The 115,343-nt window shown below is 42.5% G+C and carries 106 protein-coding genes, 2 tRNA genes, 2 rRNA genes and 2 pseudogenes (2 of these 112 cut by a window edge); 40 read left to right on the top strand and 72 right to left on the bottom strand.

All coding sequences use genetic code 11. The annotated features are described in order from the left end of the window. A protein-coding gene (locus N7U62_RS19110; RefSeq protein WP_264139689.1) for a M16 family metallopeptidase crosses the window boundary here: on the bottom strand, window positions 1-411 show its 5' portion. Its footprint begins 2,409 nt before the window's first position; 411 of the gene's 2,820 nt are visible here — the first part of the coding sequence; it begins with the start codon at window positions 409-411; its stop codon lies beyond the left edge, outside the window. A gap of 61 nt (window positions 412-472) precedes the next feature. After that, window positions 473-1,075 (bottom strand): DUF6134 family protein, encoded by a 603-nt coding sequence (locus N7U62_RS19105; protein WP_264139688.1) that lies wholly within the window; start codon window positions 1,073-1,075, stop codon window positions 473-475. Window positions 1,076-1,203: 128 nt separating this feature from the next. Here N7U62_RS19105 and N7U62_RS19100 point away from each other — a divergent pair, with 128 nt between their 5' ends. From N7U62_RS19100 to rlmN, 3 genes are all read left to right on the top strand, one after another. Then, window positions 1,204-1,617 carry a (4Fe-4S)-binding protein gene (locus N7U62_RS19100; protein WP_264139687.1) on the top strand — a complete coding sequence of 138 codons (414 nt, stop codon included), beginning with the start codon at window positions 1,204-1,206 and terminating at the stop codon, window positions 1,615-1,617. A 38-nt stretch (window positions 1,618-1,655) separates the two neighbouring features. Beyond that, entirely contained in the window at window positions 1,656-2,114 is a 459-nt protein-coding gene (locus N7U62_RS19095) for a TspO/MBR family protein (protein WP_264139686.1), read from the top strand. A 71-nt stretch (window positions 2,115-2,185) separates the two neighbouring features. Beyond that, on the top strand, window positions 2,186-3,232 hold the full coding sequence (gene rlmN, locus N7U62_RS19090; RefSeq protein WP_264139685.1) for a dual-specificity RNA methyltransferase RlmN: 1,047 nt from the start codon (window positions 2,186-2,188) through the stop codon (window positions 3,230-3,232). On the opposite strand, the gene N7U62_RS19085 is transcribed toward rlmN, so the two are convergent. Next, complete coding sequence (locus N7U62_RS19085) at window positions 3,229-3,831, bottom strand: IMPACT family protein (RefSeq protein WP_264139684.1); 603 nt, start codon at window positions 3,829-3,831, stop codon at window positions 3,229-3,231. The genes rlmN and N7U62_RS19085 overlap by 4 nt on opposite strands. After that, entirely contained in the window at window positions 3,831-4,967 is a 1,137-nt protein-coding gene (locus N7U62_RS19080; RefSeq protein ID WP_264139683.1) for a tetratricopeptide repeat protein, read from the bottom strand. Before N7U62_RS19080 ends, N7U62_RS19085 begins: the two co-directional genes overlap by 1 nt. A 106-nt stretch (window positions 4,968-5,073) precedes the next feature. Between N7U62_RS19080 and N7U62_RS19075 the strand changes: the two genes are divergently transcribed. Then, window positions 5,074-5,931, top strand: a complete 858-nt coding sequence (locus N7U62_RS19075) for a GNAT family N-acetyltransferase (RefSeq protein WP_264139682.1) — start codon at window positions 5,074-5,076, stop codon at window positions 5,929-5,931. Between the two features lie 90 nt (window positions 5,932-6,021). Continuing rightward, window positions 6,022-6,345, top strand: a complete 324-nt coding sequence (locus N7U62_RS19070) for a hypothetical protein (RefSeq protein ID WP_264139681.1) — start codon at window positions 6,022-6,024, stop codon at window positions 6,343-6,345. Here N7U62_RS19070 and porT read toward each other — a convergent pair whose 3' ends face one another. Beyond that, entirely contained in the window at window positions 6,346-7,125 is a 780-nt protein-coding gene (gene porT, locus N7U62_RS19065; protein ID WP_264139680.1) for a type IX secretion/gliding motility protein PorT/SprT, read from the bottom strand. Further along, a complete protein-coding gene (gene ubiE / locus N7U62_RS19060; protein ID WP_264139679.1) occupies window positions 7,074-7,796 on the bottom strand; it encodes a bifunctional demethylmenaquinone methyltransferase/2-methoxy-6-polyprenyl-1,4-benzoquinol methylase UbiE in 723 nt (240 codons plus the stop codon). Before ubiE ends, porT begins: the two co-directional genes overlap by 52 nt. A 326-nt stretch (window positions 7,797-8,122) precedes the next feature. Here ubiE and N7U62_RS19055 point away from each other — a divergent pair, with 326 nt between their 5' ends. From N7U62_RS19055 to N7U62_RS19045, 3 genes are all read left to right on the top strand, one after another. Further along, a complete protein-coding gene (locus N7U62_RS19055; protein ID WP_264139678.1) occupies window positions 8,123-9,544 on the top strand; it encodes a tagaturonate reductase in 1,422 nt (473 codons plus the stop codon). Continuing rightward, window positions 9,541-11,178 carry a UxaA family hydrolase gene (locus tag N7U62_RS19050; RefSeq protein ID WP_318840715.1) on the top strand — a complete coding sequence of 546 codons (1,638 nt, stop codon included), beginning with the start codon at window positions 9,541-9,543 and terminating at the stop codon, window positions 11,176-11,178. The genes N7U62_RS19055 and N7U62_RS19050 overlap by 4 nt, the downstream gene beginning before the upstream one ends. Before the next feature lie 225 nt (window positions 11,179-11,403). After that, complete coding sequence (locus N7U62_RS19045; RefSeq protein ID WP_264139677.1) at window positions 11,404-12,411, top strand: hypothetical protein; 1,008 nt, start codon at window positions 11,404-11,406, stop codon at window positions 12,409-12,411. A gap of 85 nt (window positions 12,412-12,496) precedes the next feature. Here N7U62_RS19045 and N7U62_RS19040 read toward each other — a convergent pair whose 3' ends face one another. Continuing rightward, window positions 12,497-13,219, bottom strand: coding sequence for an ABC transporter permease (locus N7U62_RS19040; RefSeq protein WP_264139676.1), 723 nt, complete (start codon window positions 13,217-13,219; stop codon window positions 12,497-12,499). Between the two features lie 341 nt (window positions 13,220-13,560). Between N7U62_RS19040 and N7U62_RS19035 the strand changes: the two genes are divergently transcribed. Further along, window positions 13,561-14,277 (top strand): hypothetical protein, encoded by a 717-nt coding sequence (locus N7U62_RS19035; RefSeq protein WP_264139675.1) that lies wholly within the window; start codon window positions 13,561-13,563, stop codon window positions 14,275-14,277. Here N7U62_RS19035 and N7U62_RS19030 read toward each other — a convergent pair whose 3' ends face one another. The 7 genes and pseudogenes from N7U62_RS19030 to N7U62_RS19000 all read right to left on the bottom strand — a co-directional run bounded on the left by N7U62_RS19030 (window position 14,278) and on the right by N7U62_RS19000 (window position 22,458). Then, window positions 14,278-15,651: a S41 family peptidase gene (locus N7U62_RS19030; protein ID WP_264139674.1), complete on the bottom strand. Its 1,374-nt coding sequence runs from the start codon at window positions 15,649-15,651 to the stop codon at window positions 14,278-14,280. Between the two features lie 54 nt (window positions 15,652-15,705). Further along, window positions 15,706-16,830, bottom strand: coding sequence for a helix-turn-helix domain-containing protein (locus tag N7U62_RS19025; RefSeq protein WP_264139673.1), 1,125 nt, complete (start codon window positions 16,828-16,830; stop codon window positions 15,706-15,708). A gap of 212 nt (window positions 16,831-17,042) precedes the next feature. After that, window positions 17,043-17,786, bottom strand: a complete 744-nt coding sequence (locus N7U62_RS19020; RefSeq protein WP_264139672.1) for a CPBP family intramembrane glutamic endopeptidase — start codon at window positions 17,784-17,786, stop codon at window positions 17,043-17,045. An 11-nt stretch (window positions 17,787-17,797) separates the two neighbouring features. After that, window positions 17,798-18,211 carry a hypothetical protein gene (locus tag N7U62_RS19015; RefSeq protein ID WP_264139671.1) on the bottom strand — a complete coding sequence of 138 codons (414 nt, stop codon included), beginning with the start codon at window positions 18,209-18,211 and terminating at the stop codon, window positions 17,798-17,800. 228 nt (window positions 18,212-18,439) lie between these two features. Continuing rightward, window positions 18,440-19,906 (bottom strand): alpha/beta hydrolase family protein, encoded by a 1,467-nt coding sequence (locus N7U62_RS19010; protein WP_264139670.1) that lies wholly within the window; start codon window positions 19,904-19,906, stop codon window positions 18,440-18,442. A gap of 247 nt (window positions 19,907-20,153) precedes the next feature. After that, window positions 20,154-20,696 carry a peroxiredoxin family protein gene (locus tag N7U62_RS19005; RefSeq protein WP_264139669.1) on the bottom strand — a complete coding sequence of 181 codons (543 nt, stop codon included), beginning with the start codon at window positions 20,694-20,696 and terminating at the stop codon, window positions 20,154-20,156. A gap of 52 nt (window positions 20,697-20,748) precedes the next feature. Then, window positions 20,749-22,458 (bottom strand): annotated as a pseudogene (locus N7U62_RS19000) (GH39 family glycosyl hydrolase). Window positions 22,459-23,404: 946 nt separating this feature from the next. On the opposite strand from N7U62_RS19000, the gene N7U62_RS18995 reads away from it, so the two are divergent. Both N7U62_RS18995 and N7U62_RS18990 read left to right on the top strand, forming a co-directional pair. Continuing rightward, entirely contained in the window at window positions 23,405-25,078 is a 1,674-nt protein-coding gene (locus N7U62_RS18995) for an RICIN domain-containing protein (RefSeq protein WP_264139668.1), read from the top strand. Window positions 25,079-25,208: 130 nt separating this feature from the next. Next, the gene (locus N7U62_RS18990) at window positions 25,209-26,843 is read left to right on the top strand and encodes a family 43 glycosylhydrolase (protein ID WP_264139667.1); all 1,635 of its coding nucleotides are present in this window, start codon (window positions 25,209-25,211) and stop codon (window positions 26,841-26,843) included. Window positions 26,844-26,926: 83 nt separating this feature from the next. Here N7U62_RS18990 and N7U62_RS18985 read toward each other — a convergent pair whose 3' ends face one another. The 11 genes from N7U62_RS18985 to N7U62_RS18935 all read right to left on the bottom strand — a co-directional run bounded on the left by N7U62_RS18985 (window position 26,927) and on the right by N7U62_RS18935 (window position 40,781). After that, on the bottom strand, window positions 26,927-27,622 hold the full coding sequence (locus N7U62_RS18985) for a hypothetical protein (protein ID WP_264139666.1): 696 nt from the start codon (window positions 27,620-27,622) through the stop codon (window positions 26,927-26,929). Between the two features lie 48 nt (window positions 27,623-27,670). Then, window positions 27,671-28,174, bottom strand: a complete 504-nt coding sequence (locus N7U62_RS18980; protein WP_264139665.1) for a hypothetical protein — start codon at window positions 28,172-28,174, stop codon at window positions 27,671-27,673. A 23-nt stretch (window positions 28,175-28,197) separates the two neighbouring features. After that, window positions 28,198-29,160 (bottom strand): Gfo/Idh/MocA family protein, encoded by a 963-nt coding sequence (locus N7U62_RS18975; RefSeq protein ID WP_264139664.1) that lies wholly within the window; start codon window positions 29,158-29,160, stop codon window positions 28,198-28,200. Between the two features lie 107 nt (window positions 29,161-29,267). Continuing rightward, window positions 29,268-30,152, bottom strand: coding sequence for an ROK family protein (locus tag N7U62_RS18970; protein ID WP_264139663.1), 885 nt, complete (start codon window positions 30,150-30,152; stop codon window positions 29,268-29,270). Between the two features lie 11 nt (window positions 30,153-30,163). After that, entirely contained in the window at window positions 30,164-32,038 is a 1,875-nt protein-coding gene (locus N7U62_RS18965; RefSeq protein WP_264139662.1) for a beta-N-acetylhexosaminidase, read from the bottom strand. 35 nt (window positions 32,039-32,073) lie between these two features. Further along, window positions 32,074-33,183: an acyltransferase family protein gene (locus N7U62_RS18960; RefSeq protein WP_264139661.1), complete on the bottom strand. Its 1,110-nt coding sequence runs from the start codon at window positions 33,181-33,183 to the stop codon at window positions 32,074-32,076. Window positions 33,184-33,352: 169 nt separating this feature from the next. Then, entirely contained in the window at window positions 33,353-34,567 is a 1,215-nt protein-coding gene (locus tag N7U62_RS18955) for a glycosyl hydrolase family 18 protein (protein ID WP_264139660.1), read from the bottom strand. Between the two features lie 58 nt (window positions 34,568-34,625). Continuing rightward, window positions 34,626-35,984, bottom strand: coding sequence for a glycosyl hydrolase family 18 protein (locus N7U62_RS18950; RefSeq protein WP_264139659.1), 1,359 nt, complete (start codon window positions 35,982-35,984; stop codon window positions 34,626-34,628). A gap of 28 nt (window positions 35,985-36,012) precedes the next feature. Then, window positions 36,013-37,617, bottom strand: coding sequence for a SusD/RagB family nutrient-binding outer membrane lipoprotein (locus tag N7U62_RS18945; RefSeq protein WP_264139658.1), 1,605 nt, complete (start codon window positions 37,615-37,617; stop codon window positions 36,013-36,015). A 19-nt stretch (window positions 37,618-37,636) separates the two neighbouring features. After that, on the bottom strand, window positions 37,637-39,151 hold the full coding sequence (locus N7U62_RS18940; RefSeq protein ID WP_264139657.1) for a SusC/RagA family TonB-linked outer membrane protein: 1,515 nt from the start codon (window positions 39,149-39,151) through the stop codon (window positions 37,637-37,639). Further along, window positions 39,105-40,781: a SusC/RagA family TonB-linked outer membrane protein gene (locus N7U62_RS18935; RefSeq protein ID WP_264139656.1), complete on the bottom strand. Its 1,677-nt coding sequence runs from the start codon at window positions 40,779-40,781 to the stop codon at window positions 39,105-39,107. The genes N7U62_RS18940 and N7U62_RS18935 overlap by 47 nt, the downstream gene beginning before the upstream one ends. 499 nt (window positions 40,782-41,280) lie before the next feature. Here N7U62_RS18935 and N7U62_RS18930 point away from each other — a divergent pair, with 499 nt between their 5' ends. Then, entirely contained in the window at window positions 41,281-42,339 is a 1,059-nt protein-coding gene (locus N7U62_RS18930) for a LacI family DNA-binding transcriptional regulator (protein ID WP_264139655.1), read from the top strand. A 3-nt stretch (window positions 42,340-42,342) separates the two neighbouring features. On the opposite strand, the gene N7U62_RS18925 is transcribed toward N7U62_RS18930, so the two are convergent. From N7U62_RS18925 to nadA, 4 genes are all read right to left on the bottom strand, one after another. After that, window positions 42,343-42,732, bottom strand: a complete 390-nt coding sequence (locus N7U62_RS18925) for a hypothetical protein (protein ID WP_264139654.1) — start codon at window positions 42,730-42,732, stop codon at window positions 42,343-42,345. A gap of 73 nt (window positions 42,733-42,805) precedes the next feature. Next, window positions 42,806-43,177 carry an STAS/SEC14 domain-containing protein gene (locus N7U62_RS18920; protein ID WP_264139653.1) on the bottom strand — a complete coding sequence of 124 codons (372 nt, stop codon included), beginning with the start codon at window positions 43,175-43,177 and terminating at the stop codon, window positions 42,806-42,808. A gap of 273 nt (window positions 43,178-43,450) precedes the next feature. Then, a complete protein-coding gene (gene nadB / locus N7U62_RS18915) occupies window positions 43,451-45,007 on the bottom strand; it encodes an L-aspartate oxidase (protein WP_264139652.1) in 1,557 nt (518 codons plus the stop codon). A gap of 6 nt (window positions 45,008-45,013) precedes the next feature. Beyond that, the gene (gene nadA, locus N7U62_RS18910; RefSeq protein ID WP_264139651.1) at window positions 45,014-45,973 is read right to left on the bottom strand and encodes a quinolinate synthase NadA; all 960 of its coding nucleotides are present in this window, start codon (window positions 45,971-45,973) and stop codon (window positions 45,014-45,016) included. A 193-nt stretch (window positions 45,974-46,166) separates the two neighbouring features. On the opposite strand from nadA, the gene N7U62_RS18905 reads away from it, so the two are divergent. Continuing rightward, entirely contained in the window at window positions 46,167-47,261 is a 1,095-nt protein-coding gene (locus N7U62_RS18905; protein ID WP_264139650.1) for an AI-2E family transporter, read from the top strand. Here the strand turns inward: N7U62_RS18905 and glpX are convergent. From glpX to N7U62_RS18830, 15 genes are all read right to left on the bottom strand, one after another. Continuing rightward, window positions 47,249-48,187 (bottom strand): class II fructose-bisphosphatase, encoded by a 939-nt coding sequence (gene glpX / locus N7U62_RS18900; RefSeq protein WP_264139649.1) that lies wholly within the window; start codon window positions 48,185-48,187, stop codon window positions 47,249-47,251. The genes N7U62_RS18905 and glpX overlap by 13 nt on opposite strands. Before the next feature lie 72 nt (window positions 48,188-48,259). Further along, the gene (locus N7U62_RS18895; RefSeq protein WP_264139648.1) at window positions 48,260-49,792 is read right to left on the bottom strand and encodes an SGNH/GDSL hydrolase family protein; all 1,533 of its coding nucleotides are present in this window, start codon (window positions 49,790-49,792) and stop codon (window positions 48,260-48,262) included. Window positions 49,793-49,805: 13 nt separating this feature from the next. After that, window positions 49,806-52,625 carry a TonB-dependent receptor gene (locus N7U62_RS18890; RefSeq protein ID WP_264139647.1) on the bottom strand — a complete coding sequence of 940 codons (2,820 nt, stop codon included), beginning with the start codon at window positions 52,623-52,625 and terminating at the stop codon, window positions 49,806-49,808. Between the two features lie 144 nt (window positions 52,626-52,769). After that, window positions 52,770-53,096 (bottom strand): gliding motility protein GldC, encoded by a 327-nt coding sequence (gldC, locus tag N7U62_RS18885; RefSeq protein WP_264139646.1) that lies wholly within the window; start codon window positions 53,094-53,096, stop codon window positions 52,770-52,772. A gap of 5 nt (window positions 53,097-53,101) precedes the next feature. Continuing rightward, window positions 53,102-54,028, bottom strand: coding sequence for a bifunctional riboflavin kinase/FAD synthetase (locus tag N7U62_RS18880; protein ID WP_264139645.1), 927 nt, complete (start codon window positions 54,026-54,028; stop codon window positions 53,102-53,104). 33 nt (window positions 54,029-54,061) lie between these two features. Further along, a complete protein-coding gene (gene truB, locus N7U62_RS18875; protein ID WP_264139644.1) occupies window positions 54,062-54,751 on the bottom strand; it encodes a tRNA pseudouridine(55) synthase TruB in 690 nt (229 codons plus the stop codon). After that, on the bottom strand, window positions 54,748-55,545 hold the full coding sequence (locus N7U62_RS18870) for an undecaprenyl-diphosphate phosphatase (protein ID WP_264139643.1): 798 nt from the start codon (window positions 55,543-55,545) through the stop codon (window positions 54,748-54,750). Before N7U62_RS18870 ends, truB begins: the two co-directional genes overlap by 4 nt. Continuing rightward, entirely contained in the window at window positions 55,542-55,754 is a 213-nt protein-coding gene (locus N7U62_RS18865; RefSeq protein WP_264139642.1) for a DUF3098 domain-containing protein, read from the bottom strand. The genes N7U62_RS18870 and N7U62_RS18865 overlap by 4 nt, the downstream gene beginning before the upstream one ends. 1 nt (window position 55,755) lies before the next feature. Then, window positions 55,756-56,649, bottom strand: a complete 894-nt coding sequence (locus N7U62_RS18860) for a cell division protein FtsX (RefSeq protein WP_264139641.1) — start codon at window positions 56,647-56,649, stop codon at window positions 55,756-55,758. 79 nt (window positions 56,650-56,728) lie between these two features. Next, window positions 56,729-57,637, bottom strand: coding sequence for an anti-sigma factor (locus tag N7U62_RS18855; protein ID WP_264139640.1), 909 nt, complete (start codon window positions 57,635-57,637; stop codon window positions 56,729-56,731). Between the two features lie 3 nt (window positions 57,638-57,640). Further along, window positions 57,641-58,180, bottom strand: coding sequence for an RNA polymerase sigma factor (locus tag N7U62_RS18850; protein WP_264139639.1), 540 nt, complete (start codon window positions 58,178-58,180; stop codon window positions 57,641-57,643). Between the two features lie 112 nt (window positions 58,181-58,292). After that, window positions 58,293-58,925, bottom strand: a complete 633-nt coding sequence (gene pdeM / locus N7U62_RS18845; protein WP_264139638.1) for a ligase-associated DNA damage response endonuclease PdeM — start codon at window positions 58,923-58,925, stop codon at window positions 58,293-58,295. Between the two features lies 1 nt (window position 58,926). Next, the gene (locus N7U62_RS18840; protein ID WP_264139637.1) at window positions 58,927-59,619 is read right to left on the bottom strand and encodes a mutarotase; all 693 of its coding nucleotides are present in this window, start codon (window positions 59,617-59,619) and stop codon (window positions 58,927-58,929) included. Beyond that, window positions 59,616-60,050, bottom strand: coding sequence for a DUF2147 domain-containing protein (locus N7U62_RS18835; protein WP_264139636.1), 435 nt, complete (start codon window positions 60,048-60,050; stop codon window positions 59,616-59,618). The genes N7U62_RS18840 and N7U62_RS18835 overlap by 4 nt, the downstream gene beginning before the upstream one ends. A gap of 1 nt (window position 60,051) precedes the next feature. Further along, complete coding sequence (locus N7U62_RS18830; RefSeq protein WP_264139635.1) at window positions 60,052-62,487, bottom strand: ligase-associated DNA damage response DEXH box helicase; 2,436 nt, start codon at window positions 62,485-62,487, stop codon at window positions 60,052-60,054. Window positions 62,488-62,647: 160 nt separating this feature from the next. Between N7U62_RS18830 and gap the strand changes: the two genes are divergently transcribed. Continuing rightward, window positions 62,648-63,634, top strand: a complete 987-nt coding sequence (gene gap, locus N7U62_RS18825) for a type I glyceraldehyde-3-phosphate dehydrogenase (protein WP_264139634.1) — start codon at window positions 62,648-62,650, stop codon at window positions 63,632-63,634. Between the two features lie 234 nt (window positions 63,635-63,868). Here gap and N7U62_RS18820 read toward each other — a convergent pair whose 3' ends face one another. The 7 genes from N7U62_RS18820 to N7U62_RS18790 form a co-directional block, all read right to left on the bottom strand. Continuing rightward, the gene (locus N7U62_RS18820; protein WP_264139633.1) at window positions 63,869-67,183 is read right to left on the bottom strand and encodes a glycoside hydrolase family 9 protein; all 3,315 of its coding nucleotides are present in this window, start codon (window positions 67,181-67,183) and stop codon (window positions 63,869-63,871) included. Window positions 67,184-67,294: 111 nt separating this feature from the next. Further along, complete coding sequence (locus N7U62_RS18815) at window positions 67,295-68,455, bottom strand: BamA/TamA family outer membrane protein (RefSeq protein ID WP_264139632.1); 1,161 nt, start codon at window positions 68,453-68,455, stop codon at window positions 67,295-67,297. A 44-nt stretch (window positions 68,456-68,499) separates the two neighbouring features. Next, window positions 68,500-69,252 (bottom strand): YebC/PmpR family DNA-binding transcriptional regulator, encoded by a 753-nt coding sequence (locus tag N7U62_RS18810; protein ID WP_264139631.1) that lies wholly within the window; start codon window positions 69,250-69,252, stop codon window positions 68,500-68,502. Window positions 69,253-69,352: 100 nt separating this feature from the next. Next, entirely contained in the window at window positions 69,353-70,186 is an 834-nt protein-coding gene (locus N7U62_RS18805) for a DMT family transporter (protein WP_264140448.1), read from the bottom strand. Window positions 70,187-70,189: 3 nt separating this feature from the next. Beyond that, the gene (locus N7U62_RS18800) at window positions 70,190-70,843 is read right to left on the bottom strand and encodes an ABC transporter ATP-binding protein (RefSeq protein WP_264139630.1); all 654 of its coding nucleotides are present in this window, start codon (window positions 70,841-70,843) and stop codon (window positions 70,190-70,192) included. A gap of 875 nt (window positions 70,844-71,718) precedes the next feature. Further along, complete coding sequence (locus N7U62_RS18795; RefSeq protein ID WP_264139629.1) at window positions 71,719-72,375, bottom strand: response regulator; 657 nt, start codon at window positions 72,373-72,375, stop codon at window positions 71,719-71,721. Between the two features lie 12 nt (window positions 72,376-72,387). After that, a complete protein-coding gene (locus N7U62_RS18790; RefSeq protein ID WP_264139628.1) occupies window positions 72,388-74,160 on the bottom strand; it encodes a hybrid sensor histidine kinase/response regulator in 1,773 nt (590 codons plus the stop codon). 194 nt (window positions 74,161-74,354) lie between these two features. Here N7U62_RS18790 and sucC point away from each other — a divergent pair, with 194 nt between their 5' ends. From sucC to N7U62_RS18770, 4 genes and pseudogenes are all read left to right on the top strand, one after another. Next, window positions 74,355-75,563 (top strand): ADP-forming succinate--CoA ligase subunit beta, encoded by a 1,209-nt coding sequence (sucC, locus tag N7U62_RS18785; protein WP_264139627.1) that lies wholly within the window; start codon window positions 74,355-74,357, stop codon window positions 75,561-75,563. 165 nt (window positions 75,564-75,728) lie between these two features. Continuing rightward, a pseudogene (locus N7U62_RS18780) lies at window positions 75,729-75,926 on the top strand (GIY-YIG nuclease family protein); the annotation flags it as partial. 48 nt (window positions 75,927-75,974) lie between these two features. Continuing rightward, a tRNA-Arg gene (locus N7U62_RS18775) sits at window positions 75,975-76,051 on the top strand. 83 nt (window positions 76,052-76,134) lie between these two features. After that, window positions 76,135-76,962: a ThuA domain-containing protein gene (locus N7U62_RS18770; protein WP_264139626.1), complete on the top strand. Its 828-nt coding sequence runs from the start codon at window positions 76,135-76,137 to the stop codon at window positions 76,960-76,962. On the opposite strand, the gene N7U62_RS18765 is transcribed toward N7U62_RS18770, so the two are convergent. Further along, window positions 76,947-77,570, bottom strand: a complete 624-nt coding sequence (locus tag N7U62_RS18765) for a TetR/AcrR family transcriptional regulator (RefSeq protein WP_264139625.1) — start codon at window positions 77,568-77,570, stop codon at window positions 76,947-76,949. The genes N7U62_RS18770 and N7U62_RS18765 overlap by 16 nt on opposite strands. Before the next feature lie 73 nt (window positions 77,571-77,643). On the opposite strand from N7U62_RS18765, the gene N7U62_RS18760 reads away from it, so the two are divergent. The 3 genes from N7U62_RS18760 to N7U62_RS18750 all read left to right on the top strand — a co-directional run bounded on the left by N7U62_RS18760 (window position 77,644) and on the right by N7U62_RS18750 (window position 80,254). Continuing rightward, window positions 77,644-78,108, top strand: coding sequence for a DUF2867 domain-containing protein (locus N7U62_RS18760; RefSeq protein WP_264139624.1), 465 nt, complete (start codon window positions 77,644-77,646; stop codon window positions 78,106-78,108). A 57-nt stretch (window positions 78,109-78,165) separates the two neighbouring features. Continuing rightward, window positions 78,166-79,590 (top strand): PQQ-dependent sugar dehydrogenase, encoded by a 1,425-nt coding sequence (locus N7U62_RS18755; protein WP_264139623.1) that lies wholly within the window; start codon window positions 78,166-78,168, stop codon window positions 79,588-79,590. A 112-nt stretch (window positions 79,591-79,702) separates the two neighbouring features. Next, window positions 79,703-80,254 carry a hypothetical protein gene (locus N7U62_RS18750; RefSeq protein WP_264139622.1) on the top strand — a complete coding sequence of 184 codons (552 nt, stop codon included), beginning with the start codon at window positions 79,703-79,705 and terminating at the stop codon, window positions 80,252-80,254. A gap of 12 nt (window positions 80,255-80,266) precedes the next feature. Here N7U62_RS18750 and N7U62_RS18745 read toward each other — a convergent pair whose 3' ends face one another. Then, window positions 80,267-82,057: an ABC transporter ATP-binding protein gene (locus N7U62_RS18745; protein WP_264139621.1), complete on the bottom strand. Its 1,791-nt coding sequence runs from the start codon at window positions 82,055-82,057 to the stop codon at window positions 80,267-80,269. A 192-nt stretch (window positions 82,058-82,249) separates the two neighbouring features. Here N7U62_RS18745 and N7U62_RS18740 point away from each other — a divergent pair, with 192 nt between their 5' ends. The 7 genes from N7U62_RS18740 to coaE all read left to right on the top strand — a co-directional run bounded on the left by N7U62_RS18740 (window position 82,250) and on the right by coaE (window position 87,409). After that, window positions 82,250-83,353, top strand: coding sequence for a Glu/Leu/Phe/Val dehydrogenase dimerization domain-containing protein (locus N7U62_RS18740; protein ID WP_264139620.1), 1,104 nt, complete (start codon window positions 82,250-82,252; stop codon window positions 83,351-83,353). Window positions 83,354-83,415: 62 nt separating this feature from the next. After that, window positions 83,416-84,525 carry a transcription antitermination factor NusB gene (gene nusB / locus N7U62_RS18735; RefSeq protein WP_264139619.1) on the top strand — a complete coding sequence of 370 codons (1,110 nt, stop codon included), beginning with the start codon at window positions 83,416-83,418 and terminating at the stop codon, window positions 84,523-84,525. A 1-nt stretch (window position 84,526) separates the two neighbouring features. Continuing rightward, window positions 84,527-84,835, top strand: coding sequence for a YtxH domain-containing protein (locus N7U62_RS18730; RefSeq protein WP_264139618.1), 309 nt, complete (start codon window positions 84,527-84,529; stop codon window positions 84,833-84,835). Between the two features lie 163 nt (window positions 84,836-84,998). Continuing rightward, window positions 84,999-85,532 carry a DUF1573 domain-containing protein gene (locus N7U62_RS18725; protein ID WP_264139617.1) on the top strand — a complete coding sequence of 178 codons (534 nt, stop codon included), beginning with the start codon at window positions 84,999-85,001 and terminating at the stop codon, window positions 85,530-85,532. A gap of 30 nt (window positions 85,533-85,562) precedes the next feature. Then, window positions 85,563-85,871 (top strand): preprotein translocase subunit YajC, encoded by a 309-nt coding sequence (gene yajC, locus N7U62_RS18720; RefSeq protein WP_264139616.1) that lies wholly within the window; start codon window positions 85,563-85,565, stop codon window positions 85,869-85,871. A 3-nt stretch (window positions 85,872-85,874) separates the two neighbouring features. Then, window positions 85,875-86,828 (top strand): YbbR-like domain-containing protein, encoded by a 954-nt coding sequence (locus tag N7U62_RS18715; protein WP_264139615.1) that lies wholly within the window; start codon window positions 85,875-85,877, stop codon window positions 86,826-86,828. Then, window positions 86,825-87,409 (top strand): dephospho-CoA kinase, encoded by a 585-nt coding sequence (coaE, locus tag N7U62_RS18710; RefSeq protein WP_264139614.1) that lies wholly within the window; start codon window positions 86,825-86,827, stop codon window positions 87,407-87,409. Before N7U62_RS18715 ends, coaE begins: the two co-directional genes overlap by 4 nt. Before the next feature lie 26 nt (window positions 87,410-87,435). Here coaE and N7U62_RS18705 read toward each other — a convergent pair whose 3' ends face one another. The 5 genes from N7U62_RS18705 to N7U62_RS18685 all read right to left on the bottom strand — a co-directional run bounded on the left by N7U62_RS18705 (window position 87,436) and on the right by N7U62_RS18685 (window position 92,863). Continuing rightward, a complete protein-coding gene (locus tag N7U62_RS18705) occupies window positions 87,436-88,950 on the bottom strand; it encodes a tetratricopeptide repeat-containing sensor histidine kinase (RefSeq protein ID WP_264140447.1) in 1,515 nt (504 codons plus the stop codon). A gap of 398 nt (window positions 88,951-89,348) precedes the next feature. Continuing rightward, window positions 89,349-89,729: a DUF8788 domain-containing protein gene (locus N7U62_RS18700; protein ID WP_264139613.1), complete on the bottom strand. Its 381-nt coding sequence runs from the start codon at window positions 89,727-89,729 to the stop codon at window positions 89,349-89,351. A 149-nt stretch (window positions 89,730-89,878) separates the two neighbouring features. After that, window positions 89,879-90,610, bottom strand: coding sequence for a hypothetical protein (locus tag N7U62_RS18695; RefSeq protein WP_264139612.1), 732 nt, complete (start codon window positions 90,608-90,610; stop codon window positions 89,879-89,881). A 39-nt stretch (window positions 90,611-90,649) separates the two neighbouring features. Further along, the gene (locus tag N7U62_RS18690; RefSeq protein ID WP_264139611.1) at window positions 90,650-91,435 is read right to left on the bottom strand and encodes a (Fe-S)-binding protein; all 786 of its coding nucleotides are present in this window, start codon (window positions 91,433-91,435) and stop codon (window positions 90,650-90,652) included. A gap of 123 nt (window positions 91,436-91,558) precedes the next feature. Beyond that, on the bottom strand, window positions 91,559-92,863 hold the full coding sequence (locus tag N7U62_RS18685; protein ID WP_264139610.1) for a 4Fe-4S dicluster domain-containing protein: 1,305 nt from the start codon (window positions 92,861-92,863) through the stop codon (window positions 91,559-91,561). An 84-nt stretch (window positions 92,864-92,947) separates the two neighbouring features. Between N7U62_RS18685 and N7U62_RS18680 the strand changes: the two genes are divergently transcribed. After that, window positions 92,948-93,020, top strand: a tRNA-Phe gene (locus N7U62_RS18680). Between the two features lie 133 nt (window positions 93,021-93,153). On the opposite strand, the gene N7U62_RS18675 is transcribed toward N7U62_RS18680, so the two are convergent. The 5 genes from N7U62_RS18675 to N7U62_RS18655 form a co-directional block, all read right to left on the bottom strand. Then, complete coding sequence (locus N7U62_RS18675) at window positions 93,154-94,107, bottom strand: ISAon1 family transposase (protein WP_444875411.1); 954 nt, start codon at window positions 94,105-94,107, stop codon at window positions 93,154-93,156. 131 nt (window positions 94,108-94,238) lie between these two features. Then, on the bottom strand, window positions 94,239-94,475 hold the full coding sequence (locus N7U62_RS18670; protein WP_264139609.1) for an ISAon1 family transposase N-terminal region protein: 237 nt from the start codon (window positions 94,473-94,475) through the stop codon (window positions 94,239-94,241). A 123-nt stretch (window positions 94,476-94,598) separates the two neighbouring features. Beyond that, a complete protein-coding gene (locus N7U62_RS18665) occupies window positions 94,599-94,976 on the bottom strand; it encodes a YccF domain-containing protein (RefSeq protein WP_264139608.1) in 378 nt (125 codons plus the stop codon). Window positions 94,977-95,006: 30 nt separating this feature from the next. Continuing rightward, window positions 95,007-95,552 (bottom strand): GNAT family N-acetyltransferase, encoded by a 546-nt coding sequence (locus N7U62_RS18660; protein ID WP_264139607.1) that lies wholly within the window; start codon window positions 95,550-95,552, stop codon window positions 95,007-95,009. 1 nt (window position 95,553) lies between these two features. Continuing rightward, window positions 95,554-95,778 carry a hypothetical protein gene (locus N7U62_RS18655; RefSeq protein ID WP_264139606.1) on the bottom strand — a complete coding sequence of 75 codons (225 nt, stop codon included), beginning with the start codon at window positions 95,776-95,778 and terminating at the stop codon, window positions 95,554-95,556. 122 nt (window positions 95,779-95,900) lie between these two features. Between N7U62_RS18655 and N7U62_RS18650 the strand changes: the two genes are divergently transcribed. Together N7U62_RS18650 and N7U62_RS18645 are read left to right on the top strand one after the other, a co-directional pair. After that, window positions 95,901-96,494 (top strand): HAD family hydrolase, encoded by a 594-nt coding sequence (locus N7U62_RS18650; protein WP_264139605.1) that lies wholly within the window; start codon window positions 95,901-95,903, stop codon window positions 96,492-96,494. 34 nt (window positions 96,495-96,528) lie between these two features. Then, complete coding sequence (locus N7U62_RS18645) at window positions 96,529-97,578, top strand: DUF4421 family protein (RefSeq protein WP_264139604.1); 1,050 nt, start codon at window positions 96,529-96,531, stop codon at window positions 97,576-97,578. A 2-nt stretch (window positions 97,579-97,580) separates the two neighbouring features. Here the strand turns inward: N7U62_RS18645 and N7U62_RS18640 are convergent, their stop codons facing one another. Next, the gene (locus tag N7U62_RS18640; RefSeq protein ID WP_264139603.1) at window positions 97,581-98,045 is read right to left on the bottom strand and encodes a hypothetical protein; all 465 of its coding nucleotides are present in this window, start codon (window positions 98,043-98,045) and stop codon (window positions 97,581-97,583) included. Continuing rightward, entirely contained in the window at window positions 98,045-98,371 is a 327-nt protein-coding gene (locus tag N7U62_RS18635; RefSeq protein WP_264139602.1) for a Dabb family protein, read from the bottom strand. The genes N7U62_RS18640 and N7U62_RS18635 overlap by 1 nt, the downstream gene beginning before the upstream one ends. A 128-nt stretch (window positions 98,372-98,499) precedes the next feature. Here N7U62_RS18635 and N7U62_RS18630 point away from each other — a divergent pair, with 128 nt between their 5' ends. Beyond that, on the top strand, window positions 98,500-99,390 hold the full coding sequence (locus N7U62_RS18630) for a sterol desaturase family protein (protein WP_264139601.1): 891 nt from the start codon (window positions 98,500-98,502) through the stop codon (window positions 99,388-99,390). Here N7U62_RS18630 and N7U62_RS18625 read toward each other — a convergent pair. Then, on the bottom strand, window positions 99,324-100,586 hold the full coding sequence (locus N7U62_RS18625) for a type IX secretion system plug protein (protein ID WP_264139600.1): 1,263 nt from the start codon (window positions 100,584-100,586) through the stop codon (window positions 99,324-99,326). The genes N7U62_RS18630 and N7U62_RS18625 overlap by 67 nt on opposite strands. A gap of 133 nt (window positions 100,587-100,719) precedes the next feature. Between N7U62_RS18625 and N7U62_RS18620 the strand changes: the two genes are divergently transcribed. From N7U62_RS18620 to N7U62_RS18600, 5 genes are all read left to right on the top strand, one after another. Further along, window positions 100,720-101,268: an RNA polymerase sigma factor gene (locus N7U62_RS18620; RefSeq protein WP_264139599.1), complete on the top strand. Its 549-nt coding sequence runs from the start codon at window positions 100,720-100,722 to the stop codon at window positions 101,266-101,268. Continuing rightward, on the top strand, window positions 101,255-102,625 hold the full coding sequence (locus N7U62_RS18615; protein WP_264139598.1) for an outer membrane beta-barrel protein: 1,371 nt from the start codon (window positions 101,255-101,257) through the stop codon (window positions 102,623-102,625). The genes N7U62_RS18620 and N7U62_RS18615 overlap by 14 nt, the downstream gene beginning before the upstream one ends. A 4-nt stretch (window positions 102,626-102,629) precedes the next feature. Continuing rightward, window positions 102,630-103,892: an LVIVD repeat-containing protein gene (locus N7U62_RS18610; protein ID WP_264139597.1), complete on the top strand. Its 1,263-nt coding sequence runs from the start codon at window positions 102,630-102,632 to the stop codon at window positions 103,890-103,892. Window positions 103,893-103,994: 102 nt separating this feature from the next. Further along, window positions 103,995-104,609, top strand: a complete 615-nt coding sequence (locus N7U62_RS18605) for a hypothetical protein (protein WP_264139596.1) — start codon at window positions 103,995-103,997, stop codon at window positions 104,607-104,609. A 65-nt stretch (window positions 104,610-104,674) separates the two neighbouring features. Further along, entirely contained in the window at window positions 104,675-105,832 is a 1,158-nt protein-coding gene (locus tag N7U62_RS18600) for an aminotransferase class V-fold PLP-dependent enzyme (protein ID WP_264139595.1), read from the top strand. A gap of 4 nt (window positions 105,833-105,836) precedes the next feature. Here N7U62_RS18600 and N7U62_RS18595 read toward each other — a convergent pair whose 3' ends face one another. Together N7U62_RS18595 and N7U62_RS18590 are read right to left on the bottom strand one after the other, a co-directional pair. After that, entirely contained in the window at window positions 105,837-107,381 is a 1,545-nt protein-coding gene (locus tag N7U62_RS18595) for an OmpA family protein (RefSeq protein WP_264139594.1), read from the bottom strand. 208 nt (window positions 107,382-107,589) lie between these two features. Beyond that, entirely contained in the window at window positions 107,590-108,933 is a 1,344-nt protein-coding gene (locus N7U62_RS18590; RefSeq protein ID WP_264139593.1) for a serine hydrolase domain-containing protein, read from the bottom strand. A gap of 147 nt (window positions 108,934-109,080) precedes the next feature. On the opposite strand from N7U62_RS18590, the gene rpsT reads away from it, so the two are divergent. From rpsT to N7U62_RS18575, 3 genes are all read left to right on the top strand, one after another. Beyond that, the gene (gene rpsT, locus N7U62_RS18585; protein WP_264139592.1) at window positions 109,081-109,332 is read left to right on the top strand and encodes a 30S ribosomal protein S20; all 252 of its coding nucleotides are present in this window, start codon (window positions 109,081-109,083) and stop codon (window positions 109,330-109,332) included. Between the two features lie 116 nt (window positions 109,333-109,448). Beyond that, window positions 109,449-110,144 (top strand): RadC family protein, encoded by a 696-nt coding sequence (gene radC, locus N7U62_RS18580; RefSeq protein WP_264139591.1) that lies wholly within the window; start codon window positions 109,449-109,451, stop codon window positions 110,142-110,144. A 3-nt stretch (window positions 110,145-110,147) separates the two neighbouring features. After that, entirely contained in the window at window positions 110,148-110,744 is a 597-nt protein-coding gene (locus N7U62_RS18575) for a DUF1684 domain-containing protein (RefSeq protein ID WP_264139590.1), read from the top strand. Here the strand turns inward: N7U62_RS18575 and N7U62_RS18570 are convergent, their stop codons facing one another. The 4 genes from N7U62_RS18570 to N7U62_RS18555 form a co-directional block, all read right to left on the bottom strand. Continuing rightward, window positions 110,745-113,459 carry a hypothetical protein gene (locus tag N7U62_RS18570; RefSeq protein WP_264139589.1) on the bottom strand — a complete coding sequence of 905 codons (2,715 nt, stop codon included), beginning with the start codon at window positions 113,457-113,459 and terminating at the stop codon, window positions 110,745-110,747. It lies immediately after the preceding gene. Between the two features lie 3 nt (window positions 113,460-113,462). Continuing rightward, complete coding sequence (gatC, locus tag N7U62_RS18565; RefSeq protein ID WP_264139588.1) at window positions 113,463-113,753, bottom strand: Asp-tRNA(Asn)/Glu-tRNA(Gln) amidotransferase subunit GatC; 291 nt, start codon at window positions 113,751-113,753, stop codon at window positions 113,463-113,465. A gap of 186 nt (window positions 113,754-113,939) precedes the next feature. Continuing rightward, window positions 113,940-114,051: ribosomal RNA gene (rrf, locus tag N7U62_RS18560) — 5S ribosomal RNA — on the bottom strand. A 158-nt stretch (window positions 114,052-114,209) separates the two neighbouring features. After that, window positions 114,210-115,343 (bottom strand): 23S ribosomal RNA (locus N7U62_RS18555) (it continues 1,739 nt past the right edge of the window).

Genomic DNA, 115,343 nt, shown 5'->3' with positions numbered 1-115,343 from the left:
AATCTCTTCATCATCCGATGGAATCGGAAGAATATAAACCGTCTCGTCAAAAGAGGTATATGCATTCAAATGTGCGCCGAATTTCACTCCCACAGACTGCAAGTAGCTCACCAATTCATTTTTATCGAAATTCTTCGAGCCATTGAAAGCCATATGCTCTGTGAAGTGCGCCAACCCTTGTTGATCCTCATCTTCGAGAATTGATCCGGCATTGACCACCAACCGCAACTCCACACGATTTTCCGGCTTTGCATTTTTCTTGATGAAGTATTTCAATCCATTGTCTAGCTGGCCTGTAGTTATAGCAGAATCAAAAGGAATGGCCTTTTCTGACAATTCTTGCGACCAGCCGAGACCAACAGATATCAGCAGCAAGGCCACCAGATGGAGAAACTTTAGGGATGTTTTCATAACAGTGATTTTCATATGGATAATTTTCTTCAGCACATTTCAGAAGTGAGGGTGCTCTGACTTACTTGGATTTTAGTTTGATATAAAAGGTAGCATAGCTCCGATCTACTTTCACTTCCGTGCAGATGCCATCTTCATATTTATAGATATTGTTACCATCTTCAGATTCTAGCAGATAGCTATGATCTCCCTGATCCTGAATCACCAGATAGGTGGCAAATACCTGAGAAAATATCTTGTCCTTCCCTACTGGCTCCTGAAAATAAATCTCAGGAATAGAATAGCTGATTTCTTTGTCCTGCAGAAAGACAATGTCACTTTCTGTCTCCACTCTGTAGTCTGTGTTTCTTTTCTTGACCGTAGATTCCTTCTGTGTCACACCATTGAGAGTACTATTAGTTCTTCCTTCTATCAACACCCCATTTTCATAGGTTTCGTCCAGCTGATATTCTACGGTGAGCTTTACCACAATTCTAAAATTGGTCACACTGCGAATGGAGTAGGTCAGCTGATCTCCAGATTCGATTTTTTCGCAAATCATTTCTCCGATCACATCACCACCTTTGACCAATTCGTAGACCAACTTCTGGCCAGAAGCCTGAAAACCAATTGATAATGCTAAAATTAAAAAAAATCCTTTGGGTATATTTTTTAACAAATTCAATAGCAATCTATTTAATTCATACACTCGGCAGAGCGGCTGGTTATTTTGGAACTTGAAGATAAGACAAATTCTGAGAGGAATAAAACTCTGCGTTGAATTGATTAAATTTAAGATCAAACTAAAACAACATGGCGACTAAACATTACTCCAACGATGAAATCACAGTGAAATGGCAGTCAGAACTTTGTATTCATTCCGCCAAATGTTTCAACGGACTTAAAGAAGTTTTTGATCCCCGAGCCAGACCCTGGGTAAACATGGAAGGCAGCAGTTCGGAAAAAATCATCTCTCAGGTTCATCAATGTCCATCAGGAGCACTGTCCATCGTGGATGATCAATTGGCACAAAAACCCACGCAGGCCAATCAAACAAAAGTGGTTTGCAAGCCCAATGGTCCCCTGCTGATCCATGGGGCCATCACAATAGAGCATGAGGGATCCCAAACAGAAAAAGACAATATCACCGCGCTTTGTAGATGTGGCGCCAGCAAAAACAAACCCTTCTGCGATGGAAGCCATTCTAAAGTTGGGTTCGAAGGGTAGGTAAATCAGCAAGTAATCTCTGGAGATTAAAAACTACTATGCTCAAAAGAACCGCAATTTACCTTATTCTCAATTTTGCTGCCCTGGGTCTGGGCAGTGTGTTTACCAGTGAAGGGGTTATTTCTGAATGGTACGCCGATCTAGATAAGGCTCCCTGGACCCCACCCGGATGGTTCTTCGGGTTCGCCTGGACTACCATCATGATTGCTTTTGCCCTCTATATGGCCCATGCCTGGAGCAAGGTGGTGAACAAAAGAGGCCTTTTGATTCTGTACGGCATACAGTGGATTCTAAATATCTCCTGGAACCCCATCTTTTTCTACTATCACCAAGTGGCATTAGGACTAATTAGCATCACTCTTTTGACTTTGGTAGTTGGGATATTTTTAGTTCGGTACAAAAATCAATTGGGCGTCCATGCACTTTGGGTAACTCCTTACTTTGTTTGGTTATTGGTCGCCACTTCCCTCAATGCCTATATCTTGATTCAGAATTAGTAAAACCATTGATTCCGCAGCTTTCCGGTGATTTATTCCATTATTAACTTTATTCCCATCAACTTTGCAGCATGACAAAGAGTGCTGGAATAAAAGACCTTCGTAAAGTCTCTCAAGAGGAGATTGGTGGATTTTTGAAAGAAATCGGTGAAAAGCCTTTTCGTGCCAAGCAAATCAAAGAATGGATTTGGAAAAAGTCTGCCAAAAGCATCGACGAAATGACCAACCTCTCACTCAAAACCCGTGAGATACTCAAAGAGCACTTTGTCATCAATCCAGTCACCGTCGACAAGGAGCAAAAAAGCTCCGACGGCACCATCAAATCTGCCATGAAGCTGCATGACGATCATGTGGTCGAGAGCGTACTCATCCCTGCTGACAACAGGATGACGGCCTGTGTTTCTTCACAGGTAGGATGCTCGCTCAGTTGCAAATTTTGTGCGACGGGATACATGGATCGTGCGAGAAACCTGGATGCCTCAGAAATATACGATCAAGTAGTGGCTGTGCACAATCAGGCCAAGGACAACTTCGACCAGCCCTTGTCCAACATCGTTTACATGGGGATGGGCGAGCCCTTGCTCAACTATGCCAATGTGCTCGAATCCATCAAGCATATCACTTCTCCTGAAGGCCTAAACATGAGTCCGAAGCGAATTACTGTTTCTACCGCAGGTATTGCTAAGATGATTAAGAAGCTGGCTGACGATCAGGTAAAATTCAATTTGGCTCTATCGCTTCATGCCGCCAATGACGAGAAGCGAAACCAGATCATGCCGATCAATGAAACCAATACTTTGAATGTATTGAGAGAGGCGCTGCAGTATTTCTACCAAAAGACGGGCAACAAAATCACTTTTGAATACATCTTGTTTTATGATTTCAACGACTCGGAGCAGGATGCCCAGGAGCTTTATGAGTTCTGGAAACGAGTACCTGCTAGAATCAACATCATAGAATACAATCCTATCAGTGAAGCCAGTTACAAAAATGCAGATGAAAATACGCTGGATAACTTCATGAACTATCTGACCAAACGTGGTGTAAATGTACATGTTCGCAGAAGCCGAGGTAAGGACATCGATGCAGCTTGTGGACAGTTGGCCAACAAAAACTAGCGTTTGACCACTTTCAGATCTAAAAGAGCGATCTTATCTCGATAGGCAGCGAATCGATCGGGATCAATCCGTCCCTTTAGCAGACAGCTTGCCGTGTACTGCTGATCCTTGATCTCCACACCAAAATCGTTGGTGATGCGAAGGACATCTTGCGTTTGCTCATAGGGATAGTCTAAAGTAAAATCCGTCTTCACCTCCATGGTCAAGATCTCAGCCTTAGAGAGCGCATCTTCAGCAGCGGTCTTGTATGCATGAACCAATCCCGGCACACCCAGTTTGGTTCCTCCAAAGTAACGCACCACTACGACCAATGTATTCACCAAATCAAAAGACTTGATCTGTCCCAAGATCGGGTCCCCTGCAGAATGCCCTGGTTCCCCATCATCATTGGCGCGGATGTGTTGAACATTACCAGCATTGATGATATGGGCAAAACAATAATGTCGTGCATCATGGTATTGCTTTTTTAATTCTTCAACTATTGGCTTCACCTCCTCGACCTCCTCTACAGGGTAAGCGTAGGAAATGAATTTACTCCCTTTTTCTTTATAAAATCCCTCGGTAGGTGCTTTGATTATGCGGTAAGTTTCTACTGCCATTAGTTGATTCTGTCCAGACGTTCTTCTGCCTCTTCGGTCACCAGATCGTTTTCGTCTATATCAGCAGCCATCTCATAATATTTTATGGCGACACTAAACTGCTCGCGACGTTCCATGATCCGCCCCATCCCCAGATAGGCGAGACTTCTATAGTATTCTCCCCGATCAGGTTCCTTGTCTCCAGTCATGATGGCCTTGGCATAATAGCGCTCTGCCTCTATATCCGACCCTTTCACTTTCTCCTGGTACAACCCTGTATAGACCTCTCCACACATACGGTAGTAGGGTTGCGGATCCCGCAAAAAAGTCTTCACCATTGGCATGGCCTTGTCGTAATTATTTTTGAGTACGAGACTTTCGATGTATTTGGCTTTGAAGTAGCTGTTTCTTGGATATTCCTTATTCAGCTTTTTGATGTAGTACTCAGCACTGTCAGGCATATTTTCATATCTGAGATAGATGTAGGCAGTGTAAAGATGTGCTTCAGCCTTCACGATTTTACTCTGAAAAACAGCGCTATCTAGCTGATGCAAGCCGAGTTCTTTATCTCCAGACTTGAAAAACCACATGAAGGGTGAATAAACGGGGTGTCGTTCAGGATATTTCTCTCTGAAATAATTGTACAGACCCGCCAGAAAATAGAATTCAGGACTCTCCCTAGTCATTTGCATGGTCTGAGTAATCAGGTCATAGGTTTTCTTGGCTTCAGAGATTGATTTCATGTAGCTACCCTCTCTGGCAAAATACTCCGCCAGGAGACCGTGTGCCGACATCTCAAAAAACAACCCTTCTACGTCATCTGGATTCTTTTCCAGCATTGCCTCTGCGAGATTGATAGTCCTCAGCAATTGAGCCTTGTGAGCAGGAAAGGAAGGGCTGGTGGTACGGATGGGCTGATCCTGCCATGCGATATTCATCGCGCGCATCATAGGGATGACCGGATGAGTAGGAAATCGCTTTTCCATCTCGTCAATTTTCAAATTGGCCGAATCGGGATAGGCATTGTATACATAGTAGGCAATCCCTTCGATCTCTGCCAAAACTTTTTCATCGCCAAAAACGGGACGGTCTTGTCCAAACATACAAGTTGGAAGGAATATAAAGGCGGATAGTAAGGGTATTATCAGTCGTATCAAGCAATTGTTTTTTAGTGGTTAGATTGGTAAACAAATAATGTACCAGCCTCTATCTTTGATTAACTTTCTGAGGGCAGAAAAATTGTGACCGCCTTCTTTCAAATTTATGATATTTAGCGAAGAAAAATATTTCATAGCCAACGAAATCCCGAACTATCATTTATTCCAGTGGGAGCATGCTGAGAGCGATTTTTCTATGCATCTGACCTATTCCATTGATAATCAGAAAGCCACCTCTATCCCCTCTGCACCCTATGCAGGTTTTGCCTGGAGGGGAAAGATAACTCCTCAGGTTTTTGAAGCCGGTTTGACGGCACTAATCGAATCACTAAAGTCGCAAGGATTGGAGTCAATTGAGATCAGACAAGCACCCGATTGCTTTGGATCTGTTCCCTATGCTGTCTTCGATCATCTGGATTTTCAAAAACATCTGGAAATCAACCACCATATTGATTTGAAAAACTATCAATTGCATTCCCTGCACAAAATGCAACAGCGCAGAATCAACAAATGCTTAGTAAACGGATTTACCTTTCAGCAAGAAACACTAGATCAGGCAGGCAGCATTCATGATTTCATTTCGAAATGTAGAAAGCAGCAAGGACTCGTCATCAATATAACTAAGGAGAAGTTTTTAAGGATCACAAGCCAACTACCCAACACCTATGCGCTTTACAGTATATTTGATCCCAAAGGCCAAAGATGTGCAGCCACCGTTTGTATCAGCGTGGACAACAAGGTGGTCTATAACTACCTACCTGCTTTTGACCGCAGTTACGCCAGTCACAGCCCACTGGCCTTTCTCCTGCATCAATTGAACCTGACTTTAATGGAGCAAAAAGTTAAATATCTGGATCTTGGCATTTCATCAATCAATGGAAAAGCGCAGGGCACACTCATCGATTTTAAGGAAAGAATGGGAGGTCTTCGCAGTGACAGACCTACCTTTTTCAAGCAGCTGTAAACATGCTTTTACGCATATCGTACTATTAGTCATTGAGTTGTAGAAAAATTTATCTAATTTGCATAACTAACAACCATTAGTCCAAAAGATTTGAAAAAGATATTAGTCATACTATTAGCTCTTGCGTCATCGACCGTTTCCTATGCCGAAACCGTTACAGACAAGAGCGAGAAAACCAAATCAGAAAAAGAAAACAAGGAATACAATCCTGAAGAACTTAAAGGTCATTCGGATCCTTCTTTGGAAGTGGTTAAGCCTGAACAAAAGGTGGAAAGCAAGAGCCAGGAGGTCAACAACGATCCTGATTCCAGTTATTATTCAGTAAACAAGTTCAATTACTTGTTCTATTATGTTTACAAAATCAAATATTTGAGCGAAGACGATCCAGAAATGATCATGGGCGTGGAGCCTTAATTATCGCTTGTATTTACCTCCCTTACGTCTGAATGTAGACGGTCCCCCTTCGAAAGTAATATAGAACGCCAGGCTATGAATGGTCAAGCGCTGCAATGGCGCGCTGAAATCATTCTGCTCCTCGGCTAGGACATCCAGCAATCCAAAAGAGTAGCGAATCTCCGGCGAAAATTTGAACAGGGGCTGATAGAGATCCATGCCTATTCCCACATCCACGGAGAGGTTAAAGTTCTTAGTGAGCAATCGGTCAGTATCCTCTCTTTCTTTAGAACTAGCAGCTTTGAACGAAGGGTTGATTCCTCCTAAAAAATACATACGTCTGTTTCTTCGGCGGACAGATTTATATTTCAAGAGAATAGGCAATTCTACATAAGTCGGGTCTCTCAACTCTTCTAGTATTTTACCATTTGTGTATCGATAGTTCAATTGTAGTTGGTTGAATCCCACAGTTGGTGTCAGGCGTACATCCAGTGTTTCAAAAATGTGATAATCTACGATAAACCCGATTTTAAATCCCATTTTGGAAGGAGGAACCACCGAGTGCAGCGTATCGAATTCAGGCGTCACATAATCATCCACATATTCCAAACGGTAATTGGCCGTATGCAATCCCATCAGGAAGCCATAATGCCAATGTTGCTCGTCAAAATTAGGCAAGTTGACAGTACTATTGATTTGGGCAAAAGTGGGAGACACTGCCAAGCCCATCAACAGCAAAAAACTGACAACTATTTTACTGCCGTGTAGATAGAGCTGATGCCGAAAGTGAGTGGAATGCATGTGGTCTGTTTAAATCCCAATTTATTTAAAATGGCTAAGAAATCATCGCCATATGGAAATTCCTGAACGGATTCGGGCAAATAGGTATAGGCAGAATTGTCTTTCGAAACGACTTTACCAATCAAGGGCAAAACGCTGTTCGAGTAAAAACTATAAAGCTGCTTCATTGGGAATTTAGTTGGTGTCGAAAACTCCAACACTACCATCTTCCCTCCTGGCTTTAATACACGCTGCATATCAGCCAATCCTTTCTCCAAATCCTGGAAATTTCTTACTCCAAAAGCAACGACCACAGCGTCAAACTTATTGTCTTCAAACAGGAGCTGCTCTGAATCACCCATGGACATTTCGATCTTATCCTCATAGCCGAGACGTTTCATTTTTTCACGTCCCATATCGAGCATGCCCTCCGAGATGTCTACACCTATTACCTTTTCAGGATTCAGCTTCAAAGCCTCTATGGCCAGATCACCCGTACCTGTAGCGACATCCAATATCAACTTTGGCTGATCGGCTTTAAGCTGTCGAATGGCCTTTTTCCTCCACAGGATATCTATCCCCATACTCAGGAAGTGATTGAGAAAATCATAACGCTTACTGATGCTATTAAACATCTCAGCTACTTGTTCCTTTTTACTCCCCTCTTTGTCTTTATAAGGTAATACTGTCAAAGCTTTGTCTTTTTTTGGAGTGCAATATTAAGGAGTTCGGTGTTGATTCTTTCTGAAAAAAAAAGAAATCTGCTGACAATAAGGCCTGACTGACATTCTCCAGAATTTTCGATTTCAGCTTTCAAGCAGGTTTTGATCAATGACCAACCTGCCCCATACTGATGATTTTCCTTCCATTATCGTTTTTTATTCCATCCAATATTGTACATTTGTGATGTTGTGTGAACGTACACGCAAAAGCCTTAGACAACCAGAGGCTTTTTTACATGTAAAATGCGTTAACGTACACTCAGAAAATTGACTAACGACTGAAAATAATTATAGACATGAAAGCACTCAACAAACAAACGGCTCCAGGTGCTGAGCTTCCAATCAAAATTTTACAATTCGGTGAGGGCAATTTCCTCAGAGCTTTCGCGGATTGGATGGTAGATCTAATGAATGAAAACAATGACTACCAGCATGGTGTGGCAGTGGTACAACCCATCGCTCAAGGTATGACTCAGATGCTCAGAGATCAGGATAGCAGATACCACCACATCTATCGTGGATTGCAGGGTGGAAAAGCCATCAGCGAAACCCGTCTGATATCTTGTATTCAGGAATCTATTGATCCTTTTCAAACTCCTGAGGCCTATTTTGAGTTTGCGAAACTGGACAGTCTGGAAATCGTGATCTCCAATACGACCGAAGCTGGCATTGTATTCAAAGAAGAAGCACAACCAGCGGCCAATGAATTGGCTGAAACTTTCCCTGGAAAAGTGACCCAATTGTTAGCAGCTAGATTTAAGCACTTCAGCGGTCAGGCGGACAAAGGGCTCAACTTCATCCCAGTAGAATTGATCGATAAGAATGGTGAAAAATTGAAAGAGGCCATTTTGAACTATGCGGATCATTGGGGTCTAAGTGACGATTTCAAGGCATGGGTGGATACTCATTGCCATTTTGCTAACACCCTGGTGGATCGTATCGTACCTGGATACCCAAGAGATGAGGTAAAAGACATTCAGGCAAGTGTAGGTTATGAAGATAACCTTATCGTGTCTTCCGAAATCTTTCACCTGTGGGTAATAGAAGGTGACGAGTCGATACAGAAAGCATTCCCTGCTGACAAATGCGGCATGAATGTGATCTACACCAAAGACCTGAGCCCTTACAGAACCAGAAAGGTACGTATCCTCAATGGTGCCCATACCTCTATGGTGCCTGTTGGATTGCTCAACGGAATCGAAACTGTAAAAGAAACCGTAGAAGATGATAAAGTGGGGCCATTCGTTCGTCAGATTATTTTTGAAGAAATCGCTCCAACGATCGATTTACCAAAAGACGAACTAGAAGCCTATGCCGAAGAGGTATTGGAGAGATTCAGAAATCCATACATCCGTCATGAGTTAAAGTCCATCGCGCTGAACTCTATATCGAAGTTTAAGGTACGTGTATTGCCCTCTCTTTTGGACTATCTAGCGGCCAAAAAAGAATTGCCTGATGGCCTGGTGACAGCATTTGCGCATTTGATCCATCTCTATCTAAGCGATTTCGAAATCCAGGACAATGAAGAAGTCAAAACCTACTTCGAAAAGTTGAAAACAGAATCAATTGAACCCGCTGAATTGGCTCAAAAAGTATTGGGCGAAAGCAGTTTCTGGGATCAGGATCTGAATCAGGTAGAAGGTCTTTCTGCACTATTGGCTGAGAAACTGGCTGCATTGAAAGAAGGAAAAAAAGTAACTGAAATTTTAGCATCATGAATCGAGCCATCACCATCAACGACACAGACAACCTGGGCGTAGCGCTCACGGATCTGAAAAAAGGAGAAGAGATCGAGTTGGGTCAATACAAAGTGACCTTGCAGCATGACATCCCTGCCAAGCACAAATTTGCTTTGCATGATCTGGCTGTAGGAGGCGAAATGTTCATGTATGGATTGGTAGTAGGTACTGCCAAGGAACCCATCGCGGCTGGAGCACCTATCACGGTAGCTAATACTGCGCACAAGGCCACCGAATTTTCGGACAAGGCAACTGCGGAATTTCACTGGACAGCTCCCGATGTGAGCCGTTTCGAAAATCGCACTTTCATGGGCTACCATAGAGAAGACGGACAGGTAGGGACTGACAACATCTGGTTGGTATTTCCGCTGGTATTCTGCGAAAACAGAAACATCCTGACCCTGAAAAAAGCATTCGAGTCAGCGCTTGGCTATACGTCTGGCGATACTTATCAGGAGCTCGCTCACGCCCTGGTGCAAAAGCACCAGGCGGGCGAAGCATTCGATACCGCTACTTTACAAAAAGTAGCAGCAGAGCCAAAGAAAGAAGTTTTTGAAAACGTTAAAATCAAATTCATCACACACCAGGCAGGATGTGGTGGGACCCGAGAGGACAGCGACACCCTATGTCGTCTGCTTGCAGGATACCTGAAAAATCCAAACGTTGCGGGTGCTACGGTTTTGAGTCTGGGCTGTCAAAATGCCCAGGTATCCGTGCTACAGGATGCGATCAAAGACAAGAGTGGCGAGTTGACCAAGCCTTTGTTGATCTTTGATCAGCAGGAAACGGGAACAGAGACTGATTTGATTGAAAATGCCATGAAGGCAACCTTCAAAGAGCTAATCGAAGCGAACAAACTGAAGCGCGAGCCTGCACCTCTTTCTAAATTGACCATAGGTCTGGAGTGTGGGGGGTCTGACGGATTCTCAGGCATCTCGGCTAACCCTACTTTAGGACACGTATCTGATATGATCGCAGCGATGGGTGGCAAGGCGATTCTCGCTGAGTTCCCAGAACTATGTGGGGTAGAGCAGGAATTGATCAACAGAACTAAAAATCCAGCCCATGCGACCAAATTCATCAACCTGATGCGCTCCTATGCCAAAGCAGCAGAAGACGCGGGCTCAGGCTTTGACATGAATCCATCGCCAGGCAACATCAAAGACGGTCTGATCACCGACGCGATGAAATCGGCAGGTGCAGCCAAGAAAGGTGGTAGCTCCCCGATCGTAGATGTACTGGACTACACTGAGTATGCAGAAACTCCAGGCTTCAGCTTGCTATGTACTCCAGGTAACGATGTGGAATCAACCACAGGCCTGGTAGGATCTGGCGCGAACGTGGTATTGTTCACCACAGGCTTGGGAACCCCGACGGGCAACCCAATCGCTCCGATACTCAAAGTTTCTTCCAACACGAAACTGGCAGAACGTATGCCGGACATCATTGACATCAATGCTGGTGAAGTAATAGAAGGAAAGAAAAGCATCCCAGAAATGGCCGAGGAAATGCTCGAACAGGTGATCAAAATCGCCAGTGGAGAGGTAGAATCCAAGGCTGTAAAAATGGGACATGAAGATTTCATTCCATGGAAACGTGGTGTGTCACTTTAGTCTATGTGACTCAAGGGTTCAATACTGTCCGTAACTCTTGTATTAAATGACTAAACTATTGTTGTTTGGGAAGCCGATTCTATCATCTGATAGGATCGGCTTTTTTTTGGAGTAGGTATAAGAAGTGCTAAAAAAATATATGTACATACAATACTTCTTATAAAATATTGTTTTAATATAACTGTGCCTAAATGACTCAACTATTAAAAACAAAAAACACATTACATGTATCTGAAACAAAAAATAAGCAGACTTGGACTTGTATTAATCGGAATTAGCATTCTTGTATCCTGTAAAGAAGAAGAGACTCCTAATTATAATGACAAACAAATTCTCACAGTTAGTCTGGACGGAAATGCTTATGTACTAAAAGATGGAGAGGAATTCACAACCAGTGGAGACAAAAACGCCATTTTTTCAGCCCATTATGACGAAATAGATAGAAGATTAAGTTTTGAAACTTACTCCACTTCGATAAATGGTCTGGAATATTTGAAAGTAAGCATGTATGCCTATGATTGGTGGTATGGAGAGGGAGGTATTAGATATGAAAATGAAGGTGTAGATAGTAATGGAAATTTAAAATTGAATCATGAAGTTCAACCCTATTCCTTATTCTTCGAAATCCAGGCAGGAGGCGAGAGATACATTTCAGAGGTAGGTACTGGCATGTATACCAACTATGACGAATATTTGGAATTGCTAAATTATCAAGTCGAGGCAGACGAAGTGAGTGCATATATGATGCTTACTGATTTATTTTCTAATGGCACAGAAAAATACGTGGATGGACAAAAGCTAGATTACCCCAATGAAAGATTTGCTGGGGTCATATCAATACCTTTTGTTGATCAAAATGGCATCTCACATGATCTTGACTTGGACTTTGATATCCGAGGAGAAAACGTGGTTCACGGAGAGATAGATTTCGAATCTTCCGGCCCCTCTTCCTGTCCGGTGGGTTCTTACAGAATCGAGGTTTGCAATGGCTACTACCAGTACCTGCATTTCTATTCTGATGGAAGCGGAAAAGCAGTAGTCGAGGATTGTACCGGACAGTGTGAAGCGGTCAATGAGTTTAACTGGACAGCCGATGGAAGTCAGATTCATTACAACTTTACCAAATCATATGGCTGTGGAGTAGAAGTGGATCCTCCAGCACCTTCTTCTGACAACTATAGCTGCGAAGATGACGGAATTACAGTCAACGGCAATTATCTAGTGTCATACTAGCAAAATCTTTCACTAGAAAAAATAATCCATAAAGCCAATTCTATCATCTGATAGGATCGGCTTTTGTTTTTTTCTCCAGCCAGTTTCAATCCCTGCCTGACGAATCAAAACTAGATCTAACGAGCAAAAGAAAAATAGAAACAGAAATACCCGCCGATCCAAAAGCCATGCACATGACCATGATTTGGTATCGCACCGCTATCAAAGGAGAAACCCCGGACAAGATTTGTCCCGTCATCATTCCTGGCAGAGAAACCAGCCCCACTGCAAACAGGGAGTTGGTAATGGGGATCAGGGCGGCATGCATGGCAGTGTTTCTGGCTGCCAAATAGTTTTCCCCTCTTCCCAATTCAGAACTCAGTCGCTCACCGGCAAGACTCACGCAATTCATCGCATTGGCAAAAATCATCCCCGCCAATGGAATGAGGTACTGCGGCATATACCATGGATCCAGCATCAGCACCCCCTGTGACACCAGCATGAGCACGGCGCCTCCTCCTACCACAATTGATGCAAAAGCTTTCGTAAACAACTCCATGCGTCGGTCACTCAGCGTCCTCAGCGCAATCCAGCTGGAAGAAAACAACATGACTGCCAACACAGCCATGACTATCCAGGCACTATCAGATTCGAAAATATATGTCAGCACATAACCGACCAACACCAACTGCACCACCATACGTGCCACAGCCCAAAGCGAACTTTTGATCCCTTGTTTCCACCTCCATAAAACAAACAACACCACTACCACGGGTACAAAGGCCACCATCAAATTGGGGATGGATATGATTTGAATAGACTTGTCCATAGTCATCTGCTTAGCTTCTCACCCACGAAATTAATGCAACCTGTGCATTGCATTGGAATAAGAACAAGTTGCTGTTCAACCTGAATTGTTCAATTCAGGAGTTAATAGTTATTTGCCACTGAGTTATTGGGTTAATTTTCAATGGTTTACATTGATATCATTTGTTACAAAATAACCAAAATGGTTATTGAGTATTTATGCATTTATAAACGAAAATCAAGTTTCTATTAACTCCTGCCCACCGTACAGGGTACTCCGGCAAGCGGGTAATAACTGATTAGCCATTAATTCCGATTTTGCCTATCATAAATCGGATTCAATTATCTCTGTATTTTTGCTCCATGCCAGCAAAGAATCAGGTAGCAAGAATCACTGAAGTAGACCGAAATGGCCTGCAAACGGAAATCGATACGCTTAAACGGCAGATTGAATCCATCAGAAGCATCATTGAGTCCTTTGAATCGAAACTCCGTGCCGAACTGGTAGATGAGCTAATCTTGGAGATGGAATTGAGCGCGCTCTATAAGGAACAGAAGAAGGCAAAAAAAGAAAAGCGCCTGGAACAAAAGAAAAGAGGCAAAAACTATCAGGAACCCAAAGGACTAATCAAATCACCCCCTTCTGAAAAGACGGATAAGAGCCCAGTAGATGCAAAGGCACTGAAAAAGCTCTATCGAGAAGCCATGCTACTGATCCATCCAGACAAATTCTCCATGCAGGATGACAAACAGGAGATGGCTCATGAGGCCACTACTCAACTGATCCAGCTTTATCGTCAGGGAGATCTGGAAGCCTTGCAGACCTATGTCAGCCATATCTTAACTGGTGAACTGACAGAAGGCAAAGCTCCTATGAATTTGGTTCCTAAAGATGTAGATCCACTGGAGTACCTCAAGCGTGAGTTGGATAGGTTAAGAACGGAGCTATCCTCCCTCCAAAACAAATTGACCTATCAAGTTTGGACCACCTATGACGATCCATATACCTTCATCGAGGAGCTACGAGCCTATTATCTCGACAGGATCGCCAAGCTGAAAAAAAGGACTCGAACGAAGTAATCAATCATTCAACTTTTGTAATAAACCGTCCAGTATTTCATCTTCCTCGTCCAGCAAATGATCTCTGATCAAAATATCAGGAATGACTCCTTCTGGTTTTTCGCTACCATTGACCCTGACCATATACCCTTTCGATACTTGAACTTCAATTTGAGTTTGCGGTAAGGCAAACCGAAATACTGAAGCATATAGAGAGGGATAATCACCCGTTTCTTCTCCCACAATCGTAGCCCATCCGTAATCCTGAAACTGAGAAGCAGTCACTGCTGCCTGTGAATGAGATTGTCTGTTTACCAAAACATAAACATCCCCCATAAACCGCTCTTCTTTAGGCCTGGGCTCACAATCCTCAAAATCAAAATCGTAGATTTCTCCATTTTCATGCACGAAAACTTCCCTCCAATAGGCTTCTGTTGTATCATAGCGCTGTCTGACATGATCCTTTAGAATGGAGCTGGTTTTAAGACTAAAAGCAGAATTCCATTGAAAGGGACGATCAGCTACATAGGCGAGTAGATAATCACTAAATGAATTGTCTCCCCCTCCATTGTTCCTCAGGTCGATGATCAGGTTTTGGCTGTTCTTCTTTTTGATCTCGATGAATGCGGAATCAATAAACTGTCGATAGGCGGGCTCATCTCCAGAAAAACTTCCAGGATTTAGATAGGCCGATTGCTGCAGAAACTCTAGCGTCAATTGTGAATCTATGATCTCATTTCGCTTCATCTCATAGCCTCCGATTAGCTCCACAGCTTCCAGCATGTACTTTCGTATTCCTTCCTTGGACCGAACTTCTATCTCAAATCCCTCCTGCTCACCAAAAACCTGCCAATACAATCTTGGAAATGAATAAAGCTCAATCTTTGCCAATTTGAGATAAGCCCGTTCGGCAGATATATGTAAAGAGATTTCTTCAACAATATCCTCTATCGGCCTGCCATTAATACTTAGGAGTTCAGTCCCAACTTCTATTTCCTCGACAGCACTCCAATTTTTCCTTACCCAGTATTGACCTGACTCAAAGGCCAGTTCTAAAGGGAACAGGGTGCCCCCGTTCTCCGCATATCTCATATATGATGTAAAAGGAAAATCGATACTGGTATGTCCTATATCTGCTTTGGCCACTACGCGCTGAAAAAGTGATCTAGCCTCGAGTTCACTCAGACTATCGCCTTTGATTTCCCCTCGAACCTTTTCAAAATTACTTTCAAAATCCTCTCTGGTAGTGTAAGCATAGAGATCATAATGCGCTCCTTCGAGCGCCTCTTTGAGATACAGCATATCCGACTTGACTTGCTCGCTGGTATAGGCATTCTGTGCTACTACTGCATTCACCGCGAAAATCAAAACAAGGACACAAAGACTTCTTTTCATGACTTTTTTCGTGCAAGAATAAGGTGCGAATTAGCGACAAGCGTCCGAATGCATCTATTCGGACTTATTTTTTTGTGCTTTGGCATATTCTCCAGGCGTTTGTCCAGTTGCTTTTTTGAAAACATGATTAAAAGTAGATTTGGACTTAAATCCACACTCGTAGGCATGTCCTAACAATGTCAATCTATCACGATCTTCTCTGCTCATTCTTTCCTTGAAAGCTTCTACTCTATGGTCATTGATATACTCATAAAAATTCTGGCCAAAGCTTTGATTGATCAGAGCGGAAACCTGACGAGGGTTAAGACCAAGCAACTCAGACAATCTGGATAAATCCAAATCAGAATCCAGATAAGGCCGCTGACTCTTCATCAATTCATTTAGCCTTTGAAGCTGTTCCGCATTCGGAGGATTGACTTGCGTTTTCGAATCTTCTGGCTGTTTAATATCTACTTGTAGATGTGACCTCATATAACCACGAAATCCTATCCAGCAGGTAACCACAGCCAAGCCCACGAAGGTGGGTAAAAAGTAATACTCTCTGAGCGTTCTATCAAAAACAAAGCGGTCGATCTCTGTCAAAAGCATCCATCCAATCCAAAACCCAGAATAGACAATCACTGGAAGCGTCAGCCAGCGGAGAGACCTGTCTTCTATATTAGAATAATGATCCTGGAGCCATCGATGATGTCGGTAGAGCCTCCGCAAAGAAAATATGGTATAAACCGTAATAGAAAGTATCCCGAACCACTGCTCTGCTAAATAAATACTAGTAAAAGGGTGAGGCACATCATCGTACATGCCATCTGCCCCTAATCTATATATGGAGGTTCTGTAAAATACAATCTCCAGAGCAACAGGAAGAAAATGTACCCAGTCTTTTTTGCTAAAGCGGAAACCCTGATCGGTAATACTCCTTGTATAAAAATAAAGGGCAGGGCCAATGCCAAACAATAACTCCAACTGCACATACCTGAACACATAAAAAATATCATAGCTAATCAGGACATTGACGAGTGCGATATTGAGCGCCATTAGGGCAAAAAAGAAAACTACCAGAGCCAGAAAAACATTGGATTGGCTTCTCGGGCGCTTGGCCAGAAGCAATCCACTCAGCAGTATCGCCTGAAGAGTAAAAACAAAAATGATCGTTGATAAAACCGGACTTGGGTTACTCATGATAGATTGATCCCTTGTTCAATAAACTGAAGATGTAATCAATTCAATAGTCGCTTCAAAAAGCGATCAGCTAATCAAATGACTCCATAATTTCACGGCATCACAAATTGAACACACATCAGCATTTTAAATTTCATCGCAATATAGCTAGCGATCAAACCAATTATAGATGGTCAGTTAGATGGAAACAAGAAAAACACAGGACTTGACAATCAAAGCCAATAAAAAATACAATAAATCATCCCAAGATTGAATCCGGCATGGCAGATGATGGCCCCTAAGATGGACCCCGACTTCTCTTTCATCTGAAAGAAAACAAGGCTGACCAAAAACATAGCTATCACCCAAATAATCGTCGGTAAGAAATAGAAATTCCATCCACCCGCTACGTACACCAATCCAAAATGAGCTATATGAGTAAGAGCGAATGCAGCACTATCAATCAAAGAGGCTAATTTCTCTCCCAGAGAGTTGGCAAAACTGCCATGGACAATGCCACGAAAAAACAACTCCTCCCCAATCGGACTAAATATCATGCCTGTTCCGGCCATTACAGCAAACAAAACATTCTTGTCCTCTGGCGAGATCCCATCGGGGATATTGTATGACTGGCCAACATAGACATACCAATTCTGAAAAGTACCGCTGTATAGCAGATCACCAATAAAATACAAAGCCAATGCTAGAGCCAGGCCTGATACAAATGACATGAACAGGGCGGGCCAATTGCTGGGTTTCCTGACCCCAATCTGCGCAGCTCCCTTTCGCCCTATGAAAACAAAGGGCACAAGGGCAGAAACCATCATAATCGCCCCAATAGGACCGTAGTTGGCTGTTTGATTGGCTTGCAAGACCAGGTAAAAGCGAGGGATACAAATAATGGAAATGAGAAAGAGGCCCAACTTCCAGTCAAATGAAAAGTAAGGCCGCCAAAAAGGTCTCAATGGAGAATTCATTAAAACAAGGTTTAAAGCACAGCGGTTTTCACTGTCATCTCCACTTCAAACACCTGCTCATCATTATTTTCCATAGCGATCCCCCAGTTGAGTTCCTCATCGAGGTAGAGCGGTGTACGGTGATGTTCCTCATTCAGGTTCTTCCACTCACCTGCGTTCCTTTCGTAGAACACCGCCTGATGCACCAACTCGCCATTCACCTTTTCTACGATATACTTGATGGCAAAATCTCCACCATTGTTTAATTCGATGGGCGTGGGATCCTGAGCATTTGGCACAATCTTCAACGGCTCTGAACTCTCACATGTCAGCATTTCGCCATAAAGGTTGACCTTTTCAATTTTCAGTTCAGTTTGGTAATTGCTTTTCTCTTGTTTTTCCATGCCACAGGATAGTAGCCAAACAAGCGATAATAAGGTTAGCATTGGTCTTTTCATCATTTAGTATTAGTAGGTTTCACATTCATTTTTGCTCAGGACTACAGCCTAAACTGCGCCTCTGTATCATTTTTCTCAAGAATGCTGTACAAGGATGAAGCTGCATGACAACATCCTGTATATCAATAATAACAAGAAACCTTCGGCAATACAAAAAAACGCCATCCGACTCATCAGGTCGAACGGCGCTGAAATGATTAAACTATAACCAAAAAGCTACTGAATGGAATCTCCCTTGTAAACTTTCATTTCCAATTCTTCGAACTGTTCTCCTATACTCTCAGGATTTGCTCCCTGATCACCCTTCAGGTGCTTATCAAAAAAGGAAGTAACCAAACGGGTTACGATCTCCATCCCTCGATAGGGGTCGATCTCTCCCGTTCCTGCCAGTGACTTGACTGGGATCATAAAAGGAATATCCATAAAGTTAGGATGACCGGATTTCAGCAATTTGGTCTCGTAAAAGTAATCCGTACTTTTATTGTTATAGATGTGAGAATTGACATCCTCATGCTCTGCTGGCCAGTCTGCCGACACATACAAGAAGGGCAGTTGATAGGTCGTGTCAATCAGATTGCCCCAGGTAATCCCATCGATATTGGCAGCAGCCTTGACACGATTGTCCAGCAATGGCACTTTACCTGCGGCTCCTCCTCCATTGGAGTGACCCAACACTCCTATACTGTTTAGATCGAGATGCCCCTTGAGCGTCCCGCCAGAATTCCACTGTTCCAGGAGATCAATCGTATAGATCATATCCTCTGCCCATCGATCCACCGATTGGCTTTCGTAAAACTCCTTTACTGCCTTCTTTACAATGGGATGACGTTCCTCATAAGACAAGCCATTTTTGAAGGCATCGATGAGAGGATACATGGCATCCATTCCATTGGCCGAGATTTCTCTTTGAAAATCATAGTCAAAGTACTTCTTTCTTCCATCAGGAAATGTAGTCCCCAGGCTTTCATAAGTGTGATTCATATTGATGATCACATAACCCTGGCTGGCTATTTCGGTTAAAAGGGCATAGTAGCCAGTCGCCTTTGATCCATAGCCATGAGAAAAAATCAATACGGGGAAGTTACCGTCAGCCACAGGGATACCAGGGTGAACATAGGTCTCTACTCTATCCAGATAGTTGAGCGCTGAAGGCGGCAAGCCGTACTTGGTCGCAAAGCCTTCTCGACTCGCCTGATCGATGTAGTCATCCCCATCCAGAGAAGACACATCGGCCTGACTCGGATACCAAATCTTATACATAAGCTCCCTTTTATCATTTGGATCCTGGGTGATGATTTCGTCTCGGTCTGTCTGTACATAGACAGATTCTGTTCCTACCGCATAGGCACCACGCGGTTCTGGCAAGTGGAACACCGGTAAAACACTCGGTAACAACCAGGCTATAAAGGCCACCAAAATAAGCCCGACAAAACCCAGTATCCGTAGAAAAGTCAATCGAACTGTATTGGATGCATCAACCGCCTGAATCCTCCAGACCAATAGAATGAATAATAAATAGGCCGGAAACATCTGCCAGCGCCAACCTTCTAGTAGCAAGTGAAGGGACATTATGATTCCTAAAAAAATAAGCACATAATTGGACGGGATGCGCCACAACAATCGTCGTTTGACAAAGGGCAAAACAGTCACTGTCAATAGAATAATAATTTCGAAAATTCTCATAACTCGTCTCGTTCAATTAATCGTAAAACAGGCTACAAAGCTTATTTGAGGAGGTTTCAAACGCAATGTAGAATCCGTGTCTAAACCTGCTATTCGCCGATTAAAGGCTACAGAAAGCCGAAAACGAGTACTTAAAAAAAGATGGGGTTGATTCTAATGCTTTTTATAAAGGTGCCATTCCAGGACATAGGTATTTAAAATACGATCTTCCTTTTTTTATAAAATACAATTCATCGAAGGTAGTAAGTCATCCACCAATTAATTCCTTAAGATGTGTCTCTAAATCAAAACTAGACAGATCATCAAGCAGAATCACCCCCTCCGGATCGATCAAAAAATTTCTGGGAATATAATTCACTCCGTATGCCCGTGGAACTGCTGCATAAATCCCCTGTAGGTCACTAACAGTCGTCCAGGTGATAGAATCTTCGCTAACTGCAGCGCTCCAACGAGATCTAAATTGATCCATGGTTACTCCCACAACCTCAAAGCCTTTATCCTTGTATTCCTGATACACATCCAACATATAAGGATGTTTGGTTCGACATGCCCCGCAGTCTGCTTTCCAAAAGTTGAGCAGTACATATTTGCCTCTGAAATCAGATAAGGCTATTGAATCTCCATCAAGATTAATCAGCTTGAAATCAATGGCCTGATCACCTACTTCAAGTGCCTTTGGAGCTTCAACTACTTCTACGATTTCATTTTGTTGAGAAGAAGATTCCCTGGTTTTCTTCCCTTCGCAGTGCATCAACACAAGTGTCATTGCTAGAAGAACTAGCTTTTTCATATAGTTGCTCACCCGCCTTTTAATTCAGTCATCCCAAAAAAACACTCATCTTCTATTCCCAATCCAATTTCAGCAAGGAAATCCCCTGACGAGGGAGATCCATCTTAAGATTCAATTTTCCGTTATCAGTTTTAATCCATTGTGGAGAGGAGAACAGGTCTAGTTGACCGGCCTCTTCCAGCTGCTTGATTTGCTCCTGGGTCGGGTTCTGAGGACTGCCCATTTGCTTCCAGAGGGTATAGGAGTTGCTGTGCTCCTGATCGATTCTGAAATGTGTCAAGAGAACCTTATCAGCGGGTAGTCCCTGTAGCGAAATATTGACAGGCGCATCAGGTACTTCCAGATCATTGTTGTCATGGTAGTTCCAGACCATGACAGCCGCACTATTGGTATGGATGGAGGCCTGGGCATTGACATCCGGTTGATCACCACGGACGCTGTTGTCCCGAATGTCGGTGTAGTTATAGCTCAGCACCTCCTGGTTGATAGCCACTCGATCGCCCTGCATCATCCCAAACATCCTAAAGACATTGAGCACTGGCTTGTCCACGCCATTGGTCGCCATGTCCCTAAACCCGGCATACTAGGGTTGATCTTCAAATTCGAATCCCCAGGTAACTGCCCCTAAAAGGTTGACACCATGGTGGTCTGCCAATTGATACTTTCGGGCAAAAGAAGCTGCCGTGTAGCTCGCGTACATCGTGCCATTGCGATACGCGTTGTGCGGATAGTCCGCCTCCGAGCACGCCGCACAGCCTTCTGGATCCGACTCCCCTATGATGATAGGTAGGTCTTTGAGGCTAGGATAAGAAGCGACTACCTCAAATCCCTTACTGATGTCTCTCAGCTGCGCACCCATGTCCATCTGCACCATGCCATCGACTATCTTAGGACTTCCCTTGGCATGAAAGGTGATAAAATCCAGAGGCGCTCCGGTCTCACCTGTCGCATAGTTCTTACCCGAAACCACATGATCCAAAAAAGTACGCAGGTATACCTCGGCCTTGTCCCAATTAGGCCCAGTGGTTTCTGGCCCACCCATTTTGGCTGTTGGCAAGGCGCGTTTGACGGCATCTGCTGAGTAGTCGTAGAGCTTGATATACTCCTCGACTGTGCCCTGCCAGTATCCAATGTTTGGTTCGTTCCACAGCTCCCAGTACCAGCTCTCCACTTCTTCTTTACCGTATCTTTCTACACAGTGTGTCACCCATTGATACACCAGTTCGGCCCATTTTTCATAATCATTCGGAGGGTAGGCCCACCCGGTATAAATATCCTCATAGGCTGCCCCCGGTTTCCAATAGTGGCGGTAGGGTTCAGGTTTGGAAGACAAAGCCTGCGGCATGAAACCTATCTGAGCAAAAGGCTTCATGCCTCGCTCTATATAGGTGTCAAATATCCGGTCCACAATCGTCCAGTCATAGATAGGGTTTCCCTTTTTATCTTCGGTATAGACATTGGTCGATCCCCATTTGAGCCCATGGGTTCCTTCCCCCGTCACCAGCAAACTATGTGCTCTGACAAAAACTGGAACCGGGCTCAATTGGGACATTTCGGTCAGGAGTTTCTGACCGTCCTTCATGTAGGTATAGTTGGGTTCGTCATATCCCCACCAGGCCCAGATCGGATCCATTTTCCCCACTTTTTTGGAAAAATCCACTTCAATAGAAACTGGATCAGAAGATGATTGAGCGTAAATGCCCTGATGCAAATGGAGGGATAAAAACACCAGAACTAGTAGAAACGATTTGAATGTCTGCATGGATTGTAGATTTAGTCTTTGCTTATAGTCCCTCCAAATTAATCAATTCAAATTAGATGATTATGATATGTGCTACGAGCCATTTACAATTTCTGAAAGTATATCGGGTTCATCTCTATCTACTCAACCCCACCTCAACACTCAACCATTTCAGTTCAAAGACGACTGAGTTCAGCAAAAACATGAAATCACTCACCAAAAACATGAACTAGTTCGCCAAAAACATGAACTCGTTCGGTAAAAAGACGAGTCAGTTCGGTTCCGAGGCGAATTCGTTCGGCTCAAAGACAAGACGAGTCATCTTAGAAGTAGGTAGGGTGACCTCTGAAGTACCCTACCCCACCTCCGAAGTGGGTACCCCCACCTCAGAAGTACCCCCTCCCACATCAAAGAGTCGATAGGGTACTTCAAAGATGCGCGCTCGGATATCAAAGACCCGAAGGCGCATCTTTTTGCTCCGAGCTCGCATGTTTTAGGTCCGAGATCGGATATAAAAGATAGGTCCTCGCAGCTCGGAAGTGGGGGGAGGGACATCAAAGACGCGATGGCGAGTCTTTTTGCTCGGTGATCGGACAAAAAAGGTGCAAAACCGCATCTAGGAGGTGGGCAGTCGCAGCTATTAACTTCAATCCATCCTCGATTTTGTCAAAGTTCATATCTGCCATAGAAAAATATGCACTGAAACACATTCCTTCCTTCGGCCCGACCCATGGCCCCTATAAATGGGCAATTAGAAATGAATAAGAAAATCCTGTTTCACAAAGGAGGCAAAGTCCCTGCTTTGAGAAGCTCCTCTCATAAGTAAACGGAAACCGTTTTGTACCAAACGGAAGTTTTTACACATATGTCCACCCATCTTAGAGATTCGTCCTACCTAACAGACTGTCTTTTAGTCATTTTGCATGCAAAGACAATTACTAAATATTTTTATTTAAACAAGCATTTTATGAAAGCTAAAATTTTACACCCTATGACAGGGGGTAGAAAAGTGCGTTCGCTGAGCTCTGGCGTCAGTAGCATTTTCACTCCTGTGTTATTACTGTTCCTTTTATGTGCGAACTTCTTCGCATCTGCACAAGCGCCGAGCCATGACCCGACTGCCATGGTAAGAGCCGAAGATGGTCGATACTGGATCTTCACCACTGGCGAGGGAGTCTGGGCCATGTCTTCTAGCAATACCAACTTCAGTGACTGGCGAGCCGAGCGGGGTCCTTTCCAGCCAGGCACCTGGCCCTCGTGGATCAACTCTGCCGTACCGGGTTTTGCTGGTGACTTCTGGGCTCCAGGTATTACCCGAATGGGTGGATACTGGTACCTCTACTATTCTTGTTCCTCTTTCGGTTCGTCCAGATCGGCAATCGGTGTGGCCAGAACATCATCACTGAGCAATCCCAACTGGCAAGATCTAGGTATGGTCGTCTCATCCAATGGTAGCAGCAGTGCGATCAATGCCATAGACCCTGCGATCTTCCATGATGCGAATGGGCGTGTTTGGATGTCTTACGGCTCTTTCTTCGGAGGATTGGGCGTAGTGGAGATTAATCCTGGTACTGGAAAAGCCATCGGTGGAGTCACCAAAGTAGCGGGTGGCAACCATCAGGACATCGAGGCTCCCTACATCATTCGAAATGGGAATTATTATTATCTATTCGTCAATAGGGGCAGATGCTGTAGAGGACTGGAGAGCACCTACTATGTTCAGGTAGCTCGATCTACAAGTATCACAGGGCCATATACTGGATGGAGAACCATCCTGGGCAACGAAGGACGCTACGTCGGACCGGGTCACATTGGCTATGGCGAAGGCAGACTCACCTATCACTACTATGATGGCTATGACAATGGAGCCGCCAAGCTCAGAATCACAAGTCTGGGATGGAGCAATGGCTGGCCTGTAATTCATGGTTCTGGTGGATGGGTATCACCCACTCCTGTCTATCAATTGAGAAACCGTGGCACGGGACTGTACCTGGATGGAATGGGTCTTACGACCAATGGGGATGCCTGTGGGCAATATGCGAACACCTCACACCCCAATTCGCAGTGGAGACTCGTAGATGTCGGCAATGGCTATTCGCAACTACAGAATGTAGGCACTGGATTGTTCCTGGACGGGATGGGAAGAACTGAAAATGGCGCTGACTGTGGCATGTGGGCCAATACCACACACCAAAATTCGCACTGGTCGGTACAGCAGTATAGCGGCAGTTACTATCGCATTCGAAACAGAGGTACCGGACTATATCTGGACGGAATGGGACGTACCTCCAATGGCTCCAATGCTGGGCAATGGGCCAACACGACTCATGCCAACTCCCAATGGCAGCTCGTATCTGTAGCAGGTGCTAGAGTAGCGGATGTGGACGATGAAGTAGCTGAAGCCAGTGCACAGATCAATCTTTATCCTAATCCGACCGATGGTTATTTCACTCTGGAGATTCCTGATTTTAAAGGAGACGAAACGATCAGAATCCTGAACATCATGGGTAAAGAAATGATAAAAATGGAAGCGCTAGAGCAAACGCAAGAGATCAACATTAGTGACTTGAAACCTGGTCAGTACATCTTGCAGCTCAACACCAACGGAGGAAATTCTTTTAAACGATTTGTTAAAAAGTAATCCGGATTCTGGTAGCTACCCCCTTCGGGTAGCTACCCTACTATTATTATGTGCTCCATGTCTAGCAAAGAGCAATACGCTTGCCTGTGACATTCCCGTGAGCACCAGTTTCTAATCTAAAAAATTGAACATGAAAGACTTAAATTTTGATTTTCAATCAAAGGTCCTTTGTATCGGCAACACATTTTCCGCTTGCCTATCAAGAATCTTCATACTGCTATTTTTTCTAGGTGCTTTTGCAACTGCTAATGCTCAGGCACCAAGTCATGATCCATCCACGATGATCCGAAACAACGATGGACGCTATTGGATATTTACTACGGGAGACGGAGTGTGGGCCATGTCCTCCAGCAATAGTAACTTTAGCGACTGGCGGCCAGAACCTACCCCTTTTGCACCCGGTACCTGGCCCGGATGGATCAACAACTATGTCGATGGATTTGGAGGTTTTTTCTGGGCTCCAGATGTGATCAAAATCGGCAATACCTATTACCTCTACTACTCATGTGCTGGCAATGGCGCCCCTGCTGCCATTGGTCTGGCGACTGCTCCTGATCTCAACGGTCCGTGGACCGATCGAGGCATGGTAGTGGCTGGCAACAATGCCATCGACCCTGCCCTATACATGGACAATGGCCGACTATGGATGAGCTGGGGCAACTGGCAAACCGGTCTGGACATCTGTGAATTGAGCACTTCGACAGGTAAACGCATCAGTGGAATCACCCATCTGGTCGGTGGTAATGTAGAAGGACCTGGTCTGATAAGAAATGGCAACTACTACTATTTGTTTTATCAAAGAGGACTGTGCTGCAATGGACTCAATAGCTCCTACTACATGGTGGTGGCTCGATCTACCAGCATCACCGGACCCTATACTGAAGAAAGAACCTTCTTACCCAATAGAAGTGGCAATCAACACGGACCCGGACACTTTGGCTATGGCGAAGGAAAACTAACCTACCACTACTATGCAGTCAACGACAATGGTAATGCAAAACTAGCGGTAACAACCCTGGGTTGGAGCAATGGCTGGCCTGTCGCTGGTGGCTCTGGAGGCTGGGAAGCGCCAAGTACTAACTACCGACTAAGAAATGTCGGAACCGGATTATTTTTGGACGGCATGGGCAGAACTACGAATGGGGACGCCTGTGGGCAATATGCCAATACCACGCACCCAAATGCCCAATGGCAATTGATCGATGTGGGCAATGGCTACAGACAACTAAGGAATGTAGGAACCGGGCTATTTCTCGACGGTATGGGCAGAACCGCCAATGGAGACGATTGTGGAATGTGGGCCAATACCACCCATCAAAATTCGCACTGGTCGATCCAGCAATATGGTAGCAACGTTCGAATTCAAAACAGAGCCACTGGTTTGTTCTTAGACGGTATGGGCAGATCCGCTAATGGAGATAATGTAGGACAATATGCCAATACCACGCACCCAAATGCACAGTGGCAACTGGTATCCGCTACCGGAGCTAGAATAGTGGATGTGGGAGATGAAGTAGCCGAACAAATCGGAGCAGAAATCAGGCTCTACCCTAATCCGACAGACGGATATTTTACCCTGGAGATTCCTGATTTTAAAGGAAACGAAACGATTAGAATCCTCGACATCATGGGCAAAGAAATGATGAAATTGGATGCCCTAGAGCAAACGCAAGAAATCAACATTAGTGACTTGACCCCTGGTCAGTACATCCTGCAGCTCAATAGCAATGAAAAATCCTTGGTCAGAAAGTTTATAAAACAGTAATTCCGATCAACTAAAAAAAGAAAGCTGCCTCCTACTTTTATCGAAGTAGGGGCAGCTTTTTTTATGTGCTCATTATAAATCAATTAAACTTTAGTTTTTCTCCTCTTGAATCTAACGGTGGCAAAGAACAGCACAAAGCCTGATGCCACGGTTACCAACCCAAACAAGGAAAAAATCCGAAGCAAGGTATTGTTGATATCGTCTCGACCCTGGTAGTCCATCGTGTGGGTCATCCAGAGAAAATCGAACCAGCGCCAATCCCTATGACGAAGCGTCTGAAAACGACCATCAGCCTGACTGATATAAGCCCTGACCTGGTCCGAACCTTCGAACTGAAGCACGTAAGCCGGGAGCGCCCTCCCTCGGTACTCGTGATGAGAATCTACCTCGGTGATCAACTCGATGGACTCGATTTCCATATCGCTCTTGAGATGGTGCATCGCGATGGATCGAGCCTCCTCTTCGCTCACACCCTCTTTTGGCACTCCTGTCAAAGCATGGTAGAGTTGACTTTGGTTGACCCAATAGTAGGGTTCTCCATTGATGTATCGTAGAGACAGCGAACTGACCACCAGATTGGAGTCGATTTCTGTAATACCAATCAGCCCTTTGCTTTCATGGTGCATATGATCGGCTCGAAAGTGATCTCCATGAATCTCGTCGATATCCGTCCAACTAAAATACATCCCACTGATCGTCCAAAAAATAAATTGTATCCCGATCGCAAGCCCTAGATAGCAATGCGCCTTCCTGATATAGTATTGATTGTTTTTTCTCATAGTTTCTCTTCTGGGGATTCAACTTTTTAATTAAAACCGAAACTTTGATTAAGGTGATCTTTCATAAACCATAATCTTATGAGTAAAACCTAAATCTGTTTTTAATTCCAGAATATTTCTATTCAATTTAAACTTCATCTTGATTTTCCCCCCGTACGGATCATCCTTTTCAATTACACTATTAACCGAATCAATGGTGTAAGTTCCTTCTTCTAAAACTATTTCGTTTTTATGATCTATAGTATGCTCATTGTACCTTCCATCCTTTTTGAATTCAAGTAACAGCAAGTCAAACAATTGATACATTGATTCGATTTTAGAAATGGATTTTAAGCTATCTTCTTCGGTAAAATTTGGTTTTTGCTCCCTAAGCACTGCAAGACTTTTATTGATTACCAAATCCTGGTTGTTGGAATCAAATAACACTAGAGAGTCTAATTTTATCTTTGTTAATTTCCATACCCCCGTGATTTCATTGTCCACCTTTTCTTGAGCGACAATGAAAAAGGAATTACAGAAAACTAAAAAAATCAACAAAGCAATTCTTTTCATTTTACGGCTATCTAAATGTACTATCAAAACTTCTTCGCCACCATCGCCATCCATTCTTGCAGCTTGCGGCTATAGTAGTGAGGCATGATGGCAGATTCCTTTCTACCAGCCAATAAATCCTCACAGACCTGCTCCGTCTCGAAGTTGAAGCCAAAGCCTCCACGATCGTCAACAAAGTGGTCGACTCTTTCCTCCACTTCATAGAGCGAACATTCTTTTGCCCGCCAAAAATCTGGTATCGAGATATAGCCTTTCTCGCCTATGATGTGAGTGTAATTGGGCAGCTTGCAACGAAAAGAAGTCGTGAGAACAGAAGAACAATCCGCATATTCGAAATGCATCGTGACCTCTTCGTCCACTCCTGTCTGCGCTGGTGACATGCGCACATGAAATTGATCTGGATCTTTCTTCAGAAACAGCCAATTCATCGCCAATGTATAGATGCCCATATCCAGCAAAGCTCCGCCAGCCAGATCAGGATTGAACATCCTGCCATTGGCATCAAAGGGCACAGGATAACCAAAATCCGAAATGATATGATGCACCGTACCGATTCGTCCCTCATCTACCCACTGCTGGGCCTTTTGGATCGCAGGGAGAAAATAAGTCCACATCCCTTCCATCAGATACTGGTTGGTATCCTTGGCTACTACCAACAATTCTTCCAATTCCGCAGGATTAATCGTGATAGGTTTCTCACAAAGCACTGCCTTTCCTGCCTTTAAAGCTGCAGAAGACTGCTCCAGATGAAAATTGTGTGGAGTAGCTACATAGATGGCATCTACCTCTGGATCGGCATAGAGCGCTTCGTAGCTATTATAAACCTTTGGTATGCCGTACTCTTTGGCAAAAGCCTCTCCACGCTCTTTGGAGCGAGAGGCCACTGCCACCAGTTCCCCTTTAGTGACGAACTGAAAATCGTGTGCAAACTGCTGTGCTATCGCACCAGGCCCCAAGATACCCCAGCGAATCTTTTGGTGTTTCATGTTTTGTTTGGTTAAAAGCTCATGAAGCTCGAATATAAGCAACCCGAGTCATTTCATTATTGCTGAGAAATGACCCCAAAACAAAAACAAGAAAGAATACCAGATTACTAAGCCTTATTCAACTCAGCCAGGCCATCATATTTCCGCATCATAAACAAGGCCGCCGCACCAAGCAAGGCCATGTTCTCTTTGCCTGAAGCCGCGATCTCTACACTGTCCAAAACCCTACGATAGGGAAAGCTACTGAGCACATTGAACATGGATTCTTTGAAAAAAGGAAAAGCATGTTGGATAGACCCTCCAAAATATATACCCTGAGGTGATAAGAGGTGCAAAACGAGCTTAATTAGATTGCCCAGGTGCCCCCCATATTGCTGATAGATCTCTATGGCTTTGACATCACCAGCCCTGGCCATTTCAAAAAGTTCGGAACCCTTGACCCCAAATTCCTTTTCGAAAAATTGCCCGCTGCAGAAATGCTCATAGTTGCGATTGAGATAGGGAACCACCGCCAATTCTCCTGCGCAAGACAGGACACCAGAGTGCAGCTTGTTATGAATGACCATGCCCACTCCTAGTCCAGTGCCTAGTGTGATGCCTACGATATTTTCTAGCTGCTGTCCTTTGCCGTAGTATTTTTCGCCTAAGACATAGCAATTGGCATCATTGGTTATGTAAGTCTCTATCCCAAAATAATTGGTGATCTGATCGACCAGATGTACCTCCTGCCAGCTGGGAATATTGGTCACCTGATAGACGATCCCTTTTTCTTCATCGACCAGACCCGGAACCCCCATGCCGATTCCTTCGATGGTATACCCTTCCATGATCGATTCTATTCCCTGAATGATGGCAGCAATCACTTCGGATTCTGGTCTATTGGCTGGTGTTAGTATTGAGAGTTTTTCCTGTATTTGTCCATTGAGAACAACTGACAGATTGATAGATGACCCTCCAACATCAACACCTATTACGCATGGGTTCTGATTCATTTAGTTTCGTTTTACTCTTCGCCTATTACCTTACTCGTCATTTGTGAATCTATTCGCTCATCAAACAATTTGGCCTTGATCAAAGTGCCAGAATCCAATGTCAGCGGCGACTCATACAAGGGAGATTCCAAAGTAGGGCTACTACCATCTACGGTATAGCGCATGCCATCCCATCCCATTTGATTATTCAAACTAACCGTATAATTACCGGCAACAGAATCCATTTCAGCCTTAAAACTGACGTTGAAAATACTCTTCGCATAATTGACATCACGCTCCTCCAGACGATCCAGATGAGTAGGGATTTTCTGCTGAAACTGCGACCAATCCTTGTTTGACTTAGGTGTCCAAACCAACTCCGCCAGGGCAGAGGCTCTCGGATAAACCATGTATTCCATCTGATCCTCTGTAGGCATATACTCTGTCCAGACATTGGCCTGAGCGCCCATGATGTAGGTTTTCTCTTCTTCAGTGAGTGTATCAGGCAGCGGGTCATAGGCATATACATCCTCCAGTGTCAGTAATGGACCGATCACAGTAGGCTCAAATGCCGGATCTCCCTGATGATAATCCAAATAAAGATGCTGATAAGGAGACATCACTACCTTGTGCTTGGATTTAGCTGCGGCTATTCCTCCTGATTCGCCTCTCCATGACATCACTGCCGCATTAGGAGCCAAACCACCTTCCAAAATCTCATCCCAGCCGATAATTTGTCTACCCTTTGAGTTCACAAACTTCTCTATTCTGGTGATAAAGTAGCTCTGCAATTCGTGTTCATCTTTGAGTCCCAGTTCTTTGATCTTCGCTTGAATCTCTTCAGATTCTTCCCACTGTACCTTCATTGCTTCATCGCCTCCGATGTGGATGTACTTACTAGGAAACAATTCAATCACTTCGGACAGCACGTTCTCCAGGAACACAAAAGTCTCATCATTGACATTAAATATATCAGGGAAAATCCCCCAGTCTGTTTCAACTTCAGGTCTCTCCCCCGAAGTACCCAATTCAGGATAGGAAGCGATCGCAGCAGTCGCATGGCCGGGTAGTTCGATTTCAGGAATCACCGTGATGTATCGATCCGCCGCATAGGCGACTACTTCTTTGATCTCCTCCTGCGTATAAAAGCCACCATAGCGTTTGCCATCATATTCCTTAGGCTGATTTCGTCGAGTGATGGTCAGGCTTTCCTTTCTATAAGCACCGATCTCCGTCAGCTTTGGGTATTGTTTGATTTCGATTCTCCATCCCTGATCCTCAGTCAGGTGCCAGTGAAATGTATTGAGTTTATGCATCGCCATATTGTCGATGTATTCTTTGATGAACTCCACAGAAGTCATATGACGTCCTACGTCCAGATGTAAACCTCTCCACTCGAATCGGGGGTAGTCCACAATGCTAACTAAAGGTAGATCCCAAGACACTTCGGCAATTTCATCACCGTAAACCTCCGTAGGAAGTAATTGCATCAAAGTCTGCATTCCATAAAACATCCCGGGACCATCTACCGCTCGGATCACCACACCCTTGGCCGTAGATTCTAGCGTGTAAGATTCTTCTCCCTGATCCTCTGATGCGCCAAGTGTGGTAAATAGGACTTGATTCGCTCCCGGAAGCTGATCTGTATCCAGCTCCTGTACTTTCAGATCCCAGCCTGTCACTTTGTTCATTCTAGAGACAAATTGCTCAGCTACCTTCACAGCATCTTCATTGCCTGATTGAGCCCAAACGGCAAGCCCTTTTTCTAAAGTCAACACGCCTTCATTTTGTGTCAAACTTACAGGCTCAGGTATTACACTGATAGTGCCCTCATATTTTTTGTTTTCCTCTGTAGAGCATGCAAATACGAGGGTTGCCAGCAAAAGAAAAATTAAAATTCTAGACATTTTCATATAATTAGTTTTTGGATTTTGTTCAAGGATCAAACCTTGATGTAGATTTTATTTTTGTCCATGAGATAACCCACAGACCAATTGATCATGGTGAAAAATATCGCAAACAAAAAGGATGCATGCGCCGGTGAAACAAACAATTTGAAAAAGGAATATACCTGAGACAACAAGCTGCCATCCCCTACAGGTACCAAATAAAAAATCGTGATTAAAACACCTGATAGGGCGTAGATGATTAATGGATTGCGTCCAAAAACCTCAAAAAAGTAAGTCCATCCTTTATAATTTCTGATTTCCAGAATGAAGACCAGCAAAGCCAGAACCATCATATCAATGCCCGAGGTTAGGAGGACAAATGAGCTGGTCCATATTTTTTTATTCAGAGGGAAAAACAAGTCCCACCATAGCCCAGCTAGTACCAGAATGGCTCCTGCAATCATCAACTTCGCAATGGATTCGTAATTGTTACCCACTTTGATCAGCAATGCTCCGGTGAAATAGCCTAATATCACATTCACCACAGCAGGTATCGTACTCAGCAATCCTTCCGGATCGAAAGCTACCCCTTCGCCATGATAAAGATGCGCCTCTCCGAAAAGCCACAAATCAAGATCATTGCCGACAAATCCGGCTAGAGAATAGGGATCACTACCTCCCAAGAAATAGACAATGGCCCAGTAGCCGATTAATAAAACACCACTCACAACTATGACCATCTTGCGTGAGGCATAGTGAATCAACACTGCTCCTATCAAGTAGCACAAGGCAATTCTCTGTAGCACTCCCGGTATTCTGGTAGTTGCCAGAGACTGGAATTCTCCAGCTCGAAAATCATAAAACGGAAACCAAGAAAGCAAGAAGCCAATCAGAAAGATCAGAAAGCTACGCTTGAGTACCTTCTTCCAAAATACCGATGCAGGTTGCTCTGCAAATCTTCCCATCACAAAAGCCATGGCGTTGCCCACGGCAAAGAGAAAGGAAGGAAAAACCAAATCAGTCAATGTAAATCCATGCCATGGGGCATGAAGCAAAGGGCCATACTGAACGCCCCATTCTCCTGGGCTGTTGACCACTATCATCAAAAATACGGTGGCGCCTCTAAATACGTCTAGCGCCAAAAACCTAGCTTTTTTAGTCATTTCTCCTCATTTGCTTACTATATATGAAATATACATTATATCCATCAAAACATAAGGCTGGTCTATTGACAGAAAAGATGATGCATTTCTGACAAAACGAAAACTCTAATCGCTGTATGGATAGAATTCTTCTCTAAAATACATTCCATTCTTTTCGAAGTATCTTCCGTCATTTCTTCAAAAATCGTTTGCCTACCTTCTTCCCATCGGATTCCCAAATCAGGTAGTACCAACCGGCAGGCAAGCCTTCTATTTTTATTTTCTTTCCACTTTCGACCGGGTATGTGGCAACCAGCTGCCCATCGGGGCTTAGTACTTTAATGCTATCACCCTCTTCTACTTCGGGAAGAATGAGGTATTTACTACAAGGGTTGGGGTAGATACTATCTGCTTCTACAGACAATGAGCTAAGAATCACTTCATGAACCGGTGAGATGACACTATGAATCGTTTTGAGCAATGATCGGTCGTCGCTATAGTCCACATCTTGTAGGATCTGCCAGATCATAACACCACCTGCCTTTTCCAGGGCTAATTCAGACTTGGCTTTAATCGTCTTCTGACCATTGTAGTAGATATTCTCAATCTGATCGCTCTCTTCAGCGCCTTCATATTGCGAAACAATCTCTTTGTACCCCATGGAATAAACATTGGTAGTGCTGACGAAATTGTATCCATAAAAAGGAAGTCCCAGTACCACTCGATCACGGTCTACACCTTTGGTATTAATCCAATAGTCAAGATCATTTTCAGCCTTTTCATAAGAAGAGTGCTGGCCTGGGATACTGGCATTCCATGGACCCGTTTGGTCGTAGGACATCACCGCAATGAAATCATATCTATCCAAAGTTTCGGGTTTTAAACCCGTTGCGCTCCAGGTTGCCATGGCAGCAGTCAACAATTTGCTTTCTGGTAACTTTTCATCTAATTCTCTCACAAATTCGTCGTAGTACTCACTCAAAACCAAATCCCCTTCGAGATCCACATCGACCCCATCAAAGCCTTTCAAGGACATGAATTCAACCAAATTGTTGATTAACACATTTCGTTTATCCGCCTTCAGATTTTCTTCCCAAGCCTCGTTGATTGTAGTAGAACCACCTCCAATGGACATCAACACCCTACAACCTGCCTTGTGCGCTTCAGTGATTAATTTAGAAATCTCTGCATCATTGGTAGCGTTGATACTAAAATCTCCTTGCATATCTGGATTGGCAAATGCTACCATAATATGAGAGTAGTGATCAAAATCTGTGCTTTCTATCGCTTGACTGAAATTTTCCCAGGAGGGCAAATATCCAACCACTCTTGACGGACTTTGACACCATGTCGTACCAGTAGATATTAGAATCAATATCCATAGCACCAGCATTTTCTTATTCATAGCCTTCGTAATAAAAAGACTGACCCCTGTTGGGATCAGTCTAAAGATTAAATCAACTCTAGTTATTACCAAGTGCATCATATGCTGCATTCAGTAAAGATTTTTCCTGGTCTTTGGTATCGCTTTCGATGCTCCACATCATCATACCTCCGAAACCTTGGTCCAGAACCACATTGGCTTTTTCCTGGATGGTAGCGTGTCCGTCATAGTAGAGGCCATCATCTACATCTAGCATACTCTTGGTATGTGCCTCTGCGTCCATGGTTAATATCTCCTTGAAACTGTGATAAGTCGCGTACATCCATAGATTGCCCCAGGTAACAGCCGTTCCGTCTGTTGGCATATCGTATTTCAATCCAAATGCCGGGAAACCTCCTACGATCTTTTCTGCAGGCATACCCAAACCTATCCAGGTAGCCGCCAAGTCGCCAAACGCCCATCCTGGTGAATGAGAGGTCGGAGACAAATTCTCATATCTATAAGGCTGAATATTGACCCAATCGATGCGTTCTACAGCTGCCAATGGACTCAGAACCGATGTGGTCCAGCCACCCGGCACAGAAGCCGTATAGAAAAACTCTCCATCAGGGCCCGGACCCGCTGGCAAGTAATCAGGCACTTCGGAAAAGAATGCACTTAGTATATCCGGATCCAATGAGCCCGGTCCTCCCCAGGTGTTATTCAGATAGAAATTGATCCCATCCAATTGGTTATCCACTGCAAATTTCACAACGGTGCTGATCACTTTGGCACGTTTGTCCGCATCTGAAATGGCCTCATAGAAAGTCAAATCTCCATAGAGTCCTCCTCCGTTGATGGCCGCCATATTATCTGTGACATCTAGCATGACATATACCCCAGCATTATGTGCAGACTGCACGATCTGTGGCACATTCATATCTTTAGCAAATGTGGTATCCACAATGGTTTCCGGATAGGCTACTTCGTCTACTATAGCATATGAAATCACCAGGTGCGTCAAATTACTAAAGTCAACATCCGCCAGAGAACCTGCACTTGTCAGGAATCCCACCATCTTCTTGTTATACTCTTTAGGAACAAATGGCTTGTTCACCTCTACCGTAGCGGTTCGCGTATTCGGCACACCATTTCTCATGATGGCCAGGTGAACCTCGTAGGTGGATGGATCCTCAAATTTGTACTTGAGGTTAGGATCGGTTGAGATTTCCTCTCCATCCAATTGCCAACTATAGGTCACACCATCGCTTGGTGACACCTGTACGTTGATGTAGAGAGAATCCTCAATGTCCACACCATAAATCTGCTCCCAACCAAATATTCTGGGAATATCATCTGATTCAAAACCGGGATTCTGCACTTCCTCCTCACAGGACAAGAATACAGCCATGAAGGCCAACCCCAGCGTTATTTTTATTATTGATCTATATAAGTTCATATTTGTTCATTTTGGATAAAACCATCACCTATTCGACATCCCACCATATGCGAGAAGTCCAGTCGTCACCGCCACTCATGCGAGCCGCTGCTGCTGACAGGTTTTCCTCGTTCAGTAGATATTCGTTGACAGGGTACTGCATCCTTCTTGGGATCTCTCCATTGGATTGGTTGACTCCTGGATCTACATTAGGGTAAGTAATAGCTGGAAAGCCTGAGCGTCTCCAGTTAGAATAAGCCTCTATTGGATTGAAAGCAAAATTGACCCAAAGTTGCGTGTTGATTTGCTCTAATTCTGTTCCAACTGTCAATGGATTAGCTGCTACAAAAGCATCAATAGTCGCTTGATCAGGCAATTCGATTTCATATTCGCTGTACTGTGCTACGCCAGCAGCCAAAGCTGCTGCAAAATGCTCCGCAGCTGTTCCGCCAGCAGCCCAGCCTCTAAATGCCGCCTCTGCCATCCAAAGCTCAACCTCTGCATAACTCATAACGATGAAAGGTGCATCGATTCTTGATATTTCTCTGGCGGGCTGCAAAAGCTGCAAGGCTCCAGATACTTCCGTCGCTACTCCGTCCACATCCACTTCGATGGGCGCACCAGCTGCCTGCCAAACAAAGTTGCTTGGCAAAACCGAGAGGTCACTGTAGTTTCCAATTTCAGCGAAAACCTGATCACTAATATCCGTCCTACCCGCATAGGTTCCATCATCCAGGTAGCTACCTGCCATTAGCTGTATTCTTGGGTCGCCTGTACTCTCCAGATATTCAGCTAGTGTTCTGCACATTCTGAAGGAACTTTCGCGAGCCGAAGAGGACATCAAAGTATAGGAAGTGCCATTTCCCCCTTGACCTCCTCCACCGAATGGAGCATCGTTGTGGTACATGATGGGAATATCCGCATTGCTTTCCATGACACCCGCAGCTATAGCTGCTTCTGCTTCTTGCTGAGCCATAGCAGGATCCACCTTGACCAATCTCATAGCCAGGCGCAAACGAAGCGAATTAGCAAACTTTCTCCATTGATCGATATTGCCTTCGAAGTAAAAGTCCTGAGTCACAGCATCTGCTGCTGGGTCCAAAGCATCTGCTGCTAATTCTAGCTGATCAAATAGATCCTGATAAATCGCCTCCTGGGTATCATAGGTTGGCTTTAGCACCCCACTGAAATAACCCTTTCCCGCATCGAAATAAGGAATGTCTCCATACAAATCTGTAAGTCTCGAAAAGATCATTGCCTTCATGATTCGAGCCACTGCATTGATACTCTGTGCCTCAGGATCTTCTGCAGTCCTTTCGATCATGTCTACTACATTTCGAATCTCACGAGAGTACTGCCTGTCCCAGATGGCGCTCATGTAATCATTGTTCTTCTGCCCTTTGCCACCTATCTCTACAGTAGCATACTCTCCAGTCCAAAGCTGCATCCAGTCCGAACTATAGATGAAACTATTTCTCCAGGTTTCGTAGCGTTCGCCAGATACCTGCATCTGAATGGTAGGTAGCATCAGGTTGGGATCCATGTTGGTTGAAGTCGTAGGATCCTGATTCAACTCTTCGAAGTGTGAACATGCACCAAGTGTCATGGTCGCCACAAGAGCTATTATTATTTTGTTCTTTATTAAAGTCTTCATCTGATTCTTTTTTAGGTGATTAAAACTTCAGGTTTAGATTGAAACCATAGCTTCTTCGAGATGGAATCGAACCATATTCGAAACCTTGTCCATTGCCATTGTTGTATCCAGATTCAGGATCGACATTAGGCACATTGCTATATATCAACCAAAGGTTTCTTCCTACAAAAGACACAGAAGCCCCTGTGAAAATATTTCCCAAAAATTTCTTTGGTAGATTGTAACTAAAGACCAATTCCCTCAACTTGACATAAGATGCATCATAGATGAAAAACTCTGGAGACCGCGTATATAGGCTGCCCCAGTAGTTTTGTGGATTGGTAGGAATATCGTTAGTCACATATTCAGGCGCATCTGCTGTACCGATATTTTTCACTCCTTCTCCGATGTACCCTCCTGTAGGTGTCCAGTCTGCTATATTTTCTATTCCAGCAGCCAGACGAGCCTCTTCAGAATCATACCAGGCGTCTCTTCCTTCGAGAGTTGCTTCGGCAGTACCCTGCGCATGTCCAATACCACTACTCATTGAGTATAGATCTGCACCTGATTTCCAATCTATCAAAGCACGAAGAGAAAAGCCTTTATAACTAAATGAATTGATCAAACCAGCAGTAAAATCATATTGACCATTACCCAAAATTTGCTGACCTGCGGCATCATCCGTCATAGGAAGTCCAGCAGCATTGTGCACAATTTTTCCTTCGTCATCTCTGAGCCATTTCTTGCCTACGATATCACCATATTTACCTCCTTCTTTCACTACGATCGCGGCACCTGCCCATCTGGCATTGGCCAATATGTAAGTGTCCACTTCTTCATGAAGTTTTGGTACGGAGTTGATATTTCTGGCGAAATTGACCGTCACATCCCAACTAAAATCACCCAGTGTTACTGGCGTTGCTCCCAACTGCACCTCGAAACCTTCATTCAGGATTTCACCTGCATTGATGACCGCCATATCATAACCACTAGTAGACGGGATATTCAAACTCAATATTTGATTTCTAGTCAGCTGATGATAGTAGGCTACATCCAGCCTCAATCGATCTTCAAACAGTCTGATATCCGTACCCAACTTATAAGAGTAGGTTCTAGTCGGCTTCAGATCTCTTTTGTTTAGTGTAGCACCTGAGATTTCACCCAGTGGTTTACCTAAGAGAGAAAAGTCTTTGACTCCATAATTTTGACTCAATCGATATGGACCTGTATCCCCACCTACCTCTGCATATGAAGCCCGCAGCTTACCGAAAGAAAGGAAGTTCGCCGATTCCAATAGATTAGAGAACACAAAACTTCCAGATACTGATGGATACAAGTAAGAATTGTAATCTTCCGCCAGCGCAGAAGACCAATCATTTCTGAGAGTAGCATCTACAAAATAGGTGTCTTTATAACCCAGCTGTACGGACCCGAATACAGAATTGATTTGCTTGCGGATATTGCTATATTCATTATTGACATTGAGAAAATTCTGAATGGTTTCTACATCATTCCAAAATGATACCGTTACCAGCGGCAGAAAAAGTCTCCGCATTGAAGGTCATGATGTTTCCTCCCAGATAAGAAGAAAAGGAGAATTGGTTAAAATCCTTGCTGATTTCAAACATCGCCTGATAATTATCTTCTCGGTTGGTTCGACTGATCTCCTCAAGTGCTCCTGTGTCCCACACGGGTGTACTTATTGGATAAAAGTTGGTAAATCTGGATTGATAAAAGTCAGTCCCTCCTCTAAGGTTGAGGCTCAACCAATCTGTAAATCTATAGTCCAGTTGCAGATAGCCGATGACCCTATCTCTTGAGGACTTGTTTTGCATTTCGTTCATAGACCAGTATGGATTGATTCGGTAGATATTTCCCCCATTCCAATCTATATAGTTTCCTTCTTCATCCTTGTAGCTATCAGACAACCACTTCTGATCAAAGCTAGGTGCCAATCCAAGTAATGCCAGCCCAACGTTGTTTGGATTATCCGACAAGGCGGGTCGGTTGTTGGCCGATTCACGAATATAATTGACCTTGCTGTTCACAGTCAGATTCTTGCCCAATTTGAGCGACCCGTTTAGCAGAAAAGTATTCCTCATCATTTCTGCACCTGGGACAATATCTTTATTTCTCATATCAGAAACCGAAGCTCGCAAAGTCGCTGTCTCATTGCCGCCTGTCAGCGCAATGGTATTGGTAAAGGTCGATCCTGTCTGGAAAAAACTTAGGATGTTATTGTCTACCACGCCATAGGGTTTCATTTGGCCATTATAGATTGGAATAGTCAAATCAGGATCCAATTTGGCTCCCCATGCAGACTGAGTCGTATTTCCCGCATCCTCTTCCGTAGGAATCTGGCCATCACGCCCTTGTCCATAGACGGTTTGATAATCGTCAAATCTGGAAAGCACATTCTCAAAGGTCGCATTACTGGTAAACTCAACCCCTAATCCATTTCTGCTGCTTCCTTTTTTGGTCGTTATTAAGATTACCCCGTTCGAAGCTCTCGATCCATAAAGCGCTGCTGCCGACGGCCCTTTTAGTACTGATACTGACTCTATATCGTCGGAGTTCAAACTGGAAATACCATCACCCAAATCATATCCTCCCCACATGCCAGCGCCATCACTCTGGGCCCTGTTGTCCATCGGTACACCATCTATCACATACAACGGCTCGTTTGACCCGTCCAGCTGAGATTTACCACGAATAGTCACGGTAGATGATCCACTAGGACCAGCTGCTGATAGATTTACATCTACACCAGCCACTTTTCCAGAAAGCGAATACACAACGTTGATCTCCTTGGCCGTAGACAGATTGTCTCCTTTAACCTCACTGACTGCATAGCCAAGAGACTTCGTTTCACGCTCGATACCTAGTGCGGTTACTACTACTTCATCTAACTGCTGCGTGTCCTGAACCAACGATATTGTCAGTTCACTTTGACTACCAACAGCTACATCCTGAGACAAGTAGCCAATGAAAGAAAATGTCAAAACATCGCCTGCTTCAGCATTTATCTTAAATTTTCCATCAATATCAGTTATATTGCCACCATTCTTCCCCTTGATCAAAATAGTAACACCAGGTAGTGGGGATCCATCTGAATCATCTACTACTTGTCCACTGATATTCACTTGAGCCTGAAGTTGACCAGCCAAAAAAACCAGTACTAACAACAGACCATACCTCTTTATTGCGTTTAATGTGTCGCAATAAGAAATTCCAGATTGTAGGTTGCTAATTGTTTGCCTATGAAACTTTAGAGTTTCATCCATATAATAAGCCTACCTACGCTTGTAAATTTTCGACATAGATTAATAATTAGTGTGTTTGGAATTGAAATAAAATTCGGACATAGCTCATCTGTTAAGAGATTTTGCCACCTCCATTTTTGCCTTTTTGATCTAAAGATTAGATAACCTGCCAATCTCAAAAGGCCTTAGTACAATGCACATTTTTGTAATTACATGATCAAGGTAGGAAATGCTATTTCTAAAACAAAATGATTTTTAAACTTTTTGTGTGCACACACACACATATTGTGTGCGCACACACTAAATACAGGCTCATAACATAATCTTTGCTGTTTAACAGCAGAATTAAGCAATCAAGCGATTTTTTGTTCCTGATATGTTTCAATTCCCTATTTTTGACGATCCTACTATTAAGGAATCAATGACTGACAATAACAACATCAGGATTAAGGACATAGCCAAACTGGCTGGCGTATCTGTAGGCACCGTGGATCGGGTCATTCACAAAAGAGGAAAAGTATCTGAGGAGGTAAAGGAGAAAATAGAAAAGGTGCTGTCAGAAACTGGTTACAAACCTAACCTACTAGCGCGCACATTAGGCTCCAAAAAAGGCATAAAAATCGCAGTGATTATGCCCAATCCAGAACAGGACGAATATTGGGCACTTGCCTTCACAGGTATCACTCAGAGCTTGGAAGATTGGTCTCAATACAATCTCCAGATCGACAATCATTTTTTTGACCTTTTTGACAGTTCATCCTTTCGAGAAGCGGCAGAAAATGCCCTTTCTCAAACCCCAGATGGCCTGGTATGCGCTCCCATTTTCCATAAGGAAACGCTGGAGTTCTTTAGCCAACAAAACCAGGACAATATCCCCTACGTACTTTGTAATACTTTTATAAAAGAGCTTTCGCCTATTTCCTTTATTGGTCAGGATTTGTATCAATCGGGAAGGCTAGCAGGCGAACTGATTTCCATAGGAGGCACCGACAAGTCTCATGTAGCCATTCTACATATTCAGGAAAACATTGAAAACTCCATGCACCTGAAGGCCAAAGAACAAGGCTTAAGAGACATTCTTGAGCCTAAATATGAAATCAGCAGCCATGATATCAAGAAAATGGATCCGGCACTGATCAGGGAACAGATAGAGCAAATTCTGATTGATGAAAACCTTGGAGGCATATTTGTCTCTACCTCATCCGCACTGCATGAAGTTGCTTCCATACTAGAAAACATGGGAAGGTCGGACATTCGTTTGATAGGCTATGACCTTTTGGAAAAGAATCTGAGCTATTTAAAGAGAGGAGTCATCAATTTTCTCATTAATCAAAATCCAAAACGCATGACTTTGACTGGCATTGGTCATTTGTCCAATCACCTACTGTTTCAAAAGGAACTACCAGAAAACGAACTATTCCCTCTGGAAATCATCAGCAGAGAAAACATGGAAACTTACTTGAATTCGAGAATCCATTAAGGATCAAATTAGAGCCATAGCCTCGTCAAAGGTCTTAACTTCAATTGCCTCATAACCCGCTGAAGACTCGGTTCTTTCGAATTGCATTTTAGCCACGGGGTTTTCCGTAACCCGAATGATTTTTGAAGCTCCGTTTTGAATCACAAATTTTTGAGCCTTTTTAATATACTCTGTGCCTTGGGGTGAGGCTGGCTTCATTTTGCTAATGTCATTGATTATCACAAAGCCCTTTTTCAGCTTCTTGGCCTCACTTATAGTCAGATTAGAACCGTCCTCCAACTCCTCATCTGTCATAAAACCTACAAGTCGCAGGGTTAATAAGTTCTTTTCGATATGGGCTTTGATTTCGTACATCTTTACATCCAATCTGGCGGTATCATTGATATTAATCAACTAATGTACAATATTTTCCCGTTTTATTTCGAGATGCTTGAGGGTTGAGGCCTGTTGTTACATTTTTGGTCCACTATTTTTCGCCTAAATGAACCTGGTACAACCAAGCCAAGGCTGACTCCTCGTCATCAAAAAGCGCCGCTTTACGACCTGTAAATTTAATGATGGCTCTTGCCATCAACTTTGTCATGGATGTGAGGCCAACTACCGCCGTTCCTTTTACATAAGGGCCATTCTTCTTTCCCACCTCCTTGATCTCATCAAGAAAGGCCGAATTGATCTTGATGCCCTCTACATTGATTAGGGACAAAACAGATTTTTCGGGGTATTTACTAATGACTGCCACCGCTTCATTCAAAACCTTATTTCCTTCATCGATTGTCAGACCTGATAAATCAGTCGTGATTATTTCGACATCCTTGTAAGTCATTTTAGATACACCCATGCCCGATTAGATAATTATCCCAACCTTAATATCAGTCAGAATTCAATCCTTTCCAACTTTTATTTAGGCTAATTGACTGAGGGTGATAATTTTAACCTCCACAATTCGTTACTTTTGCAAACAGGCAGTGCTTCAACCCGCTGCTTTTTTGCAACTATTAAATGTTAAAGCTATGGAATACTTGATTTTATTAATTTGGTCATTATTGACGTTTGCGATCTGCTACATACGCTATCACAAGCATCTCAACAACCCCAATCATCAGTCCTAATTTTAATCCGTCCTGTAGAATCCCCCTTTATTTTCATCTCTTTTGAGGGACTGTTGTATAATCAAATAGGCAATCGTAATCAAATTGCGCAATTCTGATAGCTGTGGAGAAATTTTAGTTCTTCGATAAAGCTCTTCTGTTTCTTCGTAGATCAACCTCAATCTCTTTTTAGCACGGTCCAGACGTTCAGCTGACCGAATGATTCCAACATAGTTCGACATGATGGCCTGGACTTCCTTTCTATTATGCGTGATTAGGATGAGCTCTTTAGGTTGAGTTGTACCTTCTTCGTTCCAATCCGGTGGATTGGGCAACTCTGATACCTGATCGATCAATTCAGTCGTTTTCTCGAAACTTCGATGGGCAAAAACAATGGCTTCTAAAAGGGAGTTTGACGCCAGACGATTGGCTCCATGTAGACCTGTACAAGCTGCCTCACCTGCCACAAACAAATTCTCCACCTTCGACTGACCAAAACGATCCACATCAATCCCTCCACACAAATAATGAGCGGCTGGGACCACCGGTATCATATCATGCTCTATGTCAATCCCAATGGATCTACACTTGCTAGAGATATTGGGGAAGTGCTTCTCAAACCTATCAAGGTCCAAATGACGACAATCGAGGTACATATACTCTCCTCCACTACGTTTCATCTCTGCATCTATCGCCCTCGAAACAATGTCTCTTGAGGCCAGGCTTTCCCTTTCGTCATATTTGTGCATGAAAGGCTCCCCATGCTCATCTCTTAATATCGCCCCAAAACCTCTTACTGCTTCAGAGATCAAAAATGTCTGCCCTTTTCTGTCCGATTCATACAAGGCAGTAGGATGAAACTGGACGAACTCCATATGCTTCACAAAAGCCTTCGCTCTATATGCCATGGCAATTCCGTCTCCAGTAGCGACCTTTGGATTGGTGGTGTTTTGATAAACATGACCTATCCCACCACTTGCGATTAGAGTGATTTTAGAGAGGAAAGTTTCAATTTTTCTGGTTTTCTCATTCAATACATAAGCCCCAAAGCATGTACGAGACTTGTCCTTAATCTCTATCGGCAAATGATGTTCGGTGATCAGGTCAACGGCAAAATGATGAGGAAACAATGATACATTTTTGCATGCATGAACCTTCTCCAATAGGGCTCTTTGGATCTCAAAACCCGTAATATCCTTGTGATGCAATATCCTGTGGGCAGAGTGTCCTCCTTCTTTGCCCAGATCATATTTTCCATGCTTCCCCTTATCGAAACGGGTTCCCCAAGCAATCAATTCCTTCAAACGATCCGGCGCTTCTTTGACCACAAATTCTACGACTTCCTCATCACATAGGCCATCTCCAGCTATCAGTGTGTCTTTGATATGCTGATCGTAGGAGTCTTTGACTTTGTCCATCACCACAGCCATGCCGCCCTGGGCATACTTGGTATTGGACTCATTCTCATAAGACTTGGTGACTATCGCCAGTTTCTTATCCGGGCATTTCTTTGCCACTTTCAAAGCGTAGCTTAAACCGGCAATCCCAGAGCCGATGACCAAAAAATCGTAGGTAGGCATATATGGTTATTTAGACAATTCGAGCATACGCTCTAATGGAATCAATGCCTTTTTTCGAATTTCCACTGGTACATCTACCGAAGGGCTTTCGTCTCTGAGACAGTTATATAGTTTTTGAAGGGTATTCATTTTCATATAGTGACACTCGCTACATGAACAGGTGTTGTCCTCCTTGGCTGGAGCTGGAATCAATTTCTTATGCGGTACACGCTTTTGCATCTCATGTAGAATACCTGCCTCTGTCGCCACGATAAATTCCTCGGAATCATCTTCCTGAACAAAATTGAGCAGCTTTTCGGTTGATCCAACAAAAGACGAAATCCTTAAAATATTCTGTGTTGACTCTGGGTGAGCAATGAATTTGGCTTTTGGGTTTTCCTTATGCAGATCCAAAATCTTGTCCATAGCAAAAGCCTCATGCACCATGCAGGCTCCATCCCAAAGCACCATATCTCTACCAGTCTGGTGAATTAGATATTCTCCCAGATTTCTATCAGGAGCACAAATGATTTTCTGATCCTTCGGAATTGAATTGATAATATCTACCGCATTAGATGAAGTGCAAATGATATCACTCATCGCCTTGATCTCTGCAGAGCAGTTGATATAAGTCACCACGATATGATCGGGGTGTGCATCAACAAATTCCTTAAAAGGGCCCGGTTGTGCTGAATCAGCCAAAGAACAACCCGCATTCAAATCCGGAAGAATCACTTTCTTCTCAGGGTTGATAATCTTCGCAGTTTCGGCCATGAAGTGCACACCAGCGAACACGATGATATCTGCATCCGTTTCTGCGGCTTTTCTCGATAGTCCTAAACTATCTCCTACATAATCTGCTAAATCCTGTATATCCGCCTCTTGATAATAATGAGCAAGCAATACTGCATTTTTCTCCTTCTTTAGTCGAAGAATCTCATCCATGTATTCCTTTCTTGTTTTGGGGGTATCAATCACATGCTCCATAAAAAATCTAATTCCTGGGTTTTACCCCTTCTACGCAACCGCAAAAGTAAACGATGGACATCTCAAGACAAAAAAAGGAATTAAGTATGTCACACCCGAAATGATAATGCCTATGTCAAATGCTCAACATATTAAAATCTATGATTATCTTTTGCCTTTAATTGAAGGTGTTGACAAAGACGAATAATGACCGATGAACGAGAAGACCGAAAAACCTAATTATGACCTGGCCAAATTCACCTACATCCTAGTATCCCTTATTGCGCTTGTAACCATACTAGTCTATACCGAAGAATATGTCGTTCCCTTTGTAGTGGCATTGATCCTTTGGTTTATCATTCACGAACTTAGAGAAAATCTCCAGTGGATACCATGGGTGAGAGAGAATGTGCCTATCTGGGTACAAAGTCTCATTGCCTTCTTTATCATCACGGCTGTGATAGCCGGGATAGGAGAATTGGTTTACTACAACTCCTCCATCCTCTACGAAAACATAGACGACTATGAGAAAAATTTTCAAGTCGTTCTGCTGCAGCTCAATGATGTGATGGAAATGGATGTAGCGAGTAAGGTCAATCAATACACGAATGATTTCAACGCAGATGCATTTATAGCATCGATGATTGATGCTACTACTACTCTTTTTGGAGATGCCTTTTTGATCTTGATCTATGTCATCTTCTTATTGATTGAAGAAACCATTTTCCCTCTAAAACTGAAGGCTTTTTATCCTGACGAAAGCGAACAGGAAAAGAAACAAGATTTGTTCTACAAAATGGATCAAAATATTGGCAGGTATCTTAGGCTCAAAACATTGGTCAGTTTCATGACTGCCGCCTTGAGTTATGTGGCCTTGATTATATTTGGGGTTGAGGCTGCACTCTTCTGGTCCTTGTTGATTTTTGTATTGAATTTTATCCCAACGATTGGCTCATTGATCGCCACAGTTTTTCCGGCTCTTTTTGCGATTTTACAAATGGCTGAATTGGCCCCTTTTGTCTATATCATGTTATCTGTAGGAGCGGTTCAGATCATCATTGGTAATGTCGTAGAACCTAAATTGATGGGAACTTCCTTGAACCTTAGCTCCCTGGTCGTGGTTTTATCATTGACTATCTGGGGTGGTATTTGGGGGATAATGGGCATGATACTCAGTGTACCCATCACTGTAATGATGATCATTGTATTCGAAGAAATACCAAGCTTACGATTCATTGCCGTAGCGCTATCTGAAAAAGGTCAACTGTCAGAAGCACCAAAAAGAAAAAATGGACGTCAGCCAGCGTAAGTACTCTTTTCAATCACTCCACACTCAGGTCCAATGGTGATGCATTCTGTATTCAACTGTCCTGTTGCATCTCTGGTAACCCCAGTAAGCAATGGGCCTGAGGTAACACCCGCTGCGGCAAATACAGCCCAGTCGCTGAGGACCAAATCGTCCAAACCATAAACTCTGTCGAGATCTATGCCGTCATTTTGCAGATTGATTTCTTCTTCAGCTTTCTGAGGAGCGAGTTTGCCTTGCATATCACCGCCAAGCACCCGAACCGCTGCGGCAGTGATCACCGCTTCTGGAGCTCCACCTATCCCCATCAGGACATCGATTTCGCTATCCGGGATCAAGGCTAAAATGGAGCCAATCACGTCGCCTTCCTTGTGAGCAAATACCTTAACCCCATTAGACTTCATTTCTTGAATCACATCATGATGCCTTGGCTTATCCAGGATATAAACCCCTAAATCAGAAATTGACTTCCCTAATTTATCAGCCACAGCATGCAGATTTTCCATGGCCGTTTTGTTGATATCAATGGCGCCCTTGGCCTCCTTCCCCACTACCAATTTGTCCATATAATAGGCCGATCCCGAGTCCCAAAACCTCCCTCTTTTGGTAGCAGCAATTACTGTGATAGCATTAGGCAGGCCTTCAGCCATCAAGCGAGTACCTTCAACCGGATCTACAGCGATATCCACTGATTCACCTTTGCCAGTACCCAAAGTCTCTCCAACATAAAGCATCGGTGCTTCATCTTTTTCTCCTTCTCCCACTCGAACGACGGCATCTATTTCTGCTGAATCAAAAGCCTTTCTCATAGCATCGACAGCTGCCTGATCTCCTGCTTCTTTCTCGCCTGTGCCTATATGATCAATAGTCGCCAATGCCGCTTTGGCAGCTACTACTTTTAGGATGTCTTTGATGCTATTTGTTTTCATGGAGGCCAAAAATATAAAAAACCCCAGCACAATTGACTTGTGCTGGGGTTTTGATTTCTTTTTATAACTCTTTTATTGTTGAAATGGAGAAGAGTTGAATTGCATTACGTCCAATTTTGGAATATCTGAACCAAATTCAGTTTCCAAAACATCAATTAATTCGTTGGCAAGAATGGCATGTCCTCTCGGATTCGGATGAATACCATCATTAGAGAAAATACCGTTCGGAGAGAAATCTGGAAGTAAAACGAATCCTCCTGTCTCTGCTGAAGCATATCCACCTCCCTGAGCAACACCTAAAAGAAAGGTATAGGCATCAAATAGAACGACTCGCTCCTGGCTAGCAGCTACAGTTGCTATCGAAGTATTGATTGCTGCCAAATTGGCCCCAATTTTGGCTAACTCATCTGAACGCAATGAATATTTATCATCCAATGGTACTCCTACCCCGATAACTGAGGCTGGGTTAGTTGGATCCGCTAATGTTCCCAAGATAGTACTTGCAGCCAATAGAACGATTTCTCCTTCCTGTAATTGACGGTATTTTGGAATCGGGATTTGACCACCAGAATTAGTTTCTACATCAGTCAAATTAGGATCAACAATCACGATACCGTTTCCACCTAAAGAGTAAGAAATGGTTCTCAATGCAGCTTCCTCACTATCGATGATACCAGCCCCAAGAGCGGCTTGCACACCACCATTGTATTGAGCAAAACCACCATTAGCAGCATCAACAGACTCTTGGTTTGTCATCGGAATTGCATTCCATGGCACTGCCTGAAAATGTGGAAGAGCCAAAATGTTTGGCACATTAACTATCACGCCTTTCGCTTCAGTCATTCCAAGCAAAGAGTTCACGATATTATTGATGTAAGCATCCACGGCGGCAGGGTCTGTTAGTATTGCTTCATTAGTTCCACCACTAGTTGCATAGCCTAAAACATCGTTCCCTCCAGCCCATAGGGTAAAGAAAGTAGGATTACGAGCTATAGCGTCACCAAGAATAGTTGAACTACCTGGATTAGAAGCAAAGCGTGCATACAAGGGATTGTAGGCAGGGTTATCCGCAGCAGGCCCTCCAGTCAATGGAGTTAATATCTGGGCTGTCTGAATACCTGGAACTCCGAAATTATTCAAAGCGGCCTTGTCTCCAGTAAATGCACCAGGTACTTCACCCTCGGAAGTGACCAAACCTGCATCCCCAAGTTGACCATCATTATTCAAGTCCAAATCCAAAATTAACTTTCCTTCTATAGCACCATCACCAGACACACCACTGTATCCATTCTGCGATTCGATACTTGGAACATTAAATGCTCCACCGCCTATTCCTTCTATAGCTAGCTGTCCAGCCAACAATACAGGAAAAGAGTGGTTTTGGCTCTGCGTATACAATGCAGCATCCATGGTTCCAGCAGTAATAGAAGCACCAATAGACACCATTGTACTATAGTCTGCAGTTCCATTAGATCCTGTTTCAGGATCTACACTAATATCCGGATTCTCATCTAATCTTTTATCAACTAGCTTATCCTCCTCATCACAACTAAAAGCGATGAAGGAAAATGCCATTAGATATACTATATATTTTAAGTCTTTCATTTCTCTTCCGTTTTTAGTTCAAGAATTGATCAAATGTGATTTGCAGATAGTAAATGGCACCCATGCGAGGGTTACCTATACCTGTCGTATATCTCTCGTTCAAGATATTACTTCCTCCTAGTTTCACTACAGATTTGATAGCAGGCAGCTTGTAGCTCACCTGTGCGTCTAGCGTACCAAAAGCAGGTATCACCGCACTACCAAATGAGGAATCCCATAAGAAGGCTTGCTGCCATCTCCAGGTCACATTGAAACCAAAGTTCTCTATTGCATTACGATTGCTTACGCCTACATTGTAAGTGTACTTTGGAGTATTGTATGCTGAGCGGAAACCTTGTGCTTGCAATTCATCATCATCTAACAATTCATTGTAGGCCACATTACCAGAAAGTTTATACCCTCCTCCTACAAAGTAGTCGGCCTGAAGTCCCCATCCATGTGACTTAATCGTACCATCCGCGTTCACGTCAAATCCATATTCCTGGGTCTGAACTGTACCCTGCACAATCTGAGCTTTACCAGCATCAGAATCTGGATCGAATGGAGCTGGATCTTCTTTCAAACCATTAGGTACGGCCTGAACAAAATAAATTTCTGCAATGAAATCCTCATAACTACTGTTGTAGTAATATCCATCGATCATCAATTGATCATTGAGGAACAATCCTCGATATCCTATCTCAAAAGTACTGATCTTTTCAGTAGTAAAATCATCATTGATTTTATCTGGAGTCATTAAATCTTCTATATTCCCAGATTGTCTAGCAGCAGCTAAACTTTGTGCCGAATAAACAGTATTCGTTCTGAAATTGTATCTATCGATCAACAACTGGTTACTTCCTATCAGTCTTCTGGTCTGTACATCCAGGTCTATGAATTGATCCTGAGTGGTTGGGATTCTAAAACCTCTCTGGAACGAACCTCTGAAGTTGTGATTCTTTGCCACTGTACCCACCAGAGATACTCTTGGAGAAAACTGACCATCAAAATTTTCATTTTTATCATAACGACCAGAGGCCTGAACTTTCAAACGATCATCCAAAAACGATTTGGTGGCTTGTAGATAGGCGCCATACTCTCCATATGACTGCTCCTCTCCCTCATCGTCCAGAGCAAACAATGTTCCTCCAGAATTGAGGTTGTACTTTCTATAATTAGCCCCTACTACTAGCTCTACTACATCCCAAAGGTGGCTCAAATTGTAGCTACCCTCGAAGTGATTCATGCTGGAAGCATCCTGAAATTTAGCTCCACCTTCAAAAATTGAAATCTGTCTAAGGGAATCTACCCCTACTTGCCATGCCTCCGTACCTGGCGCATAAGCCGCCTGCAGACCATCAGCATACTGACGAGCAGCAGCATGGGCCTGATCGATAGTTGCTCCCTGACCTCTTGCTCCTAAAAAGCCCAAAGCATAATCCGGGATATACTCATTTTGGTTAATTAGAGAAGCTACCGTATTGGCAGCATAAGTATCTCCAGAATCCTCACGGGTCGTGTAGGCCCTCACATAAAAATTAGGACTTCTTAGCTCTAACTTAGCAGTCCAAATAGAAAAATCATCCAATACAAAACGGTCATTAGCTGTGTATACCGTGCTACCATATCCCACATTGTACTGTCCGAAAATCTCTAAATTGTCAGTGATTCTATAGTGCAGGGCTGCACCTAACTTCAAACTCTCCGTATTGTTGTCCACAAAACTAGATTCTGAGTAACCCGTTGGGCTAAAAGCACCATCTGCTCCTGTAGGCAATTGTCCTGCTACTGCAGCATAAGCTGGATCCAATCTTGGGATAAAACCCAAATTGAAACCAAAATCCCCGTAAGTATTTACACCATTATAAGTTCGGTTATTGGCTCTTGTCCTGTCTGGAGTTTCCACAGCAAAACCATCACCTTGTCCGTTGGTGTTTGGACTCATGTCACGGTAATCTACTCCTCTAAAGTCATTCGCCTTCAAATAAGAAGCTGTTACCTTAAAGGCAAACTTGTTGTTGAAAGCTTTTGCATACCTCAAACCATAATCTTGATACAAAGAAGGATCATCATCCTCTCCGTCAATGTGGTTCACTCCCAGCTTGGTATAAAAACTCAACCCTTGATACTCAAATGGACTTTTCGAGTTCATCAATAGTACCCCATTGAGTGCATTGGGACCGTAAAGTGCAGATGCCGCACCAGGAATCATTTCAGCACTTTCCAGATCCAGATCATTTATCCCTACAATGTTTCCCACGGCAAAGTTCAACCCAGGAGCTACATTATCAATACCATCAATCAACTGGACGAAACGATTGTTACCATTAGCGCCGAAACCTCTGGTATTGATAGATTTGAAAGTGATACTCTGTGCACTCATATCCACACCTTTGAAGTTGATGAGAGCGTCATAAAAGTTGGCCGCAGCGGTTTCCTTAATCGCTAAAACGTCCATTTTTTCGATTGACACAGGAGACTGCATCACAGATTCCTCTACTCTAGAGGCCGAAACCACCACTTCTTGCCCCATAATAGCGGTCTCTTCCATTGTAATTTCTAATCCTTGTGTATTTTCCTGTGTTATTTCTAGTTCGGTAGTTGTGTATCCTACCATGGAAAAAACCAGCGTCATAGGAGGAGCGGAATGAACTTCTAATTTGAAATCACCATTTGTGTCGGAAATGGTACCAATTACCTTGTTCTTTACCACTATGCTGACCCCTAGCAAGGGATCGCCTGAATTGCTGTCCTTGACACTACCTGATATGGTTGTTTGAGCCATTGCCTCATAGCCCACCATCACCACGCATGCCAAAGCAAGCAAAAATTGCTTTGTAAATAGTCTTATCATATCATGTGTATTTAATGCTCTTTAAACTGAATTAATGTTGCGCTGAATCTTTCGATCAGCCTATAATAATAGCAAAAAAACCTGTACGAAATATACGCACAGGTTTAATTTAAAGGTTTTTAGCGAAAAAAGTATGCAAGCCTACTATTTTTGATTCAGGTATTCCACTAGTTTTTCACAAAGGTTAGCAATTTCGCTGGACATGAACTCATCACCGGTAGCATTCAACAAAGTATTAGAAGCACTTCCGAGCATGTTGACATAAAACATTTTCATGGCGTCCACATTCATGTCTTTGGTCCAGAGATCAAGGTTCAGTGTATCTTTCTTTTCGTCATCCCAAAAGGAGAGGGAAGTTGCCTTTGCCTTCTGAATAGCTCCATTCAAATTATCCTCTGCTGACCACTCTATAGACTCTGGTACACTATTCTCATCAAGTGTAACTTCTATGCTTATCTTAGACTTTTTCATTCTTTCTATCTTAAAACTGCTAAACTGTTTGTCTTATCTATTTCTAACTGCCCTTTCAGTTCATCAAGGGAATCAAATTTTTGTTCGTCTCTCAAGCGCTTTACAAAGTTGACGACAAGACTCTGATCATAAATATCCTGATCAAAATCAAATATATGCGCCTCCATTACGCGACTTAATCCATCGACTGTTGGCCTTAACCCGATATTGAGCATGGCATCCCATTGCTTTCCATTAACATCGACCTTTACTGCATATACACCATCCTTTGGCACCACCTTGTAAGAATGATTCAACTGAATATTGGCAGTAGGGAAGCCCAATTGTGTACCGATCTTCTTTCCAGCAACTACTGTCCCTCCTACAGAATAGGGTCGTCCCATGTATTCATGAGCCAAATCGACCTGCCCCTCTTCAAGTGCCATTCTGATTTTAGTGGAGCTCACGCCTACATCATCTATATCTTGACGGGGAATTTCCTCCACTTCGAAATGGAAACGACTGCTGTTCTCTTTGAGGTATTCAAAACTTCCTTCTCGGTTTTTACCGAACTTATGATCATAACCAATGATCAATTTTTTTGTTCCGATCCGGTCTACCAGTACATCCTGAATGAAGGATTCAGAACTCATTTGTGAAAACTCCTTTGTAAACTCAACCTTGATTAGATAATCGATTCCTACTTCTTTCAGAATCTCAGCCTTCTCCTCAAAAGAGGTCAATAGTTTGAGCTTGTTGTCATCAGGAAATAAAACGAAACGCGGATGAGGCCAAAAAGTTAGCACAGCACTTTTGCCCCCAAACTTTTTGGCGTTATTCACTATTTTTTTCAGGATCTTCTGATGACCTATATGAACACCGTCGAAAGTACCACTGGTAACAATGGCATTGGGGATATGATGAATTTGATTGATTCCGTCGAGTAGGATCATTCAGCTTTGGGTTCTTATAATTAGCTCACAAATTTAATCCCTTTGGAGACTTGAAATGAATTCCTCCAAATTATATGCATCCTCCACACGAAAATGACCGATCGCAGTCCTACAAAGTGAAGACATATAAGCGCCGCATTGTAGGGCTTCTCCTAAGTCTCTCACCAAACTTCTGATATACGTTCCTTTGGTACAATGGATCTCAAATTTCACTTCTGGAAGATTAGAGCAATCCACTTCGAATTTAGAGACCTTTACAGGTCTGGGATCAAGTTTAGCTTCTTCCTTTCTGCGAGCCATTTTGTATGCTCTCTCTCCATCTACCTTGATTGCACTATAGATAGGTGGTACCTGCATCAAATCCCCAGTCAGGCTTTTAGCAACTTCTTCAACCTGAGATGAGGTAATATGAGAAGCATCATTTTCAGAATCAAATTCAGTTTCCAGATCTACAGAAGGAGTGGTTTTCCCAAGTACCAGAGTACCGGTATACTCCTTTCCCATGTCCTGAAATTCATTGATTTTCTTGGTAGCCTTGCCTGCACATACGATGAGCAATCCAGTGGCCAAGGGGTCTAAAGTGCCCGCATGCCCCACTTTTTTTATTCTAAGTCGATTGCGGACCTTTTTCACCACATCGAATGAAGTCCACTCATAGGGCTTGTCAAAAAGGAAGACTTCTCCTTTTTCAAAGTCTAAATCTGATAACTTTATTTCTTTCAAAGCAACGAACCTCCAATGACTGCCAATAAACCTACTATACCACAGTAAACGGCAAAATAGATCAACTTACCTTTCTTAACGATTGAGATCATCCATTGACAAGCCAAAAGGCCTGAAATAAAGGCTGCAAAGAACCCAACTACCAAACTTAAAATCGGCAGATTAGTAACCAAATCAGGGGCTTCCATCAAATCCTTAGTCTTTAATAGCATCGCACCAATGATAGGCGGAAGAACCATGAGAAAAGAAAAGCGAGCAGCTTTCTCTTTGTTGATTCCGAGAAGTAATGCTGTAGATATAGTAGAGCCTGATCTGGAAATACCCGGCAAAATTGCGATCGCCTGAGCTAAGCCAATTATTATGGCACTTTTGAAGGTCACCTCTCCCTCATGTTTTTTATTGAAGTAGGTAAACGCCAGTAAAGCTGAAGTCACAATTAACATTGATCCTACCAATAGTATTTTCCCTCCAAAAAGGGCTTCTACCTGATCCTCTAAAAAGACGCCAACCAGCCCAACCGGGATCATGGATAGCACAATCATGGCGGCAAAACGTGTTTCTTCATTCCACTGGAACTTGAACAGTCCCTGAATGATATTGAGAATATCTTTTCTGAAAATCACAATGGTACTAAGCGCCGTAGCACCATGTACTAAAATCGAAAACAAGAGATTGTCTTCGGATTGTACTCCTAAAAAATAACTACCAAGCTCTAAATGCCCGCTGCTACTTACTGGCAAAAACTCTGTCAATCCCTGAATCAAACCAAGGATAAACGCCTCAATCACACTCATTCCTCTTTTTTACCTTTATATAAAATCGCAACAAATTCAATCACAAAACCCAAAACAACCACAATAGGGCCGAGGGTCAGTCCCAGGGTCCCGAATCCATAGGGTTCTGTATCCTGAGTCATGATGAAAAATCCCAGCATCAACACAGCCACTCCGGCGAGCATGATGATGTAGTTGATTTTAGAGAAAGCTAATTTGTTGTTGCTCATATTAATAAAGTTCGTCTAGCGACATTTTCATGTATTTCTTAATGGCTGCAAATGTACTGATAAATCCCACAAGGAATCCAACCATCAGCATAGAGCCTGCCAATATCATTAATTGCTGAACGGGCACCAGATCCATCAACCCTTCTACCTCATTTTCAGCCAATCGCAAAATCCCATACAAAAGTCCACATGCCAGCATCCCGGAAATAAAACCAAAAAGTGACGCACGTGAGAGAAAAGGTTTACGAATAAAGGAGGCTGTCGCCCCAACCAATTGCATACTTCTGATTAAGAAACGTTGAGAAAACAAAGCCAACTTGATCGTGTTGTTGATGAGAACCACCACTACAATCAATAGTATCGCCGTAAAACCCAACAACACCAGACTGATTTTTTGGACATTCTCGTTAATACTTTGTACCAGATTCTCTATGTATGTCACCTCGTACACCCCACTGATAAAACCAATCTCTTTCTTAATCTCCGAAAGGTTTTCTGTCGCATGAAAATCAGGACTAATCTTAATTCTTATAACATCACGAAGCGGGTTGTCCCCGAGGAAATTAACAAAATCCTCTCCCGTCTCTTTCATGAAGGTCTCTGCAGCTTCTTCCTTGGTGACATGTTCTACCTGAGGCTCTCCAGCCTTTTTGTTGACATAGTCCTTACTCGACAAGATTTTCTTGATTTTGACAATTTCATTATCGCTCAAGTTCTTATGTAGAAATACCTGCATCTCTACATTTTCCTGAATCAAACGAGTGAGGTTCTGTGTGGTAAGTATCAGTAGGCCAAAGAGGCCCATGACAAAAAGTGCCAGGGTGACACTAAATATTACACTGGCAAATGGATAACTGCCGAGCTTCTTTTTTCTGTATTTCTTTTCTTTTGCCATTCTGAAAAATCAAAAATAGTTTCATTCCTTGAAAATACTTTCAATTCCATGAGATTTCGCAAAATGTGTAGAAAATCACTTAGAGATTACTGCTCTTTATAACATCCAGCTCATTGATCAGCTTTCTATTCTCTATTTTAGAAAGAGGGGTTACGTCAGATGCATCCTTGTTCAACGCATAAAAATCCCCATCATAAAAGAAATACAATTTCTTAGCTCCAGGAGTATTGATCTCTATGATCTCGTAAGGAGACTCATTGAATTTACCATAGAGATACAATCTGTTGTCCTCCATGCGATAGTGGAAATTGTATCTACGAGAATTGATCGTTTGAATATTGACTCGATCGATTTTAGAAACGGTAGGCACTTCCTCGATTCGATCAGGAGATTCTAATGCCACTACTGGCCCTCCTTCGAACTCATCATGTTGCAAGCCTGCATCCATGGTCGGAACTTCGAATTTGATTTCACTTTTTGAAGCAACGACAACTTCTTCAGTTTCGACTACTTCATCTTGTAATTCTGGCTCCAGCTCTGGCAAGTCTACTTTGACCGACTTGCTTTCATGTCTGAAAGTGAGCTCAGGGTTTAGATTGGCATTAGCACCTTCAGATAAAGCATACTCATTTTTAAAATCCAGTCCCTGAATATGATATTCCATCGTACTAGACTCAGTACTGAAATATAAATAAGATCCCACTGTAACCGCGATTCCTGTCACGGCGTAAAGCGCAGGTTTGAAAACTGAACTCTGGAGTAACGTCCCCAAAACGCCAGTTTCTATGGCAATGTCATTAAGACGAGTCTTCAATTCAGCCACTCGCTGAGCCTTTAGGCTTTCAACGATCTGTTGCTGATGTTCGAACTCCGACTTTAACAATGGATCAGATTCTACTCTCCCCTCAAACACGAGCCTATCGGCTCCCTGCATCTCGCCACTCAAGTAGGCTTCTATCTGTTCGTTATATTCGCTTTTTATCGACATACGCTAATCTAAAAAGTCGCTCGACGTATAATTTCTTTTAATCATCATGTCAAGCTTTTTCTTACACTTATACTTTTTGGTCTTTGCGGTATCTGTGTTAGCAAAATTGAGCTTCTCAGCTATATCCTGCATAGACAGTCCGTCAAAATAGTGGTATGTTAATATTTTTCTACAAGCTTCTCCGAGCTGATTGATACAATCGTTGATGATCTTGATTTTCTCCTGCCTTTCCATATCCTGGTAGGTAGCTTCCTCAATCATCTCACCCGAATTACGGCTTTTTCTATCCAATTCTTTCCTCCACAGATTCAGACAAATACTATATATGTATGTACTGATCTTGGAAGTAAGCACCAAATTGCCAGAAATCGCTTTCTGCCAAAAAACTAGTAAAGCATCCTGAAACACGTCCTTGGCTTCATCTTCCGTACCACTGTTGTTCAAGACAATACGCGTCATCATCTTGTAGTACTTCTTGTAGAGATAGTCGAGAGCATTCTCGTCTCCTCTACTTACCCTTTCCAATATTTCATGATCCTTCATTGGACAAAAAAGCTATTGCTTTTGTTTAGATACTGTTAAACAACGAATGGTAACCCATCCCAGGTAATAAAAGGTGGAAAACTAAGATACTTGAAAAAATCAAGCAAGTCAATTAGCTAACGCTGAAGACTTCATTTTCTGCTATTACGAAGACAAAATCTTTTTCGGTAGGCCGGATTCTGTGCAAACCAGTGAACTGACCGAAGGCCGGAAGCAAAGCGTAAGATTCACTAAAATAAAAGCAGGGCAACTTGATTGACTGCTTTCCACTCCCCACCAAGGACACCCCTGGATGAACATGACCCGAGAGATTATAAAAACCTTCCTTTTCTTCCCGGTCATGGGACAGAAAAAAAGGCCCCACTATCAAACTATCATGAACAATGAAATTGGCATTTTCATAGAGTTTCTTTGGAAGAAAATCATGATTGCCTAACACCAGATGTTTATCAATCTCAGGATAGTTTTCGCACCAGGCACTGATCATCTGCCACTCGGTATTGATATCGCTATGAAACAAGTCACCAAGAAAATAGATCGCTCGTGGGTGATATGCTTCGATCAATGCATCCAACACGAACAATTCCTGAATATGAATATGAGAGGAAACAGGTACTCCCGCCTTTCGAAAATGTGCTGCCTTGCCCAAGTGCAAGTCAGACAAAAGTAGCGCTTGTTCTTCACGCCAATAGATTGCCTTCTCTGCTAACAAATCCAGATGCTGACCTTTGATTTCAAACTCCATTTTACTTCAATTCCCAACTGGCACACATCTCCGTTTGTTCAGGACTGTGACACCAATCATTGATCACCAATTCCAAGCGCCCCACTGTCGTCACCCCAAATTCCCTGCTTTTGCTTTTCTCCAAAAATGCCAGGTATGCATTTCGATCAACCAAACGCTCCCGATATCGCATCACCGTACTATGGGCCGACCAGATTTTGTAGCGGGTATCCAAAGTATGATATACCCCCGATTGATGAATGGCCACTCTCAATTTTTCTCTCAACAGATTCAGGGCATCAGCTTCTGGAAATCCCTGAATCAACAATCCTGCATTCCCCAATGTTAATCCCTGGTGTCTGATACGGAATGGTTTTTCATCTTTTAAAACCTCCTGGATCACATCTACATAAGTTTGATAATTCTGTAACTGGATAAGATCATTATTGACCGAGCAAGAAATCACACTCAGCACAGTCATATGCAGTGCCTGTTGTGAGTAGTGATATTGTTCAGGGCAAATGCTCTTTAGTTCATCTTGAAATTCATCAATCTGCGCCAAAGGATCATCTCCAAAGCTCAACCTCAGGGTAATCCCCATTCTGTCATCCCTTTTTTTCAGATTGGGATCTATGTAATATTCTTCTTGCTTTAACTTTTGATAGGATTGCGCCCACATGTCATCGTAGCGCAATTCTAATTCTTGATCTGTCATTCGCTATAAGGCAACCAGGTTTGGGTTCTAAAAAAGAAAGCAACATATCCACGTACCTTTAACTGATCGCCTTCTCTCCAGATTTTACAATCATAGACCTCTCCATTGGCTGGGTCCATGATCGTGCCGTCGCTATATTCATCTCCATCTTTTTCTAATCCACGGATGATTTCCATTCCAATCACCTTCTGCTGGTATCGGTCGTCATCTTCGTCGCACTCTTTGCAAACTGGATCTTGCTCCTCGTCTGGCCCTCTGAAAAGCTTCAGCACTTTGCCATAATACTTGCCGTCCTTTTCAAAAATCTCCACCACTGATTTGGCTTTACCCGTCACGTCATCGATGGTTTTCCATTGACCTACGACATCCTGTGCTTTTACCCCCATGCCAGCTAACATCAAGGCCATAATTATTACAATTCTCATTTTCATATCATTCCATTTTGAGTTTCATTCTTTCTATTCGGGAGGCCAAAGACTCCGAACTGATTCTTTCGCGCATTCCATCTACTAATATAGGAAATGAAAAGGGTGTAGGTTGCTTTGTTTGGACTAAACGTATCTCTTGTTGATTGATTCTGTCCATAGCTTCCATGAATCGGTCTAGCTCCAACTGTCTGGAAAGCACTTCGTCCTCCGCTTGTTTCAGCAGCAAATTATCCGGATCATAGTCCGCCAGAGCCTGATAGATGATCCCAGAATTCATTTGCAGGTGTTTTCCGCGAACGGGCTGCCCCGGGTGCCCTTGAAAAACCAGTCCGCTAATTGCTGCTATATCACGAAATCTCCGCTTGGCCATTTCGCTTTGATTGACCGAATGCGAGATATCAAACAACAAATCCTTTTTGGTGAACAAATCAGATTCTAATGCCTCTTCGATGGGAATGGCTTGATCGGACAACAACTCAAAACCATAGTCATTCATGGAAATAGAAAGTGTGATAGGAACCGACTGAGCAATCCGGAAAGCCACCACCGCACCCAACACTTCATGCACCGCTCTGCCTTCAAATGGAAAAACAAAAACATGGTAGCCTTCGTCAGATTGGGTCTTCTCTATGAGCAAAGTATTTTTATCAGGTATAATTGAGAGCTTGGCTTGAAGATCCAAAATCGGTTTGATCTTTTTCAATTCCACCGAATCATATTCCTCCCTAGCTGCGGACTCGATTTTGGAGCGCAGTAGCCTGGACAACTCTGAGCTCAAAGGAATCCTACCTCCGCCCCAACGCGGAACGGTTCCCTTTTTGGGGCTACCCTTTTTCACCTGCACAGTCAAATCTTTCAATCTGACAAACTCCAGCGGTTGCCCTGCAAACCAGAACACATCACCAGGATTCAACCTGGATACAAAACTTTCCTCCACCGTACCTATGAACCCACCGGTAACAAAGCGCACCTTCAAAGCAGGATCGCCCACGATCGTACCGATACCTAATCTATGGCGCATCATCGTTTTTTGGCGAAACACCTTATACAATCCTTTATCAATCTCTACCTTCGAAAATTCTTCATACTGAGAAAGGCTTTCGCCTCCAGTAGTAATAAATGTAAGGCACCACTTCCACTCCTGTTCGGTCAAGCCATTGAAAGCATAAGTTTGCTTAACCTGTTCAAATATTTCATCTGGATAAAAGCCTCCTCCTACCGCGAGAGTCACGAGATACTGCACCAGCACATCGATACATTGAGTCTGAGGTTTGCGAGGTTCGAATTGTCCATCGTCTATCGCAGAACGCAAGGCTGCTGCCTCGATCAACTCCAGCGCATGAGTAGGCACAAACTGCAATCGACTGACCTCCCCTGGTCCATGACCTGAGCGCCCAGCCCTCTGAAAGAAACGTGAGACACCTTTGGGGCTACCCACCTGGATGACCATATCTACCGGTCTAAAATCCACCCCCAGATCCAGACTTGAGGTACAAATCACCAGTTTCAATTTCCCCTCATTCAAGGCATCTTCCACCCACTTGCGGATGTCATTGTCTATGGAGCCATGGTGCATGGCCATCAGGCCTGCCATCTCAGGATACTTCTCCATGATGCCCTGGTACCAAATCTCTGTCTGCGAACGAGTATTGGTGAATAGCAGGGTAGTATTGTTCGCATGAACGATATCCATTACTTGCTTGATCAGACGAATACCCAAATGTCCGGCCCAGGGATAATTCTCTATTTTCTTTGGGATGACAGATTTGATCTGAATTTTCTTTTTGATATCGGCCCGTACGATGACTCCTTTTTCCTGCACTCCTGTTAAAACCTGCAGTGCTTCATCCATATTGCCTACGGTGGCTGAAATACCCCAGACAGAAAGCGTCTGATCCGTCAATGCCTTTAATCTGGAGATAGCCAGCTCTACCTGCACTCCTCTCTTGGTACCGAGCAGCTCGTGCCATTCGTCAACGACGAGCGTTTCCAGATCGCTGAAATAATTGGCACTATCCTTTTGACTCAACATCAGATGCAAACTCTCTGGTGTCGTAACCAGACAATCCGGTGGACTTTGATTGATGCGCTGCCTTTCGTTGGTACTGGTATCACCCGTACGAATGCTGATTTTCAATCCCAATTCATTCTCATCACTAAAGCGCTGCATGGCCAAAGTCAGATCATTGGCCAGTGCACGAAGAGGAGTCAGCCAAATGATTTTCAGTCTTTGCCTGCTTTGATGGCTTTTAGATTCTGCTGCCCGAATGGCCGCTGGGATCCACAATGAAAAGGTTTTTCCACTGCCTGTCGGAGCATTTAATATCCCAGATGACTCTCGAAAAAAGCTCTGCCACATTTTCTTTTGAAAAGGATAAACTTTCCAGTTTTGGGAATGGAACCATTTTGTTCCGTATTCTATGGCCTTTTTTTCGATCAATGCAATAATTAATATGTTTCGTTTGGAACTATCTAATAGATCAGCTTGTTTCCTGATTAGAATCACAAAATATAAACATACGCTTTAACGGCAATTATTTGATTTAGTGACTCACTATGTTAGATTTGCCAAAAAATTTCAAACACTAAATTATTGATCAATGATTAAAGTTGCTATCAACGGATTTGGACGAATCGGAAGGTTGGCGTTCCAAGCATTATTGAAAAAAGAAAATGTAGAAGTTGTTGCTATCAATGACCTTACAGATACTAAGACCTTAGCGCACTTGTTGAAATATGATTCAACGCAAGGCAAATTCGACGGAACTGTTGAAGCTGCTGAAGATGGAATCATTGTCAACGGGAAAAAAATCGGCATCACTGCTGAAATGGATCCAGCTAACTTGCCATGGGGTAAATTAGGTATCGACGTAGTTTTAGAATCTACTGGTAGATTCGTAGACGAGGCTGGTGCTGGCAAACACTTGACTGCTGGTGCTAAAAAAGTAGTAATCTCTGCACCTGCTAAAGGTGACATCCCAACTGTAGTATTGGGTGTGAACGAGGACATATTGACTGGTGACGAAACTATCATGTCAAATGCTTCTTGTACTACTAACTGTCTTGCTCCTATCGCTAAGGTATTGCACGACAACTTCGGTCTTGAGCAAGGATATATCACTACTATCCACGCTTACACTGCTGACCAAAGATTGCAAGATGCGCCTCACGCTGATTTGAGAAGATCAAGAGCTGCTGCTATCAACATGGTACCTACTTCTACTGGTGCTGCTAAAGCTGTAGGATTGGTTCTACCTGCATTGAAAGGTAAATTGGACGGTAACTCAATGAGAGTTCCTACTCCAACTGGTTCTATCACTGACTTGGTTGCTACTCTTTCTAGAGAAGTAACTGTAGAAGAAGTAAACGCTGCAATGAAAGCTGCTGCTGAAGGTCCAATGAAAGGTATCTTGAAATACACTGAAGATCCAATCGTTTCTTCTGATATCGTAGGTGATCCTCACTCTTCTATCTTCGATGCTGGTATCACTTCTACTAACGGTAAAATGGTGAAAATCGCATCTTGGTACGATAACGAAGCTGGATACTCTAACAGAGCTGCTGATTTGATCGCTAAGATTGGATAAGTTCTACTTCGGAGATCAAAATATTGAACCCAGGCTCTTGAGTCTGGGTTTTTTTATATCCAGGAGGTGACAAACAGGGCCATCATCATTACAAAAACATGGACAGCAATAAGTGACCAAATTTGGAGCGAACACTTTTCTCTATTTTAAGCTCTATCAATTGTTGATTCAAATCTGCATTCAACTTTCAATCCAGGTTAGGCACTTACCTATGTTTCACACCATACATGTACACTAATAGCTGTGAAGGATTCTAAAATACCTCGAGTTATTCTCACCTTTCAATTGCAATAAATACACACCACCTCTCAACTCTGATGTGGATAGGATTATCTGACCTTGTTGACTTTCCAGTACTTTTTCCAATATCACCTGACCATTAATTTGCCTCAGCACTACTGACTTCCATCTGCCTGATTCATCTCCCAAATCAATTGTTAAAAAATCGATAACCGGATTTGGATAAAGCGTCACTTCCTTTCCAATAGCTGTAGCGGTCACTTCATCCGCCAGTGTAGACACAAAGACCTTCTCACTATAAGAAGATTGCAAGGTCGAATTGATGGCTTTGACCCGATAATAATATACGGTCTCAGGCTGAAGTTCGGAATCGATGTAATTGGTCGAATTGGCTTCCAAAGTAGCAATTGCAACAAAATCCCCGTTCTCTTGCATGGCTCTCTCTATTACATAGTCCGTTTCACTAGTAGAATTGTCCATCCATTGGATTTGTATTTCTGATTCAGAAAGTGCCGTCGCTGACAATTGAGTAGGAGTCTCCAGAGTCTCTACTTCGACTGTTACATTGGCTGATATACCATCATTATTGAAAGCCTTAATAATAAACCTCTCGCTAAACTCATCAGTTGTGAAACTTATCTCATTGGCATCCAATGTTGCCAACCATTCATATTTACCATTTGATAGACGATAAACATGATACCCTTCTTCATTGGTCGCATTATCAGTCCAGTTCAGTGCAATGGAATTTTCGGAAGGAATGGCTGTAAAATCACTGGGAGCCAATGGAGGGGCACTAGCCCGTGTATTGTTGTCCATTGATTCAAAAGCTCCGAACAAGAACACAAAAGGTGCATTCCAATTGATCGTTACTTCTGTCATGCTATATGCACATTCCATATCCAAAAATGCCTTGGCAGGGACATCACCAAAATCAGTCCCTGGACATATACCATTTTGTTGCCAGGTACCATCAGCACCTCCTGCCACAAATCCCGGTACAGGTGCCTCAATACCATCCGCCTGAGATTGACGATGGTGAATATTCATCACAGAATTGCTCCCAAAACCAGTCAAAAAACTATAGTTGACTGGGTTTCTTCCCAGCATATAATCTACTGCACCTAAGCTTGTTTTCAGGTATGCCTCATCCGCTGTAAGTAGATAGGCAAATAAAGTAATAAAGCCTTCGTTACCTGCTGCTGAATTAGAGCCCCAATAAAAATTTTCGTGAGACGTCTGATAAGGTGAAGACGCTCTTTTGGATTTCAAATTTTCCGCAGTTGACAGCAACTGACTTTCTACTCCTGAGATATCAATATCCGCAGTTAGAAGATCTTTGTTGTTAATCAAGGATAAATAACCAAGTGTATTTGTATTTGCCCAACCCGGCACATCTACTGTAAGCCCAAAATTGATATCATCAAAATACTCAACTTGTTGTGTGGTAATATATAGCTCCATCGCTGCCCAGTTAAACTCGTCCGCGAGGGATTGGTAATCACCATATTCCCCTGTAAACACATCTGGCTCGAATTCCTGATTAACTGCATTCTGATTGTAGTATTCTATTGGATTATCCTTCGACCATTGGTAGGCATATATGGCTGCATTCAAAAATCGAGTAGCTAAAACCGGATCAAAGGGTTCATATACTCTGGCCGCCTGAGCCATGACTGCAGCAAAATTGAGGGAGGCTACAGTTGATTTCTTAAGCGCATAACGTTGACCATTCGCCTCAGCAGGCATTACAGATCCTGTAAAGTTGGCTGTAGTCACCTTATGGTAAATTCCGCCATCTCCAGGATCCTGAACAGTAAGCATCCATTCCAACTCCCACAAAACCTCATCCAATATATCAGGCATAGCATTATTACTTTCTGGGATATTGGTATTGAGCGAAGCATAGTATGGTTCAAAAGCCTCATAAGCACACAAAAGAGTATGAACAGAAATCCCTCCATTCACAACATATTTACCAAAGTCGCCAGCATCGTACCAGCCTTTTGGAGAAGAAATCCTGGTGCCTGCGGGTCTCGCATCCGTAGCTGCTGAGGCATGTATTTCCACTTCCGTATCAGGATGTCCAGCAGCTCTCGCCCATTGGCCGGCATATGCAGGATCCAACTCCATCGATGCTCGGTTATAATAATAAGCTTTTAGACTAGCCAAAGTCGCTTCATGAAAGACACTATTTTTGATCTCAAATGGATATGATCTACCTAGATTGTAGATTTCTAAAACATACTCGCCTGGGGTTTCAAAATCCGTAAAATCAGCCAAAGAGACATTTTCCTCAGACTTGCTCCAATATGCCGGTGCACTCAACTGCCCTGTGTAATAAATTGTCTCTAAATCCACAGAGCGAATATTGAACTCCTGGCCTTCGGTTCCATCCACAACTACACCCAACTTTTCTTGGCCTACATAATATCCGATTTGATTGACTCGAACCATTCCATTCAAGTCACCCGGGGGTGGTTCGGACACACCGCTACCAGAAAGACTTGCGGCAGCATCTCCATTGATGGCATTGGATGAAAAAGCAATTTGACCTGAGAAGTCTGTCTGAGCAGAAGGCGTAAAATGGATGTTGAAATTAGTGGAATTCCCGGCTGAAATAGAGGTTGGCAAATTAGAGACTGTAAATACAGCAGGGCTTAAATCGGCACTAATTGTATTCAAGTCAGAACCGCCTCGATTGATCAATTTTAATTCAATGTCCTTTGTGTCGTTGATCAGCACCGGTCCAAACGCACCAGATCCAACCAAACAAATTACCGGATCAGCAATAGCTCCTACTATTATATCATCCAGATAAACAGTTCCGGTATAGGTACTTCCAGCATTGAAATGAATTCGAATGCCCTTAATTTGTGTAGGGTCTATTGGGCCAGGATTGCTACCATATTCATCAACGAACTTACCTTCAAAATCAAAAACAAAAAGTTGATCTGTTGTTGTCACATTATGCGTAACAGCATAGGCATTGGATTGTCTTCCATTCTGATCCACTACATCCAGTCGAACAGATACATTTTTAGAAGCTCGCATGACCAAAGAAACAGTGGTATTTTGGCTCATATCGATTGCCGCAAAGTCAAAAGCAAAGCTTTGATAACCGGCCTGTGTAATATCAGCTGTTGCACGAAGCTCGTGCCCACCAGAATTGGTTTCAAGGGAAAGAGTATAGGTAGCTCCACCATTCCAGCTACTCAAGTCTCCTTCAAAATCTTCGAATACTCCTTGCGAAACACAGGGGGTGATCACAACCATCAGCAAGGTAATTAACAGAATAGTACTTTTCATAAATTTAGATTTAGTCTACATGCTGCGCATGATAGTGCACTTAGGCGATTCAAGTATGAAAGCACCTATTTATCAGGAATTTAAGACATTCCATTAAAAAGCAGAAAAATCTTAAAACGATTCGGTAAACCCAATCACAAATGCCTTGGCATCCTGCTCGCCCCAGCCAAAATCGAGCCTTAGATTCGCACGGTTTTTACTATCCACCAGCACCCGAAGACCCAATCCTCCACTAAACCAAACATCGTCCAACTCCATGGCCGCATAGTCTGGAGCCACCCGACCGGCACCTGCAAAGGCTACCATTCCGAATATTTTCCAAATAGGCATCCTGTATTCTACTTGCACATCAGCTATCGCCTTGTCACGAATGGCGCCATCGTAGTATCCACGCATTCTTTCTGATCCACCCAGAAAGGCCAGGGCGTAAAAGGGAACTTCTCCCTGATTCAACTGAGTATAAGCCTGAAAACCTACTACATGGTTGTACCAGGGGTTGATAAATTTTCGGGCGTCCAACGTAAAGGAAGTATATTCAAAATCACCTCCCAGAAAAGAGGCAAAGTGCTTCAAACTACTGGCCACATAAGTACCCGTACGGGTATTGTATCTGTGATCTCTGGTATCATAAATAATGGCCGGTCCAAGCCCAGATATCGAACCTCCCTGATATCCGGGCACTTCATTGATAATCAAATAACTACTACTGTCCTTTTCTACTTCGAAATAATTGCGAAACTCTTGAGCTACGCCTGCATACACCTTCTTCTCATCATTAACAGCGAAAAAAGCGGAGTTCACAAAATTCAAACTCTTGGTAGAAATCTCTTCTATTCCTGCCCTGGTTACGTCATTGCCTATTCCTAAAAAGAATTGAGGAAAATTGATATAACTAGCTTCCCCTTGAAATACCACCTTATTTTGATTGAGATAAGTCCGACTTCCCAAGACAAACTTGAATTGTCCCAAAGAGGAAGAGGATATCAGGGCACTAAATGAAGAAGGGCTACTCACTGTATCTCCCTTTACAATGTCAAGCAAATTATACTTGACCAAACCATAAACCTGACCCGTTTCTTGAGAATAGGAATAAATGGGAAAAGGAATAATCTGAAATAGCACTTCCGCCTTTTTATTGAAAGCATCGAATTTAGTAACTACTGGTGCCTTGCCGCTTAGCGTATCGGCTGCTTGTCCGGAAGCATCTTGTGCCATCGCAGATGTGACAACAAACAAGACGAGAATTAGTAAGTAGGTAAAACGTTGGTTCATCAAAAGTGGTGGATTGAATTATTCCTCAATATAATACGACAAGATCAATTCTCTAACAACTCTTCCTGTCCATCCCCGACTTCCAGGTTATGCCAAACCTTCTGCACATCGTCGTTGTCCTCTAATATATCTATCAATTTCATCACTTCCTTGAAGCCTTCGTCATCCAGATCCTTGGTGGTATTTGGGATTCGCTGAAGCTCTGCATTCTCGAGTGAAAGGCCGAGTTCCTCAAATTTCTTATTGAGAGACCCAAAATCCTCCATTTGACAAAAAACGGTTATAAATGCATCCTCTATTACGACATCTTCGGCTCCAGCATCGATGATCTCCAGCTGAAATTCATCCTGATCCATATCCTCGGGAAGAGGAAGTGAAAAGACTCCCTTTCGGTCAAATATGAATTCAAGAGAGCCATTCGTGCCTAAGCTTCCATTGCACTTATTGAAAGCAGCACGAACTTCCTGCACCGTCCGATTTTGATTGTCAGTAAGGCATTCTACAAAAACCGCCACACCATGTGCTGCATATCCCTCGAAAGTCTGTTCTATGTACGACTCCACATCTCCGCCCAGTCCTTTCTTGATGGCCCTTTCTATGTTGTCTTTAGGCATATTGGAGCCTTTAGCATTTTGAATCGCTAATCGCAATCGAGGGTTTCCTTCAGGATCACCGCTATTGCCCTCTTTCACAGCAATCGTTATTTCTTTACTCAGACGTGAGAACATTTTCCCTCGCTTAGCATCCAGCGCGCCCTTCTTTCTCTTGATTGTAGACCATTTACTATGTCCTGACATAATCCTATTGATTTAGTAATTCAAAAATAATATTCTTCAGAAAAGTGAGAAAGGAAATGTTCGGCCTTTGAAAACAGAAAGACTGATTGAGCATTTTGGCCTATTTCTTCAACTTAATATTGAGGATCACTCCTACGATCACTAAGGCCATACCTACATAGCTCAACCATTCGTAGGTCTCGCCAAAGATCACAAAACCAAAGGCTATCGAATAAAGCAGACCCGTATAGTTGATGATAGAAACAGTGGATATTTCTTCCAACTGGTAGGATTTGGTCATAAAGAATTGGGCAATCTGAGTAGATACTCCCACGAGAAGCAAATACATCCAGTCCCATCCCTCTGGAGTCACCCACAGAAAATAACTAGCCACACCCACAATTGGCAAAGTCACCATGGGGAAATACAAGATGATAACAAGCGGATGTTCAGAAGTTTTCAGCTTACGAACAAAATTGTAAGCCAGGCCAGTAAATAAGGCTGCTGCTACTCCAGTCACCAAATGAATGGCGCCAATACGGACATCTACTCCGGTAATGACAAGTGCTCCCGCGAAAGAAATCGCAAAAAACAAACATTGCTTCCATGTCACTTTTTCTCTCACTATGAAAACACCTAAAACAGCAGAAAATATCGGTGACAAATATTGCATGCTGGCTGCAGCGGCAAGGGGGATTTGTTGTAGCAATGAAAAATACAAAACCAGCGCCATAGCACCAGACGCCCCTCTCATGATCAAAACCTTCTTATTATTACCCCAAAAGGATACTTTTTGCCTCCAGAGAAAAAAAACGCATATGGATAAAGATATAATGGAACGAAACATGATCACCTCCACTGCAGGAATATGCGAAACTTGCTTGACACACACCTTCATCAATGAGAAGACGAGTGAGGCGATAAACATGTATTGGATTCCCTTGGATAGCTTCATCAATCAGCTAAGAATCATTCCATCCTGAATAGTGATTTTTCTATCAGCCATCTCAGCCAGGGAGACATTGTGTGTGACGATGACAAATGCCTGACCGAATTCTTTTTGCAATTTGAAAAAAAGGCCATGTAGCTCCTCTGCATTCTTGGAATCCAAATTACCACTTGGCTCATCTGCGAATATCAGTGAAGGCTTATTGATCAAAGCACGGGCCACGGCAGCTCTTTGTAGTTCTCCACCGGAGACTTGAGCAGGTTTGTGCTCACTTCTCCTACCAATACCCAGCAAATCCATCAGATAAGAAGCATATTCCTCTAATTCTCTACCCTTTCGACCTTGAATAAAAGCCGGCATACAAATGTTCTCCTTCAAAGAAAACTCTGGCAACAGATTATGGAATTGAAAAACGAAACCGATCTCCTGATTACGAAATTTAGATAAATCCTTTTGACGAAGTGCGGTAATGTCCTTTCCATTGATAACAACGCTACCCTGGTCTGGAAAATCCAGAGTGCCCAAGATTTGCAGCAATGTACTCTTACCTGCTCCAGACTCACCTACTATTGATATAATCTCACCAGACTCGACATTCAAGTCGATTCCTTTCAGTACTTCGAGATCTCCGTATGTTTTATGAATGTTTGTGGCTTGAAGCATCATGGTTTCGTTAGCCGACAAAGATATGTATAGGGATGAAACTTTGAGAATAAGACAAAAAAAAAGGCCGTTCGTTCGAACAACCCTTTTAATCCACCTGTATTTTCCCGTGTCTTTCGATAAGTAAGGAAGAGTTTAAAAAAGAGCTGTCGCTCTGCAACAACCCTTTTAATCCACCTGTATTATCCCGTGTCTTTTGATAAATGAGGAAGAGTTTAAAAAAGAGCTGTCGCTTTGCAACAACCCTTTTAATCCACCTGTATTATCCCGTGTCTTTTGATAAGTAAGGAAGAGTTTAAAAAAGAGTTATCGCTCTGCAACAACCCTTTTAATCCACCTGTATTATCCCGTGTCTTTCGATAAATGAGGAAGAGTTTAAAAAAGAGCTGTCGCTCTGCAACAACCCTTTTAATCCACCTGTATTATCCCGTGTCTTTTGATAAGTAAGGAAGAGTTTAAAAAAGAGTTGTCGCTTTGCAACAACCCTTTTAATCCACCTGTATTATCCCGTATCTTATAAGTCACCTTTTGTGACAGTTTCTTTCTTTAGCTAATCTCTGGATCTTGTCAGAGAGTGATGAATCATTTAAGTTTCAATCACATATCAAAAGTAGAAGCAAAAAAGACTGGAAAAAATAGAGGATTCGCTTAAAAAATATTTTAGGAATATTGGAGAATGGAAGTGCTCAAAAAGTCTAAAAACGAAATAACACTTGCACTATTTTAATATTTTTTTGTAACTAAACCAGTGACCTAGTCTACAGAAAGGACAGAGTTATTCTTACCCAATCTCACTATTAGTAGTGAAATGCCAAAATGTAAAATCTGATAGTAAGAAATTTACCTATAAAATTGAGGGAATTGGAAATTATGATCTATTCGAGATCAATAATTTTCTCTTTGATCGCATACTTTACCAGCTGAGCAGTGCTCTTCATGCTTAGCTTTTGCATGATATGATTACGATGCGCATCTACCGTACGAATAGAAATAAATAGCTTGTCTGCGATCTCACGGTTAGATAGACCCGAGGCAATTTGTCTTAGTACCTCAACTTCACGTTTACTTAGGTCTTTGTTTTCTTTCGCTACTTGCTCGCCCTTGCTTTGTTTGTAAAATCCTTTGAAAATAACCTCAGAGATTTTGTCTCCAAAATACTGCTCTCCTTCCATCACCTTTCTGATGGCCTCTGCCAAAATTTCCTTCTTTGTATCCTTGGCCAAATAGCCAGACACACCTGCCTTGATGGCTTCAGAGATATGATCCTGAGTCACCTCCATCGAAAGAATAATGATTTTGATGCCCTCATAGTCTGTCAGCACCTTCTTTGCTGTCTCGATACCATTCATACCTGGCATATTAATATCCAGCAAAATGACATCCGGCTTTTGCTCTTCTATTTTGACCAAAGCTTTTTCGCCACTCTCGGCATCTCCGATGATTTCGAAATCATCATAAATAGACAACATAGTAATTATCCCTTCTCTTACAAGAGAGTGATCATCAACAACCAGAATATTCGTTTTCGACATAGGTTTTAGGTCTTAAGTATTCAACGGAAACCAGGATTTGATAGTGGTACCTTCTCCCTCTGTAGAACTTATCTCAAAATGTCCGTTCTGCAAAGATGTTCTTTCTTTCATATTTTTAATACCATTCCAATTATTTTCTGTATCAAATCCTACGCCATCATCTGTGACTTCTAATATAATGTTTTGATTGGTAGATTCCACCTTTATATTCACATTACTTGCTTTTGCATATTTGATTATGTTGTTGGTGGCCTCCTGCGCTATTCGATAGATGGCACTAGATAGTTCCATGTCATAGTCCTCTGGTATATCTATATATGAGGTGACATGAAAGTCCCCCATATTCTCTATCTGTTCTACCAGATACTCCATGGTTTTCTGTAGTCCAAATTCTTCCAAATGACGGTTGGACATATTGCGAGACACCCGACGTACTTCATCCAATGTAGTAGCCAAGAGTTCTTCTATTTGTTCCTTTTGAGCGATAGCAAAATCATCTTCAGGCACGTCCAGTGAAGAAATTTTGAACTTGGTCGCTACCAACATCTGACCAATACCATCATGAATATCACGCGCAATCCTGCTGCGTTCCTCGTGCTGAGCATTGAAAATAGACTTGCTAATTTCTCTTTGCTCGGTGATATCCTGGACGATCCCCATGATGGATTCTATTTCGCCATTCTCATCGTGCTTGATGTTTCCTGAATTTCTCAGGATACGAACTTCTTCATCTGGCATGATAATCCGATGTTCTATGTCATAAAACTCCTTTTTGCCAAAAATGATTTCATTGAGATAGGGCTGATCTTGTTTATGAATCCTCTGCTTATAAATCTCAATGATGTTTCGGTGCACCTTTTTCTTCTCAAGCCCAAAAATCTCAGCAAAGCCATCCGAATAAATAAAACGAGAAGATTTTGGCAGCCACTCGAAACTACCAATATGTGCGACAGCCTCAGCATTCTCCAAAATCGCCTGATTCTTCTTTAGCTTCTCTTCGTTGACTTTCTTTTCTGTCACGTCCAACAGCGTACCAGATGCCCGAAGCGCTGTACCATCCGGGGCTCTACGAATCACCTTTCCTCTTACCAACACCCATTTTTCCGAGCCATCCTCATGCTTGTTGATACAAAACTCCTGATCAAAAATTGGCGTTTTTCCATCTATGTGATTCTGCATTTCTTTTTGGAGCAAATCCCGCTGAGCACTGTTGTAGCCTTGAAAGTAGGCAAACTCCAAAATGGCATCTTCCTCTGGTAAACCAAGAATGGAAAGACTCCTCTTATTATATACTATGGTATTGGACATGAAATCCAGATCCCACACACCAAGGTTGGTTCCCTCAAGTGCCAGCTCCAGACGCTCTTTACTTTGGATCAGCTCATGCTCGACAGACTTTCTCTGTCTGTTCACCTTCATCTCGTTGAGTGCACGCTCGATCACCAGCGGTAGGCGAGTAATGTGATCCTTCGACACATAGTCGGTCACGCCTGACTTCAAAGCTTCCACAGCTTTCTCCTCACCAACGACACCAGACACTATTATAAAAGGAATCGTTATATCTCCCAATATTTCGTAGGCATCCAAAGCCGTGCAATCTGGCAAATGGTAATCCGAAATAATTACATGAGGCAGAAAGTCAAAAAGCTTAAGCTTAAAGTCCTTCAGGTTATCCACGATCAGGTAATCGTTCTCCAAGCCAGCACGATTCAGCTCATAAAGTGCCGTTTCGGCATCTTTCTTATTGCTTTCCAGTATGAGGATATTAAGTTTTTTCGTTTCCAAAGGATGACAAAATAATAAGTCGGTGAATTCTGGCAGAAAAGATAATAAGCTTTGAACAAAGCGCCAGCAAATTTGAAAGAACTAAGTAGAAGTAGGACAGTTATCATTCATTTTTCAACACGCTAGGGGATAAAAAAAAACCTTTCTTGAAAATACCAGCCTATTGACGTAGATTCGCACAAAATTATAGGCACATGAACATTCACGAATATCAATCGAAAGAAATACTAAAAGGATACGGTGTAACTATTCAAGAAGGTATAGTTGCTGACACACCAGAAGCTGCTCTAGTAGCTGCCAAGGAACTTCACGCTCAGACTGGGACTGACTGGTATGTCATCAAGGCTCAAATCCACGCAGGGGGTCGCGGTAAAGGTAAAATCAATGAGACAGGTTCGAACGGAGTAGTTTTGGCTAAAAGCCTGGACGAAGTAACTGGCAAAGCGAAAGATATCCTGAACGGTACATTGGTAACACACCAAACAGGTCCTGAAGGGAAAAAAGTAAATAAAGTGTTGATAGCTCAGGATGTTTATTACCCTGGCGATTCAGAGCCTAAAGAATATTATTTGAGTATTCTGCTAGACAGGGCCAAAGGATGCAATGTAATCATGGCGTCTACTGAAGGCGGTATGGATATCGAAACTGTAGCAGAAAACACTCCTGAAAAAATCATCAAAGAATGGATTGACCCAGCAGTAGGTCTTCAAGGTTTCCAAGCTCGTAAAGTAGCATTCGCTCTTGGACTGGAAGGTGAGGCTTTCAAAGGCATGGTTAAATTCATCTTCTCTCTATACAAGGCATATGAAGCGACTGATTCTTCTATGTTCGAGATCAACCCTGTGTTGAAAACATCTGACAATAAAATCTTGGCTGTAGACGCTAAAGTGGACTTGGATGACAATGCACTTTTCAGACACAGAGATTTGATGGAGTTGAGAGATTTGTCTGAGGAAGATCCTTCGGAAGTTGAAGCTGGAAAATCAGGCTTGAACTATGTAAAACTAGACGGTAACGTAGGATGTATGGTAAATGGCGCTGGATTGGCGATGGCTACTATGGACATCATCAAGTTGTCTGGTGGAGAGCCTGCTAACTTCCTAGATGTAGGAGGATCTGCGAACGCTGAGACTGTTGAAGCTGGATTCCGTATCATCATGAAAGATCCTAACGTGAAGGCTATCTTGATCAATATCTTCGGAGGTATTGTAAGATGTGATAGAGTAGCTAACGGAGTAGTAGAAGCTTACAAAAACATCGGAGAGATCAATATCCCTATCATCGTAAGATTACAAGGAACTAACGCAGAAGAAGGCGCTAAAATCATCGAAGAGTCAGGCTTGAAAGTTTACTCAGCGATCGTATTGAAAGATGCAGCTGCAAAAGTAAAAGAATTGATATAAGAGTATTGAGTACTGAGTATCTAGTATCGAGATTAATTAGTCTAGGTACTAAATACTCTGTACTAATATCTAAACAACCGCACCCGTAGTTCAACTGGATACCTGTCTGCCGACAGGCAGGGAATACCAGATTTCGGCTCTGGGGGTTGAGGGTTCGAGTCCATTATGTTTTTTGTATATGTACTAAGAAGTAGAAAGGTTGAATGGTTCTACATAGGACATACCGAAGACTTGCTTGGCAGAATCAATCAACATAACAGAGGAAAAACAAAGTCAACAAAAGGTTACAGACCTTTAGAATTGGTTTACTTTGAATCTTTTCCATCACGAATTGAAGCTGTCAATCGTGAAAAATATTTAAAATCAGGATCTGGCAGAGAATATTTACGTAACTCTGTAGACATTAAAAATGCACCCGTAGTTCAACTGGATAGAATACCAGATTTCGGCTCTGGGGGTTGAGGGTTCGAATCCTTCCGGGTGCACCACCAAGTAATTTAAAGGCTACCATTTTTAGGTGGCCTTTTTATTTTTTGTAGTCACTATCTATCTTGGTGCAAATTCACAGATTATGAAGACAAGAAGAGATTTCCTATCTAAAGGACTAATGGCTGCAGGCGGTATAGTACTGAGCCCAACTTTACTCGCTCAAGCCAATTCCGAAGTAGTAAGCAAGCAATTGGATCTACCATCATTAAAAGGTAGAAAAGTCCTCTTCACCTACGGTGGCTGGGATGGACACGAGCCAAAAAAATTCCGTGACTTCATGCTTCCCTGGTTGAAAGATGAAGGTGCGACAGTTGAAGCGCAAGACAATCTCTCGCCCTATACTGATGTCGATCTAATGAAAGAGATGGATTTAGTCATTCAGATTTTCACTATGTCTCAGATCACTAATGAACAAGAAAAAGGACTATTGGAAGCGGTAAAAAATGGTACAGGAATGGCCGGTTGGCACGGAGGCATGTGTGATGCATTTCGAAGCAATGTCGCCTACCAATACATGACAGGAGGCCAATGGGTAGCTCATCCTGGAGGTGTCATAGACTACTCCGTAAATGTCATTAACAAAAAAGACCCCATCAGTAGTGGACTTAAAGATTTTAAGATGACAAGTGAGCAGTATTTTATGCATGTAGACCCCAATGTAAAAGTCCTGGCTACCACTACTTTCAATGGCAGCAACGATTTTTGGATTGACGGCTGTGTCATGCCTGTGGCCTGGAAAAAAATGTTCGGTAAGGGCAGAATCTTTTATACCTCATTGGGTCACAATCTGGATCATGTGACCTCTGTGCCAGAGGCTCTGGCACTAACCCAAAGAGGTATCAAATGGGCCAGTGCAAGTAAATATTTAGCTGCCGAAAAATGGGTCAGCCCAGCTTACGATAAAGACTGATACCCACTTTGGGACAGTTCCTTTTCACCCTTCTCTGTCAAATAGGGGTAAATCAAATATATGACCTGATCAAGGTACTCTTGACTTAGTCGTTGTTGATCGTCTTGATTGAGTTGGGCGGAAAGGAAAAAATCAGTGATCAATCTAAGCTGGAAAAACAGTCTATTATATTGTTTAGGCAATCTTTCAGGCCTCAGTACACCTTCATTCTTCAAATATTCTACTGAAGCCAAAAACTGTTCTTCGCGTTTCTTCATCAAATGCGAATAGTGAGTGCAAATAGCAGGATAGCTGCGCATCAAAAACACATAGTCGATAAAGAAAAACTGGTACTCCCATACCAGTTGGAATACAGTCTCCGATAGACTCAACATACCATTAATGGAAGGAGGTGATTTTGTGATCCCGTCAAACACCTCAGAAAACCGAATGACCAAACGATCATACAACCCTTGCACAATGTCCTCTTTCTTTTTGAAATGATAGGTCAAATTGCCGGGGCTGATCCCCAGTGCCTCTGTGATGTTTCTTTGACTTACACTGGCCAATCCATTTTCGTTGAATAAGGCCAGGGCTTTATCCAAAATCTTTTCTCTTGTTGGACTCATTACGGCAAATATACAAATAGTACACTTGCACTAAAAGTAAATAATTAGTACAATTGCACTAAACATAACAAATATGGAAACCACACACCTTCCTCGTATCGATTTCAAAGATAATTTCACAGTTACCAATCATATAGACTCACTATCAGATATTGCTAAATCGATATTTGGCACTGGTCCCAAATGGATCGTTCAATTGCTCAAGCTTCGAAATAAAATAGTAGGTCCTCTAGGTCTAAAAACTGGAGAAGCCCCAGATTTGACTAAGGATTTAAAAGTCGGATCAACCCTGGGTCTATTCAAAGTGTTTCAAATTTCAGATGAACAAATTATCATGGGGGAGGATGACAACCACTTGAATTTCCGAGTCCAGATCAGCAATAAAGGAACAGCAGAAAACAATATCCATGTCACCACTACGGTAGAAATTAATAATTGGCTCGGTAAAATATATTTCACCTTCATCCGTCCTATCCATCCAATAGTCGTCAAATCGCTGTTGAAAAATGTAGACAAACCAAAAGTTGTATCAGCCTGAATCACTATTATAGTATCAGTTCCATTACAGTAATTCTACTTTTCCTATTTTTATAGGATGAAAAGAAAATTAATACTATCCACTCTACTATCTATAATAGTTGGATGGTACGCATGCGAACAAAAAAACACCGTAAAGGAGTCTTCAGAACGAGACTTTTCGGCAGCCAGAGACAGATTCACTAACAATTGTAGCGGGTGTCATGGTGCTCAGATGCAAGCCTTCACTGATCGAAGATGGAAACATGGCAATGAGCCAGACAGTTTGTATCAAACCATCAAGTTTGGTCGTGAAGATCTCGGAATGCCGAGCTTCAAAGATGCTTTTACCGAGGAGGAATTGTTGGATCTGGTCGCCTACATCCGAACAGGAATCGAAAAAACTGGCCAATACAATTTTTATGAGCAGGTAGTATCAGATACTTTCCCTACTACTGCAGACTTCCAATTAAAACTGGACACAGTCTACAGCGGAGGATCAATTCCCTGGGGCATGGCCTTTCTTCCTGATGGCAGCATGTTGGTCTCAGAAAAAGCAGGTCAGCTGTACCAGATCGGACCTGAAGGGGACAAATTAAAAATCGAGGGGGTACCCGAAACCAGAGAATTTGGACAAGGCGGTTTGATGGATATTGAACTCCACCCTGATTTTGAGAATAATCAAACGCTTTTCCTCACCTACAGCAAACTGAAAGTCGAAGGAGAAGATACGTTGGCCACAACAGCCGTCTCAAGTTTCACCTTCGCTAATGGCACTCTCACAGATCCTAAAGAACTTCTGGTTGCCTTGCCTTTTTCTAAAAAACCTTATCATTTTGGATCCAGATTAGAATTTGATCCCAAGGGTTATCTATTTCTTTCAGTAGGCGATAGAGGCAGCAGAGATGTAAATCCACAAAGCCTTAAAAGCTTTTGTGGCAAGATCCATAGAATCAATTCTGACGGAAGCATTCCAGAAAACAATCCTTTCGTAGAGGTGGATTCGGCCATTGCCAGTATTTACTCTTATGGACATAGAAATCCGCAAGGGTTAGCTTTTAACTCATCGGATGGTCATCTCTGGGAGCATGAACATGGACCTAGGGGTGGTGATGAACTCAACATCATAGGCAAAGGATTCAATTATGGGTGGCCAGAGGTTTCCTTTGGAATCAACTATGATGGCACCATCTTTACAAGTGACACAGTTGGTGAAGGATTCGAAGAACCGATACACTATTGGGTGCCTTCTATCGCTCCATGCGGTATGGATTTTATTGATAGTGATGTCTATCCTGGATGGGAAAACCATCTATTGGTCGCTTCCTTACGATTTAGGTATTTGAACCTTTGTAAGATTGAAGGAACCAAGGTCGTCAGCGAGGAACACCTTCTTCCTAATATTGGAAGAATTAGAAATGTAAAAATGGGCCCTGATGGATACATATATGTTGCCGTAGAAAATCCAGGCTATATATTCAGGTTACTGCCAATTTCTCGCTAAGAAAACATGAAGGAGCTGAATCCATATCGGAATTAGCTCCTTTCATAAACCTTGTAAACCCATACAAAGGTTTCCTTAATCATCTTGTTTATTTTAGCCAGAAATTACTGCATTGAAAATCATCACTAAGAAATATCTCTATTGGGCAGCCTCACTCCTCTTTATCATCGGCATTGCTCTTTCTATCTACAGTTTGCTCGGTGGGTATGATAAAATCGAAATTGCTCAATCTACCAACAATGTTTACAGCGTAGTGGGCAAATGGGTCGAAGGTGAACGTATGCATCAGGTTGAGAGAGAAACTTTCAATGAAATGCGTGACCTGGTCATCAATGAAAAATTCAAAGGTGAGCTCTGCATGATTGACTACCCATCTGATACGCTGGGAGAAAATGAAATCAAAAGATTCATTGGAGTGCTATTAGACGGAGAAGAGGTCACAGCCATACCTTCTGGCTTTACCGTACTCGAAATCTCTACGAGAAGAAGCTATAAAACAGCTCTGGCCATGCACCCTCTCGTGATGCCCAATTCTGAAAAAATAGACCAGGCCCTGCGAAGTTATGCCAAAGAAAATTTTGGCGATAGCCTGCAAAGCCTAAGTATGGAAATCTACTACCCAGACAATTCTGTTCTTATTGAGAAGTTTGCGGTAGAAGAATAATATTATCTAGCGTCAATTACTAAGGCTCTCTTCTCCCTGGATTTGCTTCTCATAGAGATTCTTGTATATCCCGTTTTTTGAGATGAGTTCCTGATGACTTCCCTGCTCTATGATCTCCCCATCATCCAAAACGATGATCTTGTCTGCCAGCTGGGCACTGGACACGCGATGAGAAATAATCACAGTGGTCTTGTCTACCATGATTCTCTTCATACTGTTGAGAATACTATTTTCAGTCTTGGTATCAACGGCAGATAAACAGTCATCTAAAATCAAGATTTTCGGAGATCTTGCGATCGCTCGGGCAATAGATACTCGTTGCTTTTGACCACCGGACAAGGTTATTCCTCTCTCACCCAAAACGGTTTCCATGCCCTGTGGGAATTTGGAAATATTGTCTGTGAGATCTGCATTATCAGCTGCCTCCATGATTTGCTCCTCCGTGATATCCGAACTACCAAACGCAATGTTGTCTTTGATACTTTCAGAGAAAAGAAAAACATCCTGAGGCACATAACCAATAGACCTTCTCACAGAGGCCAAATTCAAATCCTGAATCGGAACCTCATCGATACTGACCTGCCCTTGGGTAGCATCATACATTCTACAGATCAGGTTGGCAATGGTACTTTTGCCCGAGCCAGTCGTACCTATGATAGCAATCGAATCTCCAGATTTCACATCAAAACTCACGTTTTTCAAAGCTTGAATGCCTGAGTCTGGATAAGTAAAACTGACCTGATCGAAAACCAATCTTCCGTCAATTTCCTTTTTGATGTTCTTCTCCGAAACGATATCATTTTTAGCTCCCAGAAACTCATTGATACGTTTTTGAGAAGCGGCTGCACTCTGAATGATACTGGTAATCCAGCCGAGCGCAGTAACTGGCCAGGTCAGCATATTTACATAGATGATAAATTCCGCAATATTCCCCGTACTCAATTCGCCGGTCAGCACACCTGCCGAGCCAATGTAAACCGTCAAGATCACACTCAACCCGATCAAACTCATGATCAAGGGAAAGAACAAAGCCTGAACAAATGCCAGACGCAAAGACTTGAGTTTGTAATCATCACTTGCCTCAGCGAAGGACTTGTCATAATCTTTTTCCCTAACGAAAGACTTGATCACTCGAATCCCAGAAAAAGCCTCCTGAACAAAGGTTGACAAATTGGATTGACTCCTTTGAATCTCCTCTGATCTCCGGTTGATAATATTGTTGACATAGTAGATGCTAAAAGAAAGGAAGGGCAATGGAATCAAAGAATACAAAGTCAACTCCACATTGATCGACAGCATGAAGGGGATCACAATGATAAACATGGTCGCCAGATTGATGCCATACATGATAGCCGGGCCCACGTACATTCTCACCTTGCTTACATCTTCGGAGATTCTGTTCATCAAATCCCCAGTATTGTTTTTTCGATAAAAACTCAGAGGCAAACTCTGATAGTGTTCGTACACTTCATTTTTGAGATCATATTCGATCAATCGAGACATCACGATGATGGTCTGCCGCATAAAAAACATAAACACGCCTCGCAATAAAGCTGATGCTAAAATCACCGCTGCAAAAACGAAAATACTGAGCACAAAAGTATCATGGGTGCTCTCCTGTAATGGCAATCCATCGAAAAGATTATAGAGTTGAAAACTCTCCTGAATCAAATCAAAAGAATGACGAACCACCACAGCCGGCACCACACCAAAAAGATTAGCAATGATGATAAAAATCGTTCCCAGCAGCAGATGATACTTGTACTTGAGCAGATATTTATTGATGTGAGCGAGTTCTTTCATTCAGGAGTTCCCTTCTATTTTATCAGAATTGCAATATTACAACTCAAACGGCATTGTTTTTGGAAAGTTGACTGCTTATATTGTATAGGATCAAAAGCATAACATTAATGCAACTTGCTCGGGTATTATCTGGATAAAAATAACCTAAATTTGCGTCCGTGATTTTTTAACCCAAATTAATGACGACCCAAAATGATAGAATTGACTGAAACTATGAACAACGAATCGGTCTCGATATTCTCTGGTATAGAGGAAATGAACCATGAGCAAGTAGTGCTCTGCCATGACAAAAAAACTGGACTAAAGGCGATCATCGCCATACACAATACAGTATTAGGTCCATCTATGGGAGGCACCCGCATGTGGAACTACGCCTCAGATCAGGATGCACTCACCGACGCGCTTCGTTTGTCTCGCGGAATGACACTCAAAAATTCCATTGCTGGCCTGAATATCGGTGGTGGAAAAGCAGTCATCATCGGCGATGCTAAAAAAATAAAAAATGAAGCCCTCATGAGACGTTTTGGCAAATTCGTTCATAGCGTAGCGGGCAAATACTATACAGCAGAGGATGTAAACATGACTACTCGTGACATGGAGTACATCCGTATGGAAACCCCATATGTAACCGGACTACCCGAATACATGGGAGGGGCAGGCGATCCATCTCCATATACCGCCTATGGTGTATACATGGGGATGAAAGCCTCCGCTAAAAAAGCCTATGGATCGGATGATCTTCATGGAAAAAAGGTTTTGGTTCAGGGAACCGGCAATGTGGGGAAACACCTCATTGAGTTTTTGACTAAAGAAGGCGCCAAGGTTTCCATTTCAGACATTTTCGAAGACAAAATCAAGCAAATCACAGATCACTTCAAAGTAGATGTAGTCGATGCAGACAAAGTAGCCTCGGCTAACATGGACATCTATGCCCCCTGCGCACTAGGTGGCACTTTGAATGATGAAAGCCTGGATTTGCTACAATGCGACATAGTAGCTGGTGCTGCCAACAATCAATTGCTGGACGAAGTAAGACATGGACAGGCGCTGCTTGAAAAAGGCATTTTGTACGCCCCTGATTTTCTAATCAACGGAGGCGGCATCACCAATGTATATTATGAATATGCTGGCAACCATAGCAGAGAGAGAGTGATGGCTCAGACCGAGCTGATCTACGACACGACGCTCAATGTATATGATCTAAGCCAGAAATCGGGCCAAACGCCTCACGCATCTGCTATCAAAATTGCAGAGGAAAGAATTCAATCAATAGGTAATATTAAGTTACCTTTATAAATCAAATACAAAACCGAGGATAGGATACAATGCTCAATAGACGTTCTTTACGTATCAAAGGGATGCAAGCGATATTCGCTTATCACACCGCTAAAGAAGCCGATTACAATATCTGTAAGAAAAAGGCACAAGATCAATTTTTACCTGACTTGGACTCGATGGAAGTCCAGGACAAAGAAGCACTCAGCATCGACAGAGCTCGTACTGCTGAGGTCTTTGACACACTCCACAAGGAAGGAATAGAAAAAATTGATTCCGAAACCAAGCAAGAAATCATCGATGAGGCCAAGCACTACCTGAGAGAATGGGAAAACAACCTCCCAGAAAACAAAGTGCACTTCAAAAAGCGCATGATTTCAGACTTGCTGCATATTTCGGACGATTATATCAAATTACTTTCTTTGATTCTGGATCTGGAAGAATTGATCGAAATGCAAAAGCGTCGTAAAGGCATTGAGCATAATAACTTCGCCAAAAACATCATCATTAAAAGTCTGAAGGAAAGTGAAGATTTTCAAGCTGAAAGAGCGAGAAAGAAAACTTCCTGGGACACAGATTTGATCAAAGCCTGGTTAAAGGAATACATCAGGCCCCTCGAATTTTTCGAGGAATATGACAACATGGCCAACCCAAAATACGAGGATGACCTGGATTTTTGTCTGAAGTTGTACAAGTCTGTGATTTTCAAACATGACAATGTCAATGGGTATTTCGAATCCCTGGATATCGGATGGGAAGAAAACAAGGTGATCCTAAAAAGTATGGTCCTGAAAACCCTCAAGTCAGTAGACAGTGAAGGGTCAGAGCCATTATTGATGGAATTGTCCAAAAATTGGGACGATGACCTTAATTTCCTGAAAGAACTCTATGACATGACCATAGATGATGAAGAGGAACTGGAGGAGATGATCAAAAGCAAGTCTAAAAACTGGGACATAGAAAGGGTAGCGATTACCGATCGTATCATTTTGGAAATGGCTATCTCAGAAATGACACATTTTCCTTCTATCCCCGTTAAGGTTACTATCAACGAATACATCGAACTATCCAAGCAATACAGTACACCGAAAAGTAAACAGTTTGTAAATGGATTGCTTGATGTACTTTCTGTAGATTTACAAAATCAGGGTAAAATCAAGAAAAGTGGACGAGGACTCCTAGACAATAAATAATATGAGCAAAAATTCGAATTCATTCTTAGCATTCTTGACTGGCGCTGCTGCAGGAGCCATTTTAGGTATCCTATATGCCCCAGACAAAGGAGAAAACACAAGAGACAAACTCACTTACAGACTGGACAAGTACAAAAAGAAATTGGACGAAATCCTACAAGAGTTTGTAGAAGGCAAAGAGCTCGCCGACAATGACGCCAAAACTGAAGGTCAAAAAATCGTAAAAGATGCCAAAGAAAAGGCAGAGAGACTTTTGGATGACGTCAATGGGCTGATTCACCAGATCAAAGGTGAAGAAGTAGAGTCATAAGCCTGACCGTCATTTGTTAAGTACTTGTTAACACCTGACAATCAGGTTTAGCAATCATTATACTTCATTACATTTGTGACTTCATTAGGCCATAGGTCTAATTAAAAATACAGATCCTTTCCTTATCAGAAAGGATCGACTTTTTATCAAAACAATTTCAACAATGAAAAAAGTAACATTATTATCAGCATTGATCGCTGTATTTGGCTTGATGATTACCGGATGCAGCAATTCTGAATTGGAAAGCAGAGTAACCAGACTTGAGGGAAGAGTAGCAGAACTAGAAGGGAAAAGCACTGCCAATGCAAGAGCTACTGCCACAGCGCAGCCTGCAAAAGTGAACGAGCCAGAGGTAAAGCCTGAAGGTCCATTACCAGTATTCGCGTTCTCAGAAGAAAACCATGACTTTGGTAAAATCAACGAAGGAGATGTAGTAGAGCACATTTTCGAATTTGAAAATACAGGGGATGCTCCATTGATCATCTCAGATGCAAAAGGATCTTGTGGATGTACAGTTCCGCAATGGCCAAAAGAGCCAATCGGTATCGGAGAAAAAGGTCAAATCAAGGTGAAGTTTAACAGTAGCAAAAAGCCTGGTATCCAAAACAAGACGGTTACCATCACTGCTAACACTTATCCTAAGCAGACAAGAATCAAAATCAAAGCTGACGTGACGCCAGCCGCAGCGGACAGCTAATTATCAACAATACATAAAGCAAACAATTAAATGCTAAATCAAATCTTATTACAGGCTAGTGGATCGGGGAATTATACTCAATTCATCATGCTCGGTGTGATGGCGGTAGTCTTTTTCATCTTCTTCATCAGACCACAACAGAAAAAACAAAAGGATCAGAAGAAATTCATCCAGGAGATTAAAAAAGGTGACATGGCGATCACTATGGGCGGTATACATGGCAAAGTCGTAGAGGTAACTGATGCTACAGTGACTCTGGACATCGATCGTGGTACTAAGATCACTTTGGAAAAATCTTCTTTATCCTTAGATCTGAGCAAAAAACTCAACGAGAAGTAATACATGAGCTTGTTTAGGTTTTTTGCACCTGGATTAAAAGAAAACTGGAAGGTAGTCTTGCTCTCAATTTTGGGTGCGACTACCTTTTGGTTTTTTAATGCCATGAACAAAAACTACAGCACCCGTCTGGACTATCCGGTAAGCTACCAGTTCAATAGAGACAGCGTGGTGATCGTAGAACCTTTGGCCAAAAATGTAAAAATTGTAGTGTCCAGTGGTGGATGGAACCTGCTCCGCAAGACCTTGCGTATCAATGCCACTCCTATCCAAATCCCACTAGACAACCCAACCGAAATCCGATTCCTTACCCGCACCAGCCTGATTCCGCTGATCTCTGATCAACTAGATGGACTAAAGCTAACCTACGTGGTGACCGACACGATGTTCTTTCATATAGAGGACAAAGTGGTAAGCAAACGCCCCATTGCTGTAGATAGCGTCAACGTGCCCTTAAAAGACAGCTATCGAATCGTCAGCCCAATTAGGTTGGAAAATGATTCGGCAACATTTACTGGGCCAAAATCCCTGATGCATCAGCTCCCCGAAACCGTCTTTGTTCGCTTTGATGAAAAAGATATTGATGGAAATTTTGATGAAGAGCTGAAGTTCGAAACCGAAAAAATCATCAAAGCTGAACCAGCTGAAACCAATGTAAAGTTTGAGGTAAATCACTTTCTATACAAAGACATAACCATACCGATAGAGTTTTTACATTTCCCAGAAGACTCTAGTGCCCTGCCACAAGAAAGGGATATCAAAATTTTCTACACCATCAACGAGAATTTTGAAGATGAAGTCAATGCAAGCGACTTTAGTGTGACCGTGGACTTCACGATGTTCAACGAACGAGATTCTACTGTCACCCCAATCCTTATGTATGCCCATGACAAGGCCCTTGATATTGTCCTGGCATTGGATAGAGTGAAAATCGAATTCCCTCCAGAATCATTCAGATGAAAAAAATCGGCATCACCGGAGGGATAGGTTCAGGCAAAAGCACCGTCTGCCGAATCTTCGAAACGCTCGGCATCCCTTGCTATGACGCGGACAGTCGTGCCAAACATCTCATGAACCATTCCCCAGAAGTCATTACAGCCATTAAGGAAGCTTTTGGTGAGGAGAGTTATCTGGATGGACAACTCAACCGAAACTTTTTGGCCAAAGAAGTTTTTGGTGCTGGAGATAGGGTAAAGCAACTCAATGCAATAGTACATCCAGCTGTCGGCAAAGATTTCGAACAATGGGTCTCAGGACAGCAGAGTCCCTATGTAATAAAAGAAGCTGCCCTACTAATAGAGTCGGGTTCCTATCAGGCACTGGATGCATTGATAAACGTGACCAGTCCGATCGAGCTGAGAATAAAAAGAATCAAAGCCCGGGATCCTTTCAGAACAGAAGATGAAATCCAAGGCATCATCCATAAACAATTCTCTGACGAAAGAAGAAATGAAGTGGCCAATCATATAATCCAAAATGACGAGAAGCAGCTTTTGATACCGCAGGTACTGCAGTTACATGAAGCTTTTTTAAAGAATTGAACGTCTCGACAGAATGAGACTTTAGGTTAAGATTTCGCCAAAGGTAAAAACACGCTAAACCGGGAACCTTTCCCCTCCTCACTCTCTACTTTAATCTTTCCTTTGTTCAGGTCGACGAATTCTTTCACTAAATTCAGTCCTAGCCCAACTCCCTTTTCTCCCTGGGTGCCATAGCTAGTTTTCACTCCTTTGAATACAAAAAGCCGTTCCAGTTTATCCTGCGGAATACCTATACCAGTATCGCTGACATGAATAACTGCAAATTTCTCCTGCATTTCAATGTTCAAACTAACACTTCCGCCTTCTGCTGTAAATTTCAAAGCATTGTTCAGTAGGTTGCGAATAATGGTACTGGTACTATTGACATCTACATACACCTGAAGGTCAGAGGTCACATGGTCGTCGATCTCGATTGACTTAGCTTTTGCCGTATTTTTAAATACCCGAAGTGCGGGATTGCATATCTCAGCAATATTAATTGATTGCGGCTTGTAGGGAAACGTTCCCTGTTGACTCATCGCCCAATCCAGCAAGTTATCTAGTAACGAGGATAAATCCTGTGCAGACTCTTCTAGCATTATCCCCATGCTTTTGAGCTCTTCTTGGTCCCCTTCCTCTATACTTCGCTGAATCAAATAGGTGACACCATTAAAGTTGGAAACAGGCCCTCTTAAATCATGAGATATAATAGAAAAAAAACGATCTTTTGTTGCATTGAGATGATCCAGCTCGTCGCGCTGCCCCTGGATCACTTGACGTCTGGCCTTTGCAATTCTGGCCGTCCGAACCTTCATCAAATAGAATCGGTGCAACAGCACAATCACTCCCAGCAAAAGCCCTCCAATCAATGCGCCAGACCAAAGCAATACCCGATGGGCAAAAGCCTCCTCCTCTAATAGATCTACCTCAGCTTGTTTCTGCCCAACTTCAAACTCCGTACGAAGATCCGCCATTTTGCGGATGGTCTCTTCATTGTTGATACTATCTCGATAGACCAGATAATTTTGTAAATACTCATAGGCCTTTTCAAATTCTTGTTCGCTGCTATACAATTCTGAAAGTTGGAGACTGGCGTCTCTGATTCTTTCTTTCAGGCCATCTTCCTGAGCATAGGCCAATGCCCCCAGGAGATATTTCTCCGCCTTTTGTTTTTCTCCTCTTTGCTCATAGATATTGGCCATCTCGATCTCAAACTCGGTAATGGCATAGGAGTCTTCTAGCTCCTTGAGTATCTCAATCGCTTCGGTCAGTTGTTCTTCTGCTTCGAGGGTTTTTCCTTGTTTGGCATAGACCAGACCTGCATTACCGAGGTTGTAGGCTTTTCCTATTTCAAAATTCTTTTTAGAATAAATTTCACCCGACTCTTCATATAAATACAAAGCACTGTCATATTTTTCAATTAGATAGTATCCATAGCCAGTATTCATTAAGGCTGCAGCTAAGGTGATAGAATCTTTTGTTTGACGAAGGATTTCGATTGCTTGCCTTCTATACTTTATTCCCTTTCTATGGTCATTATTGTTTGCATAAATAGCTCCAATAGATAAAAGAGCACCACCATACCCTGGCTTGTAGTCTATCTTTTTTGCTGCCTCCCCCCCCTGAAATAGGACTCAATTGCTTCATCAGTATTTCCTAAAAATCTCAACGCATGACCTTTTTGCAAATAAGCCCTCATTAACATTTTAGAATCTGACCCATCACTCAGCATTTTAATAATCTTATTAGAAATCCTGATCACCTCAGATTGATCAGTTTCAGAGACTGCTAATTCAATTAAAATGGTAAGTTCCTCTTCCTTACTAAAATCACCCGAATACAATATCTGTTTTAAACTATCAGCCTGTTTTTGATTTTGTGCAAATAAGTTTAAAAAAAGAAAAGAGCACCAATAGCCAAAAAGGTGCTCTTTCCTATGAGGAATTTATTAATCAATCTTCTATATTTTAGGATCAACTTTAATCTCCGGATCCAAAGTATATGAAATACCAGACGCGGAAAACTGAATATTAAACGCTTCTGTACCATCGGTAGTCCCTGCAATTCCCAACCATGATGGAGACGAAGGAGGTGTAGAAAACAAATTGCTTTGACCTGGTTTTGCCGTGATTGACTCTAGCGCAACAGCTGTTTGATTGTCATAGGCCGAAATGTGAAAAATCACAGTATCCCCTTCATGGGCATTGATTTGAAAATTGGATGCTCCTGTATCATCTGGATCCAAACCAGAATCATAAAGTAAGCATGCTGCTGCTACGTCGGACGGATTGGAGCTAAGTTTGGCAGTATCGACCACCAAAGTGACATGTATTGTCGCCATAATAATAAGTTGATTTTGTTTAATATTCTCACACTTGTGAGAAGCTGCAGCATAATATTAACGAAAGCAACAGAGATAAAAAAAACTTGCAGATGATGAAAAAATGAAATGTTCAGAATCAGCTTCCAAATTAAATTTTGAAATGGCTTTCACTCGGCTGATTCCTCATCATTGCCCAGCGCATAAAGATCATCGGAAGCACCTGATCCAAATACCAGATCCTGAACGGAATAGTAAACGGTTTCTTCTCCCTTTTTTCTCTTCTCGAATGAATAGGGTAAAACAAAACCACCTAGTCTCTTGAAGTCCTTGTAGAAATATTCGTAATCTACATTCTCCTCCTGATCCTCATAGGCAATGTACTTGTATAGCAACTGGCTGGATTGCTCAACATAAAAGTCAATAAAATAACTCTCATAAAAAGTCATCCTAAGCACGGAATATCGCTTACTGCCTATGTTCTCCACGCCCAATAGACTCAACTGATGCCCATCTAAATCTGCCAATCGCAAAGGAGAACCAATCGCAGATTCTATCTCCAGTAGCGCCTGTTCCTTTATGGTCATTTCGCGGACAGAGTCTTCCTTCCAACTTTCGTAGACATATCCCTCGACTCCATCATAGACTGCTATGTATGTCATGCTGTCCATGGCCACTATCTCTTCTCTGATTTTGTTTGGTCGCTTTTTAGCAATTTTATAGAGCCGCTCGTTACCCATCACCGATCGCTCCACCAATTCCATTTCTACGCTACGAATAGACACTAATATCTCTTCACCCATAGCATTGTAATGATTGGAAAGTACTTGCTCCAATGACTGAGCCCGAGCGGTGAGACAGCTTAGACTGACCACCACAAAAAAGAAAAACTTCGAGTTCATACCCGAAGCTATCGATATTTTAACTAAAATAAAACCTATTTAATCTAGAGATTCTTCAATTATTTCCGCAATATCCTTAACAATCACCTCTTCTTCCTTCTCTTTGTTCTTCACACCGTCGGACATCATGGTCATACAAAAGGGACAGGCTGAGGCGATTACCTTGGCTCCTGTGCTTAAGGCCTCCTCTGTTCTCTCGATATTTACTTCCTTATTTCCAGGCTCTGCATCCTTGAACATCTGGCCTCCACCCGCGCCACAGCATAGGCCATTGGTTTTGCAGCGCTTCATTTCTACCAGGTCAGCATCCAAGGATTGCAGCAGCTCGCGAGGTGCCTCATAGATGCCATTAGACCTGCCGAGATAGCACGAATCATGGTAGGTTATCTTCTTGCCTTTGTAGTCTCCTCCAGCTACTTTTAGCTTCCCTTCATCCAACAACCCTTGAAGAAAAGAAGTATGGTGTACCACATCATAATTGCCCCCCAAATCAGGATATTCGTTTTTAATCGTATTGAAACAATGTGGGCAGGCCGTCACGATTTTTTTGATCCCATAGCCATCCAGCAGTTGGATATTTGACATGGCCTGCATTTGGAAGAGAAACTCATTACCTGCACGACGGGCAGGATCTCCCGTACAACTTTCTTCAGGCCCTAGCACGGCGAAGTTGACGCCTAAATGATTCAATATCTTGGTAAATGCGAGGGTCACTCGCTTGTATCTATCGTCGAAGGAACCAGCACAGCCTACCCAAAAAAGGATTTCTGGTGTCTCGCCCTTTGATTGCATATCTGCTACTGTCGGTATTTTTATCTCACTCATCATTCTTGAATTTTACCTGAACGCTATCATATCATTCAGGAGTCTAATTATAATCTTAATCTATCTTCATGCTAAGCTATTAACTCAATAACTTATTCTTATTAACTCCCGCTTCCAGCGGGATTAGTCATTTTTCAAATCTTCTGCCCACTTAAATCTATCGCTTGGTGCGAATTTCCATGGAGCAAAATTGGTTTCTATATTGGCAAACATGGCGTTCCAGGAGGCAGGTGATCCGGATTCTTCCATGGCGACATAGCGCTTCATCTCCAGTATGATTGCCAACGGATCAATATTGACAGGACAGGCCTCCGTACAGGCATTGCAGCTCGTGCATGCATTGATTTCCTCCTTGGTGATGTAGTCACCCAACAAGGATTTACCCTCTTCCTTTCCATTCCCAATTTCCTCTATGCGATCACGGGTATCCATCATGATTTTTCGAGGGGATAAAAGTTTTCCCGTTTGATTAGCTGGACACTCTGCAGTACATCGACCACACTCCGTACAGGAATAGGCCTCCATCAGGCTCTTCCAACTCAGGTCTGTCGCATCTTTAGCCCCAAATCTACCCATCTCATCTGGATTGGCTGGGGGAGCTTCCACCGGCATGCCCAGCATAGATTTGACTTCTGTAGTTACAGCATCCATATTCTGAATCTTTCCTTTAGGCTCCAGATTGGAGTAGTAGGTATTGGGGAAAGCCAAAAAGATATGGAGATGCTTTGAATAAGTCACGTACAATGCAAAAGCCATGATCCCAATGATATGAAACCACCACGCCCCTCTCTCAGTCAACATCACCAATCCCGTATCGAACTGATCGATCAACGGAACCAGAAAGGATGAAATCATCAATTTGCCTGTTTCGTGATAGCCTGCTACATCTCTAGACTGTAGCACCTGGTCAGCTGCATTCATTTTGAGTATCGCAATCATCAAAGCGATCTCAATGATGAGAATTAAATTACCATCCATGGCAGGCCAACCTTTCATTTCTGGCTTGGTAAAACGCGGCACTTTGATCACATTTCGTCGGATCAAAAAAACCACACAACTGATCAATACGCCCAGGGCAAGGAACTCGAAGAAGTTCATCGCCACATTATAAAAGTCCCCCAGATAAGGTGCAAACAATCGATGCGTACCCAACAAGCCATCTAGCATGAACTCCAGCACTTCCAGATTGATCACCAAAAAGCCTACGTAGATCAATAAGTGTAAAAATGCAGGAATGGGTTTCTTAAACATTTTCTTTTGTCCAAAAGCAATAAGAAACATGGTCTTCCATCTCTCAGAAGAATTGTCATTTCTATCCAGCGGTCTCCCTCGAAGGATGTTGCCTCGAATCTGACGTATTCGCCTGACTATCAAATAGGTCGGGATAGCCATGACTATGACGAAAATTATTTGCGGAATTAGGGTCATAAAATTTGTTGTTTTTCTGTCTAAATATTGTTCAAAACGTTTGCACCATTGATAAACTTTTCTACTTTTGTGCCTCGTTAACGCGGTGATGTAGCTCAGTTGGTAGAGCATCGGACTGAAAATCCGTGAGTCGGTGGTTCGAGCCCACTCATCACCACAACTTAACACCAAGGGTTTCTGAATCAGAAACCCTTTTTTTATTCCTCCTAAAGTAAGCAGAAAAATTGAATTTAGTATGCGCGCATACTAAATATTTGGGATCAGTCCGTATTTCTGGGGGATTGAAAAAATCACGCATAAATTTTAGATAGTCTGTAGAGGAAAAATTCTATGTTTTGAACACCTCTGAATTGGGATCTAAAGGCTTTGATCTTGGCATTGAAAGATTCTGCTGACGCATTGGTACTTCGATGATCAAAGAAATTGAGGATACTCTGGTAATGGTTTTGTATGGTCCTGGCCACTGTATTGAAGGACTTGAAGCCTGCCTTTTCCACCTTGTCGTACCACTGTGCCAAACGAGTGAATGCAACTCCTTTGAGTTTGCTACTTTGATAGATGTAAGCGAGTTCTCTTGAGAGTTTGTAGGCTTTCTCCAGTGAAGGATAGCGTTTGAATAGTATCTCTGCACGGTGGACTTGTGAGACAGTCCAGTTGTGTTCGCTTTTGAAAAGCAAGTACCTGCTTCTGGCCAGAAGTTGCTTTTCTGTATCACCATTTTCTAGTCGATGGGCAACATGAGGCTTACCTGCTTCACGACTCAATTCAATTTCTTTATTTTCCTGATCGATGGCTTCCCATCTGTAAGCAATGCGCATTTCTTGTACCGCATCATAAGCCAATTTTTGAACATGAAAGCGGTCTGTTACTAACTGGGCTTTTGGAAAGCTGCGTCTAACTATTTTTTCCATGCTAGCGGCCATATCCAGTGTGACTTCTTGGACTTTGCGCCTTAAAGCACTGTCAATTTGCTTCAATACCGTATTTACTTGCTCACTATCAGTTCCTTTGACCAAAGCAACCAAGCTACCTTTTCTTCCTTTTGCTGCTTTATTGGTCACGATTGTATAAAGCTCTCCTTGTGAGAGGGCAGTTTCATCAATACTTAAATGAGTACCCATGTTTTCGGGGAACAATATCCAATCAGAAGCGTGCTCCCGTTGAGGCCATTGCATGAAATTACTCAAATAGAAGACATATTGGTGTTCGAGTTGCTTACTACTGAGATTAAATAGTTCGGCAATCAGCTTGCAGCTTATAGGCTTGGAATCCAGGAGTTCCGTTTTAAAAAAAGCGCGAATTCCTCTGTCATCCGCGTACCTGTTGCTACCATTTTCCAATCCCTGCTTACATTTTTGCCAGTATCCTCATTGAGTCACTTCCTACGCTTGATCTTAAGATAGCAGGGCTTGCCACGAAGAGGAAAATCTTGAATTGAAACCTCATCAAAGAATCCTTTGGAGGTCAATTTATCTCCTTTGAACTGCTGAGGGTGGATATTCTTCTCTTCCAAATAAATGAAATACGTTTTGTCCTTTAGCTTCATGGATACTACTTCGAAATATTCCAACATACCCTCGGGTAACAGCAGACTCAATAACTCCTTTTCCAATGCTTTTTTCTAGCAAAGAAAATTAATTATGAACTATTGCCCCCCAACTTTACAGACTGATCCAATATTTACTTTTCCCTAGACGGGGCTGCATCAATATAAACAGAAAAAACTAAGATCGGATCAGACTCTATCCACCACCTCTCTACCGAATGGCGTCAAGGCAAGGGCTGCTAATTTGAAATGCTGCTGAGCGAAAGGTAACCCTACAATCGTGATGGCAAAAAGAATCCCAAAACCCAAATGAGAAAGGCAGATCCAAATGCCTCCGACAAAAAACCATAGGATATTCATAACGGTAGACAAGCATCCCACAGCATGAGGGACTTCTCTCACTTCACTACCAAAAGGCCATAGAGCCAATAGGGCCAACTTCAAGGTTTGAATCCCAAAAGGAATCCCGATGATAGTCACCATCATGGCGATACTACTTACCAAATATTCGATCGCGATGAATACACCACCAAAAACCAGCCAAATGACATTTCCAATTGTTCTCATGCTCGATTAGTAGCGAGAAATCGACAATTATTACAATTTCTCCCATTCAGGTTTAGTGATGCGATAGACAAAAACATCGAAACCCATATATTTGATCTGTTCAGCGCATTTCATACCGTTTCTTTCTGCTACCCGCTGTGAGGGAAGATTTTCAACATCTATAATAGAAATGATGCTTTCAGCAGACAACTCCTTAAAACCATAATCTCTAAAAAGCTGGGCAGCTTCGGTAGCATATCCCATTCCCCAATAATTATTGAACAGCTGATAACCTACCTCTAATTCTAAACGGCCATTGACATCCTGAGACAATACCCCACACTGCCCTATCAATTGGCCTGAAGACTTCTCAATCAATGCTTGTAGACCATATGTCTTCTGTTTATACCTTTTCAATTGACGCTCGACCGCCAGCCTTGCATTTTCCTTTGGCGTGGAGCCTCCCAGATTGAGCAGGTATTTGCTATTCTCTTCACGCGTGTAAAACTCCTCCCATACATCTACATCAGCTAACTGTAGAAAACGTGTTTTCAGACGTTCAGACTCTAATCCATCCCGATATTTATATCTATTCATATCACCTGGCACAGCTACAATTGTAATATCCTCCGTAGTAGTCTTTCAGTTCATTGAGGAGTTGCTCGATGGATTCTATTCCTTCGTAAACTTTTTCTCCTTTTACTATTTGAGGAACGGTAACATCCTCTTTCACCTCCGCTTGATGAGCAAGAGAGTTTTCCTTGAAAAAATCAAGCGTCTTTTGATAATGAGGATGATCTGGGGGAAATTGTAATAGAAACATATATGGTATAACCGATTCGGCTAAGTTATAGTTTCGTTAAATCATTCCCCAAAGAAGCACTATGACTTTCGCTGAGGTGCATTTGTCTCTTCTTCACATTAAGTTTGCAGCAAAAAAGATTTATGCAGTCAGTGATGGTACCGGTTCCTGCCGGAGTGAAGGGTTTGATTTTCGATTTGGATGGTACAATTCTAGATTCTATGCCATTGCATTTTACTGCCTACAATTACAGTCTCGAACCTTGGGGCGTAGAATATCCGCACGATGTTTTCCTGAGTCGAGGAGGTATTCCTACCAGAGATACCATGCACCTGATTGCCAAAGATCATGGTATTGAAAATTTTGATGTTGATGCTGCCTTGCAGCGCAAGCGTGAGTTTGTAGATAAGAATCTGGACAAAATCACATTGATCGAGCCAGTGATGGAAATCATCAAGCAATATCAGGATAAGCTACCAATGGCAGTAGGTACAGGGAGCAATAGAGAGACCGTGACCAGAATGTTCAAAATGTTTGGGTTAGGAAACTACTTTGAGCACGTAGTGACTGCTACAGATGTTCAAAACTTCAAGCCTCATCCAGAAACTTTCCTTAAGTGCTCAGAATTGATTCAAATCGACCCTACTGACTGTGTGGTGTATGAGGACGGGAAACCCGGCATGATCGCTGCTGAAACAGCTGGCATGAAGGTGGTGGATGTCACGCAGTATTTGTAATTCCATATTTACAGCTCTTTTGGTAAATTAGGCCATGCGTCCAATCTACCTGGTGTCATTTATTGTCCTAATCTGCTCCTCTCTTGCGTGGGGTCAGGCTCCTTCTAGTAGCAATGATCTTGATTACAACCAAGACTACATTGTAGATTATCGAGACCAATTGGCCATTCGCCATCTGGCCATGATTAAGTCGGTTTCTCTGATTCACTATGACAAGGCCACTGATCAAGAGTATTTGTTCAAACCCAATGAGAATCTCAATGTGGGTCTGGGGATAGCGACAGGCTGGCTCGCGCTCAATGCCGCCTTTAACCTTCCTGCAGTTAACAATGATGATGAAAAATATGGGAGAACTCAATCTTTCGACCTTCAATCCAACATCTACACCAGAAAATGGGCCATAGATCTGGCCATGCAACGCTATCGGGGCTTTCACCATTCCAATTCCGGCAGTACGATCCCTAATTACAATTCGTCAATACACCCTATACGACCAGACATCAAGACATTGAATCTGAATGCCTCAGGTATTTTTATTCAGAACAATCAAAAGTTTTCTTATCGCGCCGCTTTTACACAGGCCGAAAGGCAAATGAAAAGTGCTGGATCATGGGTCTTTGGAGGATATGCCAACTACTATCTGATGCAAGCAGACTCTACATTGATACCACACCAACTACACGATGTTGCAGATATCAGCAGAGACTTCAGGAGCGTTTCCTTTCTCAACTTTGGGATCAGTGGGGGCTATGCCTATACGCTGGTCTTGTTCCATCGTTTCTATCTATCAGGTTCATTGGCTCTGGGGTTCGGTCCTCTGTATCAAAATGGAAGAAAGACATCCAACCGCTCAGCATACAGCAAATGGGAAAGTGAAGCAAGCATAACTGCGCGAATGGCTATGGGCTATAATGGAAAAAGATTCTTTATGGGAGTCACTTCATTTGGGGCCACTTCCATAGAAAACACAGAAGAAGACTCTTATCTAAAAAGAGGCTACAACACCCTACGTTTTTTTGTGGGTTATCGCTTCGATCGACCGCCTATCTTCTCTAGATCGCAGGTGCTCAATCGACTGATCTAATTCTACTTTAGCCCCTCCAGATATTTACCCATTTTCAACAAGCGGTTCAGTGTAATCACTGAAACACTCAGCGTCAAAACTATAGTGATAGGAAAATAAATAAAACCTGCGACATTGCCCTCTACCTCACTGATCCACATAAAAAATGTAGCCAAACTAATGAGTTGGAACTTATGTCGTTCAGCAAAAGCCTCTAAAAAGAACCATGTTGTCATCTGATCCTTTAGTTTGACCACATAGACAATACGGTAAATTACATATCTAAGGGCAAACAAGATCAGCAGCACCAGAATAAAGAATCCCAAATTGACCTGCACCACATTGGTGCTCAGATCTTGATAATAGCCCAGCTCGATACAGACATAATAGGCCACTACATTATATACTGGGTTACCAAATATGGCTGCTAGCAGCCATAGCGGACTCCAAAGACTAAGTTCCTTCCAGGTTTTCTCAAATAGATACATTAGATACGATGTACATCATAGATCTGCACGCGTTCCCAGAGGTCTTTGCATTCGGCAATAAAATGCTGGTGCACATCTTCTACCTGATAGGCATCATGATCCTCCTGAGATTCATATGTCACGATCATCGAATAGGTATACGAGTTATCCACCACTACGCGATCGGTCCCAGCTGGTTTACCGACATGCCCAAAATGAGCGTACTTAGAGCTAGCAATAAGCTTCTTCACTTCTCTTTCGAATTTCTCTTGCACTTCAGGATTGTTTGGGTCTTTCAACCAAAAAAGCACGGTGTGTGCAAAATAATGTGTGAGTTCTTTTTCCATAATGTATCAAATAACCTGCTGCGATAATAGTAGAGAATCCGCTAGCTAACAAATATGTATGGATCTATCTGTTCTCATCTCTCCCAATAAATATTTTGCTTATTTTTAGAGACACAAGCGTGACGATTATGGAAGCAATAGTTGATTTCTTTGCCGAGGTACCCACCTGGTTCAGAGCCTCTATTTTGATAGGAGGGCTGGTACTTTTTTGGATTCTGGAAGGGGTCATTCCTCTCATGGCTTTTCAATACAAAAAAATCCAACATGCCGAAGTAAATCTTTTTTTGACACTTACTACCATGATCGTTGGATTTGGACTCGCCGGTGTACTCTTGATGGCTTCAGACTATGTCTCATCCAATGAAATCGGGCTATTATACATTGTCCCTATGCCTCTTTGGCTGCAGGTAGTGGTTGGTATATTGCTCATGGATGCAATCGGTGCTTATCTCGTTCACCTCGTCGAACACAAAGTGAAATGGATGTGGAAGTTTCACCTCGTCCATCACAGTGACACCCACATCGATGTGACCTCTGGACTCAGACACCACCCAGGCGAAACAGTCTTTCGAATAGGCTTCACCATTTTAGCTGTGATGTTAATTGGAGCTCCTATGGGCATAGTCATGCTCTACCAAAGTCTCTCGGTCCTTTTTGCTCACCTGACACATGCCAATACACCCATTTTCGGTCGATTGGACAAGGCGCTGAGTTACATTCTGGTCACGCCTAATATGCACAAAGTACACCATCACTACAGGCAGCCCTGGACTGATACTAACTATGGCAATATCTTTTCGATATGGGATCGCATGTTTGGCACTTTCGAATATGTGGATGATCTGAATGAAGTGAAGTATGGGGTAGACACCCATATGGATCCAAAGGAGAATGAAAGCCTCAAAAACCTACTGGCCATCCCATTTCAAAAATACCGTGAACCCATCGAGTATCAAGGTACAGATTTGAAAGAAGCAAAACCCACCACGCGATCGGCCAAATCCGTAAAGCCCCTATAGTAAACCAAAATATCGTATTCGTTTTCTGTCTGATAAAAGGAGTTTTCAAACAAATAAGGATCGTCCCCATCCACCCAATACATGTAATCATAATAGCCCTGCTTGAGTAAAGCCACACCTTGATAAGATTGAGCTTGAGGATTATAAGTCAATCTACTGGATTCGTTCTTCGCCCAATCGTTGAAGGCACCAATGGCGTAAACTTCCTGAGGAACCTGGCTGGTCTTAAGATCAAAATGCACATGAATATAATCTGCTTCGAGATAGCTCGCCCCTGTTTCGTTGGTCATAATAAAAAATGAGCCGTTCATATCCTGTCTACTTTGCGAATAGACGGAATTGCCTCTTGATTCGCTGGTCGCCAGATAGGCATCTATTCTTTTGTTGTCTTTGTCGATTCTGGAGACATTGATGCCTCGAAAATTATATACCCGGATATCAAAGAACCGAAATTCATTACCTCCTTTAAAATTATTCTCTGCGTTGAAATGGCGATATTCCAAAGTAGAGTTAGCTCGGTTATCGCTAGTGGGTTGCAAATCAAAAATTGCATTGTCCCAACGGTTGTTTTGTCTCAGCACCACTTTGAACTCCCTCATCGGATTGGTCACATCCATGGCCGTATAATTGATAGCAAAATCAATCTGCTGATTGCTTTGTCGAAAACGTACACTAGTCGAGGCTCTATAACCCGGGTTTATCGAGATATTCTGCTCGTATACAATGAATCGACGAGTCAAAATCACATCATCAGGCCTACCCTCTCGATAAACCTGCACCACATAATTGCCCGATAATTTCACTCTGGGCATTTTCATCCAGTAGTTGACATAGAGCTGTCGGGTGTTCTCGCTGTATTCGAAATCGCGAATATCGAAGGTGTTGTAATCATACAGAAATTCAATATCGTTCAGCACTGATTTAGTCCAATCCGAATTGCAATGAATGATTTTAGCCTGAAGAATGTCATACTCTTCGGTAAGCATATCGAACTGCAGCAAAAGCTCTGTCGTCTGATCAAGCGTGATGATAGGAGCACGCATTTCCTGATCTCCGGTATTGACCAGCGGATACAGCTGAACAGTGCCTACTGCCTGGTCAAACTTTTGATTCTGATATACTTGGCTGTCCTGGGCAGTTGCAGAGCCAGCCATGAAGCAGGCAACAAAAACCCATAGATGTAGTCGACTTTTCATGATTCAATATTAACTAGGCTTAACTTTGATAGGAGGATTCTGAAGAAAAAATATTTTTTTCATTTTGTAATCCAACCAAAAGTCACGCCACCGTGTCTTTAGGGGGAATCAAATAATAATCAAGATCAGCTGCATGCTGAAAGAGGAAAACAAACTGATAAAGGCTTGTCTCAAGGGAGATCGAAAAGCACAGGAGGCGCTGTATCAACAGTTTGCCCCTGGGATGTTTGTCATTTGCAAGCGCTATACCCGAGCCCAGTTAGAAGCCGAAGATATCCTTCAGGAATCTTTCATCAAGGTTTTCAAAGACCTCCAGCAATTCAAGCAGCAATCCTCGCTTTATTATTGGATCAAAAGAATTGTGATTAACACGGCACTGAATCACCAGAGGAGCAAACTATATCTCTACCCGATGGTAGATGTAACCGACCTCAAAGAGAGCAGTAACGAACATCTAAAGCTCAATGAGCACAGTATGGACGACCTGCTCAAAATGATTCAGGATTTACCTCAGAGCAGTCAGGTTATTTTCAACCTTTATGCCATTGAGGGATACAAGCACAGAGAAATAGCAGAGATGCTAGACATCAGCGAGGGGACTTCCAAATCACAATATGCAAGAGCCAAGGAGCTCCTGCAAAAAAAGCTGCAAGAAACAAAAAAGAACTATGGAAGAGGCTGAGAGAACATTCGAGGAACAGTGGGGAGACGCCTTTGAAAAGGCCGAGCAAACACCGCCTGCCCATATCTGGACTGCAATAGATGGTCAGTTGGCCAATCAAGAAGCAGAAAAATACAAAAAACGACTATTGTTTTATCAATGGAGCGCGGCTGCCTGTGTTGGCTTACTTGCGCTATTGGGTGTCGGCTACTGGGCCACAACTCCCTCCACTGATGACCCAAACAATCGGAACTTGATAGAAGCCAATAGTATTCAAAATGAATCGAAGGCTACTGAGGCTACCATCACCAGTACTGAGAAAAGCATTTTCCCAGATTCAAAAAACCTGGAAAACAATGAGTCTCCTGCTAGCAGTGTACCCGCTTTAGAGGCGGTCAAAAAGAAGAATTTGTCTGGATCTACTCCAAAAGAGAATTTGGAACAGGTAATTCCGATCATTGACCAACAAGAACCCAATTCGGAAGTGAAGGCAGGATACAGAACCAGGACAGCAGAACCCTACCTGATTGCCCAGTTGGATGGTAAAGAGGTAGATTATGAAGCAGCGATAGATAAACCCGAGCTACCCTACCATCTCTACGGTGTACCAAATACCGCTTATATAGAAGATAAGGAGGAACAACAGTTATGGGCTGGCGTCAGCATGAATTCAGGCAGTTTCAACCCCGCCTTTGGCAGTGGTAATCAATCGGATATGATGATGGCCTCTGATCCCACATCCGAGTTGACTTTTAATCAAAGCAATACGGTCAACAATGAAGAATTGGATTACGATCCGGGATATTCTATTTCGGCTGGTTTGAATGTAGGGACCCGAGTGGGCAAAAAAATCATTCTTAGTACTGGATTGCACTATCAGGCCTTTAATACTGATGATGCTCAAACAGGACTGGTTAGCCAAAATGGAGACTACTTTGCCTTGACAGGCAGTAGAACCGATGAAGCCTTTAACACCGCTGCTGACTCTGAAGCCTTAGAGGCAGCAGGCAACGTGAGTTTGAGTAACGAATACCAATACATCACTGTCCCTATAAAAGCCGGTTATGTGCTCTTGGATCGTAAATTCAACATCGTATTCAATACCGGGCTGGCTTCTAATTTCCTAATGAATGCACAACTTGAAAGTCACGGCAGTCAATCACTAAGCAACGACCTGGACACTTCTAACGACTATGAATCGGTCTATTTCAATTTCAGCACTGGATTGGAATTCGGATACCGATTCTTCAGAAATTATCAGGTAACACTGGAGCCTAATTACAATCAGGCTCTTACAGACTTCACCAATTCGAACCATTCCAGCCAGGGCAAACCCCGTAGCGTAGGACTTGCCTTTGGTCTGAAATACATATTCTAACACCATGAAAACCCAATCAGAAAACTTAAGAAAAACAAAAGAGTGGAAAAGGCTAATCCTATACGGAACACTTTTTATGATCCTATTGACCTTATTGGGCAGCTGCCAGGAAAACTGTGACAAGCCTACCTACATGCACTACGAGCCTATCTATGCTCCGTTGAGTGAAGTTAGGGTTACGGCTGATTTTGTCGGACCGCAAGTTTTACAATCACCTGGCAAACTGTACTACAAGGACAACCATCTTTTTATTTCGGAAATCAACAAGGGCATACATGTCATCAACAACAGCATCCCCAGTCGACCAGAAAAAGTGGGCTTTATAGACCTGCCCGGCAATAAGGATCTGGCCGCTAAGGGAGACTTCCTATATGCCGACAATTACATGGATTTGGTCATTCTGGATATTTCTGATAAGAAAAACATAAAAGAGGTCAACCGCCTGGAAGATGTTTTCAACGAGTACTATTATCTCAATGCAGAAACAGGAGAAGTTCTGATTGATTATAACATAGAGGAAAGAGAGTATGATGTAGAATGTGGTGAGGAAATAATTATGTTTGAAACCCTAGACTTTTCGCCTATCAACGGTGGGGGAAGTTCTGGAGGTACCGGCGTTGGTGGGTCTATGGCTCGCTTCACCATTATGGACAACTACCTCTACACCATCAACGATTGGCAGATGAAGCTTTTCGATATTCATACACTCGACAGTCCTATTCCCGGAAATGAAATACAGCTCGGCTGGGGTATCGAAACCATTTTCCCGTACCAGGACAAATTGTTCTTAGGTGCCAGAACAGGCATGCATATCTATGACAATTCCAACCCAGAGCTTCCCACTCATGTTTCGACCTATTCTCATGTCAATGCCTGTGACCCAGTAGTAGTTTCAGGAGATTTGGCCTATGTCACATTGAGATCAGGGACAGAATGTGAAACATTCTCCAACCAATTGGACGTCATTGACATCTCTGATATTCACCAACCCGAATTGCTCGTGACACACGAAATGGAAAACCCACATGGATTGGGTATAAATGGAGATTGCCTTTTTATAGCCGAAGGGGAATATGGGCTGAAACTATTTAACTCCAGTAATCCTATGACCATTGGGGACCAAATGATTAAGCATCACAAAGGAGTGCACGCCTTTGATGTAATCCCCCTGGACAATATACTTTTTATGGTAGGAGAAGATGGTTTCTACCAATATGAATACGATTGCAACGATAAACTCAAATTGCTGAGTTCAATTCCCTTTTAATCCCTGAACCACGGCCAACCAGCTGATAGGAAGAATAGCTCTTCTTATCAGCTTTTCTTTTTAACTTTCGCTCAATTTTTAAATTAATCCATCATAAAACCAATGAAGAATTTTCTAATAATGGCGGCATTAGGGCTAGTTATTTCCTCTTGTGCACCAACCCTATCTTACACCTGGACCAAAAACAACTACGAAGGGGCGAAATATGATAAAATCGCCGTGTTCTGTGCCACTAAAAATCTGGATGTAGCGATGAACTACCAACAGTACATGGTGGAAGTCCTTGGTCAACAAGGCTTCAATGCGGTAACCGGCATGAGCATGATCAACCCCATGGAAACCAAAAATCTGGAAGTAGAAAAATTAAAAGAAATACTGATCCAAAACGGAGTAGACGCGGTTATTTCGACAGTTGTAGTAGACAGCGAAAAATCCCTTGAATATGTCCCTGGAAGCCCCAGTTATGGATATTATGGAGGCTTTGGCTACTACTATGGATATCGATATGGGCCCGTATATTATAACCCTGGGTACTACAATGAGACTACTTCCTATTTAGTAGAAAATCATTTCTATGAACTGAAAGAAGGGGAGCCAAGCAAGGATGCACTATTGTGGGCTTCACAGAGCACCATTACCGACCCGAACAAGAGCACTACCAAGGTTTATGCTCGAGTGATTGTCAAAGCGCTGGTAGATGAAAACATCATCAAATAGACAATCTGAAGATTTCGAAAAAAAGGGTAAGTTTGGCTTACCCTTTTTTTATACCCAAAAATGAAATGAATTATAAATTGCTTTACCAAAAGAGTCTTTTGGCTCTGGGAAAAACTTTACACTTCGGGGCACATAGCCATCATCTATGGCCAGATTGCGTACAAGAGGCACAAAACCAATATGTAAAAGATGCCTATCGATGGGCAGATGAAAAATGGGGTGAAGCCATCGCTCCAGTTGAGAAAGAATGCAAACAACTCCTAGCCCAACATTTGGAGCTATCAGATCCCAACCAAATCTGTTTTGCCCCCAATGTGCACACCTTATTTTTTCGGCTAGTTTCCTGCTTTGATTTAAGAAAAACACTCAATATCCTAAGTACGGATTCTGAATTTTATAGCTTCAGCCGTCAGGCACTTCGACTCAGCGAATATGACAATATCACAGTGGATCAAGTACCAACGCTTCCTTTTCTAGGTCTAAAAGCAAGGTTTTTAAATCAACTCAGAGAAAAGGACTATGATATCGTATATATCAGTCAGGTGTTTTTCAATTCAGGTCTTGCGATCGATTTCATGGAGGAATTAGCCCAGTCGGTTACAGACAAAACCATGATCGTAGTGGATGGCTATCACGCCATGGGAGCTATTCCGACAAGTCTGAAAAAATTAGAAAATCGGATCTTTTACCTGGCTGGCGGCTACAAATACCTGCAATCAGGAGAAGGGGTTTGCTTCATGACTGTGCCTAATACCGCGAGCCATTACAGACCTTTGTACACGGGTTGGTTTGCCGAATTTGATTCATTGGATAACCATGAAAATACGGTTAGTTATGCCCCAGATGCGAGTCGGTTTTTAGGCGCTACTACAGACCCTTCAGGTATTTACCGAATGCACAGCGTACTTAAATCTTGGAAAGAGCAAAAGATAGATATTACAGCCATTCACAATTTCATAAGTAGTCTGCAAGCGTATTTTATCAACCAACTGGAGTCTCAAAACATTTTTGGATTGAACAAAATGGACCTCATTCATATCCAGGAAGGAACTACAAAGTTTGGCCATTTTTTAACATTTCGAACAGAAAATGCACAGCAAATTCAGCGTCAGCTAAGAGAATTAGACATCATCACTGACTGTAGAGAGGATCGTTTGAGATTCGGGTTTGGTATGTATCATTCCACTGAAGACATTGACCAATTATTCGAACGATTGACTTGAAGGACTAATCTTTTTTCTGAATGGTAAACTCAACTCTACGGTTGAGTTTTCGGGATTCTGGGCTCGCATTGCTAGCTCTTGGTTTGGTACCCCCATAACCTTTGCCGTTGATTCTTTCTTCGGCTATCCCATGAGAAACTAAATATCGATTCACCGTTTTGACTCTTTCCTCACTCAGCTTCAAATTAAGTTTGGCGTCTCCTTGATTATCGGTATGGCCTGACAAGAAAATGGATATATCTGGATTGTATTTCATCATTTCCACTACCAGATCCAATTCCTTTTCTGAGCCTTCAATCAATTCGCTTTGTCCTCTTTTGAACAGCACATTATCGAGCGCAACCGTGTTTCCTTCTATCACCGGGTTCAATTCGAAAGTGTAGCTTTCTCCCGAAGCAGCTTCCACTGCACTCAACTCTATCTCTGCAGTCATATATTGAAAAGCCCGAGCCTTTACATTGTAACGCTCACCATCAGTTACATTCAGGGTAAACTGTCCCATTCTATTGGTACGAGCTTTCTTTTTCTCACCTGATGGGAAAATTACAGCCTCAACTTCTGCTCCGACAATCACCCTACGAGTCACCTGATCACGCACCTCGCCATGAATGGGCACAAATTTCTTTTGAACTACCTCTGCAACTGGTTCTTCCTCGACTATTTCTTCTTCCAACTTTTCGATTTCCTGAGCGACCCTCACCATCTTGATGTCACCATAGCCCTCGCTGTTTTGAGTACTTATCAGAAAAGCAAACTCCTTTTCAGTTGGTAGGACGAAGGAGCTCTCCCATCCAGAAGTATTTACCCTAGGTCCCAGATTTTTAGGTTCTGACCAATTGAGCCAGGTATCGTCCAAACGAGTAGACATGAAAACATCAAAACTACCTTGGCCTCCTCTGCCATTACTAGAAAAAAACAAGGTCTTATTGTCTGCCGCTAAAAACGGGGTTATTTCTTGATGTGGGGTATTGAGAGTACCACCTAGGTTCTTAGGCGAACTCCATTTCCCATTGGGCTGAAGCTGGCTCACATAAAGATCCTCAACACCGTAAGTTCCAAAAGACTCCATCGCAATCAGCATGATTTTAGCATTGTCCGAAATCGTAGCTGAAAAATGTTCTCCCTGATTCTTTAGATATTCTACCTCTACTGGATCAGAATCAAACCACCTTCCACTTACTCTATAATAGGATTTGAGACCAGTATCTGTTTGTACTAGGATTCTTCTTTCTATATCCAAAAAACCAACCATTTGATTGAGACCTGGAGTGTTTACACTTTTGAGGTTTTCCGGATCTGACCAGGTCCCGTCTATTTGGTGTTCCGAATACCACACATCTCCCGGGTCGTCCACTCCACCTACATTCTCTGGATGATTTTTTCTGGTGAAATACAATTGGCTTTCGTCAGGACTTAGTATTACAGTAGACTCGTCAAATGGGCTATTCAAAGAATCCCCAACTGACAGTTGATCACTAAATACCTCAATTTGGGAAAACCCAATCTGAGACCCTAACAGACAACCAATCAATATCGCAATACCCCTCATGTGCTTCGTGCTTATAATGTAAAAATGCTACGCTATCCACTCAATTCCAACTATTCAATCAAACAGATCTAAGATTATGAATATTTCAAGAATTAATTGTAATAATTCGCATTTAACTAATATTTAGTTAAATTACTACCGGACATAATAATAACCTATAATTAGCATGTCGATCCTCGACATCATATAGAAGAAAATCCTGGGCAGTTCAGGATTTTTCTTTTTCTAGCAAATCATAGACCAAATTGTGAATAGCAGGTCTTACATTCATCTGATATATTTTAGGATTGGCTCTGGTAGGGTAAACTCTATTGGATAGGAAAATAAACATAAGATCGTTGTCTGGATCGAGCCAAACCAAAGTACCCGTATAACCACTATGCCCATAACTATTAGGACTTGCCGCTTTAGCTACACTACTTTTAGTAGAGTCATATTCAATCAATGGCTTGTCAAATCCTAAGCCGCGTCTATTATCAAGCTCACAATATTGACATCTGGTAAACTCCCGAATAACCGAATCACTCAGGTATCTTTGACCTGCGTACTCACCTTCATTCAGCCACATTTGCAATACTTTGGCCAAATCACCCGCATTGCTAAACAGACCGGCATTACCTGACACCCCTTCCATCACGGCGGCTCCCTCATCATGAACCACACCATGCAATGGAGTCATCCTAAAGAAACTATCCACTTCGGTGGGAACGATCTGATCCAAAGGATACTCATTCAAGGGCTCAAAGCCCAAAGACCTGGCGCCTAGTGGTTGATAAAATACTGAATCTAGAAACACATCAAAGGATTGACCTGTCAGACGTTCAACCAACTCAGGGTATAAATAAAACGAAAGCCCAGAATAGACATAGCCTTCTTCATCATATAGCTTAGACCTTTTGATCATGCGCTTAACCTTTTTCTCATAGTAATCCTTGTACATGTAAAGATCCGATCCAGGCACTCTAATGGGGTATTGATCTGAAGAATCGTTCTTGAAAGTATGCCAACGGTACTTCCCGTTTCTTCGCCTTGATTCTTTATAGTAGGGTATCCAGCTTTTTAATCTCGATTGGTGTGCCAGAACTTTTCTTAGGCTTAAATCCGCTTTATTAGAATGTTTGAGATAGGGAAAATAATAGCCTAATGTTTGATCCAAATCAATAATACCCATATCATATAGCTTCATCAGCGCATTAGTTGCCGCCACTACTTTAGTAACAGAGGCCAAGTCATAAAGGTCCGACAAAGACACTTCTCTCACGCTATCATAAGTATGAAAACCAAAAGCTCGCTCATAAAACACTTTCCCTCCCTTTGCCAGCAAAATTTGGCAACCCGGAAATGCGCCGCTGTCTATTGCTACATGTATCACCGAATCTATACCCCTGTATAGCTTGAGAGAATCAATACCCAATTGCGAAGGATTTACTCTTTCCAGACTATCTATTCTGTTTACAGAAAACAGAGAGTCCAAGGCGATAGAATAAACGACATGGGAATTGAGTGTAGAGAGTAAAACACAAAGCAAAACCACAAACCAGCAGTGTCTCATAAAATTCATTTAATCCTTTGATTTCGAATGGAAATGCAGTCTAAATATTCATGCTGGAACACACAATATATTTGGCAAAAGAATTTTTATTTAAATCTAATACTCCTACATTTGCAGTCCAAAATTAGAAAATAACAACTTTATATAATGGCGAATCATAAATCGGCTTTAAAAAGAATCAGGTCTAACGAGGCTAAGAGATTGAGAAACAGATATCAGCACAAAACAACTCGTACTTTTGTAAAGAGATTGAAAAACACGTCTGATAAAGCTGAAGCGCAAGAATTGTTGAAAACTGTAACAGGGATGATCGACAAGTTGGCTAAAAACAACATCATTCATAAAAACAAAGCGGCTAACCAAAAGTCAAAATTGACTAAGCTGGTAGCTTCTCTATAATTCATCAGTTTCTTGAAGATATTGAGTCCTGGCTACTTCAGTCAGGACTTTTTTTGTTTCTCTTTTACATTTCGTTTCAAATCCATTAGTTTTATTAAGAACCAATCAATAGAACTATGCCCTACGACCAGTCCCTCACAATCAAAAAATGGGCTGAGGAGGATCGTCCAAGAGAAAAGCTAATCTTAAAAGGAAAAGCCACCCTTTCTGATGCGGAATTAATAGCAATCTTGATAGGCAGTGGCACGGCAAAAATGTCTGCAGTACAGGTTTCTCAAGAAATCCTGGCAAGTACAGAAAACAACCTCAATCAATTAGCCAAACTCTCCCTACATGATCTAAAGAAATTCAATGGTATAGGAGAGGCAAAAGCAATAGCCATAATAGCTGCACTGGAAATCGGGCGAAGAAGAAAGGAATCCGAGCCACAGAAGAGAGTCAAAATATTAAGCTCTGAAGACCTCTATCAGTACATGAAAGCCAATCTTTTAGATTTGCCTCATGAAGAATTCTGGGTTTGCTATCTTAACCGAGCCAACCAGGTCATCAAAAAAGAACAAATCAGTACTGGAGGAGTCTCTGGAACTGTGGTCGATAGCAAAATCATTTTCAAAAGAGCATTGGAGGAGTTAGCCAGTTCTATAGTTCTGGTTCACAATCACCCTTCTGGCAACATTCAACCTAGTCAGCAAGACATCCAACTCACCAAAAAACTGAAAGAAGCTGGTCGGATATTAGAAATACCCGTCATCGATCATATTATCTTTACAGACCATAATTATTTCAGTTTTGCCGATTCAGCTATTCTTTAAATCATGAAAAAAATAATTCCTGCAATAGCCATTATTGCTTTATTGGTCTTCATATTCATTCCCGAAAAAGATTCAGAATCAACAGAGGCCTATAACGAAGAGATCCAAAAAGAAAGAACAGAGAAAGACAATTACCTGAGTACGTCTTCTAATTCCCCTTTTTACATCTATGGGGACACAACTGTCCAGCTCAAGTATTTCCCGATCAATCAGGAATACAAAGTAATTGCGAAGGTTTCATTGATAGAAGAAAAAAGACTAATAACCCTCCCCAATTCGGATGGAAGCAGTACTGAATACAGGAAATATGCCATTGCATCATTTACATTAGGAGGGCAGGATCATCAACTCTTAATTCTTAAAAACACCGAAGAAGGAACACTTTTCACTGCCTTTGCGGATCAAACCAGCGCCAATGAGACCTACGGTGGAGGACGCTATCTTGATTTAGATTTCACCAGAGCAACTCGAATAACCATCGACTTCAATAGAGCCTATAATCCCTATTGCAATTACAACCACGATTATTCTTGCCCCCTTCCACCAAAAGAAAATTTGTTGGATATAGAAATTAGAGCTGGGGAAAAAAATTACATATAATTACCAATTATCCAGTGCTACTATTACCGCTTCCTTCTTCGCTTCAAATGCCACTTCATAAGCCTGATAATCTTCCTGATCAAGGACATCTATCAACCTAATCACAGTAGACTCTGCATAGTTGATCAAACCCATCTCCAGACATTGATCTATATATGCCTTAATAAGCGGCGCAGAATAAGCATTAACCGTAATTGCATCAAGTAGCATTCCATATGCCTGATCATTGTCCTGCTGAGCGTTAAAAAAGCCTACAGCAGCCAGCACCCCCTCTACATAGAATGGGTTATTGTCACCAAGTGCTCGGTAAGCCTGTGCCTTAGCAGTACTATCCAAATCTGCAGCTGTCACTTGAGACAGAAGTGACCTTTCCTTTTCAAATGAATACAAATTCTTAGTCCAGGTTTCTTCTCCTGTTGCCAACGCATCATTTAAAGCTGAGTATACTTCTAAGTTTACCTCCGTAGTATCCAGAGTCTTCATTTCTTTTTCCCAAAGATAAATTGCCACAGAAGGGTCACCCATCATAGCATAGGATTGAACCAGATCTGCAGTTGACAAGGGGTAGCCATTTTCTCTAGCAGTTTCAAAATAGGTGCTCGCCAGTTTGATTGCCCCCAATTCCATGCTCCATTTACCTAATATCATAGGAATGATCGCTTCTGGCTCTGCTGTTCTGTTATAAAGATCATTCATCAACACAAAAGCATCTTTAACCTTTCCCAATTCATAAAGATTAAATGCCTTGACCATAGCCAAATCAAAATGGTAATCAGCATTAGCTGAATTATTTAGGAAGTCATCTATTCGTGTCAAAAAACGATCATCCTTTGTTTTAGCACAATACAATCCCAGATTTTTTAGATAGGCATAAGTCACCAAATTCAAACTACTACCCAGTCCCTTTACCTCATCCTGGTATACCATTTCTGAGCCATATAGTATGCTCGTCGCAAGCTCATTGGCCTGTACGTCAATTCGATTTCCCGCTATATAATCCTTAACTGTACCACTCTGAGCATCCAGTGCCAATTGATTAGCTTGTAGAATTGCAGATTGCCAATCATTTGCATCATTATCTAAGTTCAAATAATAGGCCGCCGAATCCAAAACGTCCATTCTTAAATAAAGCATTGCCAAATTATTCTGTATGGCCCAATTTTCAGGGAAAGCACTTATGGCCTCCTGATAGGTAAACATCGCATCGAATATCTGAGAGTTCTTTTCATAGGCCAACCCTAAATTGATAAAGCTCTGCGGAGTTGGATTCTTTTTGGTTGAATTCTTCAGCCATGTTATTTTTTTCGGCAGATCATCTTCTAAAGTGGAATACAAATAATTGGAGCGATGTCCACCGTTAGAATCACCCAGCATATTACCATATATGGCCCCTTTTCTATAAGCTTCTTTTGCTTCTGCTGTTCTTCCTTCAATCAATTTGAAATCTCCAGTTTGATTAAAAAAACCAGCAATAGCTTGGTTCATTGGGGCATAATTAGAAGCAAAAAAGAAGGCTCCTACTACTATTAGACCAGCAATTTTAGCCGTAGCATACGGAAAATTATCCTCCTTAAAAACCACCCGATAAATCGGTAAGCCTTTTAGAAGCAAATTGATAAAATTCACTATCACATAAACAAAGAACATTCCGCCAAAAGCAATATGGCCAAAAATCACAGCGTCTTCCAAAACCTCCATGGTCAAATCATTCCCCATATATTGGAAGTAACCTATCACTATGAAAGAAAAAACCGCCAGAGCCAAATAAGCATATAATGCTATGGATCTAAACGGAATGATAGAATCATACATGAATGATCTGGCATTCAACCCCCATACCCCAAGAATTGTTGAGGTCAGAAGTAACAGAAAAGGATTTAGATAGTAAAAATCCCAATCGATATAACCAGCATTCCTCATGTAGACAAAGGCCACATTTAGAAGATAGATTAAACTGAACACAACGAAATGCAATCCATTACTATTAGATTTATCCGTAGAACTTTGAGTAGTTAACACCAAGATGCCATAAACAATTTCATGTCCTACCATTAAGGAAAATATGATAGTAAATATCAAGGCCATCCAATAACCCTGATAGGCCAAAGCCATTAATGGTTGAGAAGATTCAGAAAATTGATTAATAACTAAGGCCAATACCGTAAACCAAACCACTAGAGCCAGCCAACGGATCAATAAACTAAAATACGGCTTAATATCATGGAAATAATAGGCTAGAACTATCGTTGATAATGCAGGAATCCCAATGGACATCTCTCTGCCTAAACCAAACAACTGAAGATCAGCAAAGCCACTTAACGCTACGAGAACCACCAGCAATCCCATCCCAACTACAAACCAAAATCGACTTAGAGTAGAAGAAACTGCGATTGCAAAAGCAAGAAACATATAAATGACTATAGAAAGAGCAATAGTATAAAAATGACCTTCTAATACAAATTGACCTTCTGACTTTTGAACTACTAATGGGACAAGTTGATCTACAGAGGCCTCAAGTATCAATGAATGGTCTGAATAAATTTGATCTTGTACATAATTCAAGCCTGCACTTATACTCCAATCAAATACTCCAGAGTATTCATTTACATTAAAGAAAACACTGGTAAAAGCAGTAATCAGGAGCACTAAAGACAAGAGAGCCAAAGCGATCTTCTCATAGATCTTCCACTCCTTCCAGAAAATAAAATCCATCATAGATTATCCTAAAACCTTCGGTACAACAAAATAATCACCTTCCTTTTCAGGTGCATTTTTCGTTGCCTCATTGTTTTGAAAATAGTTAACCGCCTTATCAACTCTTAATACGGAAGCCTCTTCATTTACACTGGCTAATGGAGCTACATTCTCAGTATCCACTTCATCTAATTGCTCTACCCAATCCAATATAGCACCTAGATCTCCAATCATCTTCTCTTCTTGATTTTCACTTAACTCCAATCTCGAAAGGTGTGCCAATTTCTGAACGGTATTTCTATCTATTGCAGACATATTTCTAACTATTTGAAAAGTAAATTTAACTCAAAACCCTTGATGGTAAATGCCTCTCCCCCTCAAAATCAAATATTATATATCGGAAGGGGATTATTGGCTGTCATAATGCTAGGGGATTGGACATAAAAAAACCTTGCCAGCACTGCTAACAAGGTTTATCCACCTAAGGTGGGATTTGATAAAAACTGGCAACGACCTACTCTCCCGGATTTTACTCAAGTACCATCGGCGCTGAGGGGCTTAACTTCTCTGTTCGGAATGGGAAGAGGTGGACACCCTCGCAATAGTCACCATAATATCTTATGTGTTTCATATAGAGTATTGCGTGCTCTATACTGAGACCTACTGTCTCACACTTAATATTTTAAAGTCCAATACTTAGTACTAGGTACTAAATACTCCCGCTTAGCGGGACTTGACATTGCGTCATGAAAGAAAAAACACTTGCACTGTTATAAAAAGCTTACAGGTAATTAGTACTGCTCAGCTTTGACATTACTGCCTTTACACCTGCAGCCTATCAACGTTATCGTCTATAACGACCTTTAAAAGAAATCTCATCTTGAGGAGGGTTTCGCACTTAGATGCTTTCAGCGCTTATCCTCACCGAACGTAGCTACCCGGCGGTGCAGTTGGCACCACAACCGGTACACTAGAGGTTCGTCCAACTCGGTCCTCTCGTACTAAAGTCAGAGCCTCTCAAATTTCTTACGCCCACAACAGATAGGGACCGAACTGTCTCACGACGTTCTGAACCCAGCTCGCGTGCCACTTTAATGGGCGAACAGCCCAACCCTTGGGACCTTCTCCAGCCCCAGGATGTGACGAGCCGACATCGAGGTGCCAAACCTCCCCGTCGATATGAGCTCTTGGGGGAGATCAGCCTGTTATCCCCAGAGTACCTTTTATCCTTTGAGCGATGGCCCTTCCATGCGGAACCACCGGATCACTATATCCTACTTTCGTACCTGATCGGCTTGTAGGCCTCACAGTCAAGCACCCTTATGCTATTGCGCTCTACGCACGGTTACCAAGCGTGCTGAGGGTACCTTTGAAAGCCTCCGTTACTCTTTTGGAGGCGACCACCCCAGTCAAACTACCCACCACACAATGTCCCCTGATAGGGTTAGGCATCAGATAAATAAAGGCTGGTATTTCACCAACGGCTCCACCACGCCTAGCGACGCAGCTTCAAAGCCTCCCAGCTATCCTACACATCATTTACCCAATACCAATGTGAAGCTATAGTAAAGGTTCATGGGGTCTTTCCGTCCCGTTGCGGGTACGCGGCATCTTCACCGCGACTACAATTTCACCGAGCTCATGGCTGAGACAGTGCCCAGATCGTTGCACCATTCGTGCAGGTCGGAACTTACCCGACAAGGAATTTCGCTACCTTAGGACCGTTATAGTTACGGCCGCCGTTTACCGGGGCTTCAGTTCAACGCTTCGAGTTACCTCTAACGTCCCCCCTTAACCTTCCGGCACCGGGCAGGTGTCAGGCCTTATACATCATCTTTCGATTTCGCAAAGCCATGTGTTTTTGTTAAACAGTCGCCTGGGCCTTTTCACTGCGGCCACACCGGA

Source organism: Reichenbachiella ulvae (assembly GCF_025833875.1).
In the GTDB taxonomy this organism is placed as follows: Bacteria; Bacteroidota; Bacteroidia; order Cytophagales; family Cyclobacteriaceae; genus Reichenbachiella; species Reichenbachiella ulvae.
This window is presented reverse-complemented; position numbering and strand designations above follow the sequence as displayed.

Bases quoted from the DNA above. Each gene is read 5' to 3' on its own strand.
- N7U62_RS19100 (WP_264139687.1), top strand. From the start codon at position 1,204: ATGGCGACTAAACATTACTCCAACGATGAAATCACAGTGAAATGGCAG.
- N7U62_RS19095 (WP_264139686.1), top strand. From the start codon at position 1,656: ATGCTCAAAAGAACCGCAATTTACCTTATTCTCAATTTTGCTGCCCTG.
- rlmN (WP_264139685.1), top strand. From the start codon at position 2,186: ATGACAAAGAGTGCTGGAATAAAAGACCTTCGTAAAGTCTCTCAAGAG.
- N7U62_RS19085 (WP_264139684.1), bottom strand. From the start codon at position 3,831: ATGGCAGTAGAAACTTACCGCATAATCAAAGCACCTACCGAGGGATTT.
- N7U62_RS19075 (WP_264139682.1), top strand. From the start codon at position 5,074: ATGATATTTAGCGAAGAAAAATATTTCATAGCCAACGAAATCCCGAAC.
- porT (WP_264139680.1), bottom strand. From the start codon at position 7,125: ATGCATTCCACTCACTTTCGGCATCAGCTCTATCTACACGGCAGTAAA.
- N7U62_RS19055 (WP_264139678.1), top strand. From the start codon at position 8,123: ATGAAAGCACTCAACAAACAAACGGCTCCAGGTGCTGAGCTTCCAATC.
- N7U62_RS19050 (WP_318840715.1), top strand. From the start codon at position 9,541: ATGAATCGAGCCATCACCATCAACGACACAGACAACCTGGGCGTAGCG.
- N7U62_RS19045 (WP_264139677.1), top strand. From the start codon at position 11,404: ATGTATCTGAAACAAAAAATAAGCAGACTTGGACTTGTATTAATCGGA.
- N7U62_RS19040 (WP_264139676.1), bottom strand. From the start codon at position 13,219: ATGGACAAGTCTATTCAAATCATATCCATCCCCAATTTGATGGTGGCC.
- N7U62_RS19035 (WP_264139675.1), top strand. From the start codon at position 13,561: ATGCCAGCAAAGAATCAGGTAGCAAGAATCACTGAAGTAGACCGAAAT.
- N7U62_RS19030 (WP_264139674.1), bottom strand. From the start codon at position 15,651: ATGAAAAGAAGTCTTTGTGTCCTTGTTTTGATTTTCGCGGTGAATGCA.
- N7U62_RS19025 (WP_264139673.1), bottom strand. From the start codon at position 16,830: ATGAGTAACCCAAGTCCGGTTTTATCAACGATCATTTTTGTTTTTACT.
- N7U62_RS19020 (WP_264139672.1), bottom strand. From the start codon at position 17,786: ATGAATTCTCCATTGAGACCTTTTTGGCGGCCTTACTTTTCATTTGAC.
- N7U62_RS19015 (WP_264139671.1), bottom strand. From the start codon at position 18,211: ATGCTAACCTTATTATCGCTTGTTTGGCTACTATCCTGTGGCATGGAA.
- N7U62_RS19010 (WP_264139670.1), bottom strand. From the start codon at position 19,906: ATGAGAATTTTCGAAATTATTATTCTATTGACAGTGACTGTTTTGCCC.
- N7U62_RS19005 (WP_264139669.1), bottom strand. From the start codon at position 20,696: ATGAAAAAGCTAGTTCTTCTAGCAATGACACTTGTGTTGATGCACTGC.
- N7U62_RS18995 (WP_264139668.1), top strand. From the start codon at position 23,405: ATGAAAGCTAAAATTTTACACCCTATGACAGGGGGTAGAAAAGTGCGT.
- N7U62_RS18990 (WP_264139667.1), top strand. From the start codon at position 25,209: ATGAAAGACTTAAATTTTGATTTTCAATCAAAGGTCCTTTGTATCGGC.
- N7U62_RS18985 (WP_264139666.1), bottom strand. From the start codon at position 27,622: ATGAGAAAAAACAATCAATACTATATCAGGAAGGCGCATTGCTATCTA.
- N7U62_RS18980 (WP_264139665.1), bottom strand. From the start codon at position 28,174: ATGAAAAGAATTGCTTTGTTGATTTTTTTAGTTTTCTGTAATTCCTTT.
- N7U62_RS18975 (WP_264139664.1), bottom strand. From the start codon at position 29,160: ATGAAACACCAAAAGATTCGCTGGGGTATCTTGGGGCCTGGTGCGATA.
- N7U62_RS18970 (WP_264139663.1), bottom strand. From the start codon at position 30,152: ATGAATCAGAACCCATGCGTAATAGGTGTTGATGTTGGAGGGTCATCT.
- N7U62_RS18965 (WP_264139662.1), bottom strand. From the start codon at position 32,038: ATGTCTAGAATTTTAATTTTTCTTTTGCTGGCAACCCTCGTATTTGCA.
- N7U62_RS18960 (WP_264139661.1), bottom strand. From the start codon at position 33,183: ATGACTAAAAAAGCTAGGTTTTTGGCGCTAGACGTATTTAGAGGCGCC.
- N7U62_RS18955 (WP_264139660.1), bottom strand. From the start codon at position 34,567: ATGAATAAGAAAATGCTGGTGCTATGGATATTGATTCTAATATCTACT.
- N7U62_RS18950 (WP_264139659.1), bottom strand. From the start codon at position 35,984: ATGAACTTATATAGATCAATAATAAAAATAACGCTGGGGTTGGCCTTC.
- N7U62_RS18945 (WP_264139658.1), bottom strand. From the start codon at position 37,617: ATGAAGACTTTAATAAAGAACAAAATAATAATAGCTCTTGTGGCGACC.
- N7U62_RS18940 (WP_264139657.1), bottom strand. From the start codon at position 39,151: ATGCGGAGACTTTTTCTGCCGCTGGTAACGGTATCATTTTGGAATGAT.
- N7U62_RS18930 (WP_264139655.1), top strand. From the start codon at position 41,281: ATGACTGACAATAACAACATCAGGATTAAGGACATAGCCAAACTGGCT.
- N7U62_RS18920 (WP_264139653.1), bottom strand. From the start codon at position 43,177: ATGGGTGTATCTAAAATGACTTACAAGGATGTCGAAATAATCACGACT.
- nadB (WP_264139652.1), bottom strand. From the start codon at position 45,007: ATGCCTACCTACGATTTTTTGGTCATCGGCTCTGGGATTGCCGGTTTA.
- nadA (WP_264139651.1), bottom strand. From the start codon at position 45,973: ATGGAGCATGTGATTGATACCCCCAAAACAAGAAAGGAATACATGGAT.
- N7U62_RS18905 (WP_264139650.1), top strand. From the start codon at position 46,167: ATGAACGAGAAGACCGAAAAACCTAATTATGACCTGGCCAAATTCACC.
- glpX (WP_264139649.1), bottom strand. From the start codon at position 48,187: ATGAAAACAAATAGCATCAAAGACATCCTAAAAGTAGTAGCTGCCAAA.
- N7U62_RS18895 (WP_264139648.1), bottom strand. From the start codon at position 49,792: ATGAAAGACTTAAAATATATAGTATATCTAATGGCATTTTCCTTCATC.
- N7U62_RS18890 (WP_264139647.1), bottom strand. From the start codon at position 52,625: ATGATAAGACTATTTACAAAGCAATTTTTGCTTGCTTTGGCATGCGTG.
- gldC (WP_264139646.1), bottom strand. From the start codon at position 53,096: ATGAAAAAGTCTAAGATAAGCATAGAAGTTACACTTGATGAGAATAGT.
- N7U62_RS18880 (WP_264139645.1), bottom strand. From the start codon at position 54,028: ATGATCCTACTCGACGGAATCAATCAAATTCATCATATCCCCAATGCC.
- N7U62_RS18870 (WP_264139643.1), bottom strand. From the start codon at position 55,545: ATGAGTGTGATTGAGGCGTTTATCCTTGGTTTGATTCAGGGATTGACA.
- N7U62_RS18865 (WP_264139642.1), bottom strand. From the start codon at position 55,754: ATGAGCAACAACAAATTAGCTTTCTCTAAAATCAACTACATCATCATG.
- N7U62_RS18860 (WP_264139641.1), bottom strand. From the start codon at position 56,649: ATGGCAAAAGAAAAGAAATACAGAAAAAAGAAGCTCGGCAGTTATCCA.
- N7U62_RS18855 (WP_264139640.1), bottom strand. From the start codon at position 57,637: ATGTCGATAAAAAGCGAATATAACGAACAGATAGAAGCCTACTTGAGT.
- N7U62_RS18850 (WP_264139639.1), bottom strand. From the start codon at position 58,180: ATGAAGGATCATGAAATATTGGAAAGGGTAAGTAGAGGAGACGAGAAT.
- pdeM (WP_264139638.1), bottom strand. From the start codon at position 58,925: ATGGAGTTTGAAATCAAAGGTCAGCATCTGGATTTGTTAGCAGAGAAG.
- N7U62_RS18840 (WP_264139637.1), bottom strand. From the start codon at position 59,619: ATGACAGATCAAGAATTAGAATTGCGCTACGATGACATGTGGGCGCAA.
- N7U62_RS18835 (WP_264139636.1), bottom strand. From the start codon at position 60,050: ATGAAAATGAGAATTGTAATAATTATGGCCTTGATGTTAGCTGGCATG.
- gap (WP_264139634.1), top strand. From the start codon at position 62,648: ATGATTAAAGTTGCTATCAACGGATTTGGACGAATCGGAAGGTTGGCG.
- N7U62_RS18820 (WP_264139633.1), bottom strand. From the start codon at position 67,183: ATGAAAAGTACTATTCTGTTAATTACCTTGCTGATGGTTGTGATCACC.
- N7U62_RS18815 (WP_264139632.1), bottom strand. From the start codon at position 68,455: ATGAACCAACGTTTTACCTACTTACTAATTCTCGTCTTGTTTGTTGTC.
- N7U62_RS18810 (WP_264139631.1), bottom strand. From the start codon at position 69,252: ATGTCAGGACATAGTAAATGGTCTACAATCAAGAGAAAGAAGGGCGCG.
- N7U62_RS18805 (WP_264140448.1), bottom strand. From the start codon at position 70,186: ATGAAGCTATCCAAGGGAATCCAATACATGTTTATCGCCTCACTCGTC.
- N7U62_RS18800 (WP_264139630.1), bottom strand. From the start codon at position 70,843: ATGCTTCAAGCCACAAACATTCATAAAACATACGGAGATCTCGAAGTA.
- N7U62_RS18795 (WP_264139629.1), bottom strand. From the start codon at position 72,375: ATGTCGAAAACGAATATTCTGGTTGTTGATGATCACTCTCTTGTAAGA.
- sucC (WP_264139627.1), top strand. From the start codon at position 74,355: ATGAACATTCACGAATATCAATCGAAAGAAATACTAAAAGGATACGGT.
- N7U62_RS18770 (WP_264139626.1), top strand. From the start codon at position 76,135: ATGAAGACAAGAAGAGATTTCCTATCTAAAGGACTAATGGCTGCAGGC.
- N7U62_RS18765 (WP_264139625.1), bottom strand. From the start codon at position 77,570: ATGAGTCCAACAAGAGAAAAGATTTTGGATAAAGCCCTGGCCTTATTC.
- N7U62_RS18760 (WP_264139624.1), top strand. From the start codon at position 77,644: ATGGAAACCACACACCTTCCTCGTATCGATTTCAAAGATAATTTCACA.
- N7U62_RS18755 (WP_264139623.1), top strand. From the start codon at position 78,166: ATGAAAAGAAAATTAATACTATCCACTCTACTATCTATAATAGTTGGA.
- N7U62_RS18745 (WP_264139621.1), bottom strand. From the start codon at position 82,057: ATGAAAGAACTCGCTCACATCAATAAATATCTGCTCAAGTACAAGTAT.
- N7U62_RS18740 (WP_264139620.1), top strand. From the start codon at position 82,250: ATGATAGAATTGACTGAAACTATGAACAACGAATCGGTCTCGATATTC.
- nusB (WP_264139619.1), top strand. From the start codon at position 83,416: ATGCAAGCGATATTCGCTTATCACACCGCTAAAGAAGCCGATTACAAT.
- N7U62_RS18730 (WP_264139618.1), top strand. From the start codon at position 84,527: ATGAGCAAAAATTCGAATTCATTCTTAGCATTCTTGACTGGCGCTGCT.
- N7U62_RS18725 (WP_264139617.1), top strand. From the start codon at position 84,999: ATGAAAAAAGTAACATTATTATCAGCATTGATCGCTGTATTTGGCTTG.
- yajC (WP_264139616.1), top strand. From the start codon at position 85,563: ATGCTAAATCAAATCTTATTACAGGCTAGTGGATCGGGGAATTATACT.
- N7U62_RS18715 (WP_264139615.1), top strand. From the start codon at position 85,875: ATGAGCTTGTTTAGGTTTTTTGCACCTGGATTAAAAGAAAACTGGAAG.
- coaE (WP_264139614.1), top strand. From the start codon at position 86,825: ATGAAAAAAATCGGCATCACCGGAGGGATAGGTTCAGGCAAAAGCACC.
- N7U62_RS18700 (WP_264139613.1), bottom strand. From the start codon at position 89,729: ATGGCGACAATACATGTCACTTTGGTGGTCGATACTGCCAAACTTAGC.
- N7U62_RS18695 (WP_264139612.1), bottom strand. From the start codon at position 90,610: ATGAACTCGAAGTTTTTCTTTTTTGTGGTGGTCAGTCTAAGCTGTCTC.
- N7U62_RS18690 (WP_264139611.1), bottom strand. From the start codon at position 91,435: ATGAGTGAGATAAAAATACCGACAGTAGCAGATATGCAATCAAAGGGC.
- N7U62_RS18685 (WP_264139610.1), bottom strand. From the start codon at position 92,863: ATGACCCTAATTCCGCAAATAATTTTCGTCATAGTCATGGCTATCCCG.
- N7U62_RS18665 (WP_264139608.1), bottom strand. From the start codon at position 94,976: ATGAGAACAATTGGAAATGTCATTTGGCTGGTTTTTGGTGGTGTATTC.
- N7U62_RS18660 (WP_264139607.1), bottom strand. From the start codon at position 95,552: ATGAATAGATATAAATATCGGGATGGATTAGAGTCTGAACGTCTGAAA.
- N7U62_RS18655 (WP_264139606.1), bottom strand. From the start codon at position 95,778: ATGTTTCTATTACAATTTCCCCCAGATCATCCTCATTATCAAAAGACG.
- N7U62_RS18650 (WP_264139605.1), top strand. From the start codon at position 95,901: ATGCAGTCAGTGATGGTACCGGTTCCTGCCGGAGTGAAGGGTTTGATT.
- N7U62_RS18645 (WP_264139604.1), top strand. From the start codon at position 96,529: ATGCGTCCAATCTACCTGGTGTCATTTATTGTCCTAATCTGCTCCTCT.
- N7U62_RS18640 (WP_264139603.1), bottom strand. From the start codon at position 98,045: ATGTATCTATTTGAGAAAACCTGGAAGGAACTTAGTCTTTGGAGTCCG.
- N7U62_RS18635 (WP_264139602.1), bottom strand. From the start codon at position 98,371: ATGGAAAAAGAACTCACACATTATTTTGCACACACCGTGCTTTTTTGG.
- N7U62_RS18630 (WP_264139601.1), top strand. From the start codon at position 98,500: ATGGAAGCAATAGTTGATTTCTTTGCCGAGGTACCCACCTGGTTCAGA.
- N7U62_RS18625 (WP_264139600.1), bottom strand. From the start codon at position 100,586: ATGAAAAGTCGACTACATCTATGGGTTTTTGTTGCCTGCTTCATGGCT.
- N7U62_RS18620 (WP_264139599.1), top strand. From the start codon at position 100,720: ATGCTGAAAGAGGAAAACAAACTGATAAAGGCTTGTCTCAAGGGAGAT.
- N7U62_RS18615 (WP_264139598.1), top strand. From the start codon at position 101,255: ATGGAAGAGGCTGAGAGAACATTCGAGGAACAGTGGGGAGACGCCTTT.
- N7U62_RS18610 (WP_264139597.1), top strand. From the start codon at position 102,630: ATGAAAACCCAATCAGAAAACTTAAGAAAAACAAAAGAGTGGAAAAGG.
- N7U62_RS18605 (WP_264139596.1), top strand. From the start codon at position 103,995: ATGAAGAATTTTCTAATAATGGCGGCATTAGGGCTAGTTATTTCCTCT.
- N7U62_RS18600 (WP_264139595.1), top strand. From the start codon at position 104,675: ATGAATTATAAATTGCTTTACCAAAAGAGTCTTTTGGCTCTGGGAAAA.
- N7U62_RS18595 (WP_264139594.1), bottom strand. From the start codon at position 107,381: ATGAGGGGTATTGCGATATTGATTGGTTGTCTGTTAGGGTCTCAGATT.
- N7U62_RS18590 (WP_264139593.1), bottom strand. From the start codon at position 108,933: ATGAGACACTGCTGGTTTGTGGTTTTGCTTTGTGTTTTACTCTCTACA.
- rpsT (WP_264139592.1), top strand. From the start codon at position 109,081: ATGGCGAATCATAAATCGGCTTTAAAAAGAATCAGGTCTAACGAGGCT.
- radC (WP_264139591.1), top strand. From the start codon at position 109,449: ATGCCCTACGACCAGTCCCTCACAATCAAAAAATGGGCTGAGGAGGAT.
- N7U62_RS18575 (WP_264139590.1), top strand. From the start codon at position 110,148: ATGAAAAAAATAATTCCTGCAATAGCCATTATTGCTTTATTGGTCTTC.
- N7U62_RS18570 (WP_264139589.1), bottom strand. From the start codon at position 113,459: ATGATGGATTTTATTTTCTGGAAGGAGTGGAAGATCTATGAGAAGATC.
- gatC (WP_264139588.1), bottom strand. From the start codon at position 113,753: ATGTCTGCAATAGATAGAAATACCGTTCAGAAATTGGCACACCTTTCG.